Here is a 103,984-nt window from a genome sequence, read left to right on the forward strand (position 1 = left end):
GGTCAGCATTGCCCCCTTGGACCGCCCGGTCGTACCGGAAGTATAAAGGATGGCGGCAATATCCTCATCGGCCATCTCCTCTATTGCTTCATCCGGCTTAACGACGGCTGCGGCATCGGTCAGACTTCCCGTGCCATTACTGTCCAGGGTGAGGATATGGGCGACATCTACATCGGCCGCCACCTGCTTCAGTGCTGGTTCCTTTTCCGGATCACAAACCAGCAGCCCCGGTGTCGCATCACTCAGGAAGTAACGAACTTCCTCCTGTGTGTAGGCGGTATTGAGGGGAATGAAAATCACCCCCTTGCGCAGACAGGCAAGATAAAGAAAAAGCATTTCCGGCGACTTGTCCACCTGAACCACGACCCGGTCGCCCCGGCCAACCTGCAGTTCAGTCAACAATGCAGCTATCCGGGCGGTATACTCCTCCAGATCACCGAAACTGTATCTGACCGTCCCGTCCGGATCGATAATCACCGGCCGTTCAGATTTTCCGGCATAGCTGTTCTGAAAGAGCGCAAAGAGGTTCGCGTTACTCATAATAAACTCCTCTACGGGGCTTTCACCCCTTACTCTTCATCCAGGAAATTCTGCACCAGCTGGTTAAAGCGCGCCGCATGCTCAATCTGAGTCCAGTGGCCGCAGTTGCCGAACATGTGCAGTTGCGAGTTCCTGATATGCCGATGCAGGTTCAGGGAGACTTCCGGCGACACCACAATATCATCCCGGCCATGGATCAGCAGGGTTTCATGGGTAATATTCTGCAGTTGGGCAACGGAAAGGACCTGGGCGTCGAGCCAGCGCTGGCGCGGCACCGGGAAAACCCGCTCGAAAGTCTCCTGGGCGCCGGGGCGGATCGTCGCCCGGTAACGCAGCTCGGCCAGTTCGTCAGTCACCAGGCCGCGATCATAGGCCATGATATCCATGATCCGTTTCATATTTTCCACAGAAGGGGTATAGCCCCAAAGTTCTTCCAGTTCGGAATTAACCTCAAGCGGCCAGCCACCGGGCCCCATCAGAACCAAACGGCCGAAGCGATCCGGATACTGGCTCGCCAGCCACATGGACAGAGAGCCGCCGAAGCTGTTGCCAACCAGATGCGCCTTTTCAAGGCCCAGCCCATCCATCAACGCCACGATCTGGTCGATCCAGCTGGACATGAAATCAAACTCAAAGTCCCCGGGGGTTTCGGTGTAGCCAAAACCCACCAGGTCCGGGACAATGACCCGGAAGCGAGTGGACAGCAGGGGAATCATGCCCCGCCAGTTGGCCCAGCCGGAAACCCCGGCGCCGGACCCGTGCAGCAGAATCACAACGTCACCTTCGCCCGCATCATGATAGTTCGTCAGATAACCGCAGGTTTCAATTTTCTGACCGATTTCCGGATTATTTTCCAATGCCCTAACTCCATTTGCCCTGTTCTGGACACCTGCAGCGCTCCGAAATTCCTCCGGTTGCAGGTCTCCGTTGATATGTCTTGGAGTATTTTATATATTTATTTTCTATTGATTTTCAATTTATTTTTTATTGAATATTAATTTTAAAACAAAAAAGGCCCTCACGGCATCATGAGGGCCCGATCAGAACTTATGGAATCTTTCTATTCGGCCGGCTTCTGATTATAGGTCGAAGAAATTCGCCCGCTTTCCTCGTAAACACCTGTCAGCACCGACAAAAGCTGGGTCGCGTCTTCCAGGCGCTCCTGAACATCGGCGATCGCAGACAGATTCTTGATCAGCAACTCAGACCGCAGATCACTATATTCGTTGGTCAGCTTCTGGCCCTCTTCCGTCACCGAATAGGTAAAGGTCTTGGAGCCCTTTTCCTTCTTCTTTTCGATCAATTTCGCCGTTTCAAGTTTACGCAGACAATACTGAATATTGGGAATATCGTCACGATTGATCATCCGGGCGATGGTTGCGGCTGCCTTGGGCCGGTTCTGCATGCGGATAACATGCAGAATTAGATGCTCTGCAAACCCGATATCCAGTGGGGAAACCACTTCAACTGCACTTTGCACCCAGCGGATGAAGGCTTCATAATAGCGGATGACCGCATATTCAAATTCCGTTACCTTGAGCTCGGGAATGGTCTTGGCCAGATGCCAGCGCCTGTAGTAGGTCGGATCCAGATTTTCGTCTTTCGTCATCATTCTTCCTCTGCAAAGCTTTAAACTTCAATTATAGTTCTACATAGCCTCAATCAATTTTTCAAAGAAAATCAAAGCTTTCTTGCAACAGTACACTGTTCAGGCAAACTTGCATTCAACGCCTGAAAACAAATTCTCATCCTTTTCCCGGGGCGGCTGGTAATAGCGCGGACTATGTGCCATCCCCAGATCCAGGAACATTTCACAGGTCTTAAGCGCAATGAGCCCCGGGTTCAGTACCGGCACCGGCAGGTTGGCCGACAGAAAATCATAGGACTGATACATGGTGGTCGAGCCCAGAATAATGACATCGGCGCCGTCTTTCTCAATCGCGGCCTCGCCTTCACGCTTTAGGAGGTCGAAAACAACTTCCTCCTTGCCCGCCAGCAATTCCTCCGCATCCGGATTGACACCAATGGCGCGTATCGAGGCCAGTCGGGTCTGCAGCCCCTGCTCGCGAATGGTCTTCATATACATGGGCTTCCATCTGTCCCACATCGTCAGGATGGAAAATTTCTGACCGGTCATGCAAGCCGTCAGCAATGTGGCTTCACAGGGACCGATCACCGGTATGGAGAGACAGGATCGGAGGGCATGCAGACCGGAATCACTCATGGAGTTGATGCAAACCGCATCATATCCTTCTTTTTCGGCGGCCATGCCGGCGTCAAGGACAAAGGCATCTGCCAGGGTGAATTCATAAAAGGAATCCAGGATCTTTGCCCCGTTGCGGGGGGCAACAAAATCAATGGTTATATCGGACCGGCGCAAATTTTCCGGAATCTGCTGTTCAAACATCCCTATCGCCTCCGCAGGAAGCGGCACGGGCAATATCATTTTGATCTTTTTGGGCTCATTCATATTACATTTTCCATTGATTTTTTATTGATATTTAATTTATATTACATGCCAGAAATTGGAAATGTAAAGAAAAATGGAGGATAAATTCCGTCCTCCGACACGGACGGAGTGCGGATACAAAAATAAAAATCCGCTGACACCTCCGGGCCGGCAGGCGATGTTTGCAAGACATGCACAATATAGCCTGTCCACATAGACAGATGACAAGGCAAGAAGATGTATTCAGGGTATTTTTCATCTTTACCTGTTACCAGTTCCGGTTCCCTGGACGAGACGCGGGAAATCGTCTCCAGCCTGTTTTGTTCCCATACACTCAGGAAAGAACAACGGGACCCGGGTCTTTACTACTGGCACAAAAGAATGAAGCTTGACCAGTTCTCTCTGGTCGAAATGAGCTATGGCGCCGATGTCGCCATAGAACCCGGCGAACTGGAAAAATTCTATCTGATCCAGATTCCCCTCAATGGTCATGCCGAAATAAGTTGCGGCGGGCGCACCGTCACCTCGACGCCGCAGCATGCCTCCATTCCAAACCCGGCCCGCTCTCTGAAAATGAGATGGAGCAGCGACTGCCGGAAGCTTGTCCTGAAGATAGAGCGCGCAAAGCTGGAACAACACTTGTCCAATCTGCTCGGCAGTCCGATCTCCCGAAGCATCGATTTCGACCTGGACCTCGACCTCACCTCGGTAAACGGAGCAAGCTGGAAAAGATCGCTTGGCTTCCTGCTGGAGTCCATCAAACACAACCCGGACCTGGTCAAGCATCCGTTTATGGTCAAGGAGATGGAACAACTGGTTATGACCAGCCTGCTGCATATGCAGCCCCACAATTACAGTGACTCGCTGCATTCCCGCACCTGTGCGGTCGCGCCAAGGCATGTAAAGCTTGCCGAGGAATTTATTCTGGAGAATGCCGCCAGCCCCATTACCATTGAAACCCTGATCGATGTCACCGGCGCCAAGGCCAACCAGCTTTTCAGCGGCTTTCGCCAGTTCCGGGGCACCACGCCAATGCGTTTTCTTGCTTCTGTCCGACTGGACAGGGCGCATCGCGATCTGATGAAGGCGACCGCGGACGATACGGTCACGGAAATCGCCACCAAATGGGGTTTTACCCAGTTGGGCCGTTTCTCGGTAGTGTATCGCAAGAGATATGGCATCTCCCCGTCCGAAACCCTGAGAGCCTGATTACTTTCCCTGTTTCATCCACAATTCCCCAGTTTCTGCATAATTGCTGAAGTCTCGGAATAGGCACCCTTCCCCGCGCGCGACATACTGATGGTCATGACACAAAAGCGAAGAATTCCTAGAGAAAGGAAAGGAAGTTTCATGAAAGTGACCATTATCGGCGCTGGCCAGGCAGGCCTGCAACTGGGTATTGGACTGCTCCACAGCGAGATCGAAGTGGAAATCGTCTCCAACCGGACCGGTGAAGAAATCAGGACGGGACGGATCATGTCGAGCCAGTCCATGTACCAGGAAGCCCTGGACCACGAGCGGGAACTGGGCCTGAATTTCTGGGACGATGAAGCGCCCGCCTATAACAATGTCAACATGATGATCGGAAACTCAGCCAAACCGATGATCGACTGGCACGCACCGCTGGACGGTGCCGGCAACTCCATCGACCAGCGGGTCAAAATGCCGCGCTGGATGGAAGAGTTTGAAAAACTCGGCGGCACATTAACCATTCTTGAAGCCGGGATCGAACATCTGGAAGACTATTGCAGCACCAGCGATCTGGTCATTGTTGCGTCCGGCAAGGGGGAAATCGGCAGCCTGTTCGAAAAGGATGTGGAAAAATGCCAGTTTCATCAGCCCATGCGCGGCCTGTCCCTGGTGTACTTTACCGGCATGGAACCCTATGAGCACACCCCAAGCCTGAACATCAACGTCAACCCGGGCATCGGCGAATGCGTCACCTTCCCTGGCCTGACCACCAGCGGCGCCTGCGACATCATGACCTTTGAAGCTGTCCCCGGCGGCGAAATGGATGTCTGGCACGAAGTCAAAACTCCGGACCAGCATCTGGAAATGACAAAGACATTGCTGGACAGGTTCTTCCCCTGGCTCGGAGAACGCTGCCGGAACATCAAACTCACCGACGACAATGCCCGACTTACCGGCCGCTTCCCGCCGACGGTGCGCAAACCCATCGGCTACCTGCCGTCCGGCCAGATTGTGCTCGGTATCGCCGACGCCATCTGCCTGAACGACCCGATCACCGGCCAGGGCTCCAACAACGCCAGCAAGGCGGCTGCCATCTACCTGAAACGCATTGTCGACAATCGCGGCAGGGCCTTTGACGAAAACTGGATGCAGGGTACTTTCGATGCCTACATGGACTATGCCCACTGGGTCATCAAGTTCACCAATACTTTCCTGACCCCGCTGCCGGACCACATTGTGGAAATCTTCGGCGCAGCGCAAAGCAACCAGGCCATCGGCCGTATCTTTGCAGGCGCTTTCAACGACCCGCGCCGGGTAGATCCTTGGCTCTATGACCCTGCCGAAGCCAGGAAATTCATCCAGGCGCACAGCGAAGCTGCCTGATGGCGACAGATTAACTTTCTCCCAGACGGGATACCCAACCTCATAGACCATCCCGTTAAACTTTACAGCACCCCCGCGGGGGTGCTGTTTTTTCGTCAGGCCGGTACTTTGCGATACCCCCCATCGAGATAGACCAGAGGCGCCACCTCTTCCCGGCTCAGCACCTCCTCAACTTCTCCGATAAAGACGGTATGGGAGCCGAACTCCACCGCTTCTGCTTTCCTGAGAAAGAAGACAGCCTGGGCATCTTCCAGCCAGGGAAGCCCGCCCTGTTCACACCAGTTCCCCTGCCTGAACAGATCTGCTTGTGAGGCCGGACGACTGAAACGATCAGAGATCTCCTGCTGGTTGTCCTGCAACAGGTTGATACAAAAGTGCTCCTGCGCGCTGATCATTTTATGAAACAGCGAAGAGCGGTGAATACAGACCAGCAATGACAGGGGCTCGAAACTGACCGAGACCACGGAACTGACGGTTGCTCCCGCCCGTTCCTTTCCATCACCTGCTGTCACAATGGAGACGCTCGCCGCCATCCGGCGCAGCGCCTTTTGAAAACCCTTTTTCAGTTCTTCAGACATATTTTCCTCTCGCTATAAAATGCTATATAAAGAAACCCGGGCAGCGCGATATATCGCCGCTGTCCGGGTTCAGTTCGAAGCGTTATGGGGTCGTTTAGCGCTTCGACAGATCAGAAGTCAAACCGGCCGGTGATGTACCACTGGCGACCGCGGTCATAGAGACCTTCATAGGCTTGGAAGGCGTCACCGATAATCCCGGTCTGCAGATATTTCTCGTCGGTGATGTTTTTCACACCAAAGACGAAAGCGATATTTTCATCCACATTCTCCCAGGTAATGTTGGCATTCAGCAGGTGATAGCCATCCTGGTGGATCTCCGGCGTGTTGAAAGCGTCATTGTCGAACTCGGAACGGTAGGACCAGTCCACCCGCGGCACCAGGGAGCCTGCATCGCCAAGATCAAACTCTTTCGACACGGCGGCACTGATCGACCAGTCGGACACCCGGTCAAGCCGGTTGGCAGACGCCACCAGCGTAGTGTCGTAATCGATTTCGTCATAGCCGGCATCAAGGTAACCAAGACCGGCTTCCACAAACCAGCCGTCGGCCGGGGTCATCTGCAGCTCGAGCTCGGCTCCCTTGATGGTGGCGGCGCCGGCATTCTTGGTGATCGGCGCCACGCTGGTGAACACCTGCACCTGCATGTCGGTATAGTCGGTCCAGAAGGCGGCACCATTGAGGCGCAGGCGGTTATCGAAACCGGTATATTTGAAGCCGACTTCGTAGACCTTCACGAATTCCGGATCGAAGGTGGGGATCAGGTCCACATCCGCTGTTCCGGCCGGGGCGGTGAAGCCCGCAACAATGGGCGGAAATACCCGCTGGGTGAAGCCGCCGGACTTGAAACCCTCGGAATAGGACGCATAAACCATCAGGTCGTCGGTGGCGTCAAAGGAGAGGTTCAGATAGGGGTCAATCTCGTCATAGCTGAGCTCTTTCTCCACATTTGGCAGAATGGGCTCGCCCGCCTGCATGAAGGGGGCGTCCAACTGCGGATCTCCAGTCCCGGCGAAATAGTTGTCGATAATATACTGATCGGGTGTGAACTTTTTGGTTTCGTCCGTATAGCGGATGCCAGCGGTCAGGTGCAGACGGTCGGTGATGTCATAGGTGCCTTGGGCAAAGGCCGCCATGCTCTGGTTGTCATAAGCGCCGCCGCTCATGAAATGCGAGACAGTAAAATTCAGCTCGTTGGCATTATCCCCGCTCTCCTTGAAATAATAGAGACCGACAATCCAGTTCAGGCGATCCCCGAATGCCGTACCAAGCAGCTGGAATTCCTGGGTAAACTGTTCCTGGCTCAGGTCATCCTGGTAATGAGCAATCAGCAGCGGGGAATGATCCCCGTCCCTCGCCATTTGGGCATCCAGGTTGCGGTAGGCCGTAATGGACTTCAGGGTCAGGGCATCATTGATGTCCCATTCCACATTCAGGTTGGCAGCCCAGAAATCGGTGTCGGAATAGGCCGGGGCCGTACCGGAGTTAACTTCCTCACCACCGTAGACATAGCGGTCGTCATAACAGCCATCCACTGTCAGGTTCAGGGTGGATCCCGGATAGGCGCAGGGAGCGTAGGCGCCGCCGGCCATCAGGTTGGCAATAATATTGTTGATGGTTGCCATCGGCGGCGTTTCGGGATCGATCGGTCCGTCGTAGTTGATGCCGAGCAGGGTCATGGCCGGGCCGTTTTCCCGGTCGCGGCTGCCCTCGATGGAGAAACTGATCTCCAGGTCGTCGCTGGCCTCCAGCACGAAGGAGGCGCGGCCGGACAGGGTGTTGTCGTCGCCCAGATCAATGCCATCATCGCGCATCACATAGCCGTCCTGGCTGAGATAGGCCACCGAATAGCTGCTGAACAGCTTGTCACTGAGCGGCAAATTCATGGATCCCTTGAGGTCGATGCGGTTGTCGCTGCCGAAAGTACCGGACATTTTGGCCTCGAACTCTTCGTGCGGTTTCTTGGTGGTGATGCTGATGGCGCCGCCGATGGTGTTGCGGCCGAACAGGGTGCCCTGCGGGCCTTTCAGCACCTCGACCCGTTCCACATCGATCAGGTCGAGGATGCCGCCGACGGAACGGGCGATATAGACGCCGTCCACATAAAGCCCCACGCCCGGGTCCACCGTCGGCAGGAATTCCTTCTGGCCCACACCGCGAATATAGATGGCGGCGGAGTTGCTGGCGCCGCCGAAGCTCGGGCTGTTCTGGAAGCTGAGGTTGGGGGTGAACTGGGCGATCTCGCCGACATCGGTGACGCCGCGATACTCAAGCCCCTCGCCGGTAAAGGCAGAAATGGCGATAGGCGCACTCTGCAGCCCCTCCTCGCGCTTGCGGGCGGTCACGGTGATTTCCTCCAGCAGCCAGGCGGTATCGTTGCCGGATGCCGTTTCCTCGGCTGTTGCCGCATTGCCAAGAGCCAGCAGGCTGCAGGACAGGGCCAGAACCGACTTCGTTGTTCTTTTTGATGGTGTATACATTGGTTGCTCCATTTTTTAGATTGGGAGCATTATTTGTGGTTTTCCCCGGCACCCGCTATTCACTGACCATAGTGATTATTCACAAATTTTGCCTAATTTGAGAATTTGCGCACAGTTTGACCAGGATCAATGTGATGCTGGCGGAACAGGCAGGCGGCAAAAACGCTGAAAAACAGCGATTACACAAAACCACGGAGTTCAGGAAGGTAAGGGAACGATTGGCAAATCTACAGTGGTGCCCCAGTCCGCACCACAGACGCTACATTTTACAAGGGGTTAAGGGTAAATGTGCGCACATCTCGCGCACTTTTACGGAACTTATTGCCCAACAATAAATATTAGATATATACGGACGACAAGAGTTCCTGACTTTACAATAACCCGAAATGCTTCAATTTCTTCCTCAAGGGTAACAGCTGTTTCTCATAGCAGCGCCACCTGCCCACGGAGCTGTCATAGATCTTGTTTCGCACCTGACTTGCACTGCCAGTTGTAGAGGCCGCAGCATTTTTGTGAAACTCGAGACAAACGTCCTCCCACTCCAACCCAAGGGCGGCGATCAACTTCCGGCTTTCCTCCTCCTGATGGGCAACAAGATCTTCATAACTGATTTCAATCAGGGCTGCAGACGGCAAAATCCTCCGCCAAAGCGCCATCAGCCGATGATAGGCGGCATAGTACTCGCCAAGTTCCTCAAGATCATAGGAAAAGGGGTACGCCTGATTGAAGAGGAATTTGAATATAGCATAGCAGGCATCCATAGGATCCCTCTTCACATGAACGATCTTTGCCTTGGGAAGGGCAAGATGGATGTACCCCAGATAGAGAAAGTTCAGCGGAAGCTTGTCGATAATGCGCGGGCTCTCCCACGCCCGCTTACGTACATTCCTGACATAGGCCTCGCCCAGCTCTTTCATGGGCAGGTCAAGCGCCACGGCGGGCAGGTCCAGACGATCGACTCTCTTTCCGGCCTTCTTGTCGACAAGGGAGACAAGCTCTGTTGCGAACTCATTCAGCTCGCCGGCGGAACTGACGCGGCTGTGGCTGGAAATAATCCGTTCCACAAGTGTTGAACCGGTGCGGGGCATACCGACAATGAAAATCGGCACATCACTGCCGCATGCTTGTTCCGGTGTAGTCACACCCTCCCGTCCGTCGAAAGCCTGTTCAATCGCCTGGAAAATTTTCAGATCGTCCTGAAGCTCATATCGGGTATGCATACGCCTGATCCGGGCGCCGTTTTCCAAATGATAAAACGACTTGTCCCATTCGCCCAAATCCTCATATTCCTTGGCCAGGGCATAAGCGACCTGCACCGCCCCGCGCCAGTCAAGGCGACCGCTACGCACCACGTCCAGCAGTTCCCGAATGTGGTTTTCGTCTGCTGTTTGGGGTCTGAGTGATGATCTTAAGTTCTGGATCTCGCCGTCCAGAGGATTTCGCGCCAGAACAAAATCACAGGCCTTTTCCGCCTCTTTTTTATTCCCGAAAAAACGTTGAACACTTGCCAGTCCGCGGTGCGCATCTGTATTATCCGGATTGAGGGACAAAGCCTTTTCGAAATGTCCGAGAGCTTCCTCGTAGGCTTCACATCTGACCAGCAGCCCCCCCAGCATGACGAAGTCTTCTTCTCGAACAATTCCTGCCGCAGCGGCCTGAGACGCCAGCAGGCGGGCCTGCTCAAACTGCCCCGCCAGACAGTGGCAGCGGGCCTGCTGTACCAGATACCTGGAATTTTCAGGGTCAAGAAGAACAGCCTGTTTCACAGCTTCCAGGGATGCGTCAAGGTCGCCGCCACGCAGCGCCACCTCGGTTTTGAGATCCCAAATCCGGGCATCCGTCACACCACTCGCCAACAGATCGTCGAGTTGCTGTTCCGCTTCGGGAAACCGCCCTTCGCGGTATGCCAGCCAGGCAGCTTTCAGAAGCTTTTCTCTTTCTGCTGCCTGTTTTGTCATTCCAATCCCTTGGTGCCCGGTATTACTGATTTTGTGTGGATGACCAGCATATACCGGGCCCGCCTGACTGCCAAGCGGGAGAACTCACAGACTGAGCTTCAGTCGAAGTCCGACTGAGAGAGGCCGGATAACCCCCCGGCTCTGGTCCATTTCTCCCATTTGCTCGGCAGACAGTCCCTGGGTGGTGCCCCGGGAATTGGTGAGGTTTTCCCCGAACAGGGAAATATCCCAATCGTCTTTACGCCAGGAAATGGAGGCGTTGAGCACCGTGAAGTCATCCAGCTCGATATAGCCGTCCTGCACAAAGTTCTCGATATCGACAAAGCCTGTTGCGGTTTTGCTTCGATAGGACAGGTCGCCATGCAGAGCAAACTGCCCGCCCAGCACCTCGCCCGGCACCAGATAATCCAATGATACGGTCAGGGCATGTTTGGACGATCCCGGTAACGTCGTTCCCGTCGGCACGAGGGTATCCGGGTTGCCAAAGGTGTAGTAGAAATCTGCCGTCGTTTCTGCATCCACATAAGCATAACCAAGCATCAGGCTCAGGTTCTCGCTCAGGTTTGCATAAACTTCCGCCTCCACCCCGCGTGACCGTGCGCCAGGCACGTTATCCACATAGTTCTGCCCGAAGGGAGAATAAAGGATGGTCTGGAAATCGTCCCAGTCCACCTGGAACAATGTCACCGTGTAGGTGAACTGGTCAGCAAGACGGCCTTTTACCCCGATTTCATAGTTGGTTGCGGTATCGGACTCATATTCCATGATATCCGAGTTGTCATTCCCGAAGGGGTCGATCAAAGGAAGTGCGTTTGCTCCCCCGGGGCGGAACCCTTGCGCCCAAGTGGCATACACGAGGGTGTCATCGTCAATGGTATAAGCCACATTGGCCTTGAAGATCGCATCAGTAGAAGACTGCTCATAACTGTTATACCCCCCGAGCAGATAGTCATCCAGCGGGTTGATTGCGTAGAAGAAGGAGGTCGTGCGTGACGCGTAAGGCAGCGGGATACCAGCTTCCCCTTCTGTCTTCTGGTGGAAGACGCGCGCGCCAATGGTCACATCCAGACGGTCGGTCGCATGCAGGGTCAGTTCTCCAAAGCCGGCAAGGTCCTGGAAAGTCTCGTCTGTCCGCCCCTCTGCCAGGACATCGGAAAAATCAAGAGGATCGGCATCGAGACCAAAAATGGCATTTGTATAGTCGCTGATCCCCGCCATGGTCTGAAGCAGATCAAAGGACAGTTTTCGCTTCATATAATATCCGCCGATGGTCCAGTCGAACATGCCGTCACCGTTAGAGACCAGTCGAACTTCCTGGGTGAAGGTTTTTGTTCGCTGGTGCCTGACGATCGGGGAATAAAGCCGGGGGAACCCGAAATAATAACTCGCCAGGTTTGTACGCAGGAAACCGGAGGATTCAGAGACACTGTCCGTTTTCACATCAGCGTAGGAAGTTGCAGATGTCAACCGCGCAAACCCCAGATCGACCTGGACGTCCCCGTTTATCAGATGAATACGGGAATCCTGGGGATCGGTGTAGGCTTTATAGGAAACATAGTCTTCGCCAGTACCGTAATTGGGGTTATCCTCGTAACGGCCATCCGCTTCCACTTCCTGGTAGGCATAGTTCAGCTGAATTTCCACATTGTCGGAAGGTTCAAACAATGCGGCGCCACGGAAGAAAGCCGCCCGGGCGTCATTATGGTCTTTCTCGACCTCGGCGAAAGCGGCGCCGCTGCCGACAAAGTCATCCGGGTCCGCCAGAACCGGCCCACCCGGATTCCGCGCTGTTCCTTCTTGCTGAATCAGCCCCACCGCATCAATGAAGCCGGAGGTATATTCATAGCCGCCGGTAAACCGAACCGCAGCCTTGTCGGAAACGGGAGCATTCACCGTGATATAGCCGTCAAAACTCGGATCACTCGCAGATTTTGTCAGCGATGTTTCAAGATTGACATCCACGGTGAACTCTTCAAAGTCCGGCTTTTTTGGAATAAATCGGATAGTACCGCCGACGGATCCCGCACCATAAAGCGTTCCCTGCGGGCCGCGCAAAACCTCGACCCGTTCCAGATCGACAAGCTTCAGCGGGAAAAAGACCGGCGTTTCCCCAAGATAGGTAGAAACCGATGGTTGAACCAGTGACGGGTTATCGTCATTGTTATTGGCCGGGTTAGCGTTCAGTCCCCGGATTACAAAGTTATTCCGGTTGCCGGAGGTCCTTGGCCCTTCATCAAACAGGGCCAGCCCGGGCACCGCGCGTACAAGCCCGGAAATATCAGAAATACCGGCCTTCTCCAACCGGTCACCGCTGACCGCAGTGATGTTGGAGGGAATTTCCGTAACACTTTGGCTGCGACGAGTTGCCGTAACCGTGATCTCTTCAAACATCACTGCGTCACCAGAGGCATCCTGGGCATGAACCGAGGTTCCAAGAACGGTCTCGATCAGCAAAACAGCTGTTGTACCTAAAAGTTTCCTACGCATACGTCTTCACTCCACTAATTCTATCTTTTTTAATACCGGAGATTTTTTCTCCATTTTTATAGAAAAATTATTGGCGACCTCTGGCTTCCTGTATATTTAAAAAAAGCTAAGCCCGCTTTTGCAATTGCGAAAGCCGAGAGTTCATGCTTTCGCGCGAAACAGCGCCGGGACGAACCGGCGCCGTTCCCTTCCCTTTAAATTTTTTGCACAATTCCATTCTCGCTGATCCGGATATCGTCCACATCCAGCGTTGGTGTAAGAATTTGCGCATCCCAGTGAACGCCCGATTTTGAAAGTTTCATTTTAGAGCTTGAGTAATAGGGCCCCAGGATGGAATTGTCGCCAAAGCCGAAAACCATGGATCCACGCACCCTCTCCCACTCCAGGTGTTCTGTAAGGCGCGCCATACGACTAAGTCCGATGTTTGCATGCACCGGGCCGTTGCAGCAGCCTTCATCATCCAGAAGCTGCAGCCATTCGCGGAGCCTTGTGGCAACCCGACGGTCCCCTCTGACATCAACAATCTTCCCTTTTTCCAGGGTCAGAAATACCGGGTCCTGCGGAATCTGGTGAACATTTTCATAAAGCGTCACCCCGTCGATCGCTAGAATGCCATCACCTGAACCGGCGGGCAGCAGATACCCCGGCATGGCGCCCGGTGTGATCTGATAGGGGGTCACAACTTCTCCTGTCTCCGGGTCGCTCATAAAACCGTGACCGGCTTCTGCCGAAACCCCTTCGACATCAAGCGTGAAATCCGTCCCGATTTCCGAAGTAATATGGACTGACTTGCCTGCCGACATAATGTCAGTAATTTTTTGGGCCTCATCCCGCACTGCGTAGGGATCTTCCAGCAGGAGGCAACGGATCAGAGAGTCCTCGATATGCGGGGCCCCGGTTGCGTCGCCCGGCATGATTATACGAGCGCCGTCGTTGACCAGATGGACCATGAATTCCGCATAACCGATTGCCATGTCGATGATCAGGTCAGCATTGCGCGCAGAGTTTTCCACCAGCTTGTCCCAGGTAAAAGCCGGCTGGACCGCAGGATGGGGCGCCATTGGCACCTTCAGGGAATAGGCATCTGCGCCAAGCTGCATCGCCGTACCCAGAAAGGCATTGATCACATGTTGAGGGGTATGGGAGTCATAGATCAGGAGAACTTTTTCCCCTTCCTTCAGAACCGCCTGCTCTTCCAGAATAAACCTTGTGACCTTCAGGAACTCGGGCTTCAACTCGAAGCTCACATCGGAATAGTCGATCATAAATTCTCTCCTTAAACTATCGATCCCTACACGACCAAATTTATGGCAAGCACCTCCTGCTGTGGATATCAAAAGTGAAATGTGGGCTTTGCAGCATCACCAAGCCTGCGTGCAGATGACATCTGCCCGCTCTGTCAATGAACTATGGCGGGGGCTGCGTCACGCTTGTCCCTGACAAGCAGCATGAGCGCCCCTACAGTCAGGATAAGACTGAGGATAACGCCGGAGCCCGCCACAATGAATGCGGCTTCAAATCCTGTATCGGAAACAAAGAAGGACAAGACACCGGGACCAAACCCGTAACCGATCATGGAAGCGGCGTTCCCCATGACGGCCGCCCGGGGACCAATCCCCTTTGCCATGGCCAGGCTGGAGAGGAAATAAGGCATCACAATAACGGTGGACATATTCAGGACTGTAATCGCAACAAAATATCCTGTCCGTCCCGGTTCAAGATAAAGCCAGAGAATACTGGCGCAAAGGGTAACATGAGACAACACCAGGGGCAGGAGACGCCCGAAACGGTCCTCCACAATACTGACAAGCACAGTGCCTGAAACCCCCAACAGCATGGCAACCGACAATAAATGGCCAAGATCAATCATGTTGAAGCCGGCCACAGCACCAATTCGTTCGGCGTAGATCCATATCCCGCCGTTGCAGATGAAATTCAGCAGAACCGCAGACAACAACAACACAACGCCGATAAGAGAATGGGAGGCGACAGGCTCCGCTGTATCAACCTGCCGGGCTCTACCAGTTTCCACTGTGCTGGGATAGTAACGAAGCACCAGAAGGCTCAAGACCAGGCTGGCTGCAAACAAAAGAAAGACATTGGACAAGCCGATAGAGGCCATCAGGGACGGAACAAACCACAAGCCGAGCGGGCCGATTACACTCAACAACCCAAAACATATAGCAAAGGCCCTGTCGGGTTTCCGGAGGCTGGCGACATAAACCGTAGCCGTGGAAGAGACCAGTCCCGAAGTCAGGCCTGAAATGACCCGCGCCCCCCCGAAGACGACCCACTGGTCAACGGTCCCGGAAACCACCTGCATAAGTGCCTTCACAAGGATGCAGACAACAATAACCCGGCGCAGATTAACGCCGGGACGCGAAAGGAAAAGTGACGCCATCACACTGCCGACGGCGGCGGCAATCATTTCAGCAGACGCGATCCGACCTGCCTTCTCCACCGTGAACCCCAGGATATCCACATATCCACCAACAAAGACCGGCATCGAAGCCACATCGAACATACAGAAAAGAATAGACAGATAGATAACGACCAGAGGCCGGTTAAGTAACTCCCCTTTAGTCTCAGCGGCTGTCATTTCTTCCCTTTCTCATATGCCCTTGGGCCAGTATTATTTATTCAGGATCAAACGACCCTGTATTTTTGTCTATTCCGGAGTGGAAAAGCAGGCATTAACTCCACGTGATGCCTTCTCAGCCAACCGCTCGGGACAGTTCCTGTTGTGAAATATAATTTGCCAGATAATCCAGGAAACAACGCACCACCAGCGGGTGACAATCATTGTCCCGGAGCATCAGGTAAAACTGGACAGAGTGTGACAATATGTCAGGACGAACGGCCCGCATTTCTCCCTTTTCCACCCAGCGTTTTGCATAGTGGGACGGCAGGAAGGCCACGAAATGCCCCGACTGGACAAGGTAGACCAGTCCTTCCATATTGTGGGACGACGCCACCTCCGTAAAAGCCACTGGCATATCGTCATCCGGGATAGCAGCAGAATTGCCCCAGCCCGCATACTTTGCTTCCAGCAGCTCTTCGATCGTGATAGTACGGTCATCGCGATCGAAAAAGGGATGCGCGCGCCCGCAATAAAGTTGATGTTCCTCTGTGAACAGCGGGGTGTAGGACAAACCTGCGATCGGGCGATAGGAAAAACTGATCGCCAGATGAAGCCGGGAATCAAGCACCCGCTCACCCAGGTCAGCGACACTGCCGATATGAATATTGAAGTGAATGTCCGGCGCATCTTCTGCCACATCCGCCAGAACGTTGCTCAGAGGAGAGTTCGGGTTCGACACCATATTGTCCATCAGGCCGATACGCAGATCACCGGCAGGTTTCTTTTGGGATTCCAGAAGTTCACTACTGAAATCATCCAGTGCCGCCAGAAGCCTCTCGGTCGCCTTCAACACATGTTCGCCTTCGGGGGTCAGGCGGAAGATACCGTGTCCCCGCTCACACAGCCTGAAGCCTAGCCGTGTTTCCAGTTTCGACATCTGCGTGCTGATTGAAGACTGGCTCACGTTAAGTCGCGCCTGAGCGAGCGAAAATCCACCGCACTGGACGATGGTGTAAAATACCCTGAGAAGCTTAATATCTACATCATGGATCAATATGGTCATGGTTTCACGCCGTTCTTAAAATGTCATATGCCCTTGCCATTTGTCACTACTCCCGGGAAACCACCCATTATTTTTTTATTACATATTAACCGATATCTTTTCATACAGGTTGAATTCCTGCAAGACGGCCCTGCAGTTTTCTGTACAAAATATCACCCCTCCCGTGCCGTCATATAACCCCGCCAGCCACCGAACTGACTGATGTCGGTCGCCCCGTCACAGGCACGCGGTTCCGCGACGAAGCCTTTGACAATCTCCCCATTTTCCAGTGAGACACTGCCGATCGCCAGAGGAGCCGGCACTTCGTTCACAAAGCTTCCAAAATCACCGGGGGACAATTCATACACCTCGACCTCGATTGCAACACCCTGCCCGGCAGCGTGGATCAGGGCCGGTTTCGGCGGTGTCCCCTCCATCGCATACATTTTGTAGGCAGGCGCGGTGCGGGTTTTTGAAACCAGTTTCGCCCCGCGGGAGGACAGCTGCCAATTGAGGGACATTCCATGGAGGTGCGCCCCACAGACAGCCAACTTGACAGCTGACTCCTCCGGCGTTTCCAGGTCAAGCGGCGGCCGCGTCAGTTCGCTGCCCCCTGGCACAAAGCGGGCGGCAAGCTTCAAAAGCGCCCGGTCCGAATGAGCCGGACCAATCAGGGAAACCCCGATCCCCGTCCCGTTCGCGCGCGCCCCGCAGGGCAGCGCAATGGCCGACATATCCAGCAGGTTCACGAAATTCGTATAATACCCAAGATTGGCGTTCAGGGCTTCCGGCTCCGCAAGAAGTTCCGAAATGCGATATATGGTCGGTGTTGTAGGGAGGAGCAGCACATCAATGTCCTCCCACATCCTGCCGGCAATTCGCTCGAACTCCTTCAGGCGGTATTGGGCCTTGAAGGTGTCCACCCCGCTGACGCCCTGCCCGTCCCGCATGGCACCCCTTACCGCGGGATGAATGGCGCCGGGATTGTTTTCCAGCAGATCCCCTATCGCTGCTGTCCGTTCAGCCACCCAGGGTCCGCGATACAGCATGGCGGCACAGTCACTGAGCGGAGAGATATCGACGCTCACTTTTTTACCCCCCAGTTTTTCCAACTGTTCGACAGACTTTTCGTAGGCCGCGCGAGAGGCCTCGTCACCGAACCACAGAAGTTGTTGCGCCTCCGGCACGCCAAAACGGAAAGCTGTGCCTGCATCCGGGCAGGCAGCAGAGGGTCTGGAAAAAGGGTCTTTTTCATCAAACCAGTCCAGACAGCCATCCACAAGGCCCGCATCACGGACATCATTGGTGAAGACACTGACGCAATCCAGCGTGCGACAGGCCGGAACCACGCCGCGCGTACTCCAGCGCCCCTTGGTCGGCTTGAGCCCGACCAGGTGATTGAAGGCAGCCGGCACGCGGCCGGACCCCGCCGTATCGGTTCCGAGCGCAAAGGCAACCAGACCTGCGGCCACGGCAACGGCCGAGCCCGAGCTGGACCCGCCGCTGACATAGTCCCGGTTAAAGGCATTCTGAACCGCGCCGTAGGGGGACCGTACCCCCACCAGGCCGGTGGCGAATTGATCCAGGTTGGCTTTGCCGACCAGCAGCGCACCGGCCTCCTGCAATCGCGCTACCACCGGGGCGGAAACCTCCGGCGTATAGGCAAAGGCCGGACAGCCGGCCGTTGTTTCCAGACCGGCCACGTCGATGTTATCCTTTACCGCAAAAGGCACCCCCGCCAGGGGCAGCTCCTCACCGGATTTTAGACGTTGATCAATCCGTGCCGCCTGGTCTTTAAGGCTTTCCTCATCCAGCCGAAGGATCCAGACCTGCCTTTGCACAGCGTCATATTTTCGGCAGCGATCAAGAACATCCTTAGCCATGTCGACAGCAGTTGTCCGCCCCGCGCGCACTGCCTCTGCAATATCGTTTACCGAAAATACTGTCATGATACTTACTCCTCCAGTACTGCCAGGATTGTTGATCCAAGGGTGACTTCACTGCCTTCTAGCGCATAAACGCCACAAACCTTGCCGTCACAGGGACTGAAAATGGCCTGTTCCATCTTCATCGCTTCGACCGAGGCGACAACTTCGCCCTTTTTCACCACTACTCCCTCTTCCACATGGATTTTCCAGATTACACCGCTGAGAGGCGTTTCAATGGCCAGGGCATTTTCAGGTAGTTCAATGGCGACAGGCGCGGATTCTGCCTCAAGAGCCTTTTCCATTTCAGCAACCTTGGAAAATTCACCCGCAGCCTCCCAGGCGTCCCGTTCCTCTGTGAAGGCCGCTTCCCTTCTGCGCCTGAAGTCCTCAATGCTGTCCCCTTCTCTCTCAAGAAAGGCGCGGTAATCCTGCATCCGGAAAAGACCTTCCTCGATTTTCACATTTCGGCGTCCCAGCGGGAACTCCCGCCGCCATTCCGCCAGTTCCTCTGCACTGACTTCATAAAATTTGATCCGGTCGAAGAAGCGGAGCAGCCAGGGACAGCCCTCTTCAAACGATCCCGTTGCACCCCGGGCATTCCAGACCTGCACTGTCCGGCCAAACAACTGATAGCCGCCCGGCCCTTCCATGCCGTAGATGCAGAGATAGGCCCCGCCGATCCCGACCACATTCGGAGGTGTCCAGGTCCGCGCAGGATTATACTTGGTGGTCACCAGTCGATGACGGGGGTCCATGGGGGTTGCCAGAGGCGCACCCAGATAAACATCTCCCAGACCGATGACCAGATAATCCGCGTCAAAAACCGTCCTGAAAACATCTTCCCGGCTTTCCAGGCCGTTCACCCGACGGATAAATTCGATATTATCCGGACACCAGGGGGCGTCATCCCTGACCGAGCGTATATATTTATCGATGGTCTGCTGGACGTGCGGATCTTCCCAGGACAGCGGCAAATGCACCACCCGTGACCTGGCCTCAAAATCCGACAGGTCGCCCAGCGTTTCCTCAAGAGCCACGAGTTTCTCAATCAGACTCTCACGATCGACCAACCGCGGATCGAAATGAATTTGGAGAGAGCGCACCCCGGGAGTTACATCTATAAGCTCGCTCACCTGTCCTTCCAGCGCCATCATCAAGGCGTGTATTCTTGCCCTGAGCTCCAGATCAAGCACAATTGGCCCGTATTCAACCAGCAGGTTTGCATCGCCCTGTCTGCGATAGGTCACAGTTGGACGTTTATCGGTTTCCTCCAGCCGATACAGAATAGCATCCTGATCTTCGGGGAAAGTTGTCACAGAAGACCAGTCCGTTTCCCTGCCGGTGGAAATATATTTTTCCTGTCTCCTCAACGCCGACCGCGCAGAGGCGTCGTCAACCAGCTGGAATATTACGCTGTCCCCGGGCGCCAGTTGCCCCAGTTTCCACAGGTCGGCGCTTATCGTGACGAATGGACAGACAAATCCGCCAAGTGAAGGTCCGTCCGGCCCCAGTAGGATTGGCATGTCCCCGGTAAAATCCACTGCCCCGATGGCGTAGGCGTTGTCATGAATATTTGACGGATGAAGCCCGGCTTCCCCGCCATCCTTGCGCGCCCAGTCCGGTTTGGGCCCAATCAGGCGCACCCCGGTTCTGCTGGAATTGAAATGTACTTTCCAGTTTGCCGCAAGGAGCATTTCCACATCATCATCTGTGAAAAAATCAGGGCTTGAATGCGGGCCTAAAGTAACACGGATGGTCCAGTCAGTTTCCAGTGCGGGCAATTCCGCCAGAAGACGCTGATGCGCGCTTTTCAGCGCCTCGCAGGCGTTGATGGGCAGCAGGTCACCAGCAGCAAGAGCCCGTCCGGCGTGGCCGCCAAACTCGCCGAGGGTAAAGGTTGCCCGGCTTCCCATGAAGTCAGGCACATCAATTCCCCCTGCCACGGCCAGATATCCCCTGAAGCCGGCGCCGGTTACGCGACCGCAGGTAAGTTCATCGCCCGTATTGACCTTTCTGATCTGATAAGTCCTGACCGGCTTACCATTCAGTTCGGCTGCGAAATCCGCTCCCCCGAGGCAGATCCAGCTGGAACATTCAAACCTGATGGCCGGTCCCATGGCGGTAAATTCCAGACCTGCCGCGTCTTCGCTGTTTCCCAACAGATTGTTGGCCAGCCGAAGGGCGAGCGCATCCATTGCACCGGAAGGCGGCACCCCGACATGCCAGTATCCCAGCCGTCCGGCAGAATCCTGGACCGTTGTTGACGGCCCACCGGAAAGAATGCGCATCGCCTGGGGTCTGAAGGATACTGTTTCAAGAGTTCGGGTCGTCGCTCTGCCTTGTGTAACTTCGGCCAGGGAAATCACTTCCTTCAGCCACTCAATGTTAGTTGTCAGACCGCAGATTTTTGTTTCGCTCAACGCCTTTTCCAGCGCCTTGAGCGCTGTCGCCCGATCGGGACCTGAAGCAACAATTTTCCCAAGCATGGGATCATAATGTGCGCTGACCTTGACGCCGGGTTCCAGAAAAGTTTCAAAGCGAGCGGTCTTCGGACCAGTGAGGTCGGTCACAAGTCCGGCACTCGGCATATAGTCGTTGCTGGGATCTTCGGCATAGATCCGGGCCTGGATAGAGGCTCCCCTGGCAGAAACCCGCGTTTCCAGGAAGCTGAAATCACCCGCAGCCCCCCGCACCATCCAGTCAACCAGATCCACGCCGGTCACCTCCTCGGTTACCGCATGCTCTACCTGAAGACGGGTGTTGACCTCGAGAAAATAGGCGGCCTGCCTGTCGACGTCATAAAGGAATTCGACCGTTCCCGCCGACCGGTAACGAGCTGCAACCGCAATATCCGCAGCACTCTGCCAGAGAAGTTTACGGATATTGTCCGGCAAATTAGGCGCTGGCGTTTCCTCAATAACCTTCTGGTTCCTCCGTTGCAGCGAACAGTCCCTGTCGCCGAGAACGACCACATTTCCGGCACCATCTCCAAAAATCTGGACTTCCACATGACGGGCGTGTCGTACATATCGTTCCAGGAATACGCCGCCATCGCCAAATGACCCCTGGCCCTGGCGCTGGACAGTATCGAAAGCACTGAGCAAGGCCTCGCAATCCTCACACACCCGCATCCCAATTCCACCGCCGCCCGCCGTTGCCTTTAACATGACCGGATATCCCAGTTCCTGCGCCTCCCAGCAGGCATGGTCTGCATTCTCCAGCAGTCCGCTGCCGGGCATCAGAGGCGCCCCCGCCGACTGGGCAATTTCACGCGCGGTATGTTTTCTGCCGAAAAGCCGGATGGTCTCCGGCGTGGGACCGATAAATTCTATCCCCGCCTCGCCGCATGCCTCTGCAAATCCAGCATTCTCGCTCAGAAAACCATAACCCGGATGAATTGCCTCGGCCCCGCTGGCCTTTGCGGACGCGATAATTTTGTCCCCGTCCAGATAGGCGTTTGAGGCCTCCGGTCCGCCAATATAGATCGCTTCATCGGCATAGCGAACATGGGCGGAAGTTGCGTCAGCTTCGGTATAGACGACAACAGACTGAATCCCCATCTTCTTCAGGGTCCGGATAATGCGGCAGGCGATAACACCACGGTTGGCAATCAATACTTTGGAAAACACACGCGCCCCCATCCTAGTCGGCAATAATCATGCGTACCGGCGTCGGGTTAAAGCCGTTACAGGGATTGTTGATCTGTGGACAGTTTGACACCACAATCCTGATATCCATTTCGGCCCGAATGTCCACGTAAAGACCCGGGGCGGAAATACCATCCACAATTCCCAGCATGCCGTCTGCCTCAACAGGCACATTCATGAACCAGTTGACATTGGGCACCAGATCGCGGCTGTCACCGCCAAAGGGAGAATTCCCGATCAGGAAGTTTTCCACGCAGGCATGTTGCGCCCGGGTATGATGACCGTATCGAAGAGTATTTGATTCACAGGAACAAGCCCCGCCGATGGTGTCATGCCGCTCTACCGATCCGCCGGTGATTGTCATCATTGGCGCTCCCTCATTGGAACGCAGAACGGAGCCGGTAGTCAGGTAAACATTCCGCTGTGCGGCGATAGTATCCTGTGCACTGTATCGCTCGCTGTCATCCGCCAGATTATAGGCCAGAAAATCAACAGCCTGGTTTCCTTCCAGATCAACAATACGTAATGTCTGACCTTTCATCAGGGCCTGAGTCCAAGGCGCCTTTGCCGCCACGATTTCATCGCAAATGATTTTCCCCGGCAGTCCCTCGAATGTTTTATCGGTCATCTTCCTTCTCTCCTCTGCTCGCCGTTGCGGAAATAGTCCTCCACATTTTCAAAGGCTCGAAGCCCTTCAGGGGTGGCATTCCGGACCGGATCATCAAAGCGGGTCTCTTCCCCCTTCCAAGCCAGCGCCCTTACCGGCGACACGCTATACTCCGGACGCACATCCAGGACATGCGGACAGTTGGCCAGGAAAACCAAAAGGTTCATTTCTGCCCGAAGTTCCAGCACCCGTCCGGGCGCAAAGGGTCCGGTATCGACCTGCGTCTCGCCAGACTCTGAGATCTGCACAGGCTTGAAAATATTCAAACAGGGATGCACATCCTTGCGGGAAAGCCCGCATTTTGCCGCTGCGGTCAGGAAACGGTCACGGGCATTGGGGTGATCAATGCTGTTATCGCCGTAGCGATCCAGAACGGTATACCGGCTGGACGCCCCGCAAAAGGGATCAATGCCGCAATCGTCATCCCGCATAATGCTGGCCAGGACGCGCCCCAGCCCGGACAGGATCAAGTCCCCCGTCCCCAGATAGGCCTTCCACTGAACCTTGATACTATCTGCTGCATTCAGCCGTTCGGCAGGATGCTGGGCGTTGAACATGTTCAGGGAGATACAGCCGTCACCATGAAGATCGATAATCTGCAACCGATCGCCACGGGTCAGGCTGTGGATGGCATACCCGCCGGATGCAATCACCTCGTCCCAGATGACCTCCTCAGGCGATACTCCCTCAGGCAGGTTTACCGCTGCGGAAGAAGGAATGGTCCTCATTGCTTCAACCTTCGTTCCCGCCTGCTGTCGGGCATGTACCCTGGCAAGCGCCGGATCTGCTGTTTGTGACTCGCTCATTTATTTTACCCCTTTCTTTTTAGACAGGATTTCCCCGGGCTCATCTCCATGGGCATGAAGGGGCGGCAGCAGGGTACGTGTGGTCACCAGGTTGATCTGATGCACACCGCGAATGGCCCGCATCTGGTCACACAGGTCATTGAGCCTTTCAATGGTGCCCTGCACCAAAAGCACTTCAAGAGAATGGTCTTCCTCCAGAAAGACATGCTGAGAGGAGATGGTTTCCTTGATAAAATGCTGCTGTGTCTGGGCAAGGGCGTTACGGATATACCCCTTGTTATTCTGGTAGATCATGGTGATCGTTCCCGCCAACACCGCGCCGGGCTCCACAGCCGCATGTTTCGTCACCGCCTGGCGCACCAGTTCCGCAATCACCTGGGAGCGATTGGTCAGCCCCCGTTCTGAAATCATCGTATCAAGTTCATCAAGAAGTTTGGACGGCAGACTGACCCCCAGCCGGGCCAGCTTGTCTTGTACCTGATCGCTCATCGTACCCTCCACAATCGTGTTACGTTTTTATTTTTTGGTAACACGATTCGATGACGGAGACAAATCTATTTTTAGACGATGTCGAAATTCAGCCCTGCTTTTCCATCAAAGTCGGCCATGTAACCATGCCGCTTCCGGGTTCGGATTTGCGCGAAAAGCGGTAGTCCGCTTTCCGATAAGGGGTCGGGCATTGACTGATACGTTTTCCGGCAGTTGATATCTCCAGTTCCACAGCATAGGAATTGGCGGCAAACGCAGAGTTTAAACGGATATTGTCATCCTAAGAATGCCGGTTTGCAGTTGCCGGCCTTCACGCCAGGGTAAAAACCTCATACGCAGGTACAATAGCCAGACCTTGTTTTTTTAATTATCATGGGAAACTGTCGTCATCGGACCTGTCGATTACCGCCGTCGGCCCTGCACGGAACCAGTTATGAAAGAAGTTGACCAAGTAATTATTCGCACAAAACTGACCCCGCCGGTTAGCCAGAAAAGAAAACTGGTGCGACGCCACAGGCTTTCTCCTCTTCTCTCCACCAGTGACATACCCCGGCTCATCATCGTCACGGCCCCTGCGGGATATGGCAAAACCTCCCTCATGTACCAGTGGTTTAGCGCCTGTCGCGAACGCGATACCCGGGTCGGCTGGCTGTCGGCAGATTCCCAGGACAACAATGCTCCTCGTTTTCTGAGGCATTTGATAGCCTGCCTGAAAAACAACGAGGAAAAATTTGGCGACGGCGCCATGCGATATCTTGATGCCGCCCGGCATCCGGATATCAAGCATCCTGCCGGGCAACTGATCAATGAACTTGCCGAGGATGACCGTGATGCTTTCCTCTTTATCGACGACTATCACCTGATCGAAAACCGGGAAGTGGACGGGTTCCTGGACTACCTGCTGAAACTGGCGCCCCCCAACCTGCATCTCATCATATCAAGCCGGCTTGTCCCGGACCTGTCCCTGCCTGAACTCCGGCTCAGCGGGGAACTTCTCGAACTGGATGCCCGGAACCTGCAGTTTGACAAGTCGGAGACTTTCAGCTTTCTCGACCTGATCAATTCCCGGAAACTATCTTCCTCGGAGGTTGAGCTTTTACATGAACGATCCGAGGGCTGGGTTGCCGGCCTGCAGCTTGCAGCCGCCGCGCTAGCCAATAATGACGGCAAGGAGGAACTGGGCGTTGCCTTTAACGGCACCCTCCGGGACATTGCTGACTATCTGGCAAAGGCAGTCCTGCAAAACCAGAATGATGACGTTCGCGACTTCCTGCTCCGCACATCGCTGCTCGAAAGATTCAATGCGGACCTCTGCACATTTGTTACCGGTAATGCGGACAGCCAGAATATCATAGAATGGCTGGAGCAAAGCCACCTGTTCGTTGTGCCGCTGGATGAAAACAGGACTTGGTACCGCTATCATCATTTGTTCCAGGACTTCCTTCAGGCGACACTGAAACGCGGCCTGCCGTCGGAAATCGTCGCCCTCTACCGACGGGCGGCAAGCTGGTTCATGGAACATGGGCTGGGCGCCGAAGCGGTAGACTATGCCCTGCTCACCGGAGATATACAGCAAGCCGCTGCCATGGCGGAACGACATGCCGCATCACAGATTCTGGCCGGCTACCTGCCTGAAACAGCACGCTGGCTTCTGCAGCTTCCTGACGTCCTCAAACAGAAAAACCCCATGCTCCTCAGCCAGGTTACCCTGTGCCTGTGGCATATCTTCCAACAGGAAGAAGCCTCCCAGCTCCTCAGCCACTTCGAACATCATCTCGACAGTTTCGGCGGGGCGCTGGAAGATCACCGCCTGAAAGAGTTGCGGAATGAAGTCCGCCTCCATCGCGGCGGCATCGCCGTCTGCGCAAGCCACGCGCCCGAAAATGTCCTGGATTTCCTGGACCAGGTCGACTTTTCCCTGCTCTCCGGCTTTATGAAGGCCGTATATTACAACATTCGGGGGATCGCCCTCGGGGAAAACAATCGCTTCTCCGAGGCTTTGGAATGTTTCAGGAAAGCCGCCCGTATCCACCGGACTACCGGTTCTCCCCTGGGCGTCGCCTGTTCCTACTATCTGGAAGCCCTGATGCATCTGGAATGCGGAAATCTCAACAACATCCAGGACATGTTGCACCAGATCAAAAAGGAAACCGTGTTCAACAGCCAGGCCGCCAACTATATCAATCCCTCCATGCTGGAGAGCATCGAAGGCATCCTCCATTATGAGCGGGGGGATTCCGGAAAGGCCCGTGAGCTTCTGGAAGCCAATCTGGAACTGACAAAGGAAGTCGGGCACCTGAAAATGGTCAGCTTGGCAAGAACCACCTATGCCCGCATCCTGAACCGTCAGGGGGATCTGCCCGGGGCACATAAGGAACTGGAACAGCTGGCCGAAATCCTTAGGCGCAATGAACCGGGAAGCTACCGGGCAATCATCCTGGCCGACTATGAACGGATCAAGCTTGCCCTCCTCAACAATAACCCCGCCCAGGCGCAATATATTGCGGATAAATACGACCTGGCCCTGGACGGACCGCCACCGGAGCTTGCCAACCACTGGGACCGCCTAAGCTGTCTCAAGGCCCTTGCCTGGTGTCGTGCCCAGTTGGTTCGGAATGCGCCGGAAAAAGCCCATGACCTGTTGCGCAGGATTTCGCTTTTTGCCCGTGAAGTCGGCCGGACCTGGCGCTATCTGGAAGCCCGGCTGCTGGAAGCCGTTGCCCTGGACATGCTGGGACGGGACTTTGAAGCTGCAGACATCCTGAAACCGATCCTGCAGATCGCCAGCACCGATAAAATGGTCAATGTCATTCGCGACGAAGGCTCCCGCGTAGCCGATTTGATCCGCAAGCTGCAGGAGCAAAACGAACTGATCGGGATTGATCCCGCTTTCCTTGCCCGCATCCTTGCAGATACCTCCCCCGGCCCCCAAGCTGTTCCCGACGGTGAAGATAGCCTCGAGGCTGCCCTGCGTCCCAGTGACTTCAGCGAGAAAGAGCGCATAATCCTTGAACAGGTGGCGCTTGGAAAATCCAACGCCATGATCGCCAAACGGCTCGACCTGACCGCTCACGCCATCAAATGGCATTTGGGAAATATCTTCAACAAGCTCCAGGTCCGGAACAGAGCCGCCGCCGTCAGTGCAGCCAAGGCTATTCGCCTGATTTGATCTCGACCGGCTAGTTTCAATCCTGACCAATTCACTCTTTTTGCCCCCGACTAACCGGTCGGCTAGTTAACCGCCCCCCTGTCCTGGCCTACAGTTTTTTTAATTGCCCGAGAATCGGTCTGGGGAGAGTCCGATGCGGCAAAGAACAAGTTTGTAAATGGAGGAAATTTTAATGACAAAGATGCATACCGAAAAGAAAGCCTTGGTGAGACGCCGGGCCGTCAGCCTGTCTGCAGCCGTATCTCTGCTTGTGCTGGCAGGCCCGGCGACTTCCTACGCGGAAATGGTGCTGGAAGAAATCACCGTTACCGCACAAAAACGCAGCGAATCCCTGCAGGATGTCGGCATCACCATGTCCGCCTTCACAGAAAACGACATGAAAGACCTGAATGTCGGGGATACCCAGGAAATTGCCGCAAATATCCCGAACGTCCAGGTTAACTATGGCTTCGGCCAGAATGCCTTTAATATCCGCGGGTTGGGGATCAATGAATTCTCCTCAAACCTGGACTCGCCTGTAGCCGTTCACCTGGACGAGGTTTATATTTCCAAAAACTTCATGACGGGCATGATCCTTTTTGATGTGGAGCGTGTCGAGGCCCTGAAGGGACCGCAAGGTACCTTGTTTGGACGCAATACCACCGGCGGGTCCGTCAACTTCTACACCCGCAAGCCGACCGAGGAATTCGAGGCCGGCGCAACCCTCGGCTATGGCAACTACAAAAGCTTCCAGGGCGAAGCCTATATCAGCGGCCCCTTGTCCGACAGGGTTCAGGGACGCCTGTCCGGCATGTTTGTCGACCAGGGCGATGGTTTCTATGAGAATGTCACCCTGGGTGAAGACGAAGGGAAAACAAAGAAATATGCGCTCCGGGGCCAGTTGCAATGGACCGGAGAAGACACCTCAGTGCTCGGCTCCCTGCATTATGGCAAGGACACTTCGGAAATGCCGCCCTATGAAGGGATCGGTATATTCACCCCGGAATCCCTGGCGGCAGGAACACCGGCCTTCTGTACGCCTTATCTTGACGGCACCGTCACCGGCGCCTCATCCGGGTGTGTACGCGGTACGGACGGCCTTTATCCCGGCGACGATGATCCGTTCACGTCCGAAGGCGACTTCAAACATGATGCGGACAATACCTCCATCGGCGGCATGCTGCGGATCGAACATGATTTCGACGGCCTGACCCTGACCTCCATCAGCGGCGTGGAATATTTTGAACGGGATCAGCGGGAAAATTCCGACGGCAGCCCACTCTCCACCATCGACGTATACTGGTACCAGAAGATCACCCAGTACACCCAGGAACTGCGCCTGACCTCTGACAGCGACGGGATCTGGAACTATATCCTCGGCGCCTATTATGAACATGACGACCTGGAAGACGCCGATTATCTGACCGTTGCGGCAGGGGCCGCTCCTGGCTATTACACCCACTTCAACCAGGACGTCGATGCGCTTGCGGTCTTTTTCCACAACGACATCGATGTGACCGACACTCTCAGCCTGGTAGCCGGAGTCCGCTGGTCTTGGGAAAAAACCGCCATTGACGGCGGGACCTCAGCCGGTACGGGAATTATTTCTGACGGCGGCATCCAGATGCCGGACACCATACTGGTCGACCTTGCCGTTTCCAACGACATTGACGGCGGTAACAGCCGGACCGACGAAGATGTTTCCTTCAAGGTCGGCATTGAATGGAAGCCGGAACTGAGTGGCGAGACCTTTGACGACTTGCTGGTCTATTTCAATATTTCCACCGGCTTCCGCTCCGGGGGCTATAATGCCGCCTTTGCCGGATCCCAGGATGCCTTCACGTCCCTCGCTCCGGAGAAAATCACCGCCTATGAGGGCGGCATCAAAGCCACCCTTGCCGATCGCCGCCTGCAATGGAACGCCGCCGTATTCCGCTATGACTTCCGCGACGGCTATATCAATGTGGACAGCGATACAGCACCGGTTCCGGTGACCATCAACGCCGCGGACATAGAAACCTGGGGCGCGGAAACCGATCTGCACTGGTTGCCGCTGGACGGCATGGACATCAAACTCGGCGCCGCCTGGCTTGATGCCGCCATCGAAAGCGACATCACCAGCGGCGGCACAAGCCTGAAGGGATTCCATCCCGTAAACTCCCCGGAATGGTCCATGAATGGCCAGATCCGCTACGAGTTCAACCTCACCGATGACATCCTGATGTCGGTCTCCGGCAGCGCCAACTGGCGGGACAAACAATATCTGGAGGCGATCAACGCCCCGGCCAACCTGGAGGACAGCTACTGGCTGGTCGACGCCCGGGCAACAATCTTCAGTGCCGACGACAGCTGGTCCGTCTCCCTGTGGGGCAAGAACCTCACCGATACGGAATACCGCACTTATGTCAATGACCTGCCCGGGTTCGGCTGGATGCTCAACATCTACGGCCCGCCGCGCACCTACGGCATCACCGCCAGCTTTAACTTTTAATATTGCTTCCCAGACTTCCGGGGCGGATGTGACGTCCGTCCCTCTTTTTTAACCTTTCATCCCGGAGAAAATCTGATGAAAAAAACTGGCTTTGTCTTTCACGAACTATATACGTGGCATGATACCGGAAACTATGCCGGGTTCCTGGCTCCCGGCTTTCCCCTGCAACCCGGACTGCACAATGAAAACCCGGAAACCAAACGTCGCTTCAACAACCTGTTGGTGGCCAGCGGACTGAGCAACCGCCTGACGCCGATCGAACCGAGAGAGGCAACCGAAGAGGAAATCATGCTTTTCCATACGCCGGACTATGTCCGGAAGGTCAAGGCCCTGAGCGATGGCGAGGGCGGCGACGCCGGAGAACTGACCCATGTGGGCAAAGGCAGCTATGAAATTGCAAAACTCTCTGCGGGCGGCGTTATCGAAGCCGTCAATGCAGTCATGTCAGGCAAATGTGACAACGCCTATGCTCTTGTCCGCCCGCCGGGGCATCATGCAGATGCGGATACGGGACGCGGTTTCTGTATCTTTGGAAATGTGGTAATCGCCGCCCGCTATGCCCTGAAACATCTGAACACCAAAAAAATCGCTGTTGTGGACTGGGATGTCCACCACGGCAACGGGACCGAGACCGCCTTTTACAACGACCCGAACGTATTGACCATATCCCTGCACCAGGACAATTGGTACCCCCAGGGCCGCGGACTGGTCGCGGATGTCGGTGAAGGCGACGGCGAAGGCTACAACATCAATCTTCCTCTGCCGCCGGGATCCGGTGTCGGCGCCTACAAGGCCGCCTTTGAACGGGTGGTGGCCCCGGCTCTCCGCACCTTTCAGCCGGACCTGATTTTTGTGGCTTCCGGCTTTGACGCCAGCGCCTTCGATCCGCTGGGCCGCCAGATGATGCACTCCCGGGGCTATGCGGAACTGACGAAGATCGTCATGGACGCGGCCGATGACGTCTGCGGCGGCAAAATTGTGATGTGTCACGAAGGGGGCTACAGCGCCTATTACGTGCCGTTCTGTGGCCTTGCCGTCCTGGAACAGCTTTCCGGCGTCAACAGCGGCGTAGAGGACCCCTATCTGGACTTTGCCGCCGGCATGGCGAAACAGGATCTGCAGCCGGCCCAAAATGACCTGATCAGTGAAGTGGAATCCATCTGCCAGAAATACCGGCTGATTTGACCGTCCATCGAGCCGACATGAAAAGTGCCCCATAACCGCTTCCCGGGGCACTTTTTTATTTGCCATCTCCCTGCCCGTCTGTTCAATCGGAACAGGGCACATTTGGATCTGTCCTGAAATCAAGCCAAGATATTGAATTCTTCAACTGCTCGACAGTCGATGCATCACCAAAAAGATTCATTGTCGCAGGTTCAAATCCCGGGCAGGTTTTGTAATTAATCTTGTGAAGGTTTGAAATTATTGGTGCAGCCCAACAGCACCACGCAGTCTCTGATAATCATACAATTAATGAATCACAGTGCGCGAAATTTGCGCACTTTTTTACTGTCCCGTTTGACCACAACTTTCTTTAAGTCGGGAAGCATCGGAAAGATTTGGGAAATTTGGTGCCCCCAGTCCGCACCACGGAAGTTAATTGATTCAATAGGCTAAGGGAAAAAGTGCGCATCTTTTGCGCACTTTTTTAGGAAGAGAAGACCTGTTGGCACCTGTACAAGGACGCTTAACTTAAGGTATCCATGCAAAAGCATCCCAAATATTCCGACGAGCTATATTCAGCGATCAATAGTCGCCAGCATATTGGCAGGATAACGCTCACCCTCAATTTTGATCTTGTTCAGCACACTGTCAATTTCACAAATATCCTGGTCATCCAGAACGATTTCTGCCGAACCGATGTTTTCTTCCAGCCTGTCCAGCTTCTTCGTTCCCGGTATCGGAACAATCCAGGGTTTCTGAGCCAGCAACCAGGCCAGGGAAATCTGGGCCTGGGTCGCCCCTAGGCGCTCGGCAATCCGGCCCAGTACATCAATGAGGTCCTGATTGGTTTTCCGCGCCGCTCTGGAAAAACGGGGCACACTGTTACGCATGTCATTCTCCGCAAAAGCGGTCTTGTCAGTGATAGTCCCGGTCAGAAACCCCCTGCCGAGAGGACTGAAGGGTACAAATCCAATGCCCAGTTCTTCGAGAAGAGGAAGTATTTCCTCCTCGGGTTCACGCCACCAAAGTGAATATTCGCTTTGTAGGGCGGCAACAGGCTGAACCGCATGGGCCCGACGAATATTTTCAACTCCGGCCTCAGACAAACCGAAATGCCTGACTTTGCCTTCGGCGATCAAGTCCCGCACCGTTCCGGCAACCTCTTCGATCGGAACAGTTCGATCGACACGATGTTGATAAAAAAGATCAATGTGCTCGATCCCCAGTCGCTTGAGAGAAGCCTCCGCTGCCCGGCGAATGTTTTCAGGGCGGCTACACAATCCGCCCTCGCCTTTCTCATTCAAAATGCCGAATTTTGTGGCGATCACCACGTTCTCGCGAATTGGCGCCAGAGCCTCGCCAACGACCTCTTCATTGGTATAGGGGCCATAGACCTCTGCTGTATCAAAAAAGGTAATGCCACGTTCGTAGGCCTGCCTGAGGAGAGTTACAGCCTTACTTTTCTCCAGCGGCTGGCCATAGCCAAAATTCAGCCCCATGCACCCGAAGCCAAGAGCCGAGATTTTCAGGCCACTGTTACCCAGTTCACGCATCTGCATTATGCTTTCCCTTCAAATATTTCAGCTTTGCCAGTCATCGACCTTTGACGTCAGTCGCCCCACTTTCCAGCAATGTAACGGCCTGAGAATTAACATAGGCTCTGATAGCCTGGGCCTCTTCTTCTGTCAGATAGTTGGCAAAACTCGCCATACCGTTCGCTTCAAAGGCGCCGCCCAAAACAACCGATTCCCAGCCTTCGGCATCACTCAGAAACATGGAGCGACGCAGGTCCGGGTTTACTGGTCCGGTATGGCAAATGGCACAAAACTGCATATATTCTTTCCTGCCGGCTTCTCGCTGAGCATCGGTAAATGACTCGTCGGAGGGCGCAGGCGGATCAAGCAGCTCGGGTGTATAGTCCGGCATGTCGGCTTCACCGCCAAGCTTGAATGCCACCATTATGCCGTTTGGCATCTTGCGTTTCTCAAACGGCGTACGGGTCGCCATGCCCATTGAACCACCATATCCTGCCAACACGGCAATATACTGCTCTCCATTAACCCGGTAGCCTATCGGGCCGGCCACGATACCTCGGTGCGTCTGAAACGACCAAATCTTCTCACCCCTGTCTGCGGTATATGCCTCAAAATGGCCATGAGCCGTCCCCTGAAAAACAAGATTTCCGCCTGTTGCAAGAGTACCGCCATTCCACGGCCACCCCCGCCGCACCTTCCAGCGCGCCTCCTGTTTAATGGGATCCCACGCAATCAGTTCCCCCTTGCGCATGGCGGCAACGGCTTTCTTCCGTGCAGCCAGATCTTTCGGCAGTCCCGGCATTTCCGGCGGGTCCAGGAAATTCACGCCCGTATTCCACCGGCCTTCATGAACCACAAAATTGTCATTGTGTGCATAAGCCAGAGGAAACGTCATGGCCGGGATATAGACAAGTCCGGTGTCCGGGCTGTAGCTCATCGGCATCCAGGCATGAGCACCAATTCCTGATGGCTGACCGAGAAAGGGTTTGTCCTTGTAACGCGCTTCGGGGCGTTCGACCGGACGACCGGTCTTCTTGTCAATCCGCTTGGCCCAGTTCTGGTAGACATAGGGTTCAGCCGAAATCAATTTACCATTGGAACGGTCCAAGACATAAAAGAAGCCGTTTTTGGGGGCCTGCATCAGCACTTTCCGTGGTACGCCATCAATTGTCAGGTCAGCAAGCGTGATCTGCTGAGTGTTCGTAAAATCCCAGCTTTCACCCGGGTTCGCCTGATAATGCCATTTATAGGCGCCGGTATCCGGATTCACGGCGAGGATGGAGGAAAGAAACAAATTGTCTCCCTTGCCTTCCGAACGATATTGATGATTCCACGGCGAACCGTTGCCAATGCCTATAATAAGCTGGTCAAACTCCGCATCGTAAACAACAGAATCCCAGACGGTGCCGCCACCGCCGAGCTTCCACCACTCACCATACCATGTTGGCGCGGCAAGCCGGGCCAGAACGTCGTCCGAAGCTGCGCCGTCCGGCCCGTCAGCGGGATTACCTGGTACCGTATAAAAGCGCCACACCAGTTCGCCGGTTCCGGTATCATAGGCTGACACATACCCACGCACCCCCAGTTCAGCGCCGGAATTACCGATAATCACTTTATCTTTTACCACCCGCGGCGCCATGGTGATGGTATAGGGTTTGGACTGGTCAACGGTGACGACATCCCAGATCTCCTTGCCAGTCTTCGCATCAACAGCAATCAGTCGTCCGTCGATTGTACCAACGAACACCCTCCCTTTCCAGACAGCCACTCCCCGGTTCACAACGTCACAACAGGCATGAACGGCTTTTGCACCGTCAACTTCCGGATCATATTGCCACAGTAAACGACCAGTTGCCGCATCGAGAGCCACCACCTTGGACCAGGCTGTGGAAAAATACATAACACCGTCAACAACAATAGGCGTTGCTTCCTGACCACGATTTGTATCCAGTTCAAAAGCCCAGGCCAATGAAAGATTCGAAATATTGTCGCTATTGATCTGATCAAGCGGTGAATAACGCTGTTCCGCCCAGGTCCTGCCATAGGTAAGCCAGTTGTCAACATCCGTTTCTGCCTGCTCAAGCCGGGCCTGATCAACCTGCCCCGCAAGATCTTCCGCGGCATACGACGATATCCCGAAGGCCAGAATGCCCAATAGACAGCACACCCGGAACGAAGCAAGTGCCATTTTCGCAGTTATAGCCTGCTTTTTGTTGTTTTCCATCATTGTGATTTCTCCACTAAAAACCTCCATCAACCAGGCTCTTCCGGGTCATACGGGCTTCTCCACCGAACAAAACCACTGGCAGCCTGAAACCAGACCGTTTCAGACTCCACTCACTTATGCCCAAATCAACTTATTATTAGCATGCTATCCTTTTTTACCTATTGTCAAGATGGTCTTGCATAGAAAATTTCAAAAAAATTCTAGTTCAGGGTGCAGAATCACTATATAAGAAAACGTAATTATTATTATATTTCTGATGCTTATATAAATTTCCCATGTATAAACACTCAGTATTCGACAATACAACCGGCAACATATTCACTCTAATTTTGCAAAATCGATCGAAATCATGCTAATGTTGACCAAGATATGCCCACCAAACATGGTAAAATCAAAAAAGGAATACCTGGTTCAGGGCAACATCCAGACACTGTGGTCGAATTAAGGGAAACACCGAATGAATAACGAACACTCCCCTGCTCTCAACAATGAAGAAGACAGTGTTTCAGAAGAGCTTAAGTCAGAGCTTCTGAAATTTGAAAGGGATAACTACAACAAATACTATGTAGACGGATCCATCGACGACATACTGTTCAAATTCACCCGCGCAATGGTCTTTTCCTCCAGAAAATGGCGCAAACACCTTGATGAAAAGCTGAGATCAATTGATCAAAGCCAGGCACGTTGGGAGACATTATTCGTTCTGTCATTTTCCAATAGCAACATATCACAGCGTGAACTGGCCAAAATGATCAGCATTGAAGCACCTACAATGGTTCGAATGCTGGATAAACTGGCAAAAGACGGCCTGATCGAGCGCATTCCAGACAAGAACGACAAGCGGCTTGTTATCAATAAAATTACCAAAAAAGGATTGGAAGTTGTTAATGAACTCAAGGAGTTAACTGACAGTTTCCGAATGCAAATTCTCCACGAAATCCCCCTTCGTGAGATTGAACAAGGCACCTTACTCCTGATGCGTATCGCCCGCAGACTGGATAAAATCAAGGAAGTAGAAGGCAACAATTCTGAATAGCAAAATATATCAAGAACGCTAATAGATAATGATTTATATTGATAGCTTGCTAATTATTTGATATTAACGGGTCTCACCTTGGTCATCAGACCACTAATAATTTGGAGAGACCCGTTTCGATTCCTGTCGAACAAGCGGGTTTAAGGAGAAAGCCCATGGCACTTGACCGCCCGTTCGATCCGGAAACCAGAATTGTCAAACGAGACCGCACGTCTGGCATTAAAGAACGGGAGTTCGATATTTGCGTTGTCGGATCAGGTGCATCAGGCATGTCTGCCGCAATTGAAGCTGCCAGGGCTGGACAGAAGGTGGCACTGGTGGATGGGCTGCCGTCCCTTGGAGGCCAAGCGGTAAATTCCATTATTGGAATGTTCTGCGGCCTGTATTCACCGGGCAAGAACGGCCGGCAGCTCACACGCGGTATTGCCGATGAGTTATTGAGTGATCTGGGCGCCGCCGGTGACCTGCACGTTGTCACCGGCGGCATCATGAAAATAGCCATGTATAATGAAGTCGCCCTCGGGCGCTGGGTTGAACGTAAAATTCTTGAAGCAGGCATCACCCCCCTCACCGGCGCCATCATACGCGACGTGACCAGTGATGGACGTCGCATCAAATCACTGGATATCTCCACGCGCTACGGCGATATCCGCCTTTCCGCCCAGGGTTTTATTGACGCCACGGGAGACGCCGCCCTGACCTGGCAAGCCGGTTTTGATTGCAGAGTTCATAAAAATGGGCAGGTGTACGGGTCGCAAATGCTGATCATCGAGGACTTTGTTGATGACAAGCGCCCCAGCTGGGACGAAATGGCCGCCCGCATCTATGAAAAGGGACAGGACTACGGCATGATGCGCCGTGACGGTTTTGCCGCCAGCTTCCCCGGACGCAATGTCGCTATGGTAAACATGACGCATATCGAGACACCGCTTGATCCATTTGATGCTGCTATAAAACAAATAGAAGGCAAGGAGCAGGCAGACCGTACACTTGTTTTCCTAAAGAATGAATTTCCGGAAGCATTTGGCAACGCCCGTGTCAGGACCTACGGTCTGCCAGGGATCCGCCAGACCCGCTGGATTGTCGGCACCCATCACCTGACTGTGGATGAGGTACGCGCTGCAACCAAATTCGACGATGCCATTGCAAGATGCTCATGGCCGCTCGAGCAACACCATAACCGGGAGGGATATGTTTGGGAGACCTTTGATGAAAACCATATACATACAATTCCTCTGGGCTCTTTGACTGTCGCTGACGCAGACAACCTTGTGGCCGTGGGTCGCTGCATCGACGGCGACTCAACCGCCCTATCGTCAGTTAGGGTTATGGGGCCCTGCATCGCCATGGGGGCGGCAGCAGCACATGCGCTTGACATCGCCGGCTCGGGCAGCGTGCATCAAATTGATATTGCCCGGTTGCAGGAACGAATCCGTCACAATCTGGAGGACTGATCATGAGTGCCGACATCACTTCCACCAATGAAAACTCCCCTAACAGTTTTGATATCGCCGCTCTTATTGATGCGCGTAAATTCAACGGCTTCAACTACCGGTTAATCCTGCTGTCCTGGCTGATCACCATCTTTGACGGCCTCGACATGATGATGATCTCCTATACTGCGCCCTATATTGCAGAGGACCTGGACCTGACCAAAGCTATGCTGGGCAATGTATTCAGTTCCGGGCTTCTGGGTATGATGCTGGGGGGATTCTTTTTCGCCTACCTGGGTGATCGCATCGGACGACGTATTACAGTCATTATTTCCGCATTTATTTTCGGTATTCTGACTACAGTAACAGCTTTCGTCTCAAGCTACCCTGAGCTGGTTGCTATACGGTTTCTGGATGGCTTCGCCATTGGTGGTATGCTGCCACTCGCCTGGGCACTCAATATCGAATATGTCCCGAAACGTCTGCGTTCAACCACTATCACCATTATTATGATGGGATATTCATTGGGAACCGCCCTCGCCGGCCCTTTGACAAATATGCTTGCCCCCGGTTTCGGATGGGGGAGTGTCTTTGTTGCAGGGGGGCTTGGAACAATTGTCTGTGCGGCCCTTCTGTTGTTCAACCTGCCCGAATCTGTCCGTTTTCTCGTCTCAAGAAATTTAAGACCGGACCTGGTTGTTAAGACTCTGAAAAAACTGGAGCCGCAAATTGAGCTTCCCAAAGTTCCTGTTTTCATTCTCAGCGATGAACCGGTTTACACGACCAGGTTCCATATTCGGCAGCTTTTTGAAGGACGTCTGGCCCTGTTGACGCCAATTCTGTGGATTGGCTATATTGCCAGTACTCTTGCGATTTACCTGATCGCCAGTTGGGGACCTATTGTACTCGAGCAAATTGATGTAGGTCGCCAGACAGCAGCTTGGGCTTCGTCAATTTCTAGCGTTCTTGGTGCAGTGGCCGGCTTGTCTCTCATGCGATTTACGGACAAGAAAGGACCGTTCTCGGTAGCCGTGTTTCCATTGATTGCGATCCCGATCCTTTTGGTTCTTGGACTTGTTCCCATGGCGCAATCATCATTCCTGATCATCAATGTTATTGCCACCGCCCTTGTAGCCGGCGGCCATTACGGCATTCTGAGTATCGCCGGAGTTTTTTACCCAAGTGCCATTCGGGCCAACGGCGCAGGCTGGGCAACCTCCATCGCCAAATTCGGAGGTATCGCAGGTCCGCTTCTGGGCGGGCTATTCCTTGCCAGCGCCTTGCCGGTGGTCCATATCTTTTCCTTATTGGCAATCTGCCCGGCCATCCTTGCCTTGTGCGCCATAGGTATCGGCCTGGTTACCCGTGAATTGCGGGAGACCAACAATCAGGAAATTTTGCTTAAAACTGAGTGAGGTTGTGATGCTGAAACTGACTCCAGAAGAAGAAGACATGCTCTCCGGCAAACGTGGTAAAGCAGCGGAAAAAGCCATGGATCTCCTGGTGCGCTATGCCAATGCCCTGGGCGCAGAGCGTTTTGTCGAGACCTACAATGTCGCCGGTGTACCCGGCACCTCAAATCCTTGGCTCAAGCACCAGTTTGAAGCAGATGGCGGTGACTATCGCGCTGTTTTCTGCCGCTTTGATCTTGATTCAGACGAGGTGTTCGATCTGCCAAAAATGACAGGCAATTCCTGCCACCTGCAGGGCGGCATGGACCCCGAGCTCTGGCGGGAACAGGGATTCAGCGACGCCCTTCATGACAATTTCGTCAGCGACGAAAAAAATGTCACTGCACTCGATATCCGAAACCTCAAGACCTGCACCCCCTATATTGCCGGAAACGAACCGAAGTTTGGGGAACATTGCGCCTGGATGGAGAGTTCCGCCGTTGTCTATTGCAATTCCGTCCTCGGTAGCCGAACCAATACAGAAGGACGTGAATCCACAAGCGCTGCCATGATTACACACCGTATCCCAGACTGGGGCCTTCATACCGATGCCAATCGCCGTGGGCACCATCATATAAAAGTGGATGTCCCCGTGGATTCCATTTTCGAATGGGGCATGCTTGGTTATTTTATCGGTGAAATTGTGCAGGAAACTATCCCGGTCATAGAAGGTGACCTTAAAAACGCGGATCTCACGCGTCACAAACATTTTGGTGCTGCTGCTGCTTCCTCCGGCGGGGTCGAAATGTATCACATGGTCGGCATCACACCGGAAGCACCCACCGCAGAAAAAGCCTTTGGCGGACTTACCCCGCTCAGCCATATATATTATGGGCCGGAAGAACGCAGAAAAACATATGAGAACCTAAATATCCGCGGCAAATCCCGGGATGTGGATTTTGTCATGCTGGGATGTCCGCATGCTGCCCTAGAACAAATTGAGGAAGTAGCGCGCCTGCTTGTCGGACGCAAGATTCATGAAAATACCGCCTTGTGGATGTTTACGTCGCGTTTTGTCAAACTTCAGGCGGATGCCAGGGGTTTTACCGATATTATTCAAGGTGCCGGCGGCATGCTGATGACGGATACCTGTTCTGCCATCAGTCAGATTATCCCGCCCGACACCAAAGTGGTGGCACTGGACAGCGCCAAGCAAACACATTACCTGCCAGCTTTTATGGGCGTAGAGGCCTGGTACGGCACGACAACCGACTGCATTAATGCTGCCGTCAGCGGCAAATGGGAAGGAGAGCTGTCATGACAGCTGTTGGAAAAAAGAGCATGAATTCCCCAATTGTCATTCGTGGTCGCGGCGTCGTCCCGGGCGTCGCCGAAGGCAAAGCGATGGTAACAAAGGAGACCATTTCCGGCTGGGGTGGCATAAGTCCGATGGAAGGCAAGATCATTGAAACCCGCCATGAACTGGTCGGGCAGTGCTTCGCAAATAAAATACTATTGTTCCGTGGCGCCAAGGGTTCTTCCGGCTGGTCAGCGATGTTCCATATGGCAAAACTTGCAGGTGTAGCGCCGGCCGCTATGCTCTTTACAGACATGACAGCAAAAGCGGCCCTCGGGGCTGTTGTCATGCATGTTCCGACCGTAACCGATTTCGAAGAAGATCCCTATTCCTTCATTGAAACCGGTGACCATGTCCGAGTTAATGGAAGCGACGGCCTGGTCGAAATCTGGAAAAAGCCTCCTGCTGACCTTCCGGAATGATCGCAGGGGTGAGCCATCTTTAATTGCCTCACCCCCCAAAGCGTTCTGCTTTCGCGGGAAAATTCAGTCCTCCGCATCCAGATCAAGTAACACACCACCTGTTGACATTGGCTGAACATCCCGCCTGTACATCCCGAGATATCCATCCGCCGGAATATCGTATTTACCAGACGTGGAGGCTCGTTCGGAAAGTTCTGCATCAGGAACATCGAGCTGAAGCAATCGCTTCTCAACATCGATCACAATCCGATCACCGTTCTGCACTTTACCGATGGGACCTCCTGCGACTGCCTCCGGTGACACTTCTGCTACAGTCAGTCCCTTGAGACAAAGCCCGGAGAGCTGGCAATCTGTGACAAAAGCAACATCCTTTGCCAGCCCCGCCGCATCAATTGCAAACAGGACGGCCGAGGCACCACCACCCATGGCGGGTCCGCCCTTCAGTCCCTGGCCTCGGAGCACCAACACTTCACCTTTCTTAATCCTGCCATTGGCAAGGTCATCCATGGCAAGGTCGCTATCTGTATAGACTTTCGCGGGACCGTCAAAATATTCACTCCGGCTACCGTCTCTGATGCCGAGCTTGACAATGGAACTTTCCGGCGCAAGCGACCCCTTAAGAATAGCGATTGAAGGCCCTGGAGATACCGGCGCATCAAAAGAATGGATAACTTTAGCATCCGCCTCAGGCATTTGCGAGAGCACATCCCCCATTGTTCTGCCGGTACAGGTCACAGCCGCGCAGTCAACAATCCCGTCGAGTTGCTTAAGCACGCCTGACGCCCCACCAGCATCCTCGAATTGCTCAATCCGCACTGACCCGTTCGGGCGCACCGCAGTTAGAACAGGGGTTCTTCGACCCATTTCTTCCCATATCCGGAATACATCAATGTCATAACCACCCTCGATTGCTGTCGCCTGCAGGTGCTTGATCGCGTTAATCGAACCCGCAACCGCCAGAACCATCGCCGCGGCATTTCGAAATGCCTTTTCCGTCAGAATTTGACTTGGCCTCAGGTCTTCCTGCACCATCTCTACGATCCGGCGTCCTGAGCGCCGAGCTGAATCAAACATCTTGTCGCTGTTCGCCCGGACCGGCGCAGATCCCGGCAGACACATACCGAGAGCTTCCACCACGCAGTGCATGGTATTGGCTGTCGCCATACCGGCACAAACGCCCGGACCGCGCACAGCCTGCTCAACAAGATCCGACATTTTATGCTTTGCAGTTCCACCAAATCGCTCGGCAACCGAACTCGAAAACAGATCTTCAATATCAACATGTTCTCCACCGATCATTCCTGACGCCTGATAACCACCGATCACCAATATGGTCGGAATATCCATGCGAGCTGCGGCCATCAAATGCCCGGGTGGTGTTTTGTCGCAGGAAGTAAGGCATACCATGCCGTCAAGTTGTGCGGCATCAACCTGCGCTTCAATATCATTGGTAACAAGATCACGAGCTGCGAGGATGAACGAGGCCTGTTTTCCCGCCCCGGTTATAAAATCGGACGGCGCGGTTGTACGAACCTCGAAAGGAATACCGCCCGCCTCCCTGATGGCCTCCTTGACCACCTTTGCCACACCATCAAGGTGCGCAAAGCATACAGCGAGTTCCGAAGAAGAATTTACTACAGCAATCTTGGGTTTCTCCAGATCCGCGTCACTCAGGCCCAAAGCTTTCCAGTGCGCACGGCGTACAGCGGAATTGGCAGCCAGGCTGCGAAGTTTACTCATCATTTACCTCCAATTACAGTCGATGCAATTTCGTACAAGTCCGGACATGCCTTCAGACGACATAAATATGACGGCATCACACCCAGATGCTTGCCTAAATATTAATTAGCATGCTAATCTTATTAGAGGCTATTGCAAGAAGAATTTTGAGATTTTTCATGACAATCACCTGCCCCAGTCAAACATAATTCCCAACACCAAGACGAGGTCACAATGGACGCTAACACAAGAAAACAGCCGGCGAGAAGCTACTCTGCTCCAATATTTTTTCACTGCAACCAGCACTTGCCGAGCCCCCACTCCATGAGTAGCTTACTATCTTCAAAAATACCCACACTTCTTTGAATTTCCTTAAAAATATCAATTACACCAGACCTCGACCTTCAGGAAATACTGGAACTCCCAGGAACAAATATTATTTTTTATCCTTTTATATCAATATATTATATACAACCCCCTTGTCCCATACCTCTTCCGCCCTAAGAACACTGAACTAAATAGAATCCTAACACCTCACGCAAATAATTGATAGTTTGCTATTGACTTTTGGATTACGTTAGCGGTAAATTCCTCTTAACCGGTACAAAAACCGGAAGGGAAGCAGGGATTCCCTGCAACAGGGCATAAACACATCTGAATATCATCTATAGGAAAGCTTCTAGTTCTAACAAGGGAGAGAATTATCATGATAACGGAGAAGTTACACCGTTTTCTGAGTTCAACATCGCTGGTGATCCTTTCGATTGCCGCGAACCAAGCACTCGCACAGGAAAGTCAATCCTCGGCAGATGCTGAAAATACAATGACACTTGAAGAGATTGTGGTTACCGCGCAGTTCCGCGAGGGAAATCTGCAGAAAACACCACTGTCGATTACAGCAGTCACGGGTGACGGGCTCAGAGCCCGAGGCATGACAAATGCTGTTGATATCGGAAACACCGTGCCCAATGCGGTGATCCAGCCTCTGGGTGCAGGTTTCGGCGCAACAGCAGCGGCGTTCATTCGTGGTGTTGGCTTGGGTGATGTTTCCCTCTCCTATGAACCCGCCGTCCCCATTTATCTTGACGGTGTTTATCTTGGCCGGCCACAGGGAGCGTTTCTTGATCTCCTGGATCTGGACCGTGTCGAAGTATTGCGCGGACCGCAGGGCACTCTTTCCGGAAAGAACGCCGTGGGTGGCGCCATCAACCTGATCTCCAGAAAACCGGAAGGCTCCGGCGAAGGATTTGTTGAAGCCAGAATTGGTAGCGACAATCGTATGGATCTCAAGGGTTCATTCGATGTAGCCCTCTCCCCGGACAAGTTGTTTGCGCGGATTTCGGCCGCAAGCAAAACCGCTGATGGCTATCATGACATCCTCGACTATGAATGCGTGAACGGTGCCGGAAGCCTTGGTGCAGGCACAAGCAGCAGCTTTCTGTTGCCCGGCATTCTGCCTGCCGATCTTGGCTCCACAGCAACTGGTGACAACTGTGTTGTCGATACACTCGGCGATGAAAATGTACAGTCTGGCCGGCTTGCTCTTCGTTATATAGCCAGCGACGACGTGGAAATTCTGCTCAGTGGTGACTACACACGACAGCGACAGAAAGGACCGTCCGATAAATATACTATACTCGCAGACAATGGCCTCAACGATGCATGGGCTGCGCTGGTAACCGAGCCCCTCTATGGTTCATCGCTTGACAGTCGCTTCGTCACCGACAGCCCTTATACAAGTTACCATCGTTATGGAACGGACCCGATTTCAGGTCGTACCGTACCGAATATCAATAACCTCGATCATTGGGGTGTTGCAGCAACGATCGACTGGGATATCGCAGATGACATGAATCTGAGTGCGACAACCTCCTATCGTCGCTTCTTCAATGCCTTCGGCCGGGATTCCGATGGATCCCCTTTACCGAACAACTTCACCTACGATGAAACCACACATAAACAGTTCACCCAGGAAGTTCGCCTGAGCGGCACGACCGGTGCACTTGACTGGACAGTCGGCGGTTTTTACTACTGGGCGGATGACACAAACGAGGGATGGGGTATTTTGTATCCTGGCCTCATCACCGCACAGGATGCCGTAGACAGCCAGAAAGTGAAAAGTTGGGCACTCTTCTTCCATGGTATCTATCAAGTCACCGAGGACTTCTCTGTAACCGGTGGCGCACGTTATACACATGACAGTAAAGATATTGCGATCGACCGATACAACTTCCTCACTGGGACATATGCAATCGATAACGCCCAACTGTCAATCGGTGCAGAGCGGGTTACGCCCATGCTCAGCCTCAACTACCAAGTAACACCTGACGTTATGACATACGCCCTCTATTCCCGCGGTTTCCGAGGAGGTGGCTACAGCCCTCGTCCTGCAAATGCACTGCAGGTGGCAGCTTTTGATCCTGAGACTGTCGACAACTTTGAAGTCGGTATGAAGAGCCAATGGCTTGACGGACGATTGAGACTGAACCTGGCCGGTTTCTACAGCAAATATAAAGACATGGTGCAGTTCAAACAGTTTGCTGCCGACGACCCGGACAACCCGAGCGGCGCAAACTGGTTCCGGGCTCTCAATACCGCACAGTCTCATTTCTTTGGTTTGGAACTGGAAATGAATGCGGAACTGACCAGCAACATGCATATCGACGGTTCTGTCGGCTGGATTGACTATACGCTGGAAGACGATGGCGGTGCAGGCTTCTGCCAGACCTACACCAATGGCAAACCCTGCCTTGCGCCCCGCACACCAACATGGACGGCTTCAATAGGTGCCGACTATACGATTGACCTTGGCCAATCCGGTACGTTGACCCCGCGTGTTGATGTTCGTTACCAGTCAAGGATCTTCTTCCTGGCATCAACAGAGGGTGCCACATATAGCGACATTAACGGTCAGGCGCCATATGCCACTGTGAACGGCAATATTACCTGGCGGTCCGCCGACGAGGACTGGGAAGTTTCCGTTTACGGGCGCAACCTGAGCAATATTGCCTATTTCCAGGGCAAACTCAGTCTGGTCGGCGCCTTTGGGCGCGAACAGGGTTCTGTAGCAAGGCCAAGGGAACTTGGTGTGACGTTACGACGTAATTTCTGATGCCTCTGAAAAGGCACTCCCATTTGACTTGGAGCGGCCCTTACCGGCCGCTCTTTTTTCTTGCGGACATCTTTCCGTTCAAAATACAGTTACACAAAACAATCTCCTTTATCGGCAGTAAAATTAACTTCGATCGATATGCTGCCCCCGGCACAGTGATATTCACAATGACACAATATGTTTCAATGATACGAGCTGCACTTATTCTGCATCTTTTTATTATTTTCGCTCATTCCATTTTCTCTTTTGCAAATGCCGCCGCGGTTCAGGAACATGATTTTTCCGCCGCCAAAAGAACTCTTGACGATTATATTGCAAAAGGCAAACTAGCCGGTGGTGTTATTCTTGTCACGAAAGACGGTAAAACCGTCCTGCATTATGCCGCCGGGATGCAGGACAGGGAAACCGGGGTAGAAATGAAAGAAGACAGCCTGTTCAGGATTGCATCCCAGACAAAGGCCCTCACCTCTATCGCCATAATGATTTTACATGAGCGTGGATTGATAGAATTCGATGATCCCGTATCAAAATATATTCCCTCTTTTACAAAGACAAAGGTGCTTACTGAAAAAGCAGACGGATCATACGAGAGTGTCCCTGCAAAGCGCGAGATCACGCTTCACGACCTTCTCACCCATTCCGCGGGCATAGGTTATGGCTGGGGACCGGATAAGTCCGAGTGGGCCGAGGCCGGTTTGTCAGGCTGGTATTTTGCCGACAGGAACCAAACCATCCAGGAGGCACTGGCGCCCATCACAACCCTTCCTTTTCCAAAACAACCTGGAGAGGCTTTTGTCTATGGATATAACACCGATATTTTGGGGGCCATCGTCGAGATTGTTTCAGGAAAAAGCCTGCAGGAGTTTTTCGCCACAGAAATCACAGGCCTACTAAACATGACGGATACGTTCTTTTATGTTCCCAAAAATAAAGCCAGCAGGCTTGCCGCAGTATATGGGGCCACCGAAACTACCATTATGCGTGCCCCTCTCCCGGCAAATGCGGCCAATTTCAGAGAAAGCCAAGGTCACTATATTACGGGCCCCCGGAAAGCTTTTTCAGGTGGGGCGGGCCTTGTCTCCACGGCAAGCGATTATGGCAAACTGTTAAATATGCTTCTGGGCAAAGGTACTTTGAAAGGAGTGACAATCTTGACTCCCGAAAGCGTGGCAACGATGACCAGGAACCAGATCCCCTACATTGATACAAAAAGCTACGATGGTTTCGGATACGGGTTTCGGTTAACAACCAGCAAGGACACAGATACAAAAGGTCAGGTGGTTGAGTTCGGCTGGGGCGGTGCCTATCATTCCTTCTATTATGTCAGACCTCTGGATGGTGTGGTTGTCGTATACCTGACCCAGCTTATTCCTGCCAACAATCTGAATGACTGGGATGAAATTAATGCTGCCCTCCGGGAAGCCTTGCATTATGAGTAGAAACCGAGCTTTATCACCATAGAGTTCTACTATATTCTGGGTTTTAGGAAAATCCGGCAGTTCCCGAAATATAATATTGTTGCGACCGAGAGGCACTACAGGCATTATATTTTATAGCGGGTTATGGGAAAAGTGCGCACTATTTGCGCACTTTTGACTGAGCGTTATCACGCAAATCAGCCTTTTCAATACTCTCCGACAATTTTGTCAGAAACTGCCCGGAAGGATCGCCGTCAACGATGCGATGATCCGTGGTCAGGGATAATCCCATCATCGGTTGCGAGGCTATATCGCCATTGCCCAGCACCACGGGCTTGCGTTTCACCTGCCCGATCCCGAGAATGGCAACCTGCGGCCGGTTCAGGATCGGCGTGAAATAGTGAATGCGGCGCAGCCCCAGATTGCTGACGGTAAAACTACCGCCGGTCATCTCCCTGACCGTGAGTTTGCCGTTGCGGGCCCTCTCGATCAGACCCTTGCGGGCCGCGCAGATGTCCTCGAGACTTTTGTCCTGCACATCAAAAATAGTCGGCGCCATCAATCCGTTTGGCAGGGAGATGGCCACGCTGATATGATGACTACCGACCAGAGTCAGTTCCTTACCCTCGATACGGGCATTGAACATGGGCATTTCCGTCAGGGTATCGCTGACCGCTTTGATGAGAAGGTCTTCGATGGAGACCGAACTGCCCGCCTCCTTCAATCTTGCCCGGGCGGCAACAAGAACCCCGGCATTGCACTCACAATGATAGCTAAGCTGGGCCGAGGTCTGCAGGCTCTCCTGCATCTTGTCAGCGATCATCGCCCTCATGCCACCCAGACGGGATGTCCTGTCCTCCGGCATATCAGGAAAGCTCCCCGATCACGTCACCCTTGTTGACCGCCTCCTCGGCCGCCACCTTGATGGACAGTGTGCCCCCCGCCGGTGCTTCCACTTCATGCTGGATCTTTTCCACCATGACCTCCGCCACCACATCACCGGCGGAAACGCTGTCGCCGTCATCAAACAACCAGGCCGTGATCACACCTTCCGTATCCTCGTCCCACAGGTCCTCATCAATCTTGATTTCTGACATTTCTTTCACTCTTCCTTACTAAAAACACGCCTGGGCCGCCGCGCGAATCTTGCTCGCATTAGGCAGGCAATGTTGTTCCATCGGGCGGCTGAAGGGCACCGGAACATCCGGATAAGCCACCCGTTTTGGCGCCGCCTTTATAAAGTCCACTCCCTGCTCCACCACTGTGGCGATGATTTCCCCGCTCACTCCGTAGCTCTGGTAGTCGTCATCCACCACCACCAATCGTCCGGTCTTTTTCACAGAATTCAGAACGGTTTCCCGGTCCAGCGGCACCAGCGACCTGAGATCAATCACCTCGGCGCTGACGCCGTCTTTTTCCAGTTCCCCGGCAGCATCCAGCGCCTGATGGACCGTCGCGCCAAGCCCCACAAGGGTGACATCTTCGCCCTCACGGACGATCTCGGCCTTGCCCAGCGGTACGGTGTAGCTATCTTCGGGCACATCCACGATGGAGCCCTTAACCGTACCGAGCCAGCCCATGCCCTGCAGGTTCTTGTGGAACATGAAAATCACCGGGTTATTGTCACGGATCGCGGAGACCATCAGCCCCTTGGCATCATAGGCGTTGGAGGGAATGACCACCTTCATGCCCGGCAGATGAGCAAAAGTACCATACAGGCACTGGCTATGCTGGCCAGCATCGCTATACCCGCCACCGACCGATGTCATCAAAACCATCGGTGCAGGCTGATGTCCACCGGAGAAATAGGCGTTTTTGGCGGCCAGGTTATAGATGGCATCCATGCAGACCCCGAAAAAATCCACGAACATCAATTCCACTACCGGACGCATACCCATGGTCGCGGCGCCGACCGCCGCGCCGATAAAGGCAGTCTCGGAGATCGGGGTGTCCCGCACCCTGTTTTTGCCAAACTCGTCAAGCAGTCCCTGGGTGGTACCAAACACACCGCCGAGCGCACCAACATCCTCACCCATGACAAAGACATTTTTGTCCCGGCGCATTTCCTGAGCCAGGGCTTCGCTCATAGCCTTGGCGATGGTGAGTTTCCGTTTTTTCCTGTTTTCATTGGTCATGTCATGCCTCACACAAATACTTTTTCCAGAGCTTCTTCGGGCGCTGGATAACGCGCTGATGCGGCACGACCGAAAGCCTCCTGCACCTCCGCCATCATCCTTATTCCGATATCGTCGGCCGCCTCGGCAGTTATAATAGCCTCCTCAATCAGGCGAGCGCGCATCTTCGGAATCGGATCATTAGCCTCGAGACTCTTCTTCTCTTCAGCGGTCCGGTATTCTTCGGCATCGCCCATGAAATGCCCGGCCAGGCGATAGGTTTCCACTTCCAGCAAGCTGGGCCCTTCTCCGGCCCGAGCCCGGGCAATGGCCCGTCCCGCCGCTTCGTAGATTTTCAGTGGATCATTGCCTTCCACATATTCTCCGGGAATACCGTAACCTGCTGCTCTGACATCATTTCGCGGCACCGATGTGGCATCCCGCTTGGCTACAGAAATGCCCCAACTATTGTCTTCGATGACACAGACGAACGGCAGCTTCCACACCGCCGCCAGGTTCATGGCTTCATGGAATGCGCCCTGGTTGGCAGCTCCCTCTCCTATAAATGCTACCGCTATGCCTTCTTCATCCCGCATCTGTCGGGCTAGTGCCACTCCTACAGCTGGCCCCATACCCTCAGCGATAATACCGCTGCAGACAAAATTAACTGCGGCATCAAACAGGTGCATATGACCACCACGTCCGCCGGAAAGACCGCTTTTTTTGCCGAAAATCTCATCTGTCATGGCCTGGAAATTCACTCCCTTGGCAATGGCAATATGATGAGGCCGATGGGTAGCGGTCACCGCATCCTCCGGCCTCAGGTGAGCACAGACCCCGACCGCCACCGGCTCCTGACCATTGGACAGGTGCATTTCCCCGGGGATTGGGCCGTTTGCCATATTAAACAGGGGTTGCTTGCCCTCCAGGTAAACCGCTGCCGTCTTTTCCTCGAACTGGCGGCTTTTCACCATGGTTTCATACATCCATTTCTGGACGCTCGCGTCTGGTTTCATTGCGACCTCCATATTACGGCTACTGCGGATAGCCTTCGTTGCTTAAATAGTCCCTTATTTCATCCAGGATCGCCGGATCATCGATGGTCGCGGGCGGGGTGAACTCCTCGCCATTGGCCATGGAGCGCATGGTGCCGCGAAGGATCTTGCCGGAACGGGTCTTGGGCAGGCGTGCAACCGCAATCACATGCTTGAGCGCCGCCACCGGCCCGATTTCATGCCGCACACTGGCGATAAGTTCCTTGCCGATTGACGCCGCGTCCTCCTCTGCATCGGCAAACAACACCACGAAGGCCACCGGCAGGGCGCCCTTGATCGCGTCATTGACCCCGATCACGGCACATTCCGCCACCTTGGGATGGTTGCTGATCACTTCTTCCATGGCCCCGGTCGAGAGCCGGTGTCCCGCCACATTAATCAAGTCGTCGGTGCGGCTCATGATCGAAATATAGCCGTCCTCATCGATGAAACCCGCATCGCCGGTGCTGTAGTAGCCCGGATGCTGGGTGAGATAGGATTTCTTGAATCCCTCCTCATTATGCCACAGGGTCGGCAGGCAGCCCGGCGGCAGCGGCAGCTTGATTGCCAGGTCGCCGATCTGTCCCGCGGATAGTTCCTCATGGTCCTCGTTCAGCACATGGAAGTCATAGCCCGGCACCAGCAGGCCGGCGCTGCCCGGCTTGACCGGCTTCAGGCCCGCCCCGGCAAAGTTGCCAATTGCCGGCCAGCCGGTCTCGGTCTGCCACCAGTGGTCAATCACCGGCACACCCAGCAGTTTATGGGCCCAGATCAGGCTGTCCGGATCGGCCCGTTCCCCGGCCAGGAACAAATGCCGTAGTGAAGAAAGATCATATTTGTCCTTATAGGATCCGGTGGGATCTTCCTTCTTGATGGCCCGGAGCGCGGTCGGCGCCGTGAACAGCACCTTGACTTTATGATCCTCGATCACCCGCCAGAAAGCGCCTGGGTCCGGCGTGCCGATCGGCTTGCCTTCATAAAGGATAGTGGTGCAACCGACCAGCAGCGGGGCATAGACGATATAGCTGTGGCCCACCACCCAGCCGATGTCGGACGCCGCCCAATAGGCTTCACCCGGCGCCATGCCGTAAATCTGTTTCATGCTCCAGGAGAGCGCGGTCAGATAGCCGCCCACATCCCGCACCACGCCCTTGGGCACGCCGGTGGTGCCGGAAGTATAAAGCACATAAAGCGGGTCAGTAGCCTTGGTGACTACACAGTCGGCGGGTTCGGCGCCCTCGACAAACTCCTGCCATTCGGCGTCACCGTCCTGCAGGTCCGCTTCATGCTCGGGGCGCTGCAGGATCACACTCAGGTCAGGTTTGTGAGTGGAAAGGTCCAGCGCTTCCTCCAGCAAAGGCTTGTAGGCCACGACCCGGCCCGGCTCCAGCCCGCAGGAGGCGGACAGCACCAGCTTCGGTGTGGCATCATCTATACGCTTGGCCAATTCGCGGGCGGCAAAGCCACCGAATACCACCGAATGCACCGCACCGATCCGGCAGCAGGCGAGCATGGCGAACACGGCCTCCGGCACCATCGGCATATAGATTACCACCCGGTCGCCCTGCTCCACCCCGGCGCGCTGGAAGGCTCCGGCCAGGCGAGAGACCTCGTCGAGAAGGTCGTTGTAGGAATAACTTTTCACGCTCCCGGTCATGGGGCTGTCATAGACCAGTGCCGCCTGCTCGCCGCGTCCCGCGTCCACATGCCGGTCGATCAGGTTATAACAGGCGCTCAAACGACCGTCTGCAAACCAGCGATAGATGTCGTCATTTTGCTGCAGGATACGGGTCGGAAATATGTCCCAGTCGAGCTGTTCCGCCGCCTGTTTCCAGAATGTTTCCGGCGAGGCGCGCCAGGACGCCAAATGGTTTTCATATCCACTCATCAAACGATCACTCCCTAACGCGAGACCCAGCCGCCATCGATCACCAGTTCGAGGCCGGTGACAAAACCTGCTTCGTCAGACGCCAGATAGACAGCACCCATGGCAATATCTTCCGGCTCGCCCAGACGGCCGATCGGCTGCATATCAATGAATTCCTGCTCGATGACTTTGGGGTCATTACCCCGGATACCTTTTGCCGCCCAGGTGTCAAACACATCCTGCAACATTGGTGTTCTGATAAACCCCGGATGGATGGAATTGACCCGTATATTGAAACCTGCCTCCGCAAATTCGATGGCCAGGCTTTTGGTCATCTGCCGCACCGCCCCCTTGGAAGTATTGTAAGCCATCTGGTTGGCAAAGGCGATAATCCCGGCAATAGAAGAAATGTTGATGATCGAGGCCCCTTTGGAATTTCTGCCCCCGCTTTCCCTAAGCAGATTTAACATTGCCTTCGATCCCATAAACGGACCGTCCACATTGACTGACTGAACCCAGCGCCAGCCTTCCAGGGTAATTTCATCAATAGGTCCGACAAGCTCTACACCGGCGTTATGAACCAAGACGTCAAGACGCCCATGATCTTTGGCTATCTTGTCCGAAAGAACCACCCACTCAGATTCTTCAGCCACATCAAGTGTAATCGCTTCTGCCGCTCCGGAAGCATCAATAATTTTCTGCACCGCCCGGGCAGCTGTGGCACCGTTTTTGTCGGCGACATAGACCAGCGCACCTTCCTTAGCCATGGCCAGGGCAATGCCTTCTCCTATGCCTTGTCCGGCGCCAGTGACAAGTGCGATTTTACCCTGCAAGCGTCCCATTTTATGCTCCTGTATTTGATTCATAGAGGTCCCGGACGGCATTATGGTCCAGTATTGACTGCACATTTCCCTCATCGTCCATAAAAATCACAGGACCAAAATTGGTGAAATAAAGTTCCGTATATTCCGGGAAACTGGTTAGTTCATGGATCACGTCGAGTGGTTCATACCCGTAGTCACCGGCGGCAGCCTCACCGGCCCGGTAGACCATACGCCCCTTGGTAACCAGATATTCGCCGGCACCAAAATGCTGGTGACGGGGGAAACTGCTGCCTGCAGCGCAGCGGAAATACACCGTCCAGGCACCAGTAATATTGCAGGTTCGCAGCAGGCGGAAGTCCACACCATCCACCATTTCCACCCAGGGCAGTTCTTCTGTTTTAACCAAAATGTCCTTCACAAATGTCTTGCTCATCTTTTGTCTCCTGCCGATCGGTAATCTGTACAGATCATTCCTTCTGTCTTCCGACCGGATAATTTTAATATCAATTTCAGGCCGGTTCCCCGGCAGGACCGGAAAACCGGTCCAGCCGTCAGTAGATAAATTTCACTTCAAGACCATAGGTTCTCGGCGGTGCCAGATTGCCTGTGGCCGTTGAGTCAATAATGTCTCCGTTGAAGGTGCCGTTGGTCGCTACCGCCACATCGGCAATATTGTCGATATAGGTGGAGACCTTCCATTGACCGTCTGCGGTTTCATAAGTCGCCCGGGCTTTCAGCCAGTGATAGGCATCCTGCTTGAGTGCATCCACATTAAAAGCGGAGAAATAGACTTTGTCTTTCCAAGCCCAGTCGCCCCTGAGGGTAATGCTGTCGCCACCGGCAAGTTCGATGCGATATTCTGCGCCCAGGATAATCTTGAACTCCGGCGCCCGGGGAAGCCGGTAACCGTCCAGGTTCTGAATACCGGCGCCCGGGTTTTTCGGATCGATCAGCATCGCGTCCTTGAACTGGGCATCCAGCCAGGCAAAACCGAAATCGATCTGAAACGCCTCGCTGACCAGCCATACACCTTCCAGTTCCACACCTTTAATTTCCGCGTTGGCAGCATTCCGGACGATAGTGTTGTTGTTTTCCACATCCTGGATCTGAAGATCGGTATAGTCATAATAGAAGAACGCCGCATTCATGCGCAGGCGCTGATCAAACAGATCAGCCTTGATGCCTGCTTCATAAGCCCAGATTTCCTCAGGCTCGAACGGTGTATTCTGATAACTGCCGATATTAAAGCCACCGCTCTTGAAACCTTTGGATATGGTTCCGTAGAGAAAGACTTCGTCGTTCACAGTAAAATTCAAACCGACCTTCGGCGTGAAACTATTGAAGGTCTCATCTTCCAGGTCCGCCACGTTGTCAAGAAGACCGGGAATGAAACTTTCAAACACCACCGCATTCTGCCCGCCGCGTTTTTCCGTGCTGTAGCGGCCGCCAAGCACAAGATCGAGCCGGTCAGACAGGCTGTATGTGGCTTCTCCGAATATTGCAAAAGCTTCCGTTTCCGCGGTACCGTTCAGTTTCAACAGACAACATCCGGGATCGGACGGCAGACCGAACTGCTCGTCAATGAAAGGCAGAAAATATTCATTCCTGACATCATTATCCTCGGTGAAGTAATAGAGCCCGAGGATCCAGGACAGGTCACCGTCGGACGGCGAACTCAGCTGAATTTCCTGGCTGAACTGGCGGTGATCCTCCTCCCTGAGCTGGTCCACCCCGAAAGCGGCAGACGTATCCAGATCATTCCGGTTAAGGGGATGGGTTTCCTTGTAAGCCGTAATGGAATTGACTGTGTAATCCCCGATGCTGTAATCCACATGGGCGCTCAGGCCCCAGATTTCCGGTTTATTGAAATGTTCAATATCTGATCCCAGTGTGCGGGACTTGACTTTGGGCAATGTGCCACCCTGAGCCGTGACATAATCGCGGAAGAAGGGGTTGGTTGCTGTACCTCGATCCAGATAGAGCCATACGGACTGTGTATCATCCGCCTTGTAGTAGTCACCAGTCAGGGTGATGGTCAGATCGTCGCTTGGCCGGGCCTCTATGGTCAGGCGGGTGACAAAATCATCTTTTGACTCCCCTTCACCGGTAACGGCGCCAAGGCCGAGCGGGTCATCTACCGGCCGAATGAATGTCGTATACCCCGCATGATTTTCCTTTTGCACCGCCAGCCGGGCCAGCAGTTTGTCGCCGGCAAGAGGGCCGCTGATTGCGCCAAAGGCCTTGTAATGATCATAATTTCCGACAGTGAATGACCCCTCAAGGGCAAACTCGTCCGTCGGCTTCTTCGGAATCAGGTTCACAGAGCCGGACGTAGCGTTCCGTCCATAGAGGGTGCCTTGGGGACCGCGCACAACTTCGACCCGGTCGAGATCGAAAAATCCGGGCACCGCAGCGGATGAACGAGACATGTAAACACCATCAACGTGCAGGGCAGTTGAACTGTCAGTACCGCCAATGATGCCGGAATAACCGATGCCACGGATATAGACCTGCGCCTCGCCCTGATAGAGCGCCACATCCATGCTCGGATTGAATTGACCCAGACCTTCCACGTCGGTAATGGACCGGTTTTCCAGTCCCTCACCGCTCAGGGCCGAGATGGCTGACGCCGTTGTCTGCAGATTTGTTGTCCTGCGTTGAGCAGTGATCAGGATTTCCTCCATGGTCAATGTTTCATTTCCTTCGGGCTCTGCTTTTGCGGCATATCCTTGCGAAATGACGGACAGACTGCTCAACACAACGCCACCCAACAGGGCGGATTTCAATTTTCTTGTTGGTTCCACTGTTACCTCCACTTGTTGATTATGAATGTTTGATAACAAATGGCGCCAAAAGAAACTTGGTCCGTAACGAAGGCTGTGTTGTGTGACAGCGAAGGCGGAGTCTCTATTTTTCCGTTCAATTGAAGCCTGGATGGAAAAAATTTGGCTGTGGGAGAAATTATCTTGGTCAAGAGAGAACTATTTGTAGTTTTTTTGCAGAAATTAGCGGTTTCCTTGCATTTTTCTAGATTCCAAGGGATACTTTAGAAAAATATAACAGTTTGATCAGGGAAGTTTCATATGACTGCAGTTGTGTACAGTACCTCAGGTGAACAGGACCTTCGTTTCTGGTCTACTCAACCCGGCACCAATGCGGACTATTTTGATGAATGGTCAGAAATGCTTCGAGCCTCCCATCTTCCTTGGACTATTGAAAAGAAGAGCAAACCGGATTTCAATGCTAACCTCAGTGTTAGATCATTCTGCGGTTATAAACTTGTTCAATGCGCCTGTGACCACCTTACCGGTTTCCGCAGGGCAAGCGAAATTGCCAATACCAATGAAGCCTACTTCAGCATCCTGTTGCTACGTAAAGGCCGGGAATTTATCACTGCAGGACAAAATGACCTGCACTTGCAGGAAAATGATATCCTGCTGTGGGACAGCACACAAAATATGTCGTTCGAGGTGCCGGAAAGATTGGAAAAAACAACCCTGATCATTCCGGAAACCGCTCTGACAAGTGTGTTCCCACAAGCGCATGATTATGCTGGTACAGTCATTTCCGGATCCAGCGGCATGGGCGCCCTTCTCGGTCGCCACATCATGTCACTTCACGGGGAAATGTGGAGTCTGGGCGAAAATCATCTGACTTCGCTGATGCGGCCAACCCTGCAGATCCTGGCCACCGCACTAACTGGCGAAACGGAAGTGCTGCAGAGTACCAACCGTCGCATGACCCTAGCTCGTATCAAAAATTATATTGTCATGAACCTTAAGGATTTTGACCTTTCCCCATCCCGTATTGCTTCTGAAATGGGGATCAGCACCCGGTATCTGCATATTCTCTTTCGCGAAGAAGGCAGCACGGTTAGTGCCTGGATCAAGAAATGCCGGCTGCACAAATGCCGGGAAGATCTGGCTATTGCCAAAACGACGGGCCTTTCAATAACGGAAATAGCTTACAAATGGGGCTTCAACGACCTCAGCCACTTCAGCAAGAGCTTCAAGGAAGAATTTGGGTTGTCCCCACGTGCATTTCAGAAACACTGAATAAAAAAGCCGGGGAAAAATCCCCGGCAGGTAGGGGGATACCCCATAAGCGAAGTCATTATACAGTAAATTTTACGGGTGCCTGATTGCCCGAAGTAACTTCTGACAGAAGCGCACCATCCGGCACCTTGCTCGGATTACCGTCCTCATCCGTAAAAATCAGCGGGCCTTAACCGATGAACAGCATCTCCGTATCCCCGTCCACACTTGTATGGGTATGTAGAGCACCGAGCGCCTCATAACCCCAGTCACCAGCCTCGGCGGTACCGTTGACATCTTTCATGCGGCCCTTGGTCATGAGTAGATCCCCGGTATGACAAACAGGAGGGCCACATTGGGGTTCGCAAGGATATTCTGCAGGCTGAAAATGAGCTTGTTCCCCGGCCGTTCAGGCAGATAGAGGAACTTATCATCCTCGGTGTGGTTAAATCCCAGGTCGGCACCGCGAGGGAAGACATCGGGAAATCCGTCCGCCGTGAACACAGATAAGGGAGATAGTCCGATAAAGCGCCTACCCACATCATCCAGGGAAGAAATGATCTTTTTGGTCACAAGTGGTGCGCTTCCCGAGACTGTTGCGCAATTCTTCAACTGTTGTACCGGGTGAATGGCTATCCATCAGATTTCCTTTTTTGTGGTATGGGTTGGGAAGGAAGTATTTGTTCGATTTGTTTTGCAACGGCAAAGCGCCGCTACTAACGACCTCGCCAATCGTCTGCACCTGTATATCGGTCAGAATTTCCGGGTCGATAATATTACGCCGTCCTTCGCGGCGAATGCTCTCGGCTGTTCTCTCTGGAATATTCACAAGATCTGCCAGAACATGGGCACCACCTTCGGTAAGTTGTTGCTGGAAGCTCGGCTGTCAGCAGCCTTCAACATTGGGTGAGCCAGATATCTATTTCGGTCAGGGTGTTTTAGAGAATTTGAGTAAGTTTTGGAAAATGGTGTGGCCGAGAGGTACCGGAACTCATTTATAATTCAATAAGATAAGAGAAAAATTACTCATCTTATGCGCATTTTCGGTAAAGAGAACATCTCTGAAACGGAATGTAATTTGGCCTGAATTGGCCATATACTAGCTAAATAATATCACCCCTGGTCAATGAACACTGGAAGCCTGACGATCGCAACAATGCCGCCGTTTTTCCCGTTATGTAACTCCACGCTGCCGTTGTGAGCCAGCACAATACTTTTGACCACCGTAAGACCGAGGCCAAAACCGCCGGTCTTACGATTGCGGGAACGATCTGTCCGGTAAAATGGTTCAAAAACCCGTTCCAGGTCTTCCTCATCAAGACCCGGGCCGTCATCCTCGATTTCGATAACAGCGAAATCTTCTTCTTTTTCCATACGGCATCGGGCCCGATGACCAAATTTGACCGCATTGCTCAACAGGTTCCCGAACAGGCGCCGAAGCGCCAGCGGATCACCGGAAATGACAACGGGCGCTTCCGCCGTCAGTTGCACATCGTGGCCCATATCGGAAAAATCATTGGTCACACTTTCCAACAGGGATCTCAGCTCAAGCTTCTCGCGTTCACTCGCCCCGCCGGCTTCGCGCACAAGCGTCAAGGTCGCCACAATCATTTCTTCCATTTCGGCAATATCCGCCGCCGCCTTCTCCCTGATATCCTCCGGTGCGGCATCCAGCCGGTAGGTGAGCCGGGTGAGCGGCGTTCTCAGGTCGTGAGCAATGGCGCCAACCATATCCGTCCGCTCCCGCACGTAAGCCTGCAAACTGTCCCTCATCTGATTCAGCGCGTGTGCTACTGTTCCGAGTTCGGCTGGCCCGTCGACTTCAGAGATCGTTGCTTCCGGATCAATCCCCATCTGTTCCGCTGCGCGCGCAAACTTCAGGATCGGCCGTGTCAACGTTCGGGCGAAGAAGTGAGCCAGCGGCACCATGACCAGAACCCCGCCCAGGAGCCAGAGCAGCGTTTCCTTAACGTAAGGAGACAACAGCGGTGGAGAGGGAGAGCGAAGGACCAGCCAGCGCCCCTCGTCCTGCCTGACCGCCAAAAAGAACGGCCCCTCGGCCACCATCCCCTGCAAATCCCGAAACATATCCTGGCTTGGCGCCAGTCCGAAAGGATCCGACCGGCCGTCGCCCGGCATCTGGTAGGGATCAAGTGTGTCCGGCCAGGGTAACAAATCACTAAAACCCAGCTCATTTTCTGATTTGTCCTCGCCCGGTGGCGGACCTGGTGGGCCGTCGCCCCGTTGCCCCCATCTCTCCGGCGCGCCATCTTCCTGGGGATTATCCGATCTTCCGGACCGCAAAATAACCTGATCCCGGCTCAGGCCCAGATGATCGGCGAGCACCTCTGCGAGTGTGCTGTCCCGCCAGTCCAGTTTATCGGGCCGGGAAACCTCAGCTTGCTCCTGATATCTGAAGGGTGTGATATCCTCACTATTGACCGCCTTGTTATACAACACCAGAAGTTCTGAAGCGCTGTAGATTTCCGGCGGATCAGGTACATGCAGGATGGCGCGAACGCCATTGACGGCAAAGGCAAAAAGAAGGCAAATAACCAGTAGCACGAACACCCGCGTGAAAAGACTGGGTGACCAGTTCAGGACGCGAACTGCATTTTTCCTATCGTCGGGAAACTTTGGGGACAAACATATATCCTTCATTGCGGATGGTGCGGATCAGGTCCTCCCCCTCATCCGCTCCCAGCTTCCGCCGCAGGCGGCTGACCTGCACATCAATCGATCGATCAAAAACATCCGCATCGGGGCCTTTGACATATTCCAGAAGCTGATCCCGCGACAGAACCCGCTGCGGACGTTCCGACATGATACGCAACAGGGAAAATTCTCCGTCGGACAGATTTACCACGACCCCCTGTGGATTTTTCAGTTCATGACGGCCGAGATTGAGCTGCCAACCTGCAAACTGAATGATTTTGTTGTGACTGTCGATCTGCTCGCCGGGGTCTTTGCGCCGACGCAGCACTGCACGCACCCGGGCAAGAAGTTCCCTCGGATTGCCTGGTTTGGCCAGATAGTCATCCGCGCCAATTTCCAGGCCGATGATCCGGTCCGTGTCATCTCCGATGGCGCTCAGGATTATAATCGGCGGGCCGCCTGCCGCCGTTAGTCTGCGGCAAATACTCAGCCCGTCTTCGCCAGGCATCATGATGTCGAGCACGATCAGGTCCACAGCATCCGTTTCCAGGATACTGTCCAGTTCCTCCCCCGATTTGGCCTTGAGAACCGTAAATCCGTGCCGACCAAGGAAATCGGCAATCAGCTCGCGGATTCCCGGATCGTCATCAACGACCGCAATTCGGGCACCATAATACATATCACTATTGTCACAGTTCATTCGCGAATATTACGCCCAAAATATAACCGCTATATCTCAGCACAGCAAGACGACTGAAATATATTGAAATCTGTCAGAAATAAATTGCTGCCATCATGAGTCTGTGGGTGGAGGACAGCTTGAGGAGTTCTTCACGGATGGAGCATAAAAAGCCCACTATAGAAAATCATGATCGCGGCCTGTTTTTCGATTTGCAAACCATGGCGCCTAACATTCTTGCCCGGCGCAAAATGCTCGGTCTGCTCGGTAGTGCCGGTGCAGCGGCATTGATCGCCGGCTGTAATGGCGGATCATCAGGAAGCTCGACCGCCACCACCACAACATCAAGTTCCACGACAAGCGACAGCAGTTCCGACGACAGCTCCAGCAGTAGTGGAGATACGACTTCAAGCTGCGTCGCCGATCCAGAAGAAACCAATGGCCCCTACCCGGGAGACGGAAGCAACTCGGTAAATGGGTCCACTGTAAACGTGCTGACAGATAGCGGAATTATCAGAAGTGACATCACTTCCAGTTTCGGCAGCTATAGCGGCACCGCAGACGGTGTGCCGGTTGTCCTTAATATTCAACTGGTTGACGTGAACAACGGCTGCACCGCGCTCGACGGTTATGTCATCTATCTCTGGCACTGTAACGCCGAAGGAAAATATTCTCTTTATTCATCAGGCGTCCAGAACGTCAATTACCTGCGCGGTGTCCAGGAAGCGGACTCCGATGGAAATGTCTCTTTCACCACAATTTTCCCAGGCTGTTATGACGGTCGCTGGCCACATATGCATTTCGAGATCTTTTCCAGCCTGGCTGAAGCGACACAATATGGCAACCGGGTGCTGTGTTCCCAATTCGCCATGCCGTCAGACGCCGCTTCCACCCTGTACAGCAATGTGTCCGAATATTCCGACAGCGTCTCAAATTTCAACCGCATCTCCATTTCTTCCGACAATGTGTTCGGCGACAACAGCTCCGCCGAGATTACAGCCATGACCCCGACAGTGGACAGTGGCAACTATGTGGACGGATATGAGATGTCGATCGTTGTCGGCATATCCGCCTAAACAGAAGGAGGTAGAAATGATTTCCGATCCCGACGGTTCCGGTCCCATCCTGTCTGCCCTGCTGTGGCTCCAGGGCACTCTATTGGGGAATGTCGCTACGGCGGTCGCCGTAATTGCCATTGCCATGGTCGGCTTCATGATGCTGACCGGGCGCATGAACTGGCGTTTCGGCGCCACTGTAATCATCGGCTGCTTTATTCTGTTCGGCTCAGCCGCCATTGTGTCCGGCATCCGCTCTGCCGCTGGTCTTGGCGCACAGGAAAGTGCGCAATGATGAAACAGACGCCCGTCTTCCGCGCCCTGACCCAGCCACAAATGTTTGCGGGCGTCACTTACAGCTATTTTATCATAAATACTGTTGTCACAACCGAGGCCTTCCTGCTGACGCATTCCTTCTGGGCATTGGCCGTCAGTCTTCTGATCCATGCCGTCGGCTACCTGGCCTGTCTCAGGGAACCACGGCTGTTCGACATCTGGCTGACAAAGGTGCGCCGATGTCCACGGGTAAAGAACTGGAAGCGCTGGGGCTGTAACAGCTACGCCCCTTAGACAGCAATAATACGGATTGAAGAATTGAAAGGCTTTTCCAAGTGGATAGATAAAGAGCAGCATGCCGGGGAACGACTCCCCTATGCCCGACTTCTGAATGACAGTACCATCCTGCTGCGGAACGGCAGCCTGATGCAATGTCTTCATGTGGCCGGCTATCCCTTTGAAACCGCTGACGAACAAAGCCTGGAACAACGCAAGTCAGTCCGGGAGATGATCTTGCGCGCCGGGGCGGATTCCCATCTTGTCATTTATCATCACCTGATCCGACGCCGGATCCGGGCGGTCGTCGGCGGTCGATTCGAGGATCCGGTCTGTGACTATGTCAACAATCGCTGGCAGAATGCACTCGACAGCCGGGACATGTTTGTCAATGAACTTTATATCACCATCCTCCACCGCCCCCGGGAAGGTAAAATCGGACTGATCGACCGGATCACCCGGCAGCGCCAGAACCGGGAGGAACGCCGTCTGGCGGACCTGAAACGACTTGAGGCGGCAACGGCCTCCCTTCTTTCGGGACTGGAAAGTTTCCACCCCCGTCTGCTGGAAAGCTATGACACACCGACTGGTCTCTTTTCCGAGCCACTTGAATTGCTAGCCGCCTTGTATAACGGAGATATGCGTCCTGTCCTGATCCCGGAACAGCTGACTGACAAGAAGGATCTTGGAGACTATCTTCCTGTGAAAAGGATCAGCTTTGGTCTGGACACAATTGAACGATGCGGCGCCTCTTCCGCCGACCGGTCTTTTTCCGCACTTTTCGGCTTCAAGGAATATCCGCCTTATACAAGCCCGGGCCTCCTGGACAGCTTGCTTCGTCTTCCTCATGAGATCATCCTGAGCGAAAGTTTCAGTCATGTGGACCGTCAGATTGCCCTGGAACGTATCTCCCTCGCATTGCGGCGTCTGAAGGCGTCCGATGACGATGGATACAGCTTGCGCAGCAGCCTTGCCGAAGCCAAAGACGCCGCTTCCGCCGGGAAGACCGGTTTTGGTGAACATCATTTATCGGTGCTGGTCAATGCCCCCAGCCTGCCGGCCCTGGACCAGGCGGCCGCGGATGTTGCATCGGTTCTGGCCGATACCGGCTCCATCGCTGTGCGGGAAGACCTCAACCTGGAAGCGGGCTTCTGGGGCCAATTTCCCGGTAATCGGGACTATGTCACCCGCAAGTCACTGGTTTCCGTTTCCAATTTTGCCGACCTGGCTTCCCTGCATTGCGTCCCCACCGGTCAGCCGGAAGGCCACCACTGGGGTGATGCCGTCACCATTTTCGAGACCTCGGCCTCAACGCCCCGCTTCTTTTCCCTCCATAAAGGCGACCTCGGACATTTTTCCGTCATCGGCCCGACCGGGTCCGGCAAGACTGTCGTCTTGAATTTTCTGCTGGCCCAGGCCCAGAAGTTCAAGCCCCGTACAGTCTTTTTCGACAAGGACCGCGGCGCGGAAATCTTTCTTCGGGCCATCGGCGGTAATTATGCCAGCCTGAGTCCGGGCAGGCCGACGGGCTTTAATCCTCTTCAGATTGCCGATACGCCTGCCGGACGGGCTTTTCTCCAGGCTTTCATCACTTGCCTGGTTGCAGATCCCGCCGGCAAACTCACCACAGAAGAAGAGGCCCGCCTCGGCGCCGCCCTCGATGCCAATTTCGAGCAACCGCCCGCCTATCGCCGCCTGCGTTATTTCCAGGAACTCCTCGGCGGCAGCCAGGCTCCCACCGATGATGACATGATCGCCCGCCTTGCCCCCTGGCACAGCGAGGGGGAGTATGCCTGGGTGTTTGATAACGCGACGGACAGCCTGGATTTCACCCGGCAGGTGACCGCCTTCGACATGACCGAACTGCTGGACGAAGCCACCCTGTGCACCCCGGCGATGATGTATATGTTCTACCGGCTCAATGAAACGCTGGACGGCACGCCAACCATGATCATGATCGATGAAGGCTGGAAACTGCTCGACAATCCCTTTTTCAGCGCCAGGTTGCGGGACTGGATGAAAACCTTCCGCAAGCGCAACGCCATTGTCGGCTTCGGCACCCAGAGTGCCCGGGATGCCCTCGAGAGCAGCTTGTCGCGCACCATCACCGAACAGGTCGCCACCCAGATTTTCATGCCCAATGCCCGTGCCCTGGAAAGCGATTATTGCGCAGGCTTCGGCCTCGGCCGTCACGAATATGACCTCATCCGCGCCCTGCCCCCGGAAAGCCATGCCTTTCTGGTGAAACAGGGAAATGAAAGTTCCATTGTCCGGCTCAATCTTGCAGGCTTGCCGGACCTGCTTCGTCTTTTCTCGGGCAATGAGGCCAGCTTGCGGCAGCTTGACAGATTGAGGGTAGATGTCGGCGACGCTCCGGAAAACTGGTGGCCGGAACTGATCGGCACCCCCTGGCCCGGCGATAATCTCTGGACGGAGGTGGCGGAATGACAGCAACCTGCCCCGCCTTTTCCGGCGATGTCACCTCCCGCCTTGACCTGCTTCTGGCCACGCTGGATTGTCATATCCGGGTCGGCGTAGACGGCGCCTATGGCAGATTGTTCGGCGCCGGCTCCGCCTTCCAGCCGGTCCTGACCGCCTGCCTGACCCTTTTCCTGGCCTTTTTCGCCTTCCGGCTTCTCAGCGGGCGCAGCAGGATAAGCCTTTCCGGGCTGTTGCCCCGGATTATCCTGCTGGGGGTCATCCTGACCCTGATCACCTCCTGGTCGGCATACCACACCCTGTTTTACCGGGTTCTGACCGACGGCCCTGACGAGCTTGTCTCCCTTCTTCTGGGAAAAGGGGAAAACGCGATCACTTTCAGCACCCTGCTGCAACAGTCTTTCGACCGCATGCTGTCTGTTGCCGCATCCCTTGGCAATGAATCCGTTTCCCCCTATACCGGAAACCTGCTGTCCACCGGCACCCTTCTCTGGATCGATGCCCTTGTTCTGATGCTGACGACACTCGGGGCACTGATTATTGCCAAGCTCGCCCTCGGTCTGCTGCTGGCGCTGGGGCCCCTGTTTATCCTGCTGGCTTTGTTTGCCGGCACCCGCGGCCTGTTCACGGGATGGCTGAAGCTGTCCTTTGTCTTTGCCCTGATGCCGCTGGTGGTAACCCTGCTCGGCCGTATGATGCTGGAGGCGATCTCGCCCCTGATGAGCTCGCTGAACACCATGGGCATGTTCTCTGTCACCGGCACCGTCTCGCCGGTCATCCTGTTGACGATCGCGACTTTCATTTATGTCATCCTGCTCTATGTCGTCCTGCGGAGCGCCCATAGCCTGACTTCGGCATGGCATTTCCCCTTCTCATCCAAGGACAGGCAGGAAACGCCTGCAGGGACTGCAGCGGATGTGCCTTTCTCTCCCAGCGCCGCAACCAGGCCGGAGCCAGGAAATGTACAATCAGCTTCTCACCAAGTCGCCGCCCCTGCCGCTGCGTCACGCGGCATTGACACCCTGATCGCCGGACTGTCGGCAAACCTTCCAGCACCGGTTACGGAAATCAGTTCCCGAACCGTAGACCAACCTGCCCCGGCGCTGGGTAATTTGTCCGCCTCTGCCGCAGTTGCACCAGGACTGCTCCGTTCCACGATTTCCGGTCGGGCAAGTGACAGGGCGCAACAGACAAGAACCAGCGCGCCTAGGGCGACCCGGAAAACATCCCCTCGGATAAGCAGAAAATGAAACAAAAGAAAATCTTCATATACTTGCTCTGGTTTCTGCAGTCCCTTATGGGGATCGCCCATCCAGCTCTTGCTGCCGAAGAACCGGCACCGGGTCTGCTTGACGCCAGGTTGCGTACCCTCATTTATAATCCGCTCCAAGTCTATCGCCTGAGAGCCTATGACGGCTATCAGATTATGCTGGAGTTCGGTCTGGACGAAAAAATCCAGAATGTGGCGCTGGGCGATTCCATGAGCTGGCAGATCACCCCCAACAAAGCCGGAAACCTGATGTTTCTGAAACCGGTCGTTTTACCCGGCACCACCAATATGGCGGTGATTACCGACAAGCGTCGCTATCATTTCGAACTGGTGGCAGTTGAGGGACAGCCGACTTCTGCGCAAGACCTGATCTTCAACGTTCGGTTCAACTATCCCGCTCCTCTGAAGGAGGAAACCGAAGTAGAAGCTGTCGATTCTGAGAAATCAAATGTCGAAACGCCTGCACCGGTATCCTCCCAACAGGATCCGGTAGCGGCCCTGCTTGCAGAAAACCGCTCTCTTAACCTCAATTATCGATACAAAGGAGATGACACGCTGTTGCCGGACCGCATTTTCGATGACGGCATTTCCACCTATCTGCACTGGCCGCGTGAACAAACCCTGCCCGCCATTTTCCTTGTGGACGGCCGCAAGAAGGAAAGCGTGATCAATTTCGCCGTTCAGGGAGACTATGTGGTGCTCGACCGGATCGCTCCGGTTTTTGTCCTGCGCAACGGCCGCGACGAAACCTATATCTACAATCGTCCCCTGTATGGGAAAAAGAAAGGGCATGAAATTCCCCAGACTCCGCTTCCCGCTCAAGCTGCCTCAACATCGGGAGACAACCTGTGAAGCATGATCAAAATCCCCTGCCGCCGAGTGATGAAAATTCACCGGAAGATTTTGAAAGTGGCGTGATCAACGCCATGCCGCAGATCGGCCGGGGCGGCACTTCCTCCGACAGGCTGGTCATGATCGTTGCTGTTGTCGGCGCCTTGTTCCTCGGCCTCTACACCTTTTCCCTGATGGACCGGAACCGTCAGGAAAAAGCACTCCCTGTTGTGGCGAAGGAGACAATTGAACCGGCTGATGTTCCATTGCCGAAGCTGGACGAAACGACTGAACCTGAACCCGTTCCCGAGCCAGTGAATAAACAAGTCGCGCCGCCGCCCAAACGCAATATGGACCGCGCCCGGGCACCAACCCTGGTCTATGACATCAGTGGCGGCAGTGTTCATCAGGTCAGTGCACAACCTGCCGCGAAGGGTCCCGGTCCCAGTCCTGCCGGCGGGGAGAAAATGACCGCGGAGGAACAATTCGCCCTGCGTCTGTCGAGCCAGAACCATAAAGTGGTCAGGGCGAGCCGGACCGCCGCCCGGCTGGATAGCCTGGTCCCGCAGGGCACCATCATCAAGGGTGTGCTAGAGACGGCCATAAATTCAGACCTGCCCGGCTATGTCCGCGCCATGGTCAGCGAAGAAGTGCGCGGCTTTGACGGCAGCCGTGTGCTGATCCCCAGGGGGTCCCGCCTGATCGGCCAGTATCGCAGTGGTCTCGCCGTCGGCCAGACCCGGGCCTTCATCCTCTGGACACGATTGCTGACGCCGGACGGGATTTCTATTAACCTGGGATCGCCCGCCGCAGACGGCACCGGCCAATCCGGTCTCGGCGGAGATGTAAATACCCATTTCTTCAAACGGTTCGGCTCCGCCATCCTGATGTCCATCGTCGGCGGGTTCAGCGCCGCATTGGGCGGTGATGATGCCGATGTCGTGGTGGGTGTAAGCCAGAATGCCCAGAGCGCCGCGTCCATTGCCCTGCAGCAGAATATCCAGATCCCGCCGACCATCACCATTGACCAGGGGGAATCCATCCGGGTGATTACCGCCCGGGATGTGGATTTCTCCGCCATTGATGCAGAAGGTGCGCCATGACCTCCCGCCATTCGGAGATCGTGGAGATCACGCCGGGCTCCACCAGCGGCGGCTTCTACCTGCAGCGGTTTCTCGCTCCTTTTCAACCCTGGCTGAAACGGCGCGATATCAGCGAAATCCTGGTCAATCGCCCGGAAGAGATCTGGATCGAAGTGCGCGGCAAGCCGCAAATGGAGCGCCTCAAAGTTCCAGAGGTGACCACCCCCCTGCTCGCGCGGCTGGCTGGGCAGATTGCCCGCTACAGCCGCCAAGGGGTGAATAATGCCTCCCCTCTCCTGTCCGCCATCCTGCCCGACGGTTCCCGCGTCCAGATGGTTGCGCCGGCCGCAACTCGTGGGCATTGGGGGCTCGCCATCCGGCGCCATACGGCGACCGACCTGACCCTGGATGCTTACCGTCACCGCCCGTCAGAAAATCCCGAGATGATATCCCTATCGGAGGATTCCCCCATGGACCTTCTGATCCAGGCCGTTCACCAGCGCAAAACCGTATTGATTTCCGGCGGCACCTCTTCCGGCAAGACCACTTTTCTAAATGCCCTGCTCAAGGAAGTTCCGGCCAGCGAACGGATTATCGCTGTAGAAGACACACCGGAAATTTTCCTCGGCCATGAAAACGCCCTTGGGCTGGTGGCGGTGCACGGCCCGGCCGGGGAGGACCGCGTCAGCCTTGACGACCTGCTGAAAGCTTCCCTGCGCCTGCGTCCCGATCGAATAATCGTCGGAGAAGTCCGCGGTCCCGAAGCGGTAACTTTTCTCAGGGCGGTCAATACGGGTCACCCCGGCTCGCTCACCACCATTCACGCCAATTCCCCCCAGGGAGCGCTGGAACAAATGGCCATGATGGTAATGCAGGCCCAACTCGGGCTCGGCTGGGACGAAACGCTACGCTATATTTCTTCACTGGTGGATGTGGTAGTGCAACTGGGCCGCTCCGGCGGCCAACGCTATATTTCGGAAATAATTCTGACCCGATAGAAATCCAGCCGGACAATGCCCCCTACGAGAAAGGAGTAAAACAGAAAATGATCACTGCCCAAACGACTGGAAAAGGGCAAATACAAAAGGAGTAATGCAGGAAGCTATATTTACTTCCCGATACTGAATTTCAGAAAATCTCAGGAAGATTTGGGAATTTCTGAGAATATTGGTGCGGCCCAACAGCACCGACAAACCCATTTTCCTCAGTATATTAAAATAAAAAAGTGCGCGTTTTTTGCGCACTTTTTGAAAACCTATGTATAGCTCTCCAAGTTACCCTTGCATCGCTTCAACTAAAGTTCATGTTACTTACGGAAAAATAAATAATGAAAAACGGCATTTTCGTTATTTATTGAACTTCTTCATTGGGACTCATATCACACGCATCTCATAATATTACACAAAATATGGAACTGCACATATTACGTAATTTGAGTATAGTAGAGAAATGTAAGGAGAACTACTATGACAACGACAGTAACCGCTTCTGAGTTCCAGAAAAACTTTGGGCAGTATAAAGAACTGGCCCAACGAGAAGCCGTGAGTGTGACAAATAACGGCCGCGAAAGCGTCGTGTTGCTCTCTGCTGCCGAGTATAAAGAATTCCTGAAATTCAAACAATCACGCTATGCTTACAACGGCGAAGTCACGGACACTTTCAAAAGTGATGTTGATGCTTTCATGGGAGAGTACAGTGTTGTACTGGATGGCCTGGCCAAGTGACACCCTCCCCAGAACTGAGATAGATCAGCAAAGCGCAAGCGCTTTACACCCATGAACAGTCCATATTGCGACATGGTGGTAGTGCCGGAATACGTGAAGAAGGTTTACTGGAATCCGCCCTTGCTCGCGCTGAACGCTTTTATGCCTATGGTGAGAATGATCTATATATACTGGCGGCAACTTATGCAGAAGGTGTTGCCCGCAATCACGCTTTTGTTGACGGTAACAAGCGTACGGCCTATTTCGTTGCCGATCTGTTCCTGCACCTGAATGGGCAAACCTTGCAGATTATACCTTGTGTTGGCACTTTCTTTCTAAGTCCTGCTATACCAAGTTCCCTTGCCCGTACCATGCTGTGCAAGATGATTGGCAGCCACAAGATCACGCAGATGCTTTTTGGCAGTATTTCTATTCGCTCCGATAAGAGTGACAACCTCCCCGATGGTGATCCGGCCTCTTTCTTTAACCAGTTCCAGGATTTCAAGTGAGAGTTCCGGCAATGTGCCGATCATGATGCGCTCACTTTCGATTTTCTTTTCCAGCCGCCGTTTATGTTGTTGTAGGGAGTGCAAAAAAAATGTGACCCAGGTGTTCCATTCTGGGTCATCGGTCCGAATTGTCCCCTGCGTTCTTCTCAACGCTAAGTAATAGGAATCCTTGCTTTGCTCAATGACGCTCTCAAGCGAGCTATAGGGCACATAGATATATCCTGCCCGCAACAACAGCAATGTAGTCAGGATGCGCGAGAGCCTACCATTCCCATCCGAGAAGGGATGGATTTCCAGGAACACTACAATGAAAATCGTAACAATCAGCAAGGGATGCAGATGCTTTTCTTCAAAAGCATCATTTGTCCAGGCGATCAATTCCTGCATCAGATGCGGTGTATCGAAAGGAGAAGCGGTTTCAAATATGACCCCCACCTCCTTCCCCTCAGCATCAAACGCACTGACATGGTTGGGATGGGTTTTATACTCACCCCGATGACGTTCAACCTTAGAGCTAAAGGCCAAAAGATCACGGTGGAATTGCTTGATATGGTTTTCTGTCAGGTCGATATGCTCGAAATTAGAAAAGACCGTTTCCATCACCTTTGCGTAACCCACCACTTCCTGTTCGTCGCGTGTATCAAAAGTTTTGATATCCAGATTGGAAAGCAGGCGTTCCACATCCCGATCCGAAAGCGTGCTACCTTCAATACGCGTGGAAGAGCCAACGCTTTCGATAGTGGCGACCCGACGCAGTGCCGACAGACGCTCAGGCGCCAGGGTCCCCAGCGCTTTCCATGCACCTTTGAATTCATCTATCTCAGCAATGAGGGAGAGAATTTCAGGAGTGATCTTCAGTGTGTCGATTTTAAAACTCATTACCCGCAAATATACCCATAAATACCCATAAAGGCAATGCTTATGCCAAATTACTCACAAATATACCCATAAATATCCAAAAAAAACGCTCTTTCTATGAACTAAGCGCATAGCAACTTCGAAAAGTCACCAAGTTCGAGAGTAATTCATTTTAACAGTACTGTGGTATCGAGCTTTGGAGCTGTTTTGCAGGCGGCCTCTTGCTCTATGGATGGGCGCTATTGTTAAAATAACTGGTATTATTTCTTCAAGTGGCCCCCTGCCCCGCCAACATTTTCTAGAACGGATTCGACGCCATCGATTAGTGTCATTGGTTGGTCATAACTTTATACGTACCACCAACTGGATGTACATCAATTACAATATTGTGTTCCCAGCACGTGTAGTATTTAACTGATTTAAATCACTGTTTTTTCTACGGTTTTTTGGTGTTTTCGTCTATTTCAGAGCCTTTCTCGCTAGTTTTGCACCCAAGCCTTTTGATGTTAATCACGTCTCAATAAGGTTCAAATCCCGGGTAGGATTACAACTGAACCCATACTCTGACTTTCTTAGCCTTGTCGCCTAGCAGTTTAAGTCACTATCAACCTAGCGCCATATAGACGTCAGGTTAACCGAAAGATTAAATTTAGGACTTGATCTTATTTCAAAGCGTATTCTGCCTTGGAAGCAGTTTCGACGAACATCCTCCCAACACTACCAGCTTTAAACCATCGCTACGCTATGAATACCTATATAATTCATGGAAGTATAGTCATTATGGAGAAATCTCAAACAAGAATGCGTCAGTTGTGCAGACGCTCCAGTTCAGGCCATTGTCCATCAATTCAAATGCAAATTAACCATCGGTCATGGCCGTAACTTCTACCTCGAGCAGAAAACCCGGCATGGCTAGGGCGGCGACGCCCAGTACTGTGTTGGCGGCAGGCAGGTTGTTGCCATAAAAGGCGGCAATTGCCGGTCCGATCGCTTCCAGCTTGTCCGGGCTGTAATCCACCACATAGGTGCGCATACGCACCACATTGGCGGCGGTTGCCCCAGATGCAGCCAGCACTTCGGTCAGGTTTTTAAAGACCTGTTCACATTGTGCGGCGAGATCCCCTTCCCCAACCAGGCTATAGTCCTTGTCCCAGGCCACCTGGCCCGCGCAATGAATGGTCTTGGTCGCCGTACTGGCGGCGGCATGGGAAAAGCCATATTGCACGGTTTCATACATGCTGTCGGGATTGATGATTTCTCTGCTCATGTCTCGTCCTTTGTTGATCAATCGTTGGCGGCGGTGCCGTAGGGGGTGATGCCGGTCTCCGCCATAAAGCCCTGCCGGTCATATTCCATCAGTTCCATGTAATTTCCGAAGGGGTCGCGCAGATATTGCGCCCGGGCGCCGACCGTGGGGCCCTCCTCCATGACGATGGGACCGGCCATGGCGGCGCAACCATTTTCTTCCAGATACTCTACCGCCTTTTCGATATTTTCCACCTTGAAGGCCAGGTGATGGCCGCCAATATCGCAGTTCCGCGGCGGCGTCGATTTCTGATCCTCGCCCCGCTCATATTCAAACAGCTCAATCATCAGGTTGGAGGCCAGCTTCAGCATGCAGAGCGACAGGCGCGCGTCCTTCACATCAACATGGGCCTCGGTCCAGTCGCGGCTGTCCTCCATTTCCGGAATTTCTTCCGCATCAAACGGTCCCATGCGATAGGCAACCTCGGCCCCGAATATCTTGCAGTAAAAATCAACCGCCTTGTCCAGGTCGGCAACGGTGATGGAGACATGATCCACATGACAATATCCGGGTAGCATATTATTCTCCTGTAGAATTCAGGTTAAATCAGGTTGAGCAGGAACACGGCGCCGATGATCAGCGGCACCAGATAGCGGATCAGGAACAGCCAGATCCGGAACAGGGTACTATCCCTGACCTGCATCTCATCGAGCAGGCTGGCCTTGCCCAGGCCCCAGCCGGCCAGCACCGCCACACAGATTCCGCCAAGTGGCATCAGGATATTGGACACCAGATAATCGAGCAGGCCGAAAATGGTCTTGTCGGCGAACAGGCTGATAAAGCCCAGCGGGTGGAAATCGGCCCAGATGTTGTTGGAAAAGACCGTCAGCAGGCCCAGCGCCCAGAGGATAACGGCAGCCAGTACCGTCAGTTTGGCACGGCTGAAGGACGTCAGGTCCTCGAGACAAGCGACCACCGTTTCCAGCAAGGTGATGGCAGAGGTCAGGGCGGCAATGGCCAGCAGCAGGAAAAACAGCGGCCCGACAATTGTACCGCCCGGCATCTGGCCGAAGGCCACCGGCAGGGTGGCGAAGATCAGGCCCGGTCCCTCCGCCGGCGACAGACCATGGGCGAAAACAATCGGGAAAATAGCCAGCCCCGCCAGCATCGCTACACCACCATCGGCAGCGGCCACGATGATGGCGGACCTGACCAGAGGTGTCTCTTTGTCCATATATGACGCGATGGTCATCAGGACACCAACACCTACACCAAGGGAGAAAAAGGCCTGACCAAACGCCATCAGGATGATGGTCGGGGTCAGAGTGGAAAAATCCGGGGCGAACAGGAAGCTGAGCGCCTGTCCCATATTGCCATAGAGCGTGGCATAAACCAGCAGGATCGCCAGAATGATAAACAGCCCGGGCGTCATCCAACCGAGCATGCGCTCGAGCCCACCCTTGATGCCGAAGGCTACGGTAAAGGCAGTGAGCGCAATAAAGACCGCCTGGAAACTCATCATCCGCACCGGGTCGGCCAGCATTTCGGCCAGCTTTCCTGCAGCTTGGCCGGCGTCACTGACCTGCCCGTCGGGCAGCAGCGAAGTGATAAAATAATCGACGGTCCAGCCAGCCACTACGGAATAGAAACTGAGCGCGATGAAAACCGCGGTCACCGCCAGCCAGCCGTACCAGCGCCATTTGGGCGAGGTCTGTTCGGTTTCCGCCAGCACTTCCATGCTGCGCACCACTCCCTGGCCGCCGCGCCGGCCGATCACGAATTCGGCAATCAGGGCCGGCAGGGCAATACAGGCCAGAGCAATGACATAGACCAGGATAAAGGCGCCGCCCCCGTTTTCCCCAGCCACATAGGTGAATTTCCAGATGTTGGAAATTCCCACGGCACTGCCGACCGCCGCGGCCAGGAAATAAAGTTTGGAAGTCCATTTACGCTGTTGCATTTACCCATTTTCCATAAATTTTGACATCTTCCGACGACACAAACGAAGACCGAAGCAAAGGCCTATTTTGCATCTTCCCCAGCCTGATCCACCGGCTCCCCACCGACCCTGAACACCATGGTGTCTTCAGCCAGAACCACCGGCCCTTCGTAATTTTTGTGGATTGCGGTAATATATTTCGCCCATATATCCAGACCGGCTTCGCCCGTGTAAAGAGAAGTCATTTCCCGTGCCTTGGGAACACTGCCATAGGGGGGCAGATGATAGGGTACCACCTTCTTCACCTGCGCCAGATTGGCGATCTTGCCCAGTTCCGTCGGCGTTGTATGATGAGTTTGAGGACGCTTTTTTGAAGGCTTCTGAAACGCCTCCGCCGTCATCTTTCCCCCCTTTACCATCCCGGGATCAGGCTTTTGGCATTCATGGATCAGGAGATCCGCATGATCTGCCAATTTGATCACATCATCGGAATATCCGGTATCCCCGGTAATAACAACAGAGCCATAAGGTGTATCCACCCTGTAAGCCAGACTTTTCGAAATGTCATCCGGATAATGCGGAGTACGCACCGCAGTGATCTTGATTTTCGGCGTATCCAGAATAACTCCGGAATCCACGTCTTTTACCACATAGGGCGGCTCGGCCAGAGGTTTTCGCTTGAGCCGTTCAGGCCAGTTTTTCACAATGAATTTGGTAAATTCAATGTTGCTCTTGTTCATGATATAGGCGCCTTGGGTCAAGTCCTCGATGCCTTCAGGACCGTAGACATAGACAGGCTCCTGCCGGCCGGCAATCCAGTTGGCAATCAGGTAATAGCCATAACTTGCAATATGATCGAAATGATGGTGTGTCAGGAAGATATAATCGATATCCATCGGATTGATGCCGGACAACATCATATTTTCCATCACACCGCGACCAAAATCAAACTGCAGGACTGTACCGTCCACAACGACTGCAGCACTGGCCCCTGCCCGTTTCGGGTCGGGCAGTGCCGAACCGGAACCAGTGATAACCACATACATTCCTTTGTCCAGGGAATAGCTCTGAAGTGCGTCAGACATCGCGCCCTCCACACTCATCCCGGCATTTGCATCCCCCCCTGCGGCTGTCAGGTAAAGCGCAACAAGCAGAAATACATGCGATATTTTTTTCAGAACTTCAAATCCGATCAACACACCACTTATCATTTTCGCTTTCCTTTCACTTGGACAGGCTAAAAGGGCAACCAGTCTGAACCGGTTGCCCTGAAAATCTTAGAAGTTTTTCTGCAGGCTAAACGCAACAGTGCGTGGTCTGTTCGGCACATAGGCCAGAGGCGTAAAGGCAGTATTCTGGAAAACAGAAATTGTTGACGTGTCATTGAAGACATTGTTCACCGCCAGATTTACAGACCAGGTTTCACCTTCCAGCCCCACAGAAAGATTGGCGCGATCATAAGCAGGCAAATCGGCATAAATCGTATCCGTTGGCCGCAAGGCTGTAGTCTGGGAACCGGTATAGATATAGTCTGCACCAACCCGGGCCATCAGTCCGTCTGCACCCACAGGCCACTCGTAACTCACACTTGCGGTAAGGGACACATCAGGAGCATATGTCAACTCGTCGCCATCGAGGCCGGTTGCAGGAATAGGGTTATCTTTGGTCAGGCTTGCGTCCATAACATTACCGGTAAGACTGATATCAAAACCTTCGAAGGGACGACCGATTACTTCCAGTTCAAGCCCTTTGATCTGGGCGCCGCCGCCATTCCCCCGATACGGGAACTGTACGTTGCCGTCTGAAGCCTGGCTCTGAAGCTGAATGTCGGACCAGTCGATGACAAAAGCCGCCGCATTTACAATAAGCCGCCGGTTATACCATTCACTTTTTACGCCGACTTCATAGTTCACCAGAGAGTCAGAGCCATACTGGCTGGGAATATCAACATTGGCGATCTGAGCCGCGGTAGTGTCGTTGGTACCGCCTGAACGGAAGCCCTGGGAAACCTGTGCATAGACCATCAGGTTGTCGTTTGGCTTATAGGACAGATTTGCTTTGCCAATGAATCCGTTGTCTGCACTTTCAAGGGTTGGCCCAGCCCCGCTGCCCGGATTTGCCCGGAAACCGACATCCACTCGGGAATTTTCCGCGATCTGGAAATCATAGTAACGTCCCCCCAAAGTCAGGGAAAGCTGGTCGGTTACATCGACACTGACTTCGCCAAACAGAGCGAACTCCTCGATTTCAGTTGAAACGCTACGATCCAGATAATCGACGGGGTTGTCCGCAATGTCCAGGGTTTCATCGGTAGACAATACTGCACTACGGAAATCACGCTCTTCTTTCTGATAGAATACACCAGCAAGAATCTGGAACCTGCTGTCCCATTTGGAATTAAACCTGGCTTCAATGCTATCAACCGTCCGCTGCTTGGGCTGCGTAATAATTGTCGCTTCCGTCAGAGGGTCCAGACGAGGTTCGGGACCGACACTTGCCAGTACAGCAGAAGCATCGCGGTTAAACACCGTATCGCGGTCTGCCCGCGATGCGGTTACGACAAAGTCGCCGAATTCCGCTGCATATTCCGCCTTGATATTGTAGAAACGCATTTCATCCTGGAATTTTGGACGGGCAACATCAGCCTGGTTAAACTGACCGACCGGGAACGTATTCCCGAAAAGATCTTCGGTATTGTAATAGTTTCTGCCATCGGCATCAGTGTCCTGAGCCATAAACATCAGGTCAAATGACAACCTGTCGGTAGCTTCAAGTCTAAGGGCTACCCTCGCGGCATAGGTTTCTTCCCTATTTACACCTTCTGCACCAGTATAAGGTGCGTCAATATAGCCTGGTTCATCGAGATATAAACCGGACACGCGAACGCCAAATTTTTCGTTCATCAGCGGCGCATTGGCCATAAATTCAAGCTGCGTCCCCAGTTCAGCTCCCTTTGTGCTGCGGAATGTAGCTGATGCCTTGGCTGCATAATCAGTCAAATCCGGTTTTGCAGTAATATAGCGGATCGTACCGGCAAGCGAGCTTGACCCGAAGGTGCTGCCCTGCGGGCCTTTCAGCACTTCAATCCGGTCAATATCAAACATTTTTACATCCGGTTGACGGCCACCACCATCCTGGGCGTTTTCGCCTGTGATAATTATTTCGTCCAGATAGATACCGACGGTTCCGGCACCAACGGAGTTGACGCCGCGAATGATATAGCGCTTGTCACCCGGCCCGGAATCGAAGACGTTCAGCCCTGGAAAAAAGGCAAAATAGTCATTAAAAGAAACAGCCGCCCTTTTTTCGAGACTGTCGCTTGTCACCGCCTGCACAGCAAATGGTACATCCTGCAGTGATTGTGCCCCGCGCTTGGTGGCCGTCACGACAATCTCTTCAAAAGCAGGGGCTTCTTCCTGCGCGGAAACTATTGTCGCGGGAATAAGGGCGACGGGAACCAGTGTGCCGGCGTAAAGGGCGGCTTTGAATTTTTTAAGTCCGGTGCTGAAACGTGTATGCGTCATGGCATCCTCCATACTGTTATTTGACCAACAGATGGTGGAGCCGGGCCCACATTGTTTCAATAACAATCAATAACGTACTTAGTTGCGTTTTATGCAACACCTTCTCCCATGTTCAGGCCAGTTCATTGTTAAAATAGGACTGGAGATATTTCAGGAACTCCCGCGCTGCCACCGGCAGAAGACGCCCCAGACGGGTGACAATTTCCGCAGAAGTGCCGGACAGGCTGCTGCTGTCGAGCGGTATCGAGACCAGTTGACTGGTTTTCAATTCCCGCAATATGGCGATATCCGGCAACACCGTGGCGCCCGTCTCCGTCATCGCCAGGTTTTTCATGATCAGCAGGGAGTTGGATGTCAGCGCCGGAGCCAGGTTGACCTTCTCCCTTAGCGCCGCCTGGTCGAGCACCTCCCGAATGCGGAAATTCTTGGCCGGCAGGGCGCAATTGCACTCACTCAGTTCCTTCAGGGAAATGGCTTTCTTGTGGGCCAGCCTGTTATCCGGCGACATCACCGCCTTGAGCGGTTGCCGGTAAGCGCTCTGCACGGAAATCTTCGGCGACGGCGGACAATCAAACACCATGCCGATATGGGCCTCGTCCTCCTCCACCATGGACAAGACCTGCTTGGTGCCCGAGACCTGCACATCGAGCTGGATCTCCGGATAACGCTCCATATAGGCCTGAATGGCGTCGGACAACAGGTCACTGACATAGCCCTCGCCCATCGAGATGGTCACCGTTCCCCGCCTGAGACCGCGCAGGTCATTAAGGTGGGAATCCAGCGCCTCCTTGCGGGTCAGGTCTTCCCGGTAATAGTTCACCACCATTTCCCCGGCCTGGGTCAGTTTGGCGGTGCCCCGGCCGCGCTCCAGCACCTCAACCCCCAGTTCATCCTCAAGGGTGGCAATCTGACGACTGACCGAGGACGGCGCCACATTCATTTTATCGCTCGCCGCCCGCATGGAGCCGCATTGTGCCACTTCATAGAGATAGCGAAGCCGGGAAAGACTGAGGTGCATGTTGAACCTCCCATTGTGTTATTTGCGTAAAATGCAACAATTTCCTGTAATCATTGTAATTGGAGAACTTATCGCCCGCCAGTAAAAGTCATCCCCTACTCAAAAAACGCAATTAGAGACGGAGAGGACCCGAAATGGACAGGAATGATATTGACTGGCAGGGGTTTATACCGGCTATCACCACGGCCTTTGACAAGCAGAATGAGTTCTCTCCCGCCATGCAGGGGGAGTTGCTGGAATGGATGCTGCAGGAAGGCATGCACGGCATCATCGTCGCCGGCACTACCGGCGAATGGTTTTCCATGAGTTTCGAGGAAAAAAGCCGGCTCTATAAAGTCACCGGCGAGGTCCTGTCCGGCAAAATATCCATTCTCGCCGGCTGCAACGCCTTTACCGCGAAAGAGTCCGTCGCTCTGGCCCAAGTTGCCGGACAGCATGGTTTTGACGGCATCCTGGTCACCCCGCCACCCTATATAAAACCCTGTGCGCGGGAGGTTTATACCTTTTACGCGGATATCAGTGCCGGAAGCCCGTTGCCAATCTGCGTCTATAACTGGCCGCCGGGGACCGGCCTCGACCTGGAGCTGGAGCTGCTGGAGCGTATCTGTGACCTGGACAAGGTGGTGGCGCTGAAAAACTCGACCGGCAGTCCGGAAAAATTCCTGCGCGACGCCACGGCGCTCAAGGACAAGGTGCGAATCTATGGCGCCCCGATGAACGAACAGGGCATCAAGCTGATTGAGGACGGTCTGTCCCAGGGCCTGATGGGCAGCGGCGCGGTGCTCGGCCGCAACCAGCCCGCCTTCTTTGATGAACTGTGGGCCGGAAATCACGAAAAAGCGCTGGACTATGGTGCCATGGACCGCCGGGTCATGCTGGACTGGTTCGATATTCACTATATGGCCAAATTCGGCTCTGCCCAGGCGATCATGAAAACCGCGCTGAACCTGCAGGGCCTGCCCGGCGGCCTGCCGCGACGGCCGGTGCTTCCCCTCGAAGACAAGGAAGTGGCGGTTATCCGCAAGACCCTGACCGACCTTGGCATATTATAAAACTTTATCACTTGCGAAAATCCGGTATAGACTTAACCCATGGCAACATATGATGTTCTGATAGTCGGCGGCGGGCTTGTGGGATGTGCCAGTGCATGGCACCTGGCCCGCACCGGCGCTTCTGTTCTGCTGTCAGAAAAGGGCGAGCTCAACCGGCTGGCCTCGGGCCAGAATGCCGGCTCCCTTCATTTCCAGCTCGAACACCGCCTGATCGAACATGGCGACGCCATGGCGGAACAATTCGCCCAAATCATCCCGCTCAGCAAACTGGCGGCAGATCTCTGGGGAAACCTGGAACAGGACCTCGGCGAGGATCTTGAGGTCGTGATGAAGGGCGGCATCATGGCGGCCCTCACTGAAGAGGAAGTTATCCTTCTCGAGAAGAAATTCCAGATGGAGAACAAGCATGGGATGGAGACACAACTCCTGTCCCCATCCGAGGCCCGCAACATCGCCCCCTACCTGACCGATAAAATCCTCGCCGCCGCCTATTTCCCGCGCGAAGGCCATGCCAATCCGCGACTGGTCACCCCGGCCTTTGCCCGGGCTGCCGGCCACGAAGGCGCCCACATAAGAACCAACGGTGAAGTCATTTCCATTGCCCGTGAACACGGCCACTGGACAGTCCGGCTGAAAAATAACTCTGACGGATCGATCGAAGACATTACAGCAGACACGGTCCTCAATGCGGCCGGGGCCTGGGCCGGGCGTAATGCACAGATGGCCAACATCCACCTGCCGGTTTTTCCAGTGCCGCTGATGATGAATGTGACGGAACGAACCGATCCCCTGATGCCTCATCTGCTGCAACGGGCTGGCGCTCGGCTGTCCATGAAACAAGTCGGCGCCGGCAACCTGCTGATCGGCGGCGGTTGGTCGTCCCGTTTCCGCTATCACGATGGTCGTCCTGATCCGACCCAGCGACCGGAACTGATCCAGGAAAATGTCATTCAGAACCTGGCGCTGGCCGCCGAACTGGTGCCGGAAGTGTCCACTCTGCATCTGCTGCGTTGCTGGACCGGTGTCGTCGGCATAACTGCAGATCAGTTGCCGCTGCTGGGCGAAGTGCCCGGTTTCCCTGGCTATTATGTCGCCACCGGCGGCTCCGGCTTTACCCTCGGCCCGGTTTATGCGCGGCTGATGGCGGAACTGATCACCAGCGGACGAACGGACTATGACATCTCGCTCTACAGCCCGGCCCGCTTTGATCATATCAACAGCTTCATGACGGGACGGTAAGCGATGGCAAAACGCGTGATAAAAGATATCGATCGCTCCCGTGAGATCACCCTCACCCTGAACGGCGCGCCGGTGACCGCCTATAGAGGCGAAACCCTGGCTACCGTCATCATGCTCAGCGGCGATCCCGCCTGTAGAAGTGACCGCGACGGCCAACCCCGCGCCCCCTTCTGCAACATGGGGGTCTGTTATGACTGCCTGGTTGAAATCGGCCCTGTCGGCCAGGCCCGCAAAGTCCGTGCCTGCATGACGCCGGTCCGGGAGGGGCTGGAAGTCCGGACCCTGGTCAAGAAGGGGGACGGCTCATGACGCAACAGATTTACGATGTCGCCATTATCGGCGCCGGCCCGGCCGGGCTTGCCGCCGCTTCCGAACTGGTGGCCCGCGAGGCCAAGATTGTCCTGCTCGATGAACAGGCCCGGCCCGGCGGCCAGATTACCCGCCAGCCGCCAAAAGGCTTCACCGTCAAAAATTGGCTCAGGGGAAACCTCTATAAAGATCTGAAAAAAATGCTCCGGGACATGGAAGATCATCCCGGCATTAACTGGAGATTTTCCGTCACCGTAAGCGGTGTCGGTAAAACCGACGAAGACTTGTTCGAAGTCTGGTATCAGGATGAGCAAGGCCTGCACTCCCTTACGGCAAGAAGAATGCTGGTCGCCACCGGCTGCTATGAGCGGCCGCTGGTCTTTCCGGGCGCCACGGTGCCCGGCGTCATGGGCACGGGGGCGATCCAGACCCTGCTCAAAAGCCAGCAGCTACTGGCCGGGAACCGTTTTGTTTTTACCGGCGCCCATCCACTGCAGATGATTGTCGCCGAACAGGTTCTGGCTACTGGCGGCAAAGTGGAGGCCGTGCTGTTCGCCCAGCCCTTTTCCCGCTTCACGGAATTATTTAAACACCTCTCTGTCCCCCTGACACACTGGAATGTCCTGCTCGCCGCCGGGCGGGCGTTTCTGCGCCTGAAAAGAGCCGGCGTGCCGGTCCTGTTCGGCCGGGCCGTCACCCGGGTTGAGGGACAGGGCGTCATTGACAGGATCGAAGTCGCCCCGGTGTCCGCGCAAGGGGAGATCATCGAAGGCCCGCACGACTATTTCGAGGCCGATCGCCTTGGCCTGTGCTATGGCTTCCAGGTCTCGTCCGAACTGGCGCGTCAGGTCGGCGCGGAAAGCTATTGGTCAGGGCATCGCGGCGGCTGGTTGATCCACCATGACGGTTTTGGCCAAAGCAGCCTGCCCGGCCTGTTTGTCGCCGGGGAAGTCACCGGCATGGCCGGAGCCGACGCCGGGATGGCGGAAGGTCATATTGCGGGACTTGGGCTACTCCGGTCGCTGGACCTGCTCGACGAAAGGTCGTCCGTCCGGCTGGTAGTACCGTTCAGGAAGCAGCTTCGACGTCACCTGCGATTTGCCAGATACCTCAGTGACTTTTCCCGCCTGCCGCCGAAACTGGCCACCAGCCTGCGCACGGACGACAGCCTGCTGTGCCGTTGTGAGAACATCAAGTGCAGCGATCTCAAGACTATACTGCGAGGCAATCCCCGATTGGGACGGTCAGGCAGCATCAAGCTGCAGAGCCGGATCGGCATGGGCCTGTGCCAGGGACGGCTGTGCTATGCCAACTTTGCCGACCTGGTGTCAGATCAAACAGGCAAATCCCCCGAGGATATCGGCCCCTTCCAGGCCCAGTGGCCCGCAAAGCCCCTGCTGATCAGCGATATCATAAAAAAATGAAGCTTTCCTCAGTTCTCCACCAAGATGAACTGCTTCTGGATTTCCAGATGCAAATTCAGGTAAGAATAGTGGGTTTTTAGTTGGTTGCGAGTGACTTGAACCTATATACGTAAGATATTGATTTTATTGGATATTTATATTTTGGCCAAGATGCTAAAATGTAATCCATTGGAATATAAGAATATTTTTCATATGTTTGGTTGCGAGGGCAGGATTTGAATTGAACCTACACTCAGAATTTCTCAGTCTAGCAGCGTAAGTCTAGAACCCACTAGAGACGCTGACTGTAATCCTCGAAACTGCACATAAGAAAGGAAAAGCCGCTTAGGTTTACATCAATGGTTTTCGTCTAAAAAGCACCATATATATATCAATCCAACAATAAGTAGATATACCACCTTAGGCTCAGGAACAGATTCTACATCGACAGTCATTAGCATCCCCGAAGACGAGTAATCAAACCCGTAATAGTCCGGAAGTCCGAAAAAGGTGAATTCCACCAAAGGATCAATAAATATCTCCGGTGAAATTAGAAATTCAAAACTATCCCCCAGTTCAGGGATAAAACCATCTATAAAACTAGATACAATATCGCCCCCAAAAATATTCACCGGACCAGAAACATTGAGGACGTCAAATAATCCAGAGGACGTCCCTCCGATTTCAAAATTCATTATCCCGTCATACATGGTAAGGGCGCCATCAATGTTAATTTCTCCCGGAGAAAAACCCGGAGAAAAGGCTCCCCCATAATTGACAACATTTGCCAGGATGTTGCCATTTCCAGAGATAGTGTCATGCAAACTGTCCAACTTTCTTTGAAGACGGACACACCCAACAGCGATCCCATGAGCGTTTCCGAAGTTTTCGAACGATGGAAGTGATTCTCAACGGTGGCCGATGATCACGTTGATAAGGCCGCGTCAGAAGAAACTCGTTTTGATCTGAGGGCTGGTTCGCGGGAAGGGTTGTGTGATCGTGCTGTGCTCCAATCAACGACCGCTTTCCGACAAATCATCAAACACCGTTTCTTCTTCAACGACAAACATGGGTGAATTATCAAGGTCAATGAACTTCAGTTCATCTTGACGAAGCGCCCCCAAAGCTTGCGCCGATGCAGGATCGCTGCTCACCTCAATCAGATCATTAAGGGATGCAAACCAAGCCTGTCCAATTCCATCAAACTTTTCAGGACCGTTTCTTTGCTGCCGAATAGCAGTGCTCACCATGTCTTCGTTTGCGTTGGATTGCACGTATCGAAGAATTCGTAAATCCTGCTTCAGTTCTTGAATGAGGGGCGCGTGAATGTTTTTCCAGTGGTGTTCGAACTCCTCTCGGCTGAGTCCCGGTTTGCGGCGAATACACATAATGGTTTTGATCATCAGATCGGGTTCCTTCAGTCTGAGAGTTGTAAATAATTGTTGGCGACGGCAGAGATGTTTTGAGTTCTCTGTTCTTCTTGGCTTTTAAAAACACTGTGCGTTGCGAAAACGAGCGGCAAGTCTGCACCAACCTCGTCGGATGCGGAGAAAAGGTATCTCAAATCCTTCAGCACCAGCGATATCGGGTATAGGGACTTAAAGTCTTTTGCCGATACCTGCCGAAGTGTTGCCGCCACGATTGGACTGAGCACCGGAGTGGCCTCAAAAAACCGTTCGACCTCGCCAGGGGGCATGCCGCATCGGGACAGAAACCCTAACACCTCGGCCATGGAACAGACCTGTGTCGCCAACAGGCCATTGATCGCAAGCTTTACAAGGGTTGCGTTCGGAGGCGCGCCGACATGATGGTGCGTCGTTCCCATCACCTCAATCAACGTTGAGGCATCAGCAATATCCGCAGGAGCCCCACCCAATAAGAACGTCAGGTTACCCCCTTCCGCGTGCGGCAAAGACCCCGATACGGGCGCTTCAATAAAGCGCCAGCCATTTTGCTTTGCTTCTTGGTCCAATTGGGTGATTCGTTTAAGCGACAGAGTGCTGCATTCAATCGCGATTGACTGGGGGCGGAGGCCTTTCACCAAACCATTTGGCCCGGACCAAATAGCCTGGGATGCTTCATCGCCTTCCACCATGACGAAAATGATCTCAGCATTTTTTGCCGCATCGGATGGCGAAGAGGCGAGTTTTGCGCCTCGGGATACCAAAGGTTCGGCGCGCGAACCTGTCCTGTTCCAAAGCGTAAGAGGAACTCCGGCATCCAGCAGTCGCATCGCCATGCGGCTGCCCATGGCTCCCATGCCCAAAAAAGCGGTGTTTGGAAACGTGTTATTCATCATGAAGTCCGATCACTCAAGCATTCCTGATTCTCAACAGACCCTAGAGCAAAGACTGAACCCATCGCCATTACCTGATAGGTTATTGCACATTTGACCTGTACAAGTATGACTATGGAAACACTGCATGGCGTGCGTAGGAGCAAAATGAGCGAAACGGGACCAAGATTGCCGAAAATGACACTTGCAAGAATGACGCTTGGAACCTTGCTTCGGCAATGGCGGAAAAATTCAGGCTTGAGCCAGCTAGACCTCGCTCTCGATATCGGCGTCTCGACCCGTCATCTGAGCTTTCTCGAATGTGACAAAGCCCTTCCCAGCGAACCCATGTTGAAAGCGATTTCAACGCTCCTTGACATACCGGAGGCCGAACAAAACATGCTTCGTCTCGCGGCAGGCTTTAAGCCTTTGCCTTACAAGCATGGGCCAGAGACAGAAGAACACGGTCGCGTACGAAAAATCATCGAACAGGTCAAGCGGGCTCACAAGGATGTTCCTTTGCTGGTCAAAGATCAAATCTGGGACATCATTGACCTGAACAATCCAGCGCAACGCTTCTTCAAAACATTGACGGGCCGCTCTTTGCTTCTTGAGGATCATTTTGTAAATGTGCTCGAGCTGATCTTCGCTCCGGACCTGTTGCGCAAGCACATCGTCAATTGGGAGGACGTTGCGGACGCGACCGTTCGCCATGTTCATCACGAAACAGGATTAGCCTCCGAGAACCCGGCATTTCAGGCGGTGTTGGATCGCGTAATGGATTTTTCGGGATTTAGGGAGCGTTGGATCAATCCATTATCCATGAACGCAAATCAATATGCGACGCGATACATATTCAACGAGGGGGGCAAACGCCGATCCTACGATTCCGTCCTCATTTCATTAGGCGCGCCCTATGAGGCTATCCTTGGGGGCATTCGCTTTGATACGTTCCATGCCGTCACTGACGAGTAATAGTGCAATTGGCGCTAAACCAACACCCCATCGGTCAAGGTGACCATGCGGTCCATGCGCACAAAAAAGGGCTTAGCAGAAAGATGGTAAGCCCTTGATTTTATTGCTTGTGGGGGCAGGCTTCCAACTGAACCCATACTCAGATTTTCTTAGCTTAGCAGCATAACCATATCCGATATATCGGTTCGTATTTTTTGGTAAAAAGCCCTTCCTCAACTGCTTTCCACAGACCATAATCTGTCCCCCGGCAAAATCTCTAACGGAAGTAAACCCGCGGTGCAGTGAATCTTCCAGCAGCTTCCTCGCCGGATGTGCGAGATTGCTCATCGTTTTTTTGTCAAGCGCAACAAAATCCAGATCACTGATATAGGCGTGGTAATGAGCATCAATCAGGCCCGGCATGAGAACGCATCCTTCCAAATCGATCTGTCTCGCCTGGGAGGGCCTCTCTGATTCAGGCGGGATCGCCCTGATCATTCCCCCTTCCACCAGGACAGATCTATCCGTAACAAGATCAGCTTGGCGACCGTCAAAAATCCTGGCATTCGAAAATAACAGAGGTTCCATTTCATACTCCCTGACAAATCACAATTACTGGATCTGCATCATCATTTCGAGCGCCAAAACTCCAACGCCGAAAATATTTATCGAAATCGCGGAAAACCATGCCAGTCGGGACGAATAAACCTCTGCCGAATAAGTCAAAAGATGCTTTATCACACCAAACCGCAGGATCAAAAGAAGATACAGGATGACAAATGCATTCCATACAGACGGGATTAAAATATCACCCGAAGACCAGATCAGGTAGAATACAGACATCACGAGAATACCAAATACCGGATCTGTGGCCGCCAGGGGGCGGCGCAATAAATCTGATCTTACCTGGCTGACAATATTGTAGCCAACAGCAAGCACAAAATATAATTCGCACAGGGTGTGGATTGAAAGCTCAGGCATGTTCTTCCTCTTTTTCGCTGATAGTCTGTACTACCAGAAGGTTACGACCCGCAGGCCAATATCTCCCCCGATGCGGGCCAACATGATGAAGGCGGGAATGCCGATGATACCGCCGACGGTAAGGAGCCAGAGATGAATTCCAGTCGTTGTTTCGGTTTCCGGAACCATATCACTTGAATGATCTGAATTGGAGGGTGGGCAAGTCACAGGGAGAACTTTCTGTAAGGACTGCAGGAGACTGGACCGCAGGTTAGCAATCCGGTGCCTCCAGCATCTTCAACTGTGGAGTTGCGACGCAAATCATCTCAGGCCCTGACCCCATAGTCCCGCTCCGCCTGATCCGGTGTCACAAAGCCGTTCTTCACATCTTCAGCCAGCTTTGCCGGGTCACGTTGCGCGGGATCGCCGTGGCCGCCGCCGGTTCCAGTCATCAGGCGGATAACCTCGCCTTTTTTCACCGGTACCGAGGTACACATGTGATGACGTTCGCAACTGCCATCATGCCGCAAAATCAGAGCGTAATTGTTGGACCCTTCCTGTCCCCCTTCCATGCCCCATGGACGGGAGACGGTGCGGGAAGCTGCATAGGTCAGGTAGGCCTCTTCGGAAGTGACCCGATAATCCAGGACAATACCTTTTCCGCCGCGATATTTACCTGCGCCGCCGTCCTCGTTATGAAAAGCATACTGGTCAAGGCGCAAGCCGTAACGGGACTCAAAAAGTTCCGTCGGGATATTGAAGGTCTCCCCGTTGGCACAACAGAACTGGCCACTGTCTCCGTCCAGGCCGGCAGAAGCTCCCCAGCCGCCAACCAGCGGTTCCCCCATGACAAACAGGTCCCCGGTGTCCGGATGCAGGCCGCTGATGAAAGTGGCCCCCACGCTCCGCATATGGCCGGCGGGCAGTTTTTCCGGCATCACAGGCGCCAGGGCCTTCCACATAACATCAATGGCCGCGATCAGCGGCTCGTAATAAAGAGAAACAGGGGCCGGGGACTGTGCGCTGATAATGGTGCCATCGGGGCACACTACATCCAGCATACGGAAACACCCGCCATTGGCCGGAATCTCCGTATTGGTTACCGCTTTGAAGATACAACGCGCCCCGGTCACAAGCCCTGTGTAGGAACAGTTGATCGGGCCGGTTACCTGGGCATCCGTGCCTGTATAGTCGGCGATCATCCGGTCCTCTGAGATGGTCACTTTTACCCTGACCGTAAAGGGGCCGTTACCCAGACCGTCTTCCTCAACAATATCCTCGGCTTCAAAAACACCCTGGGGCAGCATCTCCAGTTCGGCAAGGGTCATCCGCTCACCATAATCCAGAAGCTCCTGCATGGCATTTAACACAGGGTCCAGGCCGTATTTTTCGGTCAGTTCCAGCATGCGTTTTGCCCCGACACGCGCTGCTGCCACACCGGCGTGCATATCGCCGAGCGTACTATCCGGCAGTCGCACATTGTCGCGGATCAGACTGACCAGAGACTGGTTGATCTTCCCGCCTTCATAAAGCTTGAGAAAGCGAAAGTGCAGGCCTTCCTGGAAAATATCAGTGGCATTTGTGGATACGCTGCCCGGCTGTGCGCCGCCGACTTCGGTCCAATGCGCCTTGTTCACGGTCCAGCCAATCAGTTTTTCAGCGGAGAAAACCGGCACCAGGATCACCACGTCAGACAGATGCGTCCCGCCACCTTCATAGGGACTATTGGTAATAAACACATCACCTGGACTGACATCACCCGGATTGGGATAGTGTTGCAGGCAACTCTGTACCGCCGTATCCAGAGTAGCGAGAAAGGCGGTCACCCCGTTACCCTGCGCCAGCAGATTGCCTTCGGCGTCGGTCGCCCCCACGGCAAAGTCTGTGGTTTCATAGATAATCGGACTCATACTGGTGCGGATCATGGCCAGGAACATTTCCTCCCCGAGCGCGACGAGGGAATCCTTGATGATCTCCGTTGTAAAAATATCGGTGGTCATGATTATTTCTCCTCCTGATTCAGGGCGACATGATAGTTGCCATAGTCATCCAGGCTCACCCGGTGGTCGGGCGAAACCACCAGCGTCACAGACGGTTCCTGAATAACGGCGGGGCCTTCAAATTCCATCCCCGGTTCCAGGCACAAGCCGTTATAAATCACCGCATCATGAATGCCGTGTTTGTCAAAATCGACAGAGCGTGTGGCGAGAATGGCTTCCTTCAAACTCCGACCTGTTTTCTCCCTGCGAGCCAGCTCCGGTTTGTCCACCGGCACCTTGGCCACCAGATGAAAATTCACGAGCTGCACCGGGGCCTCCAGACGATAGGTAAAGCGTTTCTCATAAGCTTCATGAAAATTAGCGATGGTCGCCACCACATCCGGCGCGCCACCGGCCGTCATCAGGAACGGCACCTTGACAGTGTGTTCCTGTCCCTGATAACGCAGGTCAGCCTGATACTCGAATTGCATCCCGGCGTCCCAGATACTTACTCCATCTGCCCGATAGTCAGCCCGGGCTTTATCCGCCATAAGCGCAAAACTTTCAGCGACCTGTTCGGCGCTCTGAGCCGTCAGAGCCAAAGGACTTGTCTGCAGATAGTCGCGACGAAGATCAGTCAACAGCATACCCCAGGCAGAAAAAACAGAGGAGTTCACCGGGACGATTACCCGCGGCACTTTCAATTCTTCAGCCAGGGCCACGGCATGCATGGCCCCTCCGCCACCGAAAGCAATCAGGGCGAAATCGCGGGGGTCATATCCCTTGTTGGTGGACACCAGCCGCAGTGCGTTGACCATATTGGCATTCGCAATCCGCACAATCCCGCGGGCCAGCTCAGCCCGATCCACATTCAGGTCTTCGCAGAGCGGATCAAAGGCCGCATTCACAGCTTTCCAGTCTGGTTCGACTTCCCCGCCGACGAAGCTCGCCGGATCAATGCGGCCCAATACAAGGTTTGCGTCTGTTGTGGTCGGCTTGCTGCCACCGCGACCGTAGGCCGCCGGTCCGGGCATGGCGCCCGCAGACTGGGGCCCCACATGAAGCTTGCCGCCTTCGTCCACCCAGGCAATGGAACCGCCGCCGTTACCGATTTCCACAATCTCGGACACCGGGGTCTGGATAGGATAACCGGGGCATTTGGTGTCGCGCTCGATAGAATATTCCGTGGTCACCTTCACATCGCCATTTTCAATCAGCGTACATTTTGCTGTCGTACCGCCGATATCTAGCACAATCAGATTCTTCTCCCCGATAATTTCACCAAGGTAGGCGGCCGCAAAAATACCGCTGGCCGGACCGGATTCAACCATGGTGATCGGGTTATTTTTCGCCGCGTTCACCGTGGCAATCCCGCCGTTGGACTGCATCATATAGGGCTTTTCCGCAAAACCGTCCGCGGCCAGATGCTGTTCAAGGGATTCGATATATTTCCTGGCGATGGGATGTACATAGGCGGACAGCACGGTGGTGCTGGTCCGTTCATATTCCCGCCATTCCCGGCTGATCTCGTGAGAGGCCAAAACGGACACTTCCGGCCAGAGTTTGCGAATTTCCGCAAGGGCTTTCTGTTCGTTGATCGGGTTGATATAGGCATGCAGGAAACAGATTGCGATGGCCTCCACCCCTTCCGCCCGGAAGAAGTCAACCATTTCCCCAAGGCCGCTCCAGTCGGGGTCCTGCAGCACATTTCCCTTATAGTCGACCCGCTCGTTAATTTCTGCCCTCAGGTAACGCGCGACAAAGGGTTTGGGTTTGTGAAAATTGAAGTTGAACAGGTCGGGACGGTTGCCGCGGGCAATTTCCAGAACATCGCGGAAGCCTTTGGTGGTGATCAGGGCCGTCTTGACGCCCTTGCGCTCGGTCAGCGCATTAATCACAACAGTCGAGCCATGAGCAAAGAAATCCAGGTCCGCCGGATTCAGGCCCACTTTGCGGATGGTGTTCATCACCCCCTGCTCGAAATTCGGCGGTGTGGTATCGGCCTTTGCCGTCATCACCCTGCCCTGGGTCTCACCGCCCGGATTTACGTCATAATACACAAGGTCGGTAAAGGTGCCTCCGACGTCGCTTGCTGCTCGCATAATCTGTTCCCTTAGTTTCAGAAGTTTTCCTCGACCGCGAGGTAAAGCGGTCCCGGTCGGCGGCCCCACTAAAGGAGCCGCCGCTGTTTCGATCAAGTTGTTAAGGTCAGACCTTAGAAGTTATATCGAAGGTCGATATGCCAGGTCCGCGGCGCAGCCGGATGGGAGAATCCACCGGATACCCATTCGGAGTTATACTTCTCGTCCGTCAGGTTGTTGACGCTGCCGGTGATGGACCAGCCCTGGTCCACATTTTCGATCCCTATACGGGCATTCACCAGGTTGATCGCGCTGCGGGCAGTACTGTTTTCCGCATCCCAATACTGGGCGCCTCGACGTTCATAGTCGGCACGGGCCAGCAGTTCATAGTCCTGGGTGATCGCGGTGCGATACTGAACACCCAGGTTAAAGGTGGTTTCCGGGATATAGGGGGCGTTATTGCCTTCCTGGGCCGGATCCACAGCGTAAGATTTGATTTCGCTGTCGGTGTAGCCGAAGCCGGCCACGATATCCAGGCCTTCACCCAGGGTCGCTGCAGCTTCCAGTTCAAAGCCCTGCAGTTCGACTTCATCAATGTTTACGAGAACCTGCGCACCGACACTGCCGATAAACACAAAGTATAGCGGGTTATCCAGTTTTGTATGGAATACCGCACCGTTCAGACGAAGACGGTTGTCCAGAAGCTCGCTCTTGAAGCCGATTTCGAAAGTTTCGTTTTCTTCCTGCTTCACGACGTCGGAAACTCCGTTGGTCCCGGCATCAGCCGCCACGGCGCCAACACCGTTCTGGTTGAACTGGCCGCTACGGAAACCGATCCCCCAGGAGGCATAGGCGCTGACATCATCGGTGAAGCTGTATTTCGCTGTCACTTTCGGCTGGAACTTGCTGTAGGTTTGCTCGTTCACTGCGCCCTGTGTACCGGAAGTGTTATATTCGGAAACCGTCTGCTTGCGATGGTCTTCGTCATAACGGACCGCCACTGCGACTTCCAGTTTGTCAGTCACATTATAGGCAGCGTTACCGAACAGCGCCCAAGCTTCGTTGTCATTGTCGTCAGCCAGGAAAGACAGGGTCGGGTTGATGGTGCTGTCAAAAGCCGGCAGACGTTCAATGCGCTCAAATCCCATCTCGTTGTCATCCCCGGTGGTGGTGGAGATAAAACGATCCGTTTTCAAGTAATAAGCGCCGACCATCCATGTCAGAGCCTGGTCAGACGGGGACGCGATGCGGAACTCGTTGCTCCAGGCGTCAACATCCACATACTGGGTCTGTGTACCGTCAAAAATTCCGAAAACATCCACAGCAGCGGTATAGGGGAACTGGTCCGCCGCCACATATTCCGTTACCCGGTTATAGGAGAAGATGTTGGTAAAGGTTGCCGCATCGGTTTCCACCGTCAGTTTTGCGGAAAATTCGTCCACGTCGCGCTCGTTTTCGCCAATATTTGTGCCACAGAAGTCGCGGCTGACAACATCAGCTCCCACATTGGTGCCGCCAAAGGGGTTGGAGGAGAAACAGCTGTCGCCATCGTATACAACAGCCTGGTACTGGAAGTTATTTGCGCCACCGTCCGTGCGCAGGATGCTGCCGCGCAGGTCGAGGGTGACGTTGTCACTAATGTTCCAGTTCAGCATGGCGCGAACAGCCACATCCTCGAGATAGTCAACTTTTTCATTCAGGTATTTATTGGTAAAATAGCCGTCCTTGTTCTGATAGCGGCCTGCCACACGGAACAACAGCTTATCCTTGACAATAGGACCGCTGACGGAACCCTGCAGGATATAGTCTTCGCCCGTGCCGTAACTCGCCCGGACAGAGCCTTCGAACTCATTGCCCGGCTTTTTCGTCGTGATCAGGATTGCGCCGCCGGTAGCGTTACGGCCATAGAGAGCTCCCTGCGGACCACGCAGCACTTCGATGCTTTCGATATCGAACATCGGCTGGGTCAGCTGGCGGCTGTTGATCTGAAGAACGTCGTCCACAACCACGGCAACCGGGGATTCACCGTTACGCACCTGAGAAACACCGCGGATGGTCAGGAATGAGGTGCCGGCGCTCTGGGCTTCCGCCAGGGAAACATTCGGTGTCAGAGCCAGGAAATCCCCGGCGGTGTCGATACGTGCATCCTCAATCGCTTGGGCAGAGAACGCCGTTTCGCTAAGAGGAACTTCCTGCAGACTTTCCGAGCGCATACGCGCCGTCACTACGACTTCCTCAAGGATCATGATCTCTTCTGCCGCACTTGCCCCCTGAACAGAGCCGGTAACCGCAAGAGACCCAAGCAACGATGTCGTACCGAGCAAGCGAATTAGGCGTGAACTGGTCATAATCTGTTTCCTCTCATGTTTAGTTTGTCATCTTAGCCGAACACCGGCCGGCTGAGGCCGAAACGGGATCACACATTCCTAAAGTGTTCTGGAAATGCCGGTCTTCTTCAAGCTGCACGCGGTATAGGAGGGCGACAAAAAAGGATAGGCGCAAACGACAGGCCTTACAGGTCCTGTAGGTTAAATGGGTAGGTTCAGGTAATAATATTACGCAAACGAGCCACTTCTACCGCTTGGGCGCGGCGCTCCACACCCAGTTTCTTAAATATATTCTTGAGATGGAACTTGACGGTATGTTCGGTCATGTCGAGAGCCCGGGCAATTTCCTTGTTGGAAAGGTCATGACTCAGTTCCCTGATCACTTCCCGTTCGCGGGGACTGAGAATTTCGGCGTCCTCCCCTTCCAGGATAAGCCGGCTATCATTCTGTTTTTCGAGGCAACTGGTGATAAAATTCCGGGTCAACGGATCCATCGCCTCCTCGCGCCCTTTCTTCTGCAGGGCGCGCAGCAACGGAGCAAGCGAGACATCCTCGGAGAATGGCTTCACCAGTTGTTCCCCAGTAGCAAGCTCGACTGCTTCGGAAAGATCCCTGAGTGCCGCAGTACGGTCGCCCGCTTGTTCCAGCATCAGCGCCCGGCGGACAAGGGTACGAATGACGAAAAGCCAGCCCCGCACATGACGACCGCAGGCGATCTGATCGCCGAGCCAGGCAATGGCCTTGGACCGGTCAACCTGGGCATAATAGTCTGCAAGCGCGTTGGCCACACTCTGATAGGGAAGCCAGGTCGAAATCTTGTCTCGCCAGCAACCCATGGGAAACTCGGCTTCAAGCAGGCTCGCCTCCCGCACTGTCACCGGATCATGCCCCCGGCTCGCCGCTACGGCTTCCGAGATCCTGTGCGCCCGCACCATCACCATAAGCCGCTCTATCCCCCTTTCCCTCGCAACACTGTCACAGCGGGTGACTGCATCAATCTTGTGACCGTTCATGGAGTCATAGCGGTCATAGGCTGCCCCCACCTCCAGTCCGGTGGCGAAAATATCGAGCCAGGCGTCGAACTGAACCACATGTTCAAAAGCGGTGACAAACGCCCCGACCTGCTTGGGACCGGTGAAACAATCCCGCCAGTACATCAGCGCACCCAGCAGAATATCTGCCAGCGCCTTGAGGCCGCTATCAGCACCGAAATTATCCTCAGCCATCTGCCGGGCTTCCCAGAAGTTTGCCTCCGCCAATTTCATCTTTCCCTGGTAACAGGCGGTAAGCCCCGCATGAAGGTAGACGTAATTCAGGCCTAGCAGGGTATTTGCGGCTCGCATCGCCCGCATCGCCAGCCGGCATTGCTCTTCCGCCCGTTCAAATTCGCCAATGCTCAGGCAATACATGATGCGGCAGCAGCAGATAATCGCCAGGGTCAGACCATCCGTCTGCGGTACCGTCGCCACCACCTCTGGCCGCATGACCGTGTCTTCCAGTTCGCCGAGCCTGTCTTCATAAGTGTAAAGCAGAATTCCCACATTTAGAAGATCGCGATTCAGCCCCCCCCAATTAGTCTGCACTCGACCATCCCCGGCAGCGGCAGCAACGGCTTTCTCATACCAGTCCCTCGCATCCCGGAGGTTGCCGTCTTTAAGCGCCAGGTAGGATTTTGCGGTCACTACTCTGGGGTAGTGCCTCACCTCGCTGTCGGGAATATTGCGCAACAGGCTCCTGAGATAACTGATACCGCCAAACAGGATCAGTTCCCAGCCGCCAGCGTCCTCAATCAGCCGGGCGCAACGGTCAAAATCGCCGGCAAGCCGCGCATGGCGGACCGCCTCGACAATATCTCCTTCTTTTTCGTACCAGCAGCTGGCGCGGGCATGAAGCTCCGCAATGTCTGCCGGGCCGAAACTATTTCTCAAAAGTTCCTGTAGGCAATCTGCAAAAAGATGATGATAACGAAACCAGTAGTGCCGGTCGTCGAGCGGCAGGATCAGCGCCTGCAGCGGCTCCAGAGCCTTCAGTATCTTCCAGCTGTCTTTCCTGTCCGTCACCACGTCCGCAAGGGAAGCATTGAATCGCTCTAGAATGGAGGTCTGCATCAGAAAGGCCTGCACGTCGTCAGGTAGTGTCGCCACAACCTGATCGGTCAGGTAGGTAGCGATATGGCCGCTGCCGCCGTGAAATTGGCTCAGCGCGGCGGGGTCGTTGCCTTCTCCCATCATCAGCAGACGGGCAAGCTGAATCGCCACCGGCCAGCCTTCGGTCCTGCTAAACAGGAGATCCAGTGTTTCCTCCGGTAGGGTATCCGATAGGGCGGCACGAGTTTCCTCCCGGCTGAAACGGAGTTCCTCCGCCCCGAGTTCCATCGCCTGGCCACTGGCCAGAAAAACCGGCATGTTTAGCGCTGGTCTGACACGGGTGTTGATGACCAGGCAGAAATTTTCCGGCGCACCTGCCACCAGATCGCCAAGCACCTGGTCAACTTCCCTGTTGTCAATCCTGTGATAGTCATCAAGAATCAGGACTACTTGGCCGCTGTGATCGGCAATGCACTGTAGAATCGACCCTAGCACATTGCGCGGCGAAATCCCGGTGATACCCTGTTCAGCAAGATGTTCGAGACGGCCCATGTCAATCCCAGCATGAGCCAGGGCAAAGACGACATAGGTGAGAAGCTGAAGCGGATCATCGTCCTGTTCATCTAGGGAAAGCCAGCCGACTTTGCCGCCTTTTTCCAGAGTTCGCTGCCGCCATTGATCGAGAAGTGTGGTCTTGCCGAAACCGGCGGTCGCCACTACCAATACCAGGGAACGCTCGCTAGCCTCATCCAGTCGTGCAAGAAGATGCGGTCGGCAGACCAGGGCGATATTCTGCCGCGGCACACTGAGCTTAGCCCGTACAAACCCCTGCATAAGCCACTGACGGGACTCTTCCTGCCCGCTTTCGTCCCGCAGATTATCTTTGGCGTGGCCGGTCATACTTTGTTTGATCCATATACATCCAACTAGGTTTTGCACTTCTTTGCGAAATTTGCAAACTTTTGCAACTACTCGAGAGAGACTAAATTTATAAAGATTGAATTGCCGCAAGAAGTTTAAACATCTATTCCGGTCAACGGAAAGTATCGTTTATAGTGGTTGCGAGGGCACGCAATCACTGATGCAGTCAGTTGGCTCCGGCACCTTGAACTTAACAACCGTTGTCTAAATGATCGATGCGATACGGAAACAATACATCAACTTGACTAGCCCCTCTAACGGTGCTTCGGGCAAATCTAACATCACTGCCTCGACTTCTTCGTGAACGGATCCAGTTCCGGCTGTATCAGCATACACAGCGAATCCAGTTTATGGAGCAACCATTGCATTCAACCCAACAACCTGCACCACTCTGGTTATCAGGCGCGAAACCTAAAGCACGATACTCAGCTATACAAGTTTGCAGATGAAAGCCATCCAGAACACCATGCTCGACGTAGCGGTCAATGCTCCAATGAACGTCGTGCGAGGGAGCTTTGCCCAAAACTCCTCCGGACGACGGAAACCCAACTCCTCAATTTGAGGCTCCCAAATTTCATCATAGTGAAGCACATAATTGTAGCTCGCCCACTGGACAGACATCCAAAATACCGAAAGTACCAGCCCCATATAACCAATATACAATGCATTCGCGACTGCAATAGTAGCCACCACCATCCCAGCGGTTAAGGCAGAAAAGGCCGTAAATCTTAACCAGTAATTATTTTGCTCGGCAACCACGATCATAGTCATAAGCTCAAGCTCGTTTGTCACTTTGTTTTCGTTCATCCTCGTGTCTCCCCTCTAAACCGAATATTTGCTCAGACAATGTCTCTATTATCCGTTTACAATATCCTATTGGGATATGTGCCTCAAATTTCGATGAGCGCGCTGCCAGCGAGTAGCGCGACCAAACGGACGATACGCTCACAGTCAGCGGCGGAAAGCACTTCACCCGTGTCGGCGAGGCCTTCGCTCAGCCGGTCGACCCACAAGCAGCCGTCGGGATTGAGCATGACCTCGACAACCGCAGAGTCTTCGAGCCATGCTGCGACGTCGGCCCCGAGCACAGTCCTGAGCATGCGCGCGCCACGGGCGAGAGCTTCAGATTTGAATGTGTGGACGGTCATTGGCGGCCCCGCATTGGATTACGGAACCAATCAAGAAGACCGTTAAAGGGTCAGTAGCAACAGCCTAGAAGGCGTAGTAGTGCAACGGCGCGCAAAGGCAGGATAATGCGGAAGTAGCGCGCAAGAGCAAAGTCGGCTTTGCGGACAAAACCGGCATTGTATCCGGCCTTCCACTCAATTTGAACCAAGGGTAGCGTGGAATTTGCACCAAACGGTTTGTCCCAGACCCGAGCTACTAATTGGCGGCTCTGCGTTGCTCAAATCGGGAGCGCTACTGAACCTCGGCATAGCTGCTCCGCATAAGCCACCTTGTCAAAGTCCGTTGCATCAGATCGTGTCCGGTCAAGCTAATTCGCCCACCGTCAATTTCTTCTTCGAATGTCGAGTGCCCCATCCAGGCCGATGTCAGCGCACAGAGTTCACATACGACAAAAAGATCAACGTCGAACTTAGGGTCAGTGTAGCAGAGATCAGTTTCTTCGCCTGGCTTTGCCACGAGCCAGTAATTCGCCGTTTCGTTCGGTGTGTCGTTGAGAATGAATTGGATGACGCTTTTTCGTTTCGGCAACTGCAACAGATCGATTTTTCTGCGGATATTCCACATCAGCATTCGGGCATCGAGGTCTTGAAGTGACGTTTCGCAGTCGATGTTGCGGTGCGCCCATTCTCCGAGACCGCGGATCAGCGGCTCGAGCTCATCTGCGAGCGGGGTTGTCAAATACTCAGCATGTGCGCCAGGACCACTGCCACGGCGGATGAGGAGGCCGTTGGCTTCCATCTCTTTCAAACGCTTGGACAGCAGACCAGGTGACATCCCCGGAACACCCCGCTGGATTTCACTGAAACGGGTCGAGCCGGACCACATTTCGCACAGCACGAGCATGGTCCAGCGCGGCTCCAACAGGCTGGCGGCCATCGCGACAGGGCAAAATCTCGGGTAATTCGAATCTGACATTGCGGTACCTCCACCTCAAGGAAAACATTTCGGGCCGGAACAGTCTACTTCAGAAACTATAGTGGATTTACTGCATTTGCAGAACTGGTTTGGCGCAAGTGACCGGTGCAAGCTTCGTTTCACCAAAGTTGGAAGCAAAGGAGGCAAACCATGCCGCTGGTGGATATCGAAGTGATTGAAGGCGTTTTCGACGACGAACAGAAGGCAAAAATGATCGAGAAAGTGACCGATGCGATGGTCGAAGTCGAAGGCGAGAACATGCGCCCGGTGACCTGGGTCCGGGTCAAGGAAGTGCGCAGCGGTCATTGGGGGATTGGCGGCAATACGCCAAGCGCCGATGACATCAAGGCCATGGCCGCGGGATGAATGACGGTTTGGCCGGAACGTCAACACAGGCGGTTCGGCCAAACTCAAGGCTTTTAAAACCGGTTGGAGAAAAAACGATGAACCTGAACCGTCGTGCCAGAGAGGCGCAACTGCGCGCGATTTCCATATTCACACAGCGCCCGGAACGCGCTCAGGTGGTCAATCGTGGATCCGCCGAAGTTCGGGCTGGTCTATGCTGCACTTATGAGCAGGCTGGCCACCGACTTACCCTCGACATGCCCGGCACAATTGGGGGAAGCGATGAAGGGCCGTCGCCAGGCTATTTTGGACGTGCCGCGATTTGCGGCTGTCTCGCGATCGGGATCAAGATGACCGCGGTGCGGGAAAACCTGCACCTCGACACCGTGCGCATTGGGATCGAGCAGGACTGGGACAATCGCGGGGTGCTCGCCATGGAGGGAGCGAGCCCTGTGCCAAACGATACGCGGATCGCCATTGAGATCAGGAGCTCCGAACCCGAGGAGAAGGTCGGTGAAATGGTCAGCCGGGCACTTGCCAACGATCCATGGTTCCTCGCCTACCGGGATGCGCAGCCGGTCAGCACCACGATCTCGATCACGAAGGAGATTGCGTGATGGATGCCCGGCTTCAACTTCGCGTCCAGCGCTATGGCTGGGATGCGGCAGCGGCCCATTACCACACGGCCTGGGAGGCCCAGCTGCGTCCTGCCCATGATCGGCTGCTAGAAATGGCCCAGGTCAAGTCCGGACAAACGGTGGTTGAAACGGCCTGCGGTAGCGGGCTGGTCACCTTGCGGCTTTCCGAAGAGGTCGGAGCGGGGGGGGCAGGTTCTTGCGACCGATCTTTCGCAGGGTATGATTGACGACTTACAGAGCCGCTTGGACAGAAGTCCCGATGCGAATATAGAGGCAAGACGCATGCCTGCAGAAAAACTCGATGTACCCGATGAGACTTTCGATGCTGCAATTTGCGCGCTCGGGCTGATGTATACGCCCGATCCTGCCGCCGCTGTGTCTGAGATGGCACGGGTCATAGCTCCCGGAGGCACAGTCGCAGCGACCGTATGGGGTGAGCGCCGGAATTGTGGCTGGGCGGAAGTTTTTCCCATTGTCGACGCCCGTGTCGCATCTGAAGCCTGCCCGATGTTCTTTGGAGCAGGGGCGCCAGATGCACTTAGGCGGCTCTTTGAAGACGTTGGGCTAGAGAACATTCTAGAGCACCGTCAGTTCGAAACGTTGGTCTTCCAATGCGACAAAGATGTCGTAGATGCCGTTCTGCTTGGTGGCCCCGTGGCACTTGCCGTCAAACGGTTCGACGATCAGGACTGGAACGGGGTTCGTCAAGAGTTCATGGCCTCTGTCGCTGAGTACAAGCAAAGCGACGGGAGCTACGGTATCCCCGGTGAATTCGTCACTGTGCGGGGTATTCGTCCGGTAGTCTGAACGACTTCTCCTGTGCGCTATCGCATCTGCAACGCAGCATCGCGGCCTGCGTTTTCATACACCCACTCAAAAACAGCGATAGCGTCCTCAGCCGCTGCCGGAAATTTATTCTCCGGCGCCAGCCGGTAGGAGGAAGAGATGACAATAGCTCCGGATTTGGCGCAAAGTCGGCGACACAAGCCGTCATAGGCGCCAATGCTTCCCATCATCATACCGCCGCCATGATAGAAAACACATGCCGGCAACTTTTCCTCCGGACCATCCAATGGATAATACAGGCGGACGGCGATGGGGCCTGCTTTGCCAGGCACCTCCAGGTCCTCCACATGAGCAACAGGCAAATCAGGGTACCCGATCCGCTCGTAAAATCTGTCAAAGGTGAGACGCATTTCAGCAGGCGTCATGGATAAATCCAGAAAAGGATCTTTTTCCAGCATTTCGACAACTGCGCGTGTCTGGGGATCAAGAATACTTCGATCCGGACGAGTTTGGTTATTAGTCATGGAGTTCCCCGTCATAATTGAATATATGTGTCGGAAATTAGGAACTCTGAGCGCCCACTACTCCCCTCAAAAGTATGGTGCATGCTGATATCAATGTGCAGTTCACCAACTATAAAGACTGGACAGTTCCAATCGTCTAGTTACTTTGTCGGGCAAAAATAAAGGTGGGGGATTTATTTCGTTGGTTGCGTATGATTTGAACCTATAAACTTAACGCATTGATTTTATTGAGTATTTATATTTCCACCCAAATATGGAAAATGTAACCCACTGGAATATAAAGATATTTTCCATATGATTGATTGCAAGGGCACGCCTCCAACTGAACCCATACTCAGATTTTCTCAGTCTTGCAGCGTAAATTTAGAACCGAGTAAAGATGCAGACTGTGGCTTAACATGTCCTCGAAACCGCCCAACTAGTTGGACATAACTCAGTCAGGTGATTAGAAACTTGGCTTTCTTCCCGCACTAAATTCCTTCCATGGAAAACGCACCATATGGCCCGGGGTTGGGATTTCATTGCTTAGGACTTGCCCGGATATATATTTAAACCCCACCTGGCGTGCCAGAAATAGATCGTCGCTCGTTGAGACGGAAAAGGCGGCTGTTTCCAATCCATTCTTCTTGCAAGATGCAACCATATTCTCCAACTTTTCCCAATAAGTATCAGCCGCATTCTCTTTGTAGCTCACGATTACCGTCATACCTTTTAAGCCACATTCTCTATAGAATTGAACATCACGAGAGACAATATCGGTACATATTAAAACTACCGCGCGACAATAACGTTTCAACATCGAGGTTATTGCTGTCAGTTTTGCAGCGGGAATCCCGGGCGGAAAATCCACCAGGGCAAAAGTGAGATAGCGTTGCCAGTGATCTGGTATTTGAGAGCAAAGCTGAATGTAAGCCTTTAGACGTTCAGAAGAGACTACCGTTTCGTAGCGGAGCGGAATGGAAAAAATCGCCCTGAAGTTATTTTCATGAAATTCCTGAAGTGTATTGTGACACGCCTCAAATAAATAATAATCGAGAGAAACGAGATCCTTGCCTTTCAGAAATTTGTTTACAGTGGCATAGCCTCCAGAACTAATAGGCATCTGCCGAATTGGCCGACAGCTCAGACCATAGGTGGAAATAACTTCATGTTTCGAGTCCCAGATTGGAATGTAGCTAATTGAGAATTTTCGGTCCAATTGTGAAAGTAACGCGTGCCCTTCTCTGTCAGCTACACAACAAGAGTTTTCACTAGTGACATTTTGACATGAAATATCGTCAAAAACATCCGAAGTGAGCAGTTCATCTAATGTCGTTGATTGGAAAACCAGGTTCCCATCGAGTTTCCCGACGGCCGTTTGGACAATAATTTCCCTGGTGTCAGCCTGGCCCAGGAACTTTCGGGTCAGTTCTTCCAGTATTTTGGCGCAGACAAGCTTTGCTTCATTTTCAGATAGTCGAGCAAAAACGATAATATGTTCGTCACTACTACGTGAGAAAAATACATCCTCGTCTCCCAATCTCCTCGCGATAATCTGCTCCAAAAAGCTAAGAACCTTACACTCAAGTTTTGGCCAAGCCTCCCCCAACCTCTCTTTCAGTGGTCCAAGACCTAAAAGTTGAACCCTTCCCGCTGTTGGAGAGGAAACTGTTTCCAATATGGCGCAAAGTTTCTGCTCGATCGTCGGAGCCAAGGGAACATGCTCGACTTCCTTTGATCCCGGTGGTGGCACCGTCGAGGTGATCTGTTCATAAAATAAACCCGAAAGAACCTTCGCAACATAATTCCTTACCATTGGCCAACATCTCCCCAAGATACGAACCAAAACCACGTTAAAAACACGCATATAACTTCCAGTACTTAAAAGGATGTACAGGAAAAATATGCACTCTAAATTTGGATAAGGATCGATATATCCCCAACGCCCCAAAACTCATCAAACAGACCAGTTCTGCAAGTGATTTCCTGAGGTATGTAAATAGTCGCACCTCAATGCTGCCACTTCAGGTCAGTTTCCACCTGAGTAGTTTTTATTTGGCCCCGATAAGTTGCGTTCTTCTATTTTTATTGAATATATTCGCTTCACGTCTGACAGGCAAAGTTACTATTACAGGATGTACTTTCTTCTATCACGGCGAATATTTCATCTTATCTTACATAAGATGACTATAATAATATACCTAAAGTAAATTATTTACTAAATAAAAGTGCACTTCTTATCTAACAACAGTAGATTCATGTGGTAAATTGAGTTAAAAAGTCTCATGTATAACTATGATGTATAACAATCCCGCATAACTAGCACACATTGTGTTGGAAATGGTGGGGCGTCGGACAGGGGGAAAAATCTATGTTTATGTATCCCGTAGAGTTTTCAGATCTTAAACACGATGTTCATAAGGAGCTGTTTCAATATTGGAACAAGATTAGGGGCACTCGATCTATGCCACGCCGGAAGGATTTCGAGCCGACAGAGGTGCCAAATGTGTTGAAACATATCCTCATGGTGAATGTAGAGCAAGCTACAGGTCGGTATCTGATCCGGCTGCTTGGATCGGAAACAGTACAAGCCTTGGGTGCAGATCCCACAGGTCAATATGTAGATAGTATTCCCGTCATTTCCCGAGTTGTGGAACGTTGCAATTGGATCGTTGAAAACAAGATCCCCTATTACTACCAAGGCAACGTTGAATGGTCGGAAAAAAACTTCCTTGAATATCGGTCTATAACGTTCCCTTTTTCCGACGACGGAGAAACTGTTGATATCATAATGGCCGCTATGGTTTACCTCTTTCCAGAGTCGACCTGACCCGCCTACACCATATCTCTCGGTTTCGGAGAAGGCCGCAGTGGGGGTGTGAAGGGCAGCAGCAATCTTGAGAGGATTTTCTATTATTAGGGAATGATATTATACTGTCAGGTCTGTTTGGATTCGCGTTCCTATATCAATAGATCCCTAAAGTAAAATGGGGCATGAATAATAGTAAAGGTATCTTTTTTCCAATGTTTAAAGCCCCCGTTCAGCTATCCGACTTGGAATATGATGTCCATAAAGAACTGTTTTCCTACTGGGACAAAATCAGGGGGTCAAAACCCATGCCAAGCCGAACGGATTTTGATCCCATTGATGTTCCTGGACTGCTGACACATATCTCTATGGTTGATATAGAGCCCGAGACCGGAAGATACAAGTATCGACTGGTCGGTTCCGAAACAGTCACTGGTGTAGGGGAGGATTATACGGGAAGATATCTTGATGAGCTTCCTGTCATGTCTGGAGTAATCGAGCGATATAACTGGATGCTTGAGAATAAAATACCTTACCTCTACAGGGGGCAATTCATCTGGTCGAAGAAAGACTATCTTGACTATTGTGCCTTAAACCTTCCCTTTTCTGACGATGGCGTGACTGTCAACATTATCATGACTGGCGTAGTCTGTTTCTTGTCAAATCATACAGAACGTCAATATCCCAGGAAGAGATGAGCCAGAACAACAAGTTCATCAAGCAGCAATCAGAAAAATCAGCCTCACATTATAGCACCAGGAAAAATCCTTAAAATTTTAAGTGAATTTTTGTAGATATTAATTCCCACGCCTTAAGCTGGTCTCTTCCTTCATGGTATACAGAGGTATTGGGGAAATGAACACTGATAACTATTCAATATTTAATTCAGACACTGATGAGATCGTTAAGAATACTGTACTGCTTCTTATCGGACTAAGTGATCTGTACACAAAAGAACACTGTATCATGGTATCCGAACTAGCTGCCCGGATCGCCCAAAGGCTTGGCGTTCTGCCAGGTGAGATTGAAAAGATAAAGCTGGCCGGCTACCTTCACGACATTGGTAAACAGGCGATACCACAGGGTTTTATATCCAAGCCCGGAAAGCTATCTCCCCAGGAATATGAGTTGGTCAAAACACATGTCCAGGTTGGCGTAGATGTCCTTCATCAGTTAAAAGTGAGCCCGGCAGTGGTCCGCATGGTTGGAGAACATCATGAAAGGTTGGACGGTAGCGGATACCCCAATTGTCTCAGAGGATCGGAGATATCGCTTGGTGGTCAGATCATAGGCGTTGCCGATGT

Annotated in this window: 86 protein-coding genes and 2 pseudogenes (1 of these 88 running past the window's edge); 35 read left to right on the forward strand and 53 right to left on the reverse strand. The window is 53.6% G+C overall.

The genetic code is table 11. The features are described from left to right. The 4 genes from FIV46_RS08975 to FIV46_RS08990 all read right to left on the reverse strand — a co-directional run. On the reverse strand, window positions 1-540 hold the 5' end (the start) of the coding sequence (locus FIV46_RS08975) for a malonate--CoA ligase (protein ID WP_139940589.1). Its footprint begins 987 nt before the window's first position; 540 of the gene's 1,527 nt are visible here — the first part of the coding sequence; its start codon is at window positions 538-540; its stop codon lies off the left edge, out of view. Between the two features lie 29 nt (window positions 541-569). Then, the gene (locus tag FIV46_RS08980) at window positions 570-1,397 is read right to left on the reverse strand and encodes an alpha/beta fold hydrolase (RefSeq protein ID WP_139940590.1); all 828 of its coding nucleotides are present in this window, start codon (window positions 1,395-1,397) and stop codon (window positions 570-572) included. A 203-nt stretch (window positions 1,398-1,600) separates the two neighbouring features. Next, window positions 1,601-2,149: a winged helix DNA-binding protein gene (locus FIV46_RS08985; RefSeq protein ID WP_219846037.1), complete on the reverse strand. Its 549-nt coding sequence runs from the start codon at window positions 2,147-2,149 to the stop codon at window positions 1,601-1,603. Between the two features lie 99 nt (window positions 2,150-2,248). Continuing rightward, window positions 2,249-2,947, reverse strand: a complete 699-nt coding sequence (locus FIV46_RS08990) for an aspartate/glutamate racemase family protein (RefSeq protein ID WP_219846039.1) — start codon at window positions 2,945-2,947, stop codon at window positions 2,249-2,251. Window positions 2,948-3,226: 279 nt separating this feature from the next. On the opposite strand from FIV46_RS08990, the gene FIV46_RS08995 reads away from it, so the two are divergent. Both FIV46_RS08995 and FIV46_RS09000 read left to right on the forward strand, forming a co-directional pair. Further along, complete coding sequence (locus FIV46_RS08995) at window positions 3,227-4,198, forward strand: AraC family transcriptional regulator (protein WP_139940592.1); 972 nt, start codon at window positions 3,227-3,229, stop codon at window positions 4,196-4,198. Between the two features lie 141 nt (window positions 4,199-4,339). Next, window positions 4,340-5,563, forward strand: a complete 1,224-nt coding sequence (locus FIV46_RS09000) for a styrene monooxygenase/indole monooxygenase family protein (protein WP_139940593.1) — start codon at window positions 4,340-4,342, stop codon at window positions 5,561-5,563. 95 nt (window positions 5,564-5,658) lie between these two features. Here FIV46_RS09000 and FIV46_RS09005 read toward each other — a convergent pair whose 3' ends face one another. From FIV46_RS09005 to FIV46_RS09060, 12 genes are all read right to left on the reverse strand, one after another. Next, window positions 5,659-6,141, reverse strand: coding sequence for a flavin reductase family protein (locus FIV46_RS09005; protein WP_139940594.1), 483 nt, complete (start codon window positions 6,139-6,141; stop codon window positions 5,659-5,661). Between the two features lie 110 nt (window positions 6,142-6,251). Then, a complete protein-coding gene (locus FIV46_RS09010; protein WP_181163145.1) occupies window positions 6,252-8,618 on the reverse strand; it encodes a TonB-dependent receptor in 2,367 nt (788 codons plus the stop codon). A gap of 371 nt (window positions 8,619-8,989) precedes the next feature. Beyond that, complete coding sequence (locus tag FIV46_RS09015; protein WP_139940596.1) at window positions 8,990-10,576, reverse strand: tetratricopeptide repeat-containing sulfotransferase family protein; 1,587 nt, start codon at window positions 10,574-10,576, stop codon at window positions 8,990-8,992. Between the two features lie 84 nt (window positions 10,577-10,660). Further along, on the reverse strand, window positions 10,661-13,063 hold the full coding sequence (locus tag FIV46_RS09020; protein ID WP_139940597.1) for a TonB-dependent receptor: 2,403 nt from the start codon (window positions 13,061-13,063) through the stop codon (window positions 10,661-10,663). Between the two features lie 194 nt (window positions 13,064-13,257). Continuing rightward, window positions 13,258-14,328 (reverse strand): 2,5-dihydroxypyridine 5,6-dioxygenase NicX family protein, encoded by a 1,071-nt coding sequence (locus FIV46_RS09025; RefSeq protein WP_139940598.1) that lies wholly within the window; start codon window positions 14,326-14,328, stop codon window positions 13,258-13,260. A 134-nt stretch (window positions 14,329-14,462) separates the two neighbouring features. Continuing rightward, window positions 14,463-15,662 (reverse strand): MFS transporter, encoded by a 1,200-nt coding sequence (locus tag FIV46_RS09030; protein WP_139940599.1) that lies wholly within the window; start codon window positions 15,660-15,662, stop codon window positions 14,463-14,465. A 115-nt stretch (window positions 15,663-15,777) separates the two neighbouring features. Continuing rightward, entirely contained in the window at window positions 15,778-16,707 is a 930-nt protein-coding gene (locus FIV46_RS09035; protein WP_139940600.1) for a LysR family transcriptional regulator, read from the reverse strand. 152 nt (window positions 16,708-16,859) lie between these two features. Next, window positions 16,860-18,635, reverse strand: a complete 1,776-nt coding sequence (atzF, locus tag FIV46_RS09040) for an allophanate hydrolase (protein ID WP_139940601.1) — start codon at window positions 18,633-18,635, stop codon at window positions 16,860-16,862. A gap of 5 nt (window positions 18,636-18,640) precedes the next feature. Continuing rightward, entirely contained in the window at window positions 18,641-22,255 is a 3,615-nt protein-coding gene (uca, locus tag FIV46_RS09045; protein WP_139940602.1) for an urea carboxylase, read from the reverse strand. A gap of 1 nt (window position 22,256) precedes the next feature. Then, complete coding sequence (locus FIV46_RS09050) at window positions 22,257-22,889, reverse strand: urea amidolyase associated protein UAAP2 (protein ID WP_139940603.1); 633 nt, start codon at window positions 22,887-22,889, stop codon at window positions 22,257-22,259. Next, the gene (locus FIV46_RS09055; protein WP_139940604.1) at window positions 22,886-23,734 is read right to left on the reverse strand and encodes an urea amidolyase associated protein UAAP1; all 849 of its coding nucleotides are present in this window, start codon (window positions 23,732-23,734) and stop codon (window positions 22,886-22,888) included. The genes FIV46_RS09050 and FIV46_RS09055 overlap by 4 nt, the downstream gene beginning before the upstream one ends. Next, a complete protein-coding gene (locus FIV46_RS09060) occupies window positions 23,735-24,223 on the reverse strand; it encodes a CopG family ribbon-helix-helix protein (RefSeq protein WP_139940605.1) in 489 nt (162 codons plus the stop codon). It lies immediately after the preceding gene. A gap of 433 nt (window positions 24,224-24,656) precedes the next feature. Here FIV46_RS09060 and FIV46_RS09065 point away from each other — a divergent pair, with 433 nt between their 5' ends. From FIV46_RS09065 to FIV46_RS09075, 3 genes are all read left to right on the forward strand, one after another. Then, complete coding sequence (locus FIV46_RS09065; RefSeq protein ID WP_139940606.1) at window positions 24,657-27,392, forward strand: winged helix-turn-helix domain-containing protein; 2,736 nt, start codon at window positions 24,657-24,659, stop codon at window positions 27,390-27,392. 172 nt (window positions 27,393-27,564) lie between these two features. Next, on the forward strand, window positions 27,565-29,862 hold the full coding sequence (locus tag FIV46_RS09070) for a TonB-dependent receptor (RefSeq protein ID WP_181163146.1): 2,298 nt from the start codon (window positions 27,565-27,567) through the stop codon (window positions 29,860-29,862). A 75-nt stretch (window positions 29,863-29,937) separates the two neighbouring features. Beyond that, window positions 29,938-31,047 (forward strand): class II histone deacetylase, encoded by a 1,110-nt coding sequence (locus tag FIV46_RS09075; RefSeq protein WP_139940608.1) that lies wholly within the window; start codon window positions 29,938-29,940, stop codon window positions 31,045-31,047. Between the two features lie 554 nt (window positions 31,048-31,601). Here the strand turns inward: FIV46_RS09075 and FIV46_RS09080 are convergent. Further along, on the reverse strand, window positions 31,602-32,585 hold the full coding sequence (locus tag FIV46_RS09080) for an aldo/keto reductase (protein WP_139940609.1): 984 nt from the start codon (window positions 32,583-32,585) through the stop codon (window positions 31,602-31,604). A 34-nt stretch (window positions 32,586-32,619) separates the two neighbouring features. Beyond that, a complete protein-coding gene (locus FIV46_RS09085) occupies window positions 32,620-34,788 on the reverse strand; it encodes a PQQ-dependent dehydrogenase, methanol/ethanol family (RefSeq protein ID WP_219846042.1) in 2,169 nt (722 codons plus the stop codon). A 457-nt stretch (window positions 34,789-35,245) separates the two neighbouring features. On the opposite strand from FIV46_RS09085, the gene FIV46_RS09090 reads away from it, so the two are divergent. The 5 genes from FIV46_RS09090 (at window position 35,246) to FIV46_RS09110 (ending at window position 40,427) form a co-directional block, all read left to right on the forward strand. After that, the gene (locus tag FIV46_RS09090) at window positions 35,246-35,824 is read left to right on the forward strand and encodes a MarR family winged helix-turn-helix transcriptional regulator (RefSeq protein ID WP_139940610.1); all 579 of its coding nucleotides are present in this window, start codon (window positions 35,246-35,248) and stop codon (window positions 35,822-35,824) included. 155 nt (window positions 35,825-35,979) lie between these two features. Continuing rightward, window positions 35,980-37,278 (forward strand): FAD-dependent oxidoreductase, encoded by a 1,299-nt coding sequence (locus tag FIV46_RS09095; protein ID WP_139940611.1) that lies wholly within the window; start codon window positions 35,980-35,982, stop codon window positions 37,276-37,278. Window positions 37,279-37,280: 2 nt separating this feature from the next. Continuing rightward, window positions 37,281-38,672 carry an MFS transporter gene (locus tag FIV46_RS09100; RefSeq protein ID WP_139940612.1) on the forward strand — a complete coding sequence of 464 codons (1,392 nt, stop codon included), beginning with the start codon at window positions 37,281-37,283 and terminating at the stop codon, window positions 38,670-38,672. A 10-nt stretch (window positions 38,673-38,682) separates the two neighbouring features. Beyond that, on the forward strand, window positions 38,683-39,969 hold the full coding sequence (locus FIV46_RS09105; protein WP_139940670.1) for an aconitase X: 1,287 nt from the start codon (window positions 38,683-38,685) through the stop codon (window positions 39,967-39,969). Continuing rightward, window positions 39,966-40,427, forward strand: coding sequence for an aconitase X swivel domain-containing protein (locus tag FIV46_RS09110; RefSeq protein WP_139940613.1), 462 nt, complete (start codon window positions 39,966-39,968; stop codon window positions 40,425-40,427). Before FIV46_RS09105 ends, FIV46_RS09110 begins: the two co-directional genes overlap by 4 nt. 63 nt (window positions 40,428-40,490) lie before the next feature. Here FIV46_RS09110 and FIV46_RS09115 read toward each other — a convergent pair whose 3' ends face one another. After that, on the reverse strand, window positions 40,491-42,167 hold the full coding sequence (locus FIV46_RS09115; protein ID WP_139940614.1) for a dihydroxy-acid dehydratase: 1,677 nt from the start codon (window positions 42,165-42,167) through the stop codon (window positions 40,491-40,493). Between the two features lie 685 nt (window positions 42,168-42,852). Here FIV46_RS09115 and FIV46_RS09120 point away from each other — a divergent pair. Further along, entirely contained in the window at window positions 42,853-45,258 is a 2,406-nt protein-coding gene (locus tag FIV46_RS09120; protein ID WP_139940615.1) for a TonB-dependent receptor, read from the forward strand. Window positions 45,259-45,281: 23 nt separating this feature from the next. Beyond that, on the forward strand, window positions 45,282-46,697 hold the full coding sequence (locus FIV46_RS09125) for a serine hydrolase domain-containing protein (RefSeq protein WP_219846046.1): 1,416 nt from the start codon (window positions 45,282-45,284) through the stop codon (window positions 46,695-46,697). A 139-nt stretch (window positions 46,698-46,836) separates the two neighbouring features. Here the strand turns inward: FIV46_RS09125 and FIV46_RS09130 are convergent, their stop codons facing one another. From FIV46_RS09130 to FIV46_RS09165, 8 genes are all read right to left on the reverse strand, one after another. Beyond that, the gene (locus tag FIV46_RS09130; RefSeq protein WP_139940616.1) at window positions 46,837-47,541 is read right to left on the reverse strand and encodes a 2-oxo acid dehydrogenase subunit E2; all 705 of its coding nucleotides are present in this window, start codon (window positions 47,539-47,541) and stop codon (window positions 46,837-46,839) included. A gap of 1 nt (window position 47,542) precedes the next feature. After that, window positions 47,543-47,773 (reverse strand): lipoyl domain-containing protein, encoded by a 231-nt coding sequence (locus FIV46_RS09135; protein ID WP_139940617.1) that lies wholly within the window; start codon window positions 47,771-47,773, stop codon window positions 47,543-47,545. An 18-nt stretch (window positions 47,774-47,791) separates the two neighbouring features. After that, window positions 47,792-48,811: an alpha-ketoacid dehydrogenase subunit beta gene (locus tag FIV46_RS09140; protein WP_139940618.1), complete on the reverse strand. Its 1,020-nt coding sequence runs from the start codon at window positions 48,809-48,811 to the stop codon at window positions 47,792-47,794. 8 nt (window positions 48,812-48,819) lie between these two features. Continuing rightward, window positions 48,820-49,806: a thiamine pyrophosphate-dependent dehydrogenase E1 component subunit alpha gene (locus tag FIV46_RS09145; protein WP_219846047.1), complete on the reverse strand. Its 987-nt coding sequence runs from the start codon at window positions 49,804-49,806 to the stop codon at window positions 48,820-48,822. 19 nt (window positions 49,807-49,825) lie between these two features. Beyond that, window positions 49,826-51,712 (reverse strand): AMP-binding protein, encoded by a 1,887-nt coding sequence (locus tag FIV46_RS09150; RefSeq protein ID WP_139940619.1) that lies wholly within the window; start codon window positions 51,710-51,712, stop codon window positions 49,826-49,828. Window positions 51,713-51,726: 14 nt separating this feature from the next. Continuing rightward, window positions 51,727-52,533 (reverse strand): SDR family NAD(P)-dependent oxidoreductase, encoded by an 807-nt coding sequence (locus tag FIV46_RS09155; protein WP_139940620.1) that lies wholly within the window; start codon window positions 52,531-52,533, stop codon window positions 51,727-51,729. Window position 52,534: 1 nt separating this feature from the next. Then, a complete protein-coding gene (locus FIV46_RS09160) occupies window positions 52,535-52,948 on the reverse strand; it encodes a 2,4'-dihydroxyacetophenone dioxygenase family protein (protein WP_139940621.1) in 414 nt (137 codons plus the stop codon). A 118-nt stretch (window positions 52,949-53,066) separates the two neighbouring features. Beyond that, the gene (locus tag FIV46_RS09165) at window positions 53,067-55,319 is read right to left on the reverse strand and encodes a TonB-dependent receptor (RefSeq protein ID WP_139940622.1); all 2,253 of its coding nucleotides are present in this window, start codon (window positions 55,317-55,319) and stop codon (window positions 53,067-53,069) included. A gap of 279 nt (window positions 55,320-55,598) precedes the next feature. On the opposite strand from FIV46_RS09165, the gene FIV46_RS09170 reads away from it, so the two are divergent. Then, window positions 55,599-56,570 carry a helix-turn-helix domain-containing protein gene (locus tag FIV46_RS09170; RefSeq protein WP_139940623.1) on the forward strand — a complete coding sequence of 324 codons (972 nt, stop codon included), beginning with the start codon at window positions 55,599-55,601 and terminating at the stop codon, window positions 56,568-56,570. A gap of 169 nt (window positions 56,571-56,739) precedes the next feature. On the opposite strand, the gene FIV46_RS18345 is transcribed toward FIV46_RS09170, so the two are convergent. Beyond that, window positions 56,740-56,868, reverse strand: coding sequence for a cupin domain-containing protein (locus FIV46_RS18345; protein ID WP_281280513.1), 129 nt, complete (start codon window positions 56,866-56,868; stop codon window positions 56,740-56,742). Continuing rightward, window positions 56,865-57,122, reverse strand: a complete 258-nt coding sequence (locus FIV46_RS09175; protein WP_139940624.1) for a PNPOx family protein — start codon at window positions 57,120-57,122, stop codon at window positions 56,865-56,867. The genes FIV46_RS18345 and FIV46_RS09175 overlap by 4 nt, the downstream gene beginning before the upstream one ends. Before the next feature lie 55 nt (window positions 57,123-57,177). Here FIV46_RS09175 and FIV46_RS09180 point away from each other — a divergent pair, with 55 nt between their 5' ends. Further along, window positions 57,178-57,459: a helix-turn-helix transcriptional regulator gene (locus FIV46_RS09180; RefSeq protein ID WP_139940625.1), complete on the forward strand. Its 282-nt coding sequence runs from the start codon at window positions 57,178-57,180 to the stop codon at window positions 57,457-57,459. 203 nt (window positions 57,460-57,662) lie between these two features. On the opposite strand, the gene FIV46_RS09185 is transcribed toward FIV46_RS09180, so the two are convergent. Together FIV46_RS09185 and FIV46_RS09190 are read right to left on the reverse strand one after the other, a co-directional pair. Further along, window positions 57,663-59,114, reverse strand: a complete 1,452-nt coding sequence (locus FIV46_RS09185) for a HAMP domain-containing sensor histidine kinase (protein ID WP_181163148.1) — start codon at window positions 59,112-59,114, stop codon at window positions 57,663-57,665. A gap of 55 nt (window positions 59,115-59,169) precedes the next feature. Continuing rightward, window positions 59,170-59,904 (reverse strand): response regulator, encoded by a 735-nt coding sequence (locus tag FIV46_RS09190; RefSeq protein ID WP_139940627.1) that lies wholly within the window; start codon window positions 59,902-59,904, stop codon window positions 59,170-59,172. 137 nt (window positions 59,905-60,041) lie between these two features. Here FIV46_RS09190 and FIV46_RS09195 point away from each other — a divergent pair, with 137 nt between their 5' ends. From FIV46_RS09195 to FIV46_RS18450, 10 genes and pseudogenes are all read left to right on the forward strand, one after another. Continuing rightward, window positions 60,042-60,959, forward strand: a complete 918-nt coding sequence (locus FIV46_RS09195; RefSeq protein ID WP_219846049.1) for a dioxygenase family protein — start codon at window positions 60,042-60,044, stop codon at window positions 60,957-60,959. After that, entirely contained in the window at window positions 60,925-61,233 is a 309-nt protein-coding gene (locus FIV46_RS09200) for a TrbC/VirB2 family protein (RefSeq protein ID WP_342780419.1), read from the forward strand. Before FIV46_RS09195 ends, FIV46_RS09200 begins: the two co-directional genes overlap by 35 nt. Beyond that, window positions 61,233-61,508 carry a VirB3 family type IV secretion system protein gene (locus FIV46_RS09205; protein ID WP_219846052.1) on the forward strand — a complete coding sequence of 92 codons (276 nt, stop codon included), beginning with the start codon at window positions 61,233-61,235 and terminating at the stop codon, window positions 61,506-61,508. Before FIV46_RS09200 ends, FIV46_RS09205 begins: the two co-directional genes overlap by 1 nt. A 15-nt stretch (window positions 61,509-61,523) precedes the next feature. Continuing rightward, window positions 61,524-63,938 (forward strand): VirB4 family type IV secretion/conjugal transfer ATPase, encoded by a 2,415-nt coding sequence (locus FIV46_RS09210; protein ID WP_379956169.1) that lies wholly within the window; start codon window positions 61,524-61,526, stop codon window positions 63,936-63,938. Next, the gene (locus tag FIV46_RS09215; protein WP_139940631.1) at window positions 63,935-65,179 is read left to right on the forward strand and encodes a TrbL/VirB6 family protein; all 1,245 of its coding nucleotides are present in this window, start codon (window positions 63,935-63,937) and stop codon (window positions 65,177-65,179) included. The genes FIV46_RS09210 and FIV46_RS09215 overlap by 4 nt, the downstream gene beginning before the upstream one ends. Further along, window positions 65,176-66,051, forward strand: coding sequence for a P-type conjugative transfer protein VirB9 (virB9, locus tag FIV46_RS09220; protein WP_139940632.1), 876 nt, complete (start codon window positions 65,176-65,178; stop codon window positions 66,049-66,051). The genes FIV46_RS09215 and virB9 overlap by 4 nt, the downstream gene beginning before the upstream one ends. Next, window positions 66,048-67,133 (forward strand): TrbI/VirB10 family protein, encoded by a 1,086-nt coding sequence (locus FIV46_RS09225; RefSeq protein ID WP_139940633.1) that lies wholly within the window; start codon window positions 66,048-66,050, stop codon window positions 67,131-67,133. The genes virB9 and FIV46_RS09225 overlap by 4 nt, the downstream gene beginning before the upstream one ends. After that, a complete protein-coding gene (virB11, locus tag FIV46_RS09230) occupies window positions 67,130-68,110 on the forward strand; it encodes a P-type DNA transfer ATPase VirB11 (RefSeq protein ID WP_139940634.1) in 981 nt (326 codons plus the stop codon). Before FIV46_RS09225 ends, virB11 begins: the two co-directional genes overlap by 4 nt. 468 nt (window positions 68,111-68,578) lie before the next feature. Beyond that, complete coding sequence (locus tag FIV46_RS09235; RefSeq protein WP_139940635.1) at window positions 68,579-68,836, forward strand: type II toxin-antitoxin system Phd/YefM family antitoxin; 258 nt, start codon at window positions 68,579-68,581, stop codon at window positions 68,834-68,836. Window positions 68,837-68,901: 65 nt separating this feature from the next. Continuing rightward, a pseudogene (locus tag FIV46_RS18450) lies at window positions 68,902-69,060 on the forward strand (Fic family protein); the annotation flags it as partial. 90 nt (window positions 69,061-69,150) lie between these two features. Here FIV46_RS18450 and FIV46_RS09245 read toward each other — a convergent pair. The 7 genes from FIV46_RS09245 to FIV46_RS09275 form a co-directional block, all read right to left on the reverse strand. Then, on the reverse strand, window positions 69,151-70,203 hold the full coding sequence (locus FIV46_RS09245; protein WP_139940636.1) for a Fic family protein: 1,053 nt from the start codon (window positions 70,201-70,203) through the stop codon (window positions 69,151-69,153). 838 nt (window positions 70,204-71,041) lie between these two features. Continuing rightward, the gene (locus FIV46_RS09250; RefSeq protein WP_139940637.1) at window positions 71,042-71,449 is read right to left on the reverse strand and encodes a RidA family protein; all 408 of its coding nucleotides are present in this window, start codon (window positions 71,447-71,449) and stop codon (window positions 71,042-71,044) included. 17 nt (window positions 71,450-71,466) lie between these two features. After that, a complete protein-coding gene (locus tag FIV46_RS09255) occupies window positions 71,467-72,006 on the reverse strand; it encodes a VOC family protein (RefSeq protein ID WP_139940638.1) in 540 nt (179 codons plus the stop codon). A gap of 23 nt (window positions 72,007-72,029) precedes the next feature. Next, window positions 72,030-73,388, reverse strand: a complete 1,359-nt coding sequence (locus FIV46_RS09260; protein ID WP_139940639.1) for a sodium-dependent transporter — start codon at window positions 73,386-73,388, stop codon at window positions 72,030-72,032. A gap of 62 nt (window positions 73,389-73,450) precedes the next feature. Continuing rightward, window positions 73,451-74,452 carry an MBL fold metallo-hydrolase gene (locus FIV46_RS09265; protein WP_181163149.1) on the reverse strand — a complete coding sequence of 334 codons (1,002 nt, stop codon included), beginning with the start codon at window positions 74,450-74,452 and terminating at the stop codon, window positions 73,451-73,453. 192 nt (window positions 74,453-74,644) lie between these two features. Then, window positions 74,645-76,891, reverse strand: a complete 2,247-nt coding sequence (locus tag FIV46_RS09270; protein ID WP_181163150.1) for a TonB-dependent receptor — start codon at window positions 76,889-76,891, stop codon at window positions 74,645-74,647. 112 nt (window positions 76,892-77,003) lie between these two features. Next, entirely contained in the window at window positions 77,004-77,909 is a 906-nt protein-coding gene (locus tag FIV46_RS09275) for a LysR family transcriptional regulator (protein WP_139940642.1), read from the reverse strand. A 134-nt stretch (window positions 77,910-78,043) separates the two neighbouring features. Here FIV46_RS09275 and FIV46_RS09280 point away from each other — a divergent pair, with 134 nt between their 5' ends. Genes FIV46_RS09280 through FIV46_RS09295 form a run of 4 tightly spaced genes read left to right on the forward strand, consistent with a single transcriptional unit; the run spans window position 78,044 to window position 81,933 of the window. After that, the gene (locus FIV46_RS09280) at window positions 78,044-78,961 is read left to right on the forward strand and encodes a dihydrodipicolinate synthase family protein (protein ID WP_139940643.1); all 918 of its coding nucleotides are present in this window, start codon (window positions 78,044-78,046) and stop codon (window positions 78,959-78,961) included. A 39-nt stretch (window positions 78,962-79,000) separates the two neighbouring features. Then, a complete protein-coding gene (locus FIV46_RS09285; RefSeq protein WP_139940644.1) occupies window positions 79,001-80,200 on the forward strand; it encodes an NAD(P)/FAD-dependent oxidoreductase in 1,200 nt (399 codons plus the stop codon). A 3-nt stretch (window positions 80,201-80,203) separates the two neighbouring features. Then, window positions 80,204-80,509 carry a (2Fe-2S)-binding protein gene (locus FIV46_RS09290; protein WP_139940645.1) on the forward strand — a complete coding sequence of 102 codons (306 nt, stop codon included), beginning with the start codon at window positions 80,204-80,206 and terminating at the stop codon, window positions 80,507-80,509. After that, window positions 80,506-81,933, forward strand: coding sequence for an FAD-dependent oxidoreductase (locus FIV46_RS09295; RefSeq protein WP_139940646.1), 1,428 nt, complete (start codon window positions 80,506-80,508; stop codon window positions 81,931-81,933). Before FIV46_RS09290 ends, FIV46_RS09295 begins: the two co-directional genes overlap by 4 nt. 335 nt (window positions 81,934-82,268) lie before the next feature. Here the strand turns inward: FIV46_RS09295 and FIV46_RS09300 are convergent, their stop codons facing one another. The 3 genes from FIV46_RS09300 to FIV46_RS09310 form a co-directional block, all read right to left on the reverse strand. After that, window positions 82,269-82,736: a hypothetical protein gene (locus tag FIV46_RS09300; protein WP_139940647.1), complete on the reverse strand. Its 468-nt coding sequence runs from the start codon at window positions 82,734-82,736 to the stop codon at window positions 82,269-82,271. A 189-nt stretch (window positions 82,737-82,925) separates the two neighbouring features. Further along, window positions 82,926-83,315: an EthD domain-containing protein gene (locus FIV46_RS09305; RefSeq protein WP_139940648.1), complete on the reverse strand. Its 390-nt coding sequence runs from the start codon at window positions 83,313-83,315 to the stop codon at window positions 82,926-82,928. Window positions 83,316-83,329: 14 nt separating this feature from the next. Further along, complete coding sequence (locus FIV46_RS09310; protein ID WP_181163151.1) at window positions 83,330-84,208, reverse strand: NAD(P)-dependent oxidoreductase; 879 nt, start codon at window positions 84,206-84,208, stop codon at window positions 83,330-83,332. Window positions 84,209-84,355: 147 nt separating this feature from the next. On the opposite strand from FIV46_RS09310, the gene FIV46_RS09315 reads away from it, so the two are divergent. Further along, window positions 84,356-85,162, forward strand: a complete 807-nt coding sequence (locus FIV46_RS09315) for a helix-turn-helix domain-containing protein (RefSeq protein WP_181163152.1) — start codon at window positions 84,356-84,358, stop codon at window positions 85,160-85,162. Between the two features lie 72 nt (window positions 85,163-85,234). Here the strand turns inward: FIV46_RS09315 and FIV46_RS09320 are convergent, their stop codons facing one another. The 10 genes and pseudogenes from FIV46_RS09320 to FIV46_RS09360 all read right to left on the reverse strand — a co-directional run bounded on the left by FIV46_RS09320 (window position 85,235) and on the right by FIV46_RS09360 (window position 97,599). Then, complete coding sequence (locus tag FIV46_RS09320; RefSeq protein ID WP_139940651.1) at window positions 85,235-85,729, reverse strand: amidohydrolase family protein; 495 nt, start codon at window positions 85,727-85,729, stop codon at window positions 85,235-85,237. 24 nt (window positions 85,730-85,753) lie between these two features. Next, entirely contained in the window at window positions 85,754-86,122 is a 369-nt protein-coding gene (locus FIV46_RS09325; RefSeq protein ID WP_139940652.1) for a hypothetical protein, read from the reverse strand. A 30-nt stretch (window positions 86,123-86,152) separates the two neighbouring features. Next, a complete protein-coding gene (locus FIV46_RS18075; protein ID WP_181163153.1) occupies window positions 86,153-86,290 on the reverse strand; it encodes a hypothetical protein in 138 nt (45 codons plus the stop codon). Window positions 86,291-86,427: 137 nt separating this feature from the next. After that, entirely contained in the window at window positions 86,428-88,101 is a 1,674-nt protein-coding gene (locus FIV46_RS09330; protein WP_139940653.1) for a hydantoinase B/oxoprolinase family protein, read from the reverse strand. 2 nt (window positions 88,102-88,103) lie between these two features. Next, the gene (locus FIV46_RS09335; RefSeq protein WP_139940654.1) at window positions 88,104-90,182 is read right to left on the reverse strand and encodes a hydantoinase/oxoprolinase family protein; all 2,079 of its coding nucleotides are present in this window, start codon (window positions 90,180-90,182) and stop codon (window positions 88,104-88,106) included. A 113-nt stretch (window positions 90,183-90,295) separates the two neighbouring features. Then, the gene (locus tag FIV46_RS09340) at window positions 90,296-92,509 is read right to left on the reverse strand and encodes a TonB-dependent receptor (RefSeq protein ID WP_139940655.1); all 2,214 of its coding nucleotides are present in this window, start codon (window positions 92,507-92,509) and stop codon (window positions 90,296-90,298) included. A 194-nt stretch (window positions 92,510-92,703) separates the two neighbouring features. Continuing rightward, window positions 92,704-95,475 carry a helix-turn-helix transcriptional regulator gene (locus FIV46_RS09345; RefSeq protein ID WP_139940656.1) on the reverse strand — a complete coding sequence of 924 codons (2,772 nt, stop codon included), beginning with the start codon at window positions 95,473-95,475 and terminating at the stop codon, window positions 92,704-92,706. A gap of 450 nt (window positions 95,476-95,925) precedes the next feature. Next, window positions 95,926-96,303 (reverse strand): hypothetical protein, encoded by a 378-nt coding sequence (locus tag FIV46_RS09350; protein WP_139940657.1) that lies wholly within the window; start codon window positions 96,301-96,303, stop codon window positions 95,926-95,928. Window positions 96,304-96,404: 101 nt separating this feature from the next. Next, a pseudogene (locus tag FIV46_RS09355) lies at window positions 96,405-96,644 on the reverse strand (P-type conjugative transfer ATPase TrbB); the annotation flags it as partial. Window positions 96,645-96,915: 271 nt separating this feature from the next. Then, the gene (locus FIV46_RS09360; protein ID WP_139940658.1) at window positions 96,916-97,599 is read right to left on the reverse strand and encodes a winged helix-turn-helix transcriptional regulator; all 684 of its coding nucleotides are present in this window, start codon (window positions 97,597-97,599) and stop codon (window positions 96,916-96,918) included. Between the two features lie 150 nt (window positions 97,600-97,749). Between FIV46_RS09360 and FIV46_RS09365 the strand changes: the two genes are divergently transcribed. The 3 genes from FIV46_RS09365 (at window position 97,750) to FIV46_RS09375 (ending at window position 99,389) form a co-directional block, all read left to right on the forward strand. After that, complete coding sequence (locus tag FIV46_RS09365; RefSeq protein ID WP_139940659.1) at window positions 97,750-97,965, forward strand: tautomerase family protein; 216 nt, start codon at window positions 97,750-97,752, stop codon at window positions 97,963-97,965. Window positions 97,966-98,042: 77 nt separating this feature from the next. Next, window positions 98,043-98,561 carry an OsmC family protein gene (locus tag FIV46_RS09370; RefSeq protein ID WP_181163154.1) on the forward strand — a complete coding sequence of 173 codons (519 nt, stop codon included), beginning with the start codon at window positions 98,043-98,045 and terminating at the stop codon, window positions 98,559-98,561. Window positions 98,562-98,705: 144 nt separating this feature from the next. Continuing rightward, window positions 98,706-99,389, forward strand: coding sequence for a class I SAM-dependent methyltransferase (locus tag FIV46_RS09375; protein WP_139940661.1), 684 nt, complete (start codon window positions 98,706-98,708; stop codon window positions 99,387-99,389). Between the two features lie 17 nt (window positions 99,390-99,406). Here FIV46_RS09375 and FIV46_RS09380 read toward each other — a convergent pair whose 3' ends face one another. Together FIV46_RS09380 and FIV46_RS09385 are read right to left on the reverse strand one after the other, a co-directional pair. Further along, on the reverse strand, window positions 99,407-99,892 hold the full coding sequence (locus tag FIV46_RS09380) for an alpha/beta hydrolase fold domain-containing protein (protein WP_181163156.1): 486 nt from the start codon (window positions 99,890-99,892) through the stop codon (window positions 99,407-99,409). Window positions 99,893-100,337: 445 nt separating this feature from the next. Continuing rightward, window positions 100,338-101,687 (reverse strand): hypothetical protein, encoded by a 1,350-nt coding sequence (locus tag FIV46_RS09385; RefSeq protein WP_139940663.1) that lies wholly within the window; start codon window positions 101,685-101,687, stop codon window positions 100,338-100,340. A gap of 561 nt (window positions 101,688-102,248) precedes the next feature. Here FIV46_RS09385 and FIV46_RS09390 point away from each other — a divergent pair. From FIV46_RS09390 to FIV46_RS09400, 3 genes are all read left to right on the forward strand, one after another. Continuing rightward, entirely contained in the window at window positions 102,249-102,701 is a 453-nt protein-coding gene (locus tag FIV46_RS09390) for a PAS domain-containing protein (protein ID WP_281280515.1), read from the forward strand. Between the two features lie 164 nt (window positions 102,702-102,865). After that, window positions 102,866-103,378: a PAS domain-containing protein gene (locus tag FIV46_RS09395; protein ID WP_139940665.1), complete on the forward strand. Its 513-nt coding sequence runs from the start codon at window positions 102,866-102,868 to the stop codon at window positions 103,376-103,378. Window positions 103,379-103,535: 157 nt separating this feature from the next. Next, the coding region (locus FIV46_RS09400; protein ID WP_181163157.1) for an HD-GYP domain-containing protein at window positions 103,536-103,984 on the forward strand (449 nt) is incomplete at its 3' end.

It is taken from the genome of Emcibacter nanhaiensis, assembly GCF_006385175.1.
GTDB classification, from domain to species: domain Bacteria; phylum Pseudomonadota; class Alphaproteobacteria; order Sphingomonadales; family Emcibacteraceae; genus Emcibacter; species Emcibacter nanhaiensis.

Excerpts from the sequence above, each read along its gene's own strand:
- FIV46_RS08985 (WP_219846037.1), bottom strand. The coding sequence starts at position 2,149 with ATGACGAAAGACGAAAATCTGGATCCGACCTACTACAGGCGCTGGCAT.
- FIV46_RS08990 (WP_219846039.1), bottom strand. The coding sequence starts at position 2,947 with ATGTTTGAACAGCAGATTCCGGAAAATTTGCGCCGGTCCGATATAACC.
- FIV46_RS08995 (WP_139940592.1), top strand. The coding sequence starts at position 3,227 with ATGTATTCAGGGTATTTTTCATCTTTACCTGTTACCAGTTCCGGTTCC.
- FIV46_RS09000 (WP_139940593.1), top strand. The coding sequence starts at position 4,340 with ATGAAAGTGACCATTATCGGCGCTGGCCAGGCAGGCCTGCAACTGGGT.
- FIV46_RS09005 (WP_139940594.1), bottom strand. The coding sequence starts at position 6,141 with ATGTCTGAAGAACTGAAAAAGGGTTTTCAAAAGGCGCTGCGCCGGATG.
- FIV46_RS09010 (WP_181163145.1), bottom strand. The coding sequence starts at position 8,618 with ATGTATACACCATCAAAAAGAACAACGAAGTCGGTTCTGGCCCTGTCC.
- FIV46_RS09015 (WP_139940596.1), bottom strand. The coding sequence starts at position 10,576 with ATGACAAAACAGGCAGCAGAAAGAGAAAAGCTTCTGAAAGCTGCCTGG.
- FIV46_RS09020 (WP_139940597.1), bottom strand. The coding sequence starts at position 13,063 with ATGCGTAGGAAACTTTTAGGTACAACAGCTGTTTTGCTGATCGAGACC.
- FIV46_RS09025 (WP_139940598.1), bottom strand. The coding sequence starts at position 14,328 with ATGATCGACTATTCCGATGTGAGCTTCGAGTTGAAGCCCGAGTTCCTG.
- FIV46_RS09030 (WP_139940599.1), bottom strand. The coding sequence starts at position 15,662 with ATGACAGCCGCTGAGACTAAAGGGGAGTTACTTAACCGGCCTCTGGTC.
- FIV46_RS09035 (WP_139940600.1), bottom strand. The coding sequence starts at position 16,707 with ATGACCATATTGATCCATGATGTAGATATTAAGCTTCTCAGGGTATTT.
- atzF (WP_139940601.1), bottom strand. The coding sequence starts at position 18,635 with ATGACAGTATTTTCGGTAAACGATATTGCAGAGGCAGTGCGCGCGGGG.
- uca (WP_139940602.1), bottom strand. The coding sequence starts at position 22,255 with ATGGGGGCGCGTGTGTTTTCCAAAGTATTGATTGCCAACCGTGGTGTT.
- FIV46_RS09050 (WP_139940603.1), bottom strand. The coding sequence starts at position 22,889 with ATGACCGATAAAACATTCGAGGGACTGCCGGGGAAAATCATTTGCGAT.
- FIV46_RS09055 (WP_139940604.1), bottom strand. The coding sequence starts at position 23,734 with ATGAGCGAGTCACAAACAGCAGATCCGGCGCTTGCCAGGGTACATGCC.
- FIV46_RS09060 (WP_139940605.1), bottom strand. The coding sequence starts at position 24,223 with ATGAGCGATCAGGTACAAGACAAGCTGGCCCGGCTGGGGGTCAGTCTG.
- FIV46_RS09065 (WP_139940606.1), top strand. The coding sequence starts at position 24,657 with ATGAAAGAAGTTGACCAAGTAATTATTCGCACAAAACTGACCCCGCCG.
- FIV46_RS09070 (WP_181163146.1), top strand. The coding sequence starts at position 27,565 with ATGACAAAGATGCATACCGAAAAGAAAGCCTTGGTGAGACGCCGGGCC.
- FIV46_RS09075 (WP_139940608.1), top strand. The coding sequence starts at position 29,938 with ATGAAAAAAACTGGCTTTGTCTTTCACGAACTATATACGTGGCATGAT.
- FIV46_RS09080 (WP_139940609.1), bottom strand. The coding sequence starts at position 32,585 with ATGCAGATGCGTGAACTGGGTAACAGTGGCCTGAAAATCTCGGCTCTT.
- FIV46_RS09085 (WP_219846042.1), bottom strand. The coding sequence starts at position 34,788 with ATGATGGAAAACAACAAAAAGCAGGCTATAACTGCGAAAATGGCACTT.
- FIV46_RS09090 (WP_139940610.1), top strand. The coding sequence starts at position 35,246 with ATGAATAACGAACACTCCCCTGCTCTCAACAATGAAGAAGACAGTGTT.
- FIV46_RS09095 (WP_139940611.1), top strand. The coding sequence starts at position 35,980 with ATGGCACTTGACCGCCCGTTCGATCCGGAAACCAGAATTGTCAAACGA.
- FIV46_RS09100 (WP_139940612.1), top strand. The coding sequence starts at position 37,281 with ATGAGTGCCGACATCACTTCCACCAATGAAAACTCCCCTAACAGTTTT.
- FIV46_RS09110 (WP_139940613.1), top strand. The coding sequence starts at position 39,966 with ATGACAGCTGTTGGAAAAAAGAGCATGAATTCCCCAATTGTCATTCGT.
- FIV46_RS09115 (WP_139940614.1), bottom strand. The coding sequence starts at position 42,167 with ATGAGTAAACTTCGCAGCCTGGCTGCCAATTCCGCTGTACGCCGTGCG.
- FIV46_RS09120 (WP_139940615.1), top strand. The coding sequence starts at position 42,853 with ATGATAACGGAGAAGTTACACCGTTTTCTGAGTTCAACATCGCTGGTG.
- FIV46_RS09130 (WP_139940616.1), bottom strand. The coding sequence starts at position 47,541 with ATGCCGGAGGACAGGACATCCCGTCTGGGTGGCATGAGGGCGATGATC.
- FIV46_RS09135 (WP_139940617.1), bottom strand. The coding sequence starts at position 47,773 with ATGTCAGAAATCAAGATTGATGAGGACCTGTGGGACGAGGATACGGAA.
- FIV46_RS09140 (WP_139940618.1), bottom strand. The coding sequence starts at position 48,811 with ATGACCAATGAAAACAGGAAAAAACGGAAACTCACCATCGCCAAGGCT.
- FIV46_RS09145 (WP_219846047.1), bottom strand. The coding sequence starts at position 49,806 with ATGAAACCAGACGCGAGCGTCCAGAAATGGATGTATGAAACCATGGTG.
- FIV46_RS09150 (WP_139940619.1), bottom strand. The coding sequence starts at position 51,712 with ATGAGTGGATATGAAAACCATTTGGCGTCCTGGCGCGCCTCGCCGGAA.
- FIV46_RS09155 (WP_139940620.1), bottom strand. The coding sequence starts at position 52,533 with ATGGGACGCTTGCAGGGTAAAATCGCACTTGTCACTGGCGCCGGACAA.
- FIV46_RS09160 (WP_139940621.1), bottom strand. The coding sequence starts at position 52,948 with ATGAGCAAGACATTTGTGAAGGACATTTTGGTTAAAACAGAAGAACTG.
- FIV46_RS09170 (WP_139940623.1), top strand. The coding sequence starts at position 55,599 with ATGACTGCAGTTGTGTACAGTACCTCAGGTGAACAGGACCTTCGTTTC.
- FIV46_RS18345 (WP_281280513.1), bottom strand. The coding sequence starts at position 56,868 with ATGACCAAGGGCCGCATGAAAGATGTCAACGGTACCGCCGAGGCTGGT.
- FIV46_RS09180 (WP_139940625.1), top strand. The coding sequence starts at position 57,178 with ATGGCTATCCATCAGATTTCCTTTTTTGTGGTATGGGTTGGGAAGGAA.
- FIV46_RS09190 (WP_139940627.1), bottom strand. The coding sequence starts at position 59,904 with ATGAACTGTGACAATAGTGATATGTATTATGGTGCCCGAATTGCGGTC.
- FIV46_RS09195 (WP_219846049.1), top strand. The coding sequence starts at position 60,042 with ATGGAGCATAAAAAGCCCACTATAGAAAATCATGATCGCGGCCTGTTT.
- FIV46_RS09200 (WP_342780419.1), top strand. The coding sequence starts at position 60,925 with ATGAGATGTCGATCGTTGTCGGCATATCCGCCTAAACAGAAGGAGGTA.
- FIV46_RS09205 (WP_219846052.1), top strand. The coding sequence starts at position 61,233 with ATGAAACAGACGCCCGTCTTCCGCGCCCTGACCCAGCCACAAATGTTT.
- FIV46_RS09215 (WP_139940631.1), top strand. The coding sequence starts at position 63,935 with ATGACAGCAACCTGCCCCGCCTTTTCCGGCGATGTCACCTCCCGCCTT.
- virB9 (WP_139940632.1), top strand. The coding sequence starts at position 65,176 with ATGAAACAAAAGAAAATCTTCATATACTTGCTCTGGTTTCTGCAGTCC.
- virB11 (WP_139940634.1), top strand. The coding sequence starts at position 67,130 with ATGACCTCCCGCCATTCGGAGATCGTGGAGATCACGCCGGGCTCCACC.
- FIV46_RS09235 (WP_139940635.1), top strand. The coding sequence starts at position 68,579 with ATGACAACGACAGTAACCGCTTCTGAGTTCCAGAAAAACTTTGGGCAG.
- FIV46_RS09245 (WP_139940636.1), bottom strand. The coding sequence starts at position 70,203 with ATGAGTTTTAAAATCGACACACTGAAGATCACTCCTGAAATTCTCTCC.
- FIV46_RS09250 (WP_139940637.1), bottom strand. The coding sequence starts at position 71,449 with ATGAGCAGAGAAATCATCAATCCCGACAGCATGTATGAAACCGTGCAA.
- FIV46_RS09255 (WP_139940638.1), bottom strand. The coding sequence starts at position 72,006 with ATGCTACCCGGATATTGTCATGTGGATCATGTCTCCATCACCGTTGCC.
- FIV46_RS09260 (WP_139940639.1), bottom strand. The coding sequence starts at position 73,388 with ATGCAACAGCGTAAATGGACTTCCAAACTTTATTTCCTGGCCGCGGCG.
- FIV46_RS09265 (WP_181163149.1), bottom strand. The coding sequence starts at position 74,452 with ATGTCTGACGCACTTCAGAGCTATTCCCTGGACAAAGGAATGTATGTG.
- FIV46_RS09270 (WP_181163150.1), bottom strand. The coding sequence starts at position 76,891 with ATGACGCATACACGTTTCAGCACCGGACTTAAAAAATTCAAAGCCGCC.
- FIV46_RS09275 (WP_139940642.1), bottom strand. The coding sequence starts at position 77,909 with ATGCACCTCAGTCTTTCCCGGCTTCGCTATCTCTATGAAGTGGCACAA.
- FIV46_RS09280 (WP_139940643.1), top strand. The coding sequence starts at position 78,044 with ATGGACAGGAATGATATTGACTGGCAGGGGTTTATACCGGCTATCACC.
- FIV46_RS09285 (WP_139940644.1), top strand. The coding sequence starts at position 79,001 with ATGGCAACATATGATGTTCTGATAGTCGGCGGCGGGCTTGTGGGATGT.
- FIV46_RS09290 (WP_139940645.1), top strand. The coding sequence starts at position 80,204 with ATGGCAAAACGCGTGATAAAAGATATCGATCGCTCCCGTGAGATCACC.
- FIV46_RS09295 (WP_139940646.1), top strand. The coding sequence starts at position 80,506 with ATGACGCAACAGATTTACGATGTCGCCATTATCGGCGCCGGCCCGGCC.
- FIV46_RS09305 (WP_139940648.1), bottom strand. The coding sequence starts at position 83,315 with ATGATCAAAACCATTATGTGTATTCGCCGCAAACCGGGACTCAGCCGA.
- FIV46_RS09310 (WP_181163151.1), bottom strand. The coding sequence starts at position 84,208 with ATGAATAACACGTTTCCAAACACCGCTTTTTTGGGCATGGGAGCCATG.
- FIV46_RS09315 (WP_181163152.1), top strand. The coding sequence starts at position 84,356 with ATGAGCGAAACGGGACCAAGATTGCCGAAAATGACACTTGCAAGAATG.
- FIV46_RS09320 (WP_139940651.1), bottom strand. The coding sequence starts at position 85,729 with ATGGAACCTCTGTTATTTTCGAATGCCAGGATTTTTGACGGTCGCCAA.
- FIV46_RS09325 (WP_139940652.1), bottom strand. The coding sequence starts at position 86,122 with ATGCCTGAGCTTTCAATCCACACCCTGTGCGAATTATATTTTGTGCTT.
- FIV46_RS18075 (WP_181163153.1), bottom strand. The coding sequence starts at position 86,290 with ATGGTTCCGGAAACCGAAACAACGACTGGAATTCATCTCTGGCTCCTT.
- FIV46_RS09330 (WP_139940653.1), bottom strand. The coding sequence starts at position 88,101 with ATGACCACCGATATTTTTACAACGGAGATCATCAAGGATTCCCTCGTC.
- FIV46_RS09335 (WP_139940654.1), bottom strand. The coding sequence starts at position 90,182 with ATGCGAGCAGCAAGCGACGTCGGAGGCACCTTTACCGACCTTGTGTAT.
- FIV46_RS09340 (WP_139940655.1), bottom strand. The coding sequence starts at position 92,509 with ATGACCAGTTCACGCCTAATTCGCTTGCTCGGTACGACATCGTTGCTT.
- FIV46_RS09345 (WP_139940656.1), bottom strand. The coding sequence starts at position 95,475 with ATGACCGGCCACGCCAAAGATAATCTGCGGGACGAAAGCGGGCAGGAA.
- FIV46_RS09350 (WP_139940657.1), bottom strand. The coding sequence starts at position 96,303 with ATGAACGAAAACAAAGTGACAAACGAGCTTGAGCTTATGACTATGATC.
- FIV46_RS09360 (WP_139940658.1), bottom strand. The coding sequence starts at position 97,599 with ATGTCAGATTCGAATTACCCGAGATTTTGCCCTGTCGCGATGGCCGCC.
- FIV46_RS09365 (WP_139940659.1), top strand. The coding sequence starts at position 97,750 with ATGCCGCTGGTGGATATCGAAGTGATTGAAGGCGTTTTCGACGACGAA.
- FIV46_RS09370 (WP_181163154.1), top strand. The coding sequence starts at position 98,043 with ATGAACCTGAACCGTCGTGCCAGAGAGGCGCAACTGCGCGCGATTTCC.
- FIV46_RS09380 (WP_181163156.1), bottom strand. The coding sequence starts at position 99,892 with ATGACTAATAACCAAACTCGTCCGGATCGAAGTATTCTTGATCCCCAG.
- FIV46_RS09385 (WP_139940663.1), bottom strand. The coding sequence starts at position 101,687 with ATGGTAAGGAATTATGTTGCGAAGGTTCTTTCGGGTTTATTTTATGAA.
- FIV46_RS09390 (WP_281280515.1), top strand. The coding sequence starts at position 102,249 with ATGTATCCCGTAGAGTTTTCAGATCTTAAACACGATGTTCATAAGGAG.
- FIV46_RS09395 (WP_139940665.1), top strand. The coding sequence starts at position 102,866 with ATGAATAATAGTAAAGGTATCTTTTTTCCAATGTTTAAAGCCCCCGTT.